Source organism: Leucobacter sp. (assembly GCF_053528595.1).
Window position 1 is genome coordinate 54163 of sequence record NZ_JAIVPF010000025.1, and the last position, 113914, is coordinate 168076.

Below are 113914 nucleotides of genomic sequence, written 5' to 3' on the forward strand. Positions count from 1 at the left end.
CGGCAGGAGTAGCGCTCTCAGCTTCGGCGGCGCGGGTGGCAAGGGTCCCCGCCAGAGAGACGTGTTCGTAGTCGATCGACACCACGCGGTTCGGGTCATTCGCAAGCGAAACGGCAGGGGATTCAAGTCCTATCTCAAGATATGTCATATCCGAACCATACCCGGGAGAAGGCGATGAACACCACTGAGCGCACCTGGTCTGAGCATTTTGCCTGGCACCTCCGCCAGGCCCCGTTCCAGCTCCTGCACATGCGCGAACTCGCCGAAACGACGGTCGGGGCCCAGGACACCGCCGCGGTGAAAGTCGCCGGCGGCTCCGAGCAGGCACGCCTCCCCTACCGGGTGGATCCCGCCGACGACGCCGACCTCCTCTACGCCACCCTCATCATCTTCGGACGGGAGGTCGCGGAGAAGGTCGGAGGGGCCTCACCCCGGCCGCTACGCGAGCGCATGTGGCGGGGACGGAACGAACCCCAGGGGCTCCCCCTCTGCCGCCCTGACGAGGCGTTCGCGCTCTCCACCGAGATCATCACCTGGCTCCTCGCGTGCACCCACCAGATCGCCCACGACGGGACGTTGAACTCGGCGCCGGACGACCTCATTGACGTCATCCGCGACATGCGCCGCCGCTACCCGAGAGCCGAACCCAGGTTCAAGGCCTACCGGCCTCGACCCTGCCCCACCTGCGGAGAACGCACCGTCCTCCCCATCTGGGATGCGGACGGGCTCACCGGCGCGAGGTGCGACACCTGCGGGCAGGCCTGGGAGAAGAAACCCGCATGACCCAAGACCGCCCCTGGTACACATACCGGCAAGCCGCCAAGCGCACCGGGAAACACGTCCAGACGATGAAGAAGTGGCGGCAGCGCTCGTCCACTGGATGGTCGTGGGATGACCAGGGGCGCCGCGTAGTCGAACACCACGCTCTCCTCGCTTACTGGCGGGGCTGCATCGAGCGCGACAACCGCAACCGAGGCATCACCCAGGACGTTCCACTGTTCGCCGACGACTTCTTCGAAACCGAGGATACGACGGGCGACACGCCGTGAGACCGAACATTTCACACCCGAAGGGGGTACCGCTTAACTTAAGTATCGAGCAAGTGGGCCGGAACGCGACGAATCGTCGAGTCACCGGCCCTTTCTCATTCCTTCCGGTCGCGGTGTGCACGGGCAAGGGATCCCATAGCCCGTGCACATCGTCGGATCTGTAACTAATTCATCACAGAATCCAACATGTGTGAATTGGGGCGTGACGGGGTCTGGCATGCTTCATCCATGACTTTCCCTCAGAATCCCGAACCTCCCGCACAGCCTCCCGCAACACAGCAGTACGCGCCCCCGCAGCAGCAGCCCGCCGCGCCGCGTCGACCGAACGGCCTCGCACTCACCGCCCTGATCGTAGGCATCGTCGCCTTCCTCCTCGGCCTCGTTCCCGTGCTGGGCATCATCCTCGGCCTCGTTGGCCTCGGGTTCGGCATCTTCGCACTTGTCAAGAAGCAGCCCAAGGGTCTCGCGCTCACCGGCACGATCCTCGCCGGATGCGCCATCATCGCATCTATCGCCACCACAGCAGGCATGAACGCTATGTTCAGCTCTCTCCCCGAGACCACCACGAAAGCGGCGGAGGAGATCAAAGCGCCGGCACCCGAAGATGCCGATGAGCCCGCCGAAGAAGCCGCGCCAGAACCCACCGAGGAACCGGAGCCCGAAGCCGAGCCCGAAGCGGAACCCAAGGAGCGACTCACCCTCGACGAAGGATGGGAAGTCGGCACCGACGATTTCGGCGTCTCCACAATTGTTAGAGGGTACGTCTCCAACAACAGCGACAAAGCGGTAACGAACTACATTCAGATCACCTTCGACACCTTGGACGCAGCAGGAGCAAACCTCGGCACCTGCATAGCCAACACGAACACCATCGACGCCAACGGCAAGTGGAAGTTCGAGGCATACTGCTTCGACACGACCGGCGACATCGCAGACGTCAGGTTCAAGGAGATCACAGGCTTCTGATCGCCAAACGCTGTCTCACCACCATCTGAGCCCCGGAGCCTCACGGCCTCGGGGCTCAGTCATTCCCTCAGGACAATCGCCGCGCGACGCACGAGTCCGCGGGACTTCGGCATTCTCAAATCACATTCGAGGAGGACGCCTTGGCCAAGAGCGCGGGACGTCCCGATCCGAAACGCGCACTTCTGCGCAAGCTGCACGCGCAGGAGAAGTCGGTGCGTGAGATCGCGGAGGCGCTCGGCATCTCGAAATCGACGGTGTCGCGGTGGGCGAAGGAGGATGGCCTCGCGTTCGACCGGGCACGCACGGCGCAGGCGGTGGCCGCGCACGCGATCGATCTGGCGGCGGGTCGTCAGCGTCTCGCGGAGAAGATGCTGCACCGTGCTGAGCAGTTGCTCGACAGTCTCGACGGCACGTACCTCGTGTACTCGTTCGGTGGCCGTGACAACACGTACTCAGAGCACACGCTCGACAAGCCTCCGGTCGAGGTGATCCGTAACGCGGTGACGACGGCGGGTATCACGTTCGACAAGCTGACGCGGATCGTGGAGAAGGATCCTGACGTGTCGGGTGCGCAGTCGGTGGTGCAGTCGCTCGAGGCCGGGATCCTCGCCGCCGCGGAGGTACTACGTCAGCCGGAAATCCCAACTCAAGGAGACGAAGAAGCATGACCAGCACGACCAACCCGACAGCGGCGATCCACGAACTCGTCGACGTGCTCACCGAGCAGCGGAACGAAGCTCAGCGCCAAGCCCTCATGCACGAGGACCGCGCCGAGGCTGACCGCCTCCTCGCCCTCGTGCGCCGGGTCTCCGAGACCGACCAAGCGCGACTCACGCACGGCATCATGCTCGTCCCCGGCGAGCAGTACGCGAAGCTCCGCGACGCTCACGACAACGCCGATCGAGTCCGTGGCGACCTGAACGAGGCACGCAGTGAGCGCGACTGGTGGCGTGACGAAGCCCGTAGCGCGGCAATACGGCCAGGCGTGACAGCCAGCTTCGAGCGCAAACCTCGGAACCTGCGCGGCGAACAGCTCCTCGACCTCATCGAAACCATCAAGGAGACCGGCGGCACCGTCGAGGTCCACGGTGTGAAGATTCAGCGTTGCGACGAGCGAGGCCAGACCTACTGACCTGATCGAGGGAGGCCGCGTTGGACGCTCTGACCGGCCTCACCTCGATCATGTCGAGAGCACAACTCCTCTCGGTCGCTGACTGCACGAGCGCGAAGATCGCGCTTTGGTCTGGCGCGGTGCGCTCCGGGAAGACGTTCATCTCGCTGTTCGCGTTCCTCTTCGCCGTGCTGCGCGCACCCCGCACGGGCGTGATCATCATCGTGGGCCGTACGCTCGACACGATCAACGGCAACCTCATGTCGCTGCTCACGAACCCCGAAATCTTCGGCCCCCTCGTGAAGTACGTGAAGTACACGCCCGGCGCGAAGACGGCGACGATCCTCGGCCGCACCGTCCACCTCTACGGCGCCAACGACGCCAGCAGCGAGACGAAGATCCGCGGCCTCACCGTAAGCCTCGCCTACGTCGACGAGGCAACGATCATCCCGGAAGCGTTCTGGGACATGCTCGTCACCCGCCTCAGCGTCGACGGCGCCAGACTCCTCGCGACCACCAACCCGGGTTCGAAGTCGCACTGGCTGCGGAAGAACTGGATCCTCCAGGCCAAGGCCAAGAGCTTGATCCACTTCGCGTTCACGATGGACGACAACCCGTCGCTCTCGGACCAGTTCAAGGCCGAGATGAAGGCGTCCTATGCCGGCGTCTTCTACCAGCGCTTCATTCAAGGGCTGTGGACGAACGCCGAGGGCGCCGTCTACTCGATGTGGAACGAGGACCGGCACCTCATCAAGCACGCCGACCTCCCACCCATCGCCCGCACGCTAGCGGTCGGCATGGACTACGGCACCACCAACCCCACCGTCGCGATCCTCCTCGGCCTCACCGACGAAGAGAGGCCCCGTCTCGTCGTCATCGACGAATGGCACTATAGCGCAGCCGAGCACCACGGCGAGACGCTCCCCGACATCGAGCTCAGCAGGCTCTTCCGGGAATGGCTCGCGAAGGACCACGGCACCGACCAGGCCTACGTGCCGCCGCCCGAGTTCGTGTTCCTAGACCCCTCAGCCGCCTCCATGCGATCGCAACTCCACCACGACGGCACGACCCCGTGGGCGGCGAAGAACGACGTCCTCAAGGGCATCCAGACCATCGGCTCGCTGCTCGCCCAGGGGAAGCTGCTCGTCACCGACCGGTGCAAGCTCTTCCTCGCCGAGGTCACTGAGTACGAGTGGGACGCGAAAGCCGCCGAGGAAGGCAAGGACGAGGTCGTGAAGCGTGATGATCACGCGATGGATGCTGCCCGGTACGCGGTGCAGTCGACCGTTGGGCAGTGGCATTACGAGGTCTACGGGCTAGCTGCCTAGCGGTTGCCAAGTGTCGGGAGACCGCCAGAGGATGCCCACACACTGCGCCTCTTCTTTGCGGCCTGCTTCTTCTTACGATCAGTCGGCCGGCTCCCAGCCTTGCACCAGCGTCCGTTGCTCGCCCACTGGTGAGCAAGAAGACGACCGTCTTCGAGCTCTCGGACCTTCTGCTTGCAATTGGGGCATTCCACATAGTTCTGCGGGAGAGACGGCTTCTTCTTGCCCGAACTCTTCTTCTTCGGCGCGGCCGACACCTTGCCGAACCGCCACTCGTTCGATAGCGGGTACAGCTTCACCTTCTTCGCCATGCCAAGACCTTACCGGGAGGTACCCACAATGCCGATGCCTGCCGCGAACACTCCCTGGCCTCCGAAGGCGTGGGCCGACGCCTACGCCCAGTACGCGGAGAACGACGCCTGGCTCACGGGTGATACGAAGACCCTGCAGCAGATCTACCGCGCTGACCAGGGCCAGGCAACGCATACCCGAGGCGGGCAGCCGTACAAGGGCGGTCTCGTCGGTGCCGCGTCGCGTTTCATGTGGGGGCGCCCGGTCCCCCCGAACGATCACCGCACCCGCGTGCATCTCCCCCTCCCTGCGGATCTTGCGACGCTCGCCTCGGACCTGCAGTACTCGGATCCGCCGGTCACCGCATTCGCTGACGGGCAGGAGAAGACCCCCGAGGTCGCGCAGACCCGCCTCGACGACATCCTCAACGGCGATCAGCATCACGCGATGCTCAACAGCATGGGCGAGATCAAATCCGCGCTCGGTGCGACGGTCATCATCCCCCGGTGGGATACCGATCTCGAAGACCGTGTGTGGCTCGACTACGCCGCCGCCGACACTGTCATCCCGACGTTCCGGCACGGACGCCTCGTCGAGGTCACGCTCTGGTCTGAGTGGGTCGAAGGGCATGTGTACTGGCGGCATCTCGAGCACCACTCGCTCGGCAGCATCGAGCACGCCCTGTTCCGCGGGTCGCCGACGTCGCTCGGCCGCCAGCAGAGCCTCGAGTCACGTCCCGAGACCGCATCGTATGCGGCACTCGCGAAGACCACGACCGGCGGACGCCCCAGCGCTGCCTCGTTCGACGGTCTCACGCTCCGCATCGAGACCCAGATCGATCGGCTCACCGCCGGCTATCTGCCGAACGCTCCCGCGCTCGCGTGGCGCAAGGAGGCCGCGCTCAAGGACGCCGGACGCTCGGACTTCAACCAGCTCCCGCCCCTGTTCGATAACGCCGACGAGACGTGGTCGTCGTGGATGCGTGACCTCAAGCTCGGCGCCGGCAAGATCATCGTCCCTGAGGCCTACCTGCGCACCAACGGCCCCGGTGCTGGCGCATCGTTCGACCTCTTCCAGGAGATGTTCGTCGGGCTCAAGCTCGCAGGCGACTCAGAGAAGGCGGAACTCACCCCGCAGCAGTTCGCCATCCGCGTGCAGGAACACTCGGACACCCTCGACAAGGTGATGCTGCAGATTCTCCACAAAGCGGGCTTCTCCCCGTCGGCGTGGGGTCTCGGCGACAAGAGCGGCAACCAGGCCACCGCGACGGAGATCCAGCAGCGGGAACGTCGCACGGAGACGTCCAGGTCGAAGAAGAACCTCTACGACCGCATGGTGCTATCCCGTATGGGCTCCGTGGCGCTCGAGATTGACGGGATCCTGTTCCCTGGCAAGGGCGGCGGCCGATACGACCTCAACGTGGTGTTCCCGGACATCTCTCGCACCGACCCGAAGGTCGAGGCCGAAACGATCGGGCTACTCAAGGTCGCGGACGCGATCAGCACAGAGACCGCGGTGCGGCGCGCGAACCCCGACTGGGAGGACGACGCGATCACCGAGGAGGTGGCGCGCATCCAGAAGGTGAAGGACTCGCAGCAACCGCCGGATCCGTTCAACATCGACCGCGTCGACGAACGCGAAGGGCCAGAGGAGTAGACCGTGGAAGCGAAGCTGTACCGCAAGAAGCCCGTCCTGATCGAGGCCATGATCCTCACCCGTGAGAACGTCGATGCCGTCGCGCGATGGTGTGGCGGCCGGGTCATCCGAGAGGAGAAGGCCAGCGATCCCACCGATGTCTACGTCGCTCTCGACATACCCACGCTCGAGGGCACCATGCGCGCCCAGACCGTCGACCCATCGGGGCGCTATCCACACGGCGATGCGGTGATCAGGGGCGTGCAGGGCGAGTTCTACCCGTGCAAGCCCGACATCTTCGCCGACACCTACGACGTCGTCACCGAGTAACGAGAGGGGGTCGCCATGGTCGAGCAGTGGCCCGGCGACTCCCCCGCCGCGTGGATCGACGACATCGGCCACGCGATCGCCGAACGCTACCGCCGGATCGAGGACGCTCTCAGGGATCGCCTCGAACATCTCGCGGACCAGCACATCGCCACGCCCGCCGACCTCGCTGCACGGCACCGGGCAATCCGGGAGCTGCGCGAGCAGGCCGAGCAACTGGTGCACACCGTCAACCCCGACGACCTCGCACGGTGGGCGACCGAGCAGGCCGCGATGGGAGCGTCGGCGGAGATCTCCCGGGTACTGCTCGACTTCCCCTCCTACGCGCCCGGTGGGGTCTCAGCGCTCACCGCCGGCGGCGCCTACGCCGTCGCCGCAGTAGAGTTCGACCTTCGCGACGCACTCCGGGCGCTGAACGCGCGGATCCTGCGCGCCCCGGCCGACGCCTACCAGGCGATGACGTCAAAGCACGTGGGCTCCCTGCTCGCCGGCATGACCACGAGCCGCGCGCTGCATCGGCGGATCCTCGACGAGTACCTCGCCGACGGCATCACCGGGTTCATCGACAAGTCCGGGCGCCGGTGGACGATCGGCGCCTACTCCGAAATGGCCACCAGGAGCGCCGCAGCGCGTGCCTGGCGAGACCAGAGCGTCGCCAGCATGTCGGCGGCCGGGATCACGACGTTCACGCCCGTGATCGGATCGTCAGCATGCTCGAAGTGCGGTGCATGGCAGGGCAAGATCGTCACCGACGGCGGCCCCACCGGAACGATCACCGTCCCGCACGCGATCACCGCTGTGCCGACCGAGATCCACGTCGACGCCACCCTCGACGAGATGCGCGCTGCCGGGTGGGGACACCCCAACTGCAGGTGCACCCTCGTGCCCGGCCTCCCTGGCGGCCCGGATCCGACGCAGTACTCGACGCACGACCCGCAGAAGCAGGCCGACCGCGAGAAGCTCCGCGAACTCGAACGAGACGTGCGGCAGGCGAAGCGCGACGGCGACCCCAACGAGATCGGTGAAGCTCAAGCGAACCTGCGCCGGCACATCGACGAGACCGGTCTGATCCGCCGCGAGTACCGCGAGCAGCTCGACTTCGCAGACGGCGGCACCAGTAACCCGCGCGGACGCACCGCCCCCACGCCACCGTCCATACCTCGCGAAGAGCAGTCTTGGGAGCAGCGGCAGCGACGGCTCGGATTCCAGACCGGGCCCGGGTGGGAACTCGAACCGCATGAGGTCGAGTTCTTCGAACGGTTCACCGACGCTGGCAACGACGTACGGCTGATCCGCCGCAGCTTCACCGGGAAGCCGACGAACGACTTCCGGTGGCTCACCTTGGACGGTCTCGAGATCGAGATGAAGAGCACCAAGAACCGCGCGAAGACGATCCGGGAACGGATCTCAGACGCAGTGCGCAGCGCCTGGGAGAACCACCGCTTCGCGAAGGAGCACTTCCTCATCGACCTTGGCGAGCACGTCGCAGACGATCGGCTCCTCGCACAGCTCGCCCGCTACAACGACGGACGCACACCGGAACGGCAGATCCGTCGGCTCTGGGTGTTCAGCCGCGGCGAGCTGGTCGAAGTTTCCCTGAACACAAAGAAGTAGGGGCTATCCCGCACTTTCTCTTGGAGCTGTGCTCTCGCGCGGGGACCCCTACAGCCACCAGTGTACGCCGATCCCGGCGTCTTCACCATGCCCGCACTCAGGGCTTCACCAGATGCCGAGGAGGCACGACCCATGTTTCACCCCACGACTCGACGCCAGGGCGACCCCGTGCAGTGCGGTTGGTCGATCGGCCGGGCCCCGCTCAGGCTGCGCGGTATCCGCTTCGTCGACGGCGAGCAGGGAGGCGCTCCCGCGGCGCCCCCGGCTGGTGGCCAGGCGCCCGCAGGCGGCGAGAACCCGCCCGCCCCGAACCCGGCACAGCTCGCAGCGTTCTACGCCGCGCAGAACGGCGGCCAGGCTCCCCCGGCGGCACCGGCACCGCAGGCACCCGCGGCCCCGCAGGTGCAGCAGCTCCAAGACTTCACGCCCGAGCAGGTCAAGCAACTCATGGGCCATGCCAACGACGCCGCTCGGGATGCCGCAGCCGCTCAGGAAGCCCTCGCAGCGATGCAGCAGGAACGCGACGACGCCCAGGCCCAGCTCGCGCAGTACCAGCGTGAGAGCGCCGTACGCACGGCCGCGGGGACCGCCGCGAATGCGGACCTCCTCCTCGACAGCGCGAAGTTCCAGGCCGCCGTGAAGGACGTCGACCTCACCGACGGCGCTGCGCTCACTGCCGCCGTGGCCGCGTTCGTGAAGGACAACCCGGCCTACGCCGCGGCCCCGACCCTCCCCAACACTTCCGGCGGAACCCCCGCCGGTAGCTCGACCACCAAGCCCAACACGCTCGAGGGCGCCATCGCGGCGCGCCTCGGCGGCTAACACCTGAAAGGAGCACCACAGCATGGCTGTTTCGCTCGCAGAATCCAAGAACAACACCACCGACGACGTCGATGTCGAGGCGATCGACGAGTTCCGCAAGACCGGTGTCATCCCCGATAGCCTGATCTTCGACGACGTCGTCAACCCGGCCGGCGGCGGCGACACCCTCGCTTACGGGTACCGGCGCCTCAACACCCAGGCGACCGCCGCGACCCGTGAGATCAACACGGAGTACACCGACCAGAACGTCACCACCACTCGCCATACGGTCGACCTGGCCGTCATGGGTGGCTCGTTCTCCGTGGACCGTGTGACCGCGAAGCTCGGCCCCCAGGCGTCGGGCAACATCGCGCTCAACATGCGGCAGAAGATCAAGTCCACCAACGCGAAGTTCGCTGACCTCGTCATCAACGGCGACACCGCGACCGACGCGAACGGGTTCGACGGTCTCGACAAGGCCCTCGTGGGCTCCTCCACGGAGTTCCGCGCCGGCCAGGTCACCGACTGGCGCGACTTCGACACCGACACCCGCGCGGAGCACAAGGCGCTCGACGTCATCGACGAGTTCCTGTCCCTCCTCGACGGCACCCCGACGATCCTCGTCGGCAACGCCAAGGTCCTCTCCCGCGTCCGCGCCGCTGCGCGCCGCGCGGGCATGTACACCAAGGACCCCGTCGAGGGCCTGGTGGGTGCGAACGGTCGCCCGATCGAGCGCGAGAGCTACGGCGGGATCCTGTTCGGCGACGCCGGCGCGAAGGCAGGCACGAACGACGCGATCGTCCCGATCGTGACCCGCACCGTCGCGACCGTGTCGACCACGGGCCTCACCGACCTGTACGCCTACCGAGTCGGCCTCGACGGCTTCCACGGCGTCTCCACCATCGGGGGCCAGATCGTGCAGACCTGGCTCCCCGACTTCACCAACGCCGGGGCTGTGAAGCGCGGCGAGGTGGAGCTCGGCCCGGTCGCGGTCGCACTCAAGGCCACCAAGGCCGCCGCGGTGTTCCGCAACATCCGCGTCCAGTAACCCCAGGGCGTGGGGGCCGCACACGAGCGGTGCGGCCCCCCACGCGCACGAACCACCCCAAGAAGGAGGCCAGACCCATGGCACCCCACATTCAGACGCCCGTGAAGGGCTTCACCGGAACTGTCGTCGGCGTCGATTTCAAGGACGGCATCGGCGAGACTGACGACGAAGCCGCGCTCGCCTACTTCGAGCGGCAGGGCTACGACGTGACCCCGCACTGCCCGCCCGGCTGCAAGACCCCGCCGGCGGACGGCGACAAGGGCAAGGAGCCGTCGCCGAAGGAGAAGCTGCAGGCCGAGGCCAAGGCGCTCGGACTCGACGACTCCGGCAAGATCGACGACCTCAAGGCCCGCATCGCCGAGCACAAGGCCGCCGCCGAGCAGGGTGACGGCAAGACCCCGCCGGCGGACGGCGACAAGGGCAAGGAGCCGGCCTGATGACGGTCTTCCGTGATCCCCGCGCCCCCGCCGGCCGCGTTGTGCTCGGCGGGCACGAGTTCATCGACGGCGTGACCGCCGACATCGACCCCTCGGCCGGCGTCCGTCGCCTGTTCAAGGGCGCGGGCGTCATCGAGGAACCCGCACCAGCGGCGACCGAAGCCCCGCAGCTGTCCCCGAAGGAGGCGCTGCAGGTAGAAGCCGCCTCTCTCGGGCTCGACACCGACGGCACGAAGGCCGAGATCCAGGCTCGCATCGACGAGCACCGTACGGCGCTGGCCGCCGACGACACCGAGGAGTGAGAGATGAGCCGCACCTACGCCACTGAAGCTGAGTACGCCGACTGGCTGGGCGAGGAAACCCCGCCCGCGGGTGCGGCTCGTCTCCTCCGCGACGCTTCCCTCGAGGTCGACGAGATGCTCATCACCGCGGTCTACCGCGTCGACCACGACGGCAACCCGATCGAGCCGAAGGTGATCGCCGCACTGCGCGACGCCACCTGCGCTCAGGCCGAGCATCGTGACGAACACGGCGACGAGGTCACCGTCATGGAGGGCGGCGAAGCCGCCTCCCTCGGCCCGCTCAGCTTCGGCGGCACCGGCGCACGCTCGAGCGGCGCGGCCGGCGTCCCGCAGTACGCGCCGAAGGCGTACCGGGTCCTCCGGCTCGCGGGCCTCATCCCGGGGAGGGTCACCGATGGGTAGGCGGATCCCCGGGAAACTGCTCCCGCACCGGCGCCTCGTCGTCGTCGAACCGTACCTCGGCGGTGGCGCGGACGGGCGTAGCTACGGCGCCCCGGTGACGATCCGGCGCGCGCTCATCATCGACTCGGACGAGCTCGTGCGCGACCAGTACGACGTCGAAGTCATCGCATCCACCACCGTCTACCTCGAACGTGCTGAGCTCGCCGAGATTCCCACCCCGGAAACCCGGGTCACCGTGCGCGCCGGCACCGCCGACGAGCGCACCGTGCACGTCATCCGCTGCGACCGCTACGAGCACCCATCGATCGCCGACCTGCTGGAGGTGAGACTCAGATGAGTGGAGTATCTACCGAATGGAACGGCGACCTCGTGCAGGCCATGATCCAAGCCAACGCCCCCGAGGCGCTGAACCACGGCGCCGAGCTACTGCGCGGCTACTCACAGCCGCTCGCCCCGATCGACACCGGCATCCTCCGCGCTACCGGCCAGGTCACGCCGGCGACCGAGAGCAACCTCGAATCGCACGTCTCCTACGACACGGAGTACGCGGCCCGCCAGCACGAGGAACTCGACTGGCGCCACGACGAGGGCCAGGCAAAGTACCTCGAGCAGCCCCTCGAAGACCACCGTGACGAGATCACCCAAGCGATCGCGGCGCGCCTCGGAGAGGGGCTGCAGTGAACTACGAGCCCCGCAACTACACCGCCCGCCTCATGGTCGGCATCGCTCAACGCATCCACGGCGCCGGTCTCGCCGTCTACAACGCCGACGGCACCCCGTACGCGAAGGGTGTGCGCGGCATCTACTTCGACCACTCGCCAGCCGGGAAAGACGCGGAGTCGCAGCAGACCTGCGTCATCACCCCGTACATGCCGCAAGCGGGGATCCTCAACACGGAGCGCACCCGCATCCAGATCCGGGCCCGCCACATCGGTGTTGGCGCGCTCGCGGTGCGGGACTGGCTTGACGACCTCCGAGCGCTCTTCCCGGACCTCACCCCGACCGTGGTCGGCGGCCTCCAGTTCGACCGGATCCGGCAGCTCGGCTCCACCTCCTGGGGTGAACCGAACCAGACCGGCGCGTTGGAGACCACCCAGAACTTCGAGTTCCGCGGGAACCGCTACGCCTGAGCACCCCTTCAAGACCCTGAGCCCCTGGCACCTGCTGGGGGCTCTTCTCATTCCCAGAAAGGAGAAGCCCATGAGCTTCACCCCGCCCGCCCCTACGCAGGGCCTCAACGGCCAGTCCTACGAGTACCACTGCGACGTCGCCGCGATGCCCATCGCGCCGGCCGAGCCGACCTGGCTGACGGCACCGGACATCACCGGCCTGCAGCCCAACCCGTCCCCGAAGACCGCCGACGGCACCACCTACGCCAACCGCGGCCAGGACGACGTCAGCACCATCGGTGAGACGTTCACCGTCGTGTTCGACGCGAAGGCCGTGAAGAACAGCTCGGGTGAGGTGCAGCCGTTCATCTCGCTGCTCCTCGCTGCCGCGCAGTCGCACCTCAAGGGCGGCGACCCGACGAAGAAGGTCGTGAAGGTCCGCGTCTACCACGAGTGGATCGAAGAGCTCTCGTGGGAGTTCACCGCCGAGGTCAGCTTCCAGCGGAAGAACACCGGCAACGCCGACATCGAGTTCTTCACCTTCACGCTCACCTCGAAGGGTGACCGCGAGGTCGTCCCGAACCCGGCACTCGCCGAGGTCGAGGGCGACTAACCCAATCCCCTGTGGGGCGCGCCTGGTCGTGCCGCGCCCCACAGGACTCCCCTGCACGACCCACTGACACTCAAGGAGCACGACCATGCCCACCACCGCGAAAGAGCACCTCGGGAATCTCGTCATCGACTTCGGCGACGGCACCGACTACACCATCTACCCCGTACCGGGATCCATCGGCATCGAGATCCAGACCCTCCTCGTCGGCATCTCCCTCGGCACCACCATGCACGGGCAGGGCCCCGACCAGGTGCTCGCCGACACCGAGCGCCTCACTAAGCTCGCCCTCGGCATGCCCACCGAAGCGTCGAAGCGTCGCCGGAAGGCCCCCAACCGGGCCGAGCAGGCCGCACGGCAGCGTTTCACCGCGTTCGAGGGGCTCCGGCAGGCCCGACAGCAGATCGTCGCGCAGGCGGCGATTCTGTGGAACACCGGTGGCGGCGGCATCGAAGCCGTCGAAGACCTCCTCAACGAGGCGGGTGGTTACCCAAAAGCCCTCGGACGCGTGATGGACTCCTCCGGGCTGGGCGACAAGTACGCACTGCTGAGGACATGGCTCGATTCGGCGGCCGACACCTCGGCGACGGCTTCTACGAAGAGCCCGGATGGTGGCCCGAATACCTCCGCCTAGAACGCGAGACCGGCGGCGACGAGCACGGCATCGACTCCCGCGAGCTGTGGGCGCACGTACTCGAGCACTGGCGGCCGTGCGTGCTACCCGACCTGCAGCGCTTCTACCCCCGCCTGCCTGCTGACGACGAGCAGGCACTCCTCGCTCTCCCCTGGCGCAGCCTGCGGGAGGTGATCCTCTCCCTCTTCGGGATCCGCGACTCGATGACCGGCGCCACGTTCGCCCGTCTCCACCCGAAGGAGGGCTCGTGAACTTCGAAGTTGGCCGCCTCTCCGCGTCTCTCACCCTCGACGGGGTCCAGGAGTTCCACCGCGGACTCGACGACGCCGGGCGGAAGCTCAACGACACCGCCCAGAGAGGCTCGAGCTTCGGGCGCCTCGGCAGTGAAGCGTTCCGGCAGGTCGCCGGCGCCACCACCGGCCTCGTCACCGCCGCGGGCGCGTATCTCGCGATCCTCACCAAGACCGGCATCGCCTACAACTCCCTGCAGCAGAACAGCCGGGCCGCCCTCAAAGTGCTCCTCGGCGGCACCGAGCAGGCGAACGCCCAGATGGACAAGCTGGACGCGTTCGCCCGCAACAGCCCGTTCTCGAAGTCCGTTTTCATCCAGGCGCAGCAGCAGCTCATCGGCTTCGGCATGGAAGCCGGGAAAGTCATCCCCGCCCTCGACGCCATCCAGCAGGGCGTCGCCGCGATGGGCGGCTCGAACGAGCAGATCACCGAAGTGGTCAACATCCTCGCCAAGGTCCAGTCCACCGGCAAGTTCACCGCTGAGACCCTGAACGAGCTCGGCTACCGCGGCGTGGACGCGGCCACCCTCATGGGCGACGCCATGGGGAAGAGCGCCGCCCAGATCCGCGACGACATCTCGAAGGCTGCGATCGGCGGCTCTGAGGCAATCGACATTCTCGTCGGCGCCATGCAGGACCGCTTCGGTGGTGCGGCCGACGGGGTGAAGGAGCAGTGGTCGGGCGCGGTCGACCGCATCAAGGCCGCCCAGCGCGACCTCGGCGCGGTCATCGCTGAGCCGTTCGTGTCCGCGCAGGGCGGCGGCATGGCCGTCACATGGGGCAACCAGGTCGCCGACGTCCTCCGCGCGATCGAGAAGCAGGCCGTCCCCGTGATGGGGATCCTCACCCAGCGAGGCATGCCGTTCTTCGCGTCCCTCACCCAGGGACTCGATTCGGCGCGCGCGTCGATCCAGCGATGGGACGCGTCCTCGCTCGAGGTATCGCTCGACAAGCTCGCCGGCCATGCCCCCGGCATCGCCGCCCTGACCGGTGTCGTGCTCGCACTCGGGACGCAGGTGGGCCCCCTCGCGAGCGTCTTCAGTGTGCTGAACATCAGCGCGAACCCGGTGCTCGCGGCGTTCATCGGTCTCGCCGCTGCCTCGCCGGAGCTGCGCGACGCACTCGGCGGGCTCCTCGCCGCGGGGAAGCCGCTGCTGCCGCTCGTCGGGGATCTCGCACAGGTGCTCTCCGGCTCCCTGAACTCCGCTCTCCCGCTCGTGTCGAACGGCGTGGAGGTGCTGACCGGGGTGCTGACTCCTGTGCTCGGGGTGCTCGCGCAGATTCCTGCACCGGTGCTCGCCGGTGCTGCAGCGTTCCTCGTGCTGCAGCGCGGCCTCAAGATCGCCGAGGGCCCGCTCTCGACCGTGATCGGTCTGCTGCAGCAGTTCGGGCAGCGAGCCGCGGTGCAGGCCGCACTCGGAGAGACAAGCCGCGGCGTCGGCATGATCGCCACCGCTTCCATCGGGGCGCAGGGCGCCGTGAAGGGCCTCGGCACCGCCATGAAGGGCGCGTTCCTCTCGAACCCGATCGGCATCGCGCTCACTGCCGTCTCGACACTCGTCGGTGCTTGGGCGGTGGCGAACGCTGCCGCGCAGCAGAAGGTCGAGGAGCACAAGAACCGTGTGGCCTCGCTCAAGGACACCCTGAACGAGACCACGGGCGCGCTCACCGAGGCCTCCGAGGCGCAGGTGAAGGCGAACCTCGCCGAGACCGAAGCGAAGGATCTGGCCGACAAGATCGGCGTCTCCTACCGGGACGTTGAGCAGGCCGTCCTTGGCAACGGGGAAGCCTACGCCCGCGTCACTGCGGCTGTGAATAAGTACTCGGCGTCGATGACGACCGGAGACGCCAACCTCGATACCTGGAACGCGACGTTCATGGACGGGCAGGCCTCGGTGAAGAGCTTCACCGAGATCCTCGACGAGCACCGTTCCTCGGTCGAGGACGCACAGACGGCGAAGCGGGAAGCCATCCAAGCGGATCGCGAAGCCGCGGCAGCGATGTCGGATGCTGCACGGTCGAACCAGCGCTTCAACGAGGCGCTGCAGGTCGCCCGCGACATCACCCAGGACGCGGAGACTCGCGTGCGGGCGCTGAAACAAGCTCTCGACGAACTCCAGGGCGGGCAGATCGGTGCGGAGGAAGCTGCGAAGCGGCTCTCTGAGACTAACCTCACCCTTGCTGAAGGGCTCGCCCAGACCGACGAGGCCGGCTCGAAGCTCTGGCAGTCCACACTTGACGGGGCCGGCGCGATCGATGTCAACTCGCGCGCTGGCCTCGCCTTCGCCGACACGATGGGGCAAGCGCGGGATCGGATGCTCGATGCTGCGATGGCTGCCGCCGACCAGAAGCTGGCCCACAACGACGTTGAGGGCGCGATCAAGGCGGCAACTGACGCCGGCAACGGCTACATCGAGACGCTGCGTCAGACGATGTCGGAGGCGGACCTCACCGAGGCTCAGATCGACGGCCTCATCGGCACCTACCTCGACGTTCCCGACGTCGTCGCGACCGTACTCACGGACGACGGCACCGCCGACGAGACGACGAAGCGGGTGCTGCAGTTGCAGGCACAGATACTCGCGACGCCGGACAAGACGATCATCATCGACGAGCCCCAGTCGCCCGAGGTGATGAAGCGTCTTGAAGCGCTCGGCATGAAGGTCACCCGCCTGCCGGGCGGTCTCATCCGGATCACCCAGACCGGCGCCGCCGAGGTCGAGAACACTCTCGCGAACCTTGTGCGGCACCGCGTCGCAGAGATCGGCGTCCGCTATACCGGCGGTGGCGGAACGATGACGAAGGCGGACGGCGGTGTCGTCGGCCACCTGAGCGGACGCACCGTCGACATGCGGTCGTTCGCGAACGGTGGTGGATTCCCGACGGGGATCTTCGCCGGCGGGCCTCCGCTGATCAAGTTCGCCGAACCCGAAACCGGGTGGGAAGCGTTCATCTCCGGCCGGAAGGGTCAGGAGGCGCGGAATGCGCGCATCGCAATGGATGCGCTCGACAGGCTCGGGTTCCCAGTGATCCCGGTCGCCGCACTACGCGGGGTGCCAGCCTTCGCGAACGGCGGCACCGTCTCCACGCGGCCTCTCCCGTCACCGTCTGCACAGCCGGTGCAGGTGCAGCGGCGTGAGCGTCGCCGCGGCCGGCGGGGTCCGCTCGCGGACACCATCAACGTCGGCGTCGACGCCTCGACGAACGACCTGCGCACGCTCGCTGACGTGCTCGACCGACTCGACCGAGAGGGGTAACCGTGTTCGGTGCATGGCAGCTCTCCTACGAGGGCACCACCTTCGAGTTCGGCACCAGGGAGCACACGGTTCAGGTCACCGACTGGGGGCAGGACGCGGACGTCTACGCTGTGGACGACGCTCCTGCCCCCAGGGCCGACGGCGTGTTCTTCGGTCAGGATTTCGTCGAACCGGGCGAGATCACGATCGGCGTGAAGATCGACTTCACCGCGGCCCCTTACCCGGTCGAGGAGTGCGTCCGGCTTGCGATGCAGGCCCGCGCGGAGCTCGCCCGTGTGTGGCGGGCCGACATGCTCCGGAGCCAGGCGGGTGCGCTCGCTGATCTCACGATCGGCGGGGAGTTCATCGTGGAGGGCCGACCCCGGCGGGCCCGCTTCGATGACACCGACCAGAACGTGGGCCTGATCTACGCGGATCTCCCGTTCGTGCCGGCCCATCACGGCGCCTACCTGACCGGGGAGGACGGCGGATGGCATTCCGAAACGCTCGGCCTCGTCCCCGCGCAGGTCGGCGGGCTGAAAGCTCCGCTGAAGGCGCCGCTGCGCACGTCGGTTGAGTCGACCCGTGCCGCCCCGCTGCAGGTGGGCGGTGATGCCCCGGCATGGCCGGTGCTCGAACTGCAGGGCCCGATCCAGTCGAGCGCGCAGATCGAGGTCCCCGGCCGGTGGCGCATCTACCTGAACCGGGCGCTCGGCTGGAACCAGACCGCCCGCATCGACACCAGGCCGGGGCGGATCGGTACCTACCTCAACAACAAGCCGGTGCAGCTGCTCGACCCGCGTTCCTCGCTGCTGTCGGAGTGCTCGCTGCTGCCCGGCCCGAACGTCCTCGCGTTGCGGGGCTCGTCCATCGAAGGCACCGCGTCAGTGTCTGCCCGGTGGCGTGACACGAAGGGAGCGATCTGACTATGGCCACATCTCACTTCTTCATCGGAGGTGGTGCTGAGCACACCGCCGAGATGGTGCGCCGCGATAGCTACGCGAAGCTCAAGGGCGCCGAAGGTATCTGCGAGCTCGCCGACCTGCGTGTGCTGCAGACGCCCACCGCTGGCGGAAACGTGCGCGTGACGATCGGCTCCGGCTACATGACGTCCCGCTATGCGGGGGCGATCCGTGAGTCCTACATGGGATCCGTGGTGACCGAGGAAGTCGTCCCGATCCCTCAGAACGACACCGGGAGCGTCCGCCGCGACCTGATCGTGATGCGTGTCGAGGATCCGTTTGTGCAGGGCTCCCCTTGGCCTGATCCCGGCGCCGGAATCGAGGACCCGGCCGAAGCCGAAGAAGCCCGCGCCGGCGCAGCCTATGTGCACATCCGTCGCATCCCTTCCGTCCCGGCGGGGACGACGCGACTGCAGGACGTTCCCGGCTATGAGAATGACACCGCGATCACGCTCGCGCGGGTAGATCTTCCCGGACAGACGAGCCAGGTCATCCAGGCGATGATCGTCGACCTGCGCAGCCTCCACACACCACGGGAACTCACCGAGGTCCGCGCCTACCAGGCGAGTTCGCCCGACTTCGATATGCCCGTGGAGTACATCGAGTCGTCTACTGGCGAGACGTGGCCGCACTTCGCGGAGAACGCGGGCATCCTCTCCGTCGACCTCCCCGACTGGGGTGTGCTCGCAAAGGTGGTCTACACGATCTCCGGGTACTCATTCGCTGCCGGGTCGCCGGCGCGGGGTCGATTCTGGTTCCGCATCGCGCCGCTTGCAAACCCTGACGGTGTGGAGTCGCAGCACACCATGTGGGCGGCGGACCGTCCCGGCCCGATCCGCGTCTCGCAGACGGTGCGGATCCCGAAGGAGCTGCGCGGCACCCGGCAGAAGTTCTACCCGCGCGCCCGCCGCGACGCCGGCACCCCGGCGCAGGGGCCCGGCGCGGACTGGGCGACCAACGTCGACTTCCAGGTGACCTTCGAAGAGATCCCCGACTAGCGAAGGAGGCCCCGTGTCCATTCGCTACCTCGCGCAACGCTTCGGCTCGAACACGTGGTTGGACTACGAGCTCCCCCTCGTCACCGACGGCCCCGAGTTCGCGGCATCCAGTTACGGCGTCATCGACGGGACGATCGCCCCCGAGGTGGGGCGCCGCCTCGCAGACGACGGGCGCCGCCTGCTCGAGCCGTGGGGAACGTGGATCCACGCCGAGACCTCCGACGAACGCCTCTGGACAGGGGTCGTCGAGTCCGTGCAGGCCGAGGGCGCCAGGCTCCGGGTGAAGATTCGGGAGTGGCACGGCTACCTCCACGGCCTCACCTTCACCGGCCGCATTTGGGGTGTGAAAGCCGACCCCGCGAACCTGGTGCGTGACCTCTGGGCCCACGTGCAGTCCTTCCCCACCGGCGCCCTCGGGGTCACGGTCACGGGGACCACTCCCGTGAAGGTCGGTACGGACCTCGAGGACAAGGCGATCGGGGCCCGCTATCTGCGGAACCTCGCGAAGCAGGAGTGGGACGCAAAGTCCGCGCCGAGGAAAGCGAAGCAGACCGAGATCAAGAAGAAGTCCGCGCCGTTTGACAAGCAGATCAAGCAGCTCAACAAGGAGAAGCGGCCCCTCACCCAGGCCTACCAGGCCGTGGTGACGCAGCAGAAACCGACCCGTGACGCCTACACGGCACTCACGAAGGAGCGTACCCGCCGCCGAGCCGTCTACGACGCGCTCGTCAAGGCGAAAGCCCCAGCCGGGGAGATCACCGCGGCGAAGGCAGCAGTTGAGGCCATGGCCGATCCGATCGCGACCGCGAAGGCCGCCGTCCAAGCCCTGAATCCGGCCCGGGATGCGGCGAAGGCTCCACTCGATGCGAAGAACGCGCAGATCGCGGCCGTGCGCGCAGCGAAAGAGCTCGCCGTAGGTCCCCTCACTGATCAGCTCGACGCCCTCGTCGAGGCGGAGGAACTGTTCAAGGTCGCGCACGAGAAAGCCGAGGAAGCTCTCCGCACGGCTGAGGAGGCGCTTCGGGATGGGGGCGGCGCCTACAAGGTGCTCTCGAAGGACCGGCCTGACTGCTGGCGCGTGCTCACCGACCTCGCCGCAGCTACTCCCTTCGATTTCGTCACCCGAACGGAACGCACCCATGGCGCGCCGAAGCTCACGCTCGAGATCAAGTACCCCGCCGCAGGGCGCACCCGCTCTGATCTCGTGTTCGAGCGCGGGCGGAACATCATCGGCGTTCCGACCGTCCTCATCCCCAACGACTACGCCTCCGAGGTGATCGCCGTTGGAGCGGGCGAGGGCGAGTCCATCGAGGGCTGGGATCTCAACCTCGAGGTGACCGTCACCGAGACGGATCCGCGGATGCGCCGCACCGCCGTCTACTCGGATCCGTCGATCACGGACAAGCGAGTCCTCACCTCGGTGGGGCGTGCGGACCTGCGACGGCTGCGCGCCACCCTCCACGTCCCGGAACTGCTCGTGAGAGACGACCCGAACTGTCCGATCGGGGCATGGTCCGCCGGCGACATCATCACTATCCGCCTCGGCACGGTCCCGCATTTCGGGCCCGTCGAGGTCCGGCACCGGATCCGCTCCTGGCAGCGGGTGGGCACGCATCGAGCACGCCTCGGATTGGAGACCCTGTGAGCAACCACGACATTGAAACCCTTGCCCGCCAGATCGCAGCCCTCGCTCGGGTGGTGAAGGGCCTCTCGCATGCGCAGCAGGTCTCCCGATCCGTCGTCGTCACCGGCGATACCGCGGCCACCGTCGGCGAGCTCCTTACCGGCGCCGCCGACACCGCCACACTCACCGGCGAGCACTCCGCGGACCTGTCCCGTCTCGACGAGAGCGATGCCCTCGCCGCCGAAGCGCTCAGCGGCGCAGGGTCGGCAGCGGACATCGAGGAAGTCCTCGACATCGAGGCGAGCTATGACGGGCTCGTCGATGACGGGATCGACTCCTTCGACTGGGCGACGGAGACCGACGAGGCCACCCACAACGCGGACATGACTGCGATCGCTGCAGTGCAGGAGGTGGAGACAGCGCAGGCTGCCGCGCAGGCGGCTGCTCAGGCGGCCGCGAATGCCCAGACCACCGCAGACGGCAAGAACGCCCGCCGCCGCGGGGTCACGGAGCCCGCACCGCCTGAGGGTGGCTGGGTGCAGGGCGACCAGTGGGTGCGAGATGTGCTCGACGAGAACGACGACCCGGTCCCCGTCGAGGTGCTCGTGTGGGACGGTACCGAGTTCGTGCACGAGACGACCCTGACCGGTGAGCTGCTGGTGGTCGGCGAGAACGGGGTGATCCGTCTCGCGGACGGGGTGGTGACGGCGGAGTCGGTGGCGGCGGAGTTCTACTACGGGCGCGAGTTCCATGGCGGCCTGTTCAAGGGGTCGCAATTCTCGGGTGGCAGCTTCGACCTTGAATCACTCGTGGACGCAACAGTCATTCTCAACGACAACTGCGAAACCGCTGCCGGGTGGTTCGCGGTCGGTGCGGTGCCACAGCCCACACGCTCCACAGTGGTGAAGCGATCCGGGAGTGCGTCTGTCCTGACTGCGCTCATTCCCGAGTTCGCTGGGGTGCCGTCGCACCGGTCCGCGTTGAAGGAAGTCACTGCCTCATCGACGGTAGCCGGCGGGAAGTTCTCGGCGTGGCTCTACTCCGCTGCGAAACGAGACGTGAGCGTGAAGCTCGGTGCGAGTGGAGCGATCCTGTCCGTGCAGCAAGCAACTGTGGAGGCTGGGGCGTGGACCCAGCTGAGTGTCTTCGTAGACGGCCCGCCCGAGTATGTTGAGGTGTATGGGCACGGGACGGCCGCCCTCTACATCGATGATGTTGTTGTTGAAGCGTACGACGCGCTCGGGTCGTCTATCGGGCTCAGGCGTGACGCTACCGGGAACGCGGGACTGTTCTCGGACAGCCAGCACAACGGGAAAGCTGCCCTCGTCGATGGGCAGCTTGTCGTAGAGTCGTCGCACGGCAAGGTGCTCGCATCCGCCGGGGACAGCGGGTCGCCGCCGAAGGTCGAGATCACGGATCCGGCTGCCACGGATCGGGGCCTGCAACTCACTCCGGCAGGGGTCCGGATCCTGAACCCTGCAGGTGGAGTGGACCGCTTGTGGACGCTGCCCGACGTAACTGACGGCCTGCGAGTCTACGCACCGTATGGGCTGAGGTTCATGCACCAGGTCGCGTTTGCTGGAGACACAGGCTGGGTCACTATATCGCTCACGAATAGCTGGTCTGGAACGCTCCAGGCGAAAGTGAAGGGCGGAGTGGTGTTTCTGCAGGGGAGCATCTCGAAAGATGCGTTCTCGGGGAACTACGAGACCGTGGGTACGCTTCCGGGCTCGATCCCGAACCCGTCTGTGGCGAAGATCTTCTCCTATGTTGTCGGCGCCGGCAGCAACAACATCCTCTGCAATATGCAGGTCAACGCCAACGGGAACATTCTCGTGCGCCGTACCTCCGCGACAGGCCTGGTCATCGACATGGGATGCATCTCTTACCCCACCTGAATCCGAGGGGAGCCGCCGCACGTGGTGGCTCCCCTCTTCGCATACCTATCGGAAGGAGCCCAGATGCTCACCGAGGCCGATCTTGCTACTTACGTGGAGCGGGTCCGCTACCAATGGATCGACGTGGACCGCGTGTTCGGGGCGCAGTGCTGGGATCAGTGGTCGCACTACGCGACGACGTTCCTGGGCGTCTCGTCGTGGCCGACGTACACGAACGCCGGCGGCACCTGGCCTCACCAGGGCTACGCCTGCAACGTCTACCACAACGCCCGCGCGGCAGGCCTCGAACGGTGGTTCGAGATCCTGCCCGCGAACGCCACCCCGCGCGCCGGCGACGTCGCGTTCTGGGAGTACGGATCCGCATGGTATCCGTGGTCGCACGTCGCCACCGTCCTCGCCGTCACGCACGGCGGACGGATGCTGCGCTGCCTCACCCAGAACCCCGGCGCGGTCCAGGTTGCGGACCTCATCACGTCGGGGATCATCGGCTACCTGCGGCCCCGAGCCCTCACCGTCGGCAACATCAACACCGACCGCACCCCCACCAAGACCGCATCCCAGAAAGAGGAAGCCATCATGAACCAGCTCAAGGGCATCTACTACATGACCGGAGACACCTACAACGTCGCCGTGTTCAGCCCCATCTCCGGGTTCTTCATGGAATACGTCACGAAGAAGCCCGCCGACAACAACAACATCGCCACGGGCTTCGGCACCGGCAGCTTCACCCGCGTCACCGACTCGCTCTATAACCGGACCAAGACCTCGTGCGCAGCCGTCCGGGCAGGGAAGGCGTGAACCCCGCCGAGTGGCTGCTGCTCGGCGCAGGCCTCGCGATCCCGGCAGCATCGCTCGTGATCGGGATCGGCTGGTGGGTGGGGAGGCGACGCGAATGACGGAACAGGTGATGGTCGCGATCGTCGGCCTCGCCGGCGTAATCACCACGGCCATCGCCACGGTCCTCGTCGCGATGATCCAGCACCAACGCCGCGAGCTCAAAGCCGTGAAAGACCAGGTCACGAACTCGCACATCCTCCCCAACGGGCAGCCCTACAACCTGCGCGACAACATCGACCACAACCAAGCCGCCGTCATGGCCGAGTTCCGGGGCATGCGCCGCGACCTCGGCCGGCTCGAAGCGCGCGTGTTCCGCACCGAGGAGAAACTCGACCGCGTCGACGAGAAACAGGACGAGGTCGCCGAGAAACTCGGCGCCCACCTCGCCTGGTCGACCGGCTGGTCCCCCGAGCAGGAACGCAGAGACGCCGCACTCGAGCAACGCGTCACCAACATCGAAGACACCCTCAACCCCAAGGAGAAGCCATGACCAACATCATCCCCGCTGACACTCAGCGTGCCGCGAAGCGCGGCTTCATCCGCACCGGCGCCCAGTCGCTCGCCTCCGCGATCCCGACGACCGCCGTCGCCGTCACCCTGTCCGGCGATTGGGCGCTCGGCGTCGCACTCGGAGTCATCTCCGCAACCGCGACCGCAGTGCTCGCGGGCACGGCCTCGTACCTGTCGATCATCTCGAAGGGCATCCCCGACGACTACCAGCCGAACGCCTGACACGCGCTCTCGCGAACGAGTAGACCCCCACCTAGCCTCCGGGCCGGGTGGGGGTCATTTCTTAATTCCTGGTTCTGGGTTATGTTGGGGGTGGGGGAAGAAGGACACCGGGGGTCTGGCGGACGCTCGGTGTCCCTCTCTGTCCCCCTTCTTCTTGACCGCCTTCCCCCCGGAACCCCAAGGTGGTCTTGGAGCGAATACCCTGCTGCCCCGCGCATTCTCCATTCGGAGGGTGCGCGGGGCTATTCGCTTTGTGCGTCTACGGGGCGTCGGCGCCCGTTGTCAGCGCGTGAGAGATCTCCTCCGATGCGAGTCGCACCTGAGCAACGAGTTCGTCGTCGCCGGGCCTCGCCGGGTCGAGCCATTCGTCGTGCTCGTCACGGGGCAACACGAGCGGCATGCGGGGCCAGTACTCAGCAGCCTCACTGCCTTCTGGTGCGTCACGGGTGACCATTGAGTAGGTGACGAGTTCGGTGCCGTCGTCCTGGGTGACGGTCGATGTGACGGCCGCGATCCCGAACTGCTCGCCGCCGAGCGCGAATCGGCCTTTCTTCTCGACGTACCAGGATGCGGGGAGGAGTGCGCGGTGCTGGAACGGGCGCTTCCATGACCGCAGCAGTTTGTCGTCGCGGCTGTTGAACGCTGAGAACTTCACGGGCCCCGAGCCGTCGAGCCACAGCCACCACCACGCGAACTCGAGGCTGCGCTCGCCGCTAGAGTCCGCTCGGATGATGGGATTCAGATTGAGCGCGTTCTTCCCCGTGATCCGGGCGCTACCCTTCCTGGACCTCGCCCACTCCGCGATCTCGACCACGTTCTTCCGGACGTCGAGAGGACGCAGCGGGCTACTGGGCTCCTCTCCATCGCGGAGGTAGCCGCCGAGACCGTAGCTGTTGCACATGGCCTCAGGCTACGCCGCGCCGGCCGCCTCCGGTAGGCCCTGGTCGTCCTCAACCCAGAGCGCTCCGAGTGCGGCGGTCTCCGCCTCAATGTCGAGCGGGTCGGGGCTCATGGATGAGTTCATACCGGCATCGGGTCGTGCGCTCCGGGGGGCCAGCCGCCGCGGCCGTCGTCGCGGCTGCCTCTGGATTCCGAGTGCGGCACGTCTTCGTTGGCGGCGTCGAGCGAGTCGAACACCCCGATCAGGCGGCGCGCAGTCGGGTTTGAGGACCACGTGAACAGCATGTAGCGGGTGATCCCGTTCTCGTGGGTCACACGCTCCACCAGCGCGGACGGCTGCGTCGGGTTGGTGCGCATGATGAGCCAGGTGTTGAGGTCCACCTCGATCGGCACGGGGCGCGGCATGACTCCTCCATTCGAAACTATGTTCGATAGAGATTACGCCTCTCCCCCGACAATCGCGATCCCTGGGAACGTCACCTCATCACAGCGGGAGCATTCCCACCACGCCTCCCACCACACGAGAGTGCCCCCGCGGCAGGACCAGCAGGGGCCACCCATAACCGGCCCGTCAGCGTCGACATCCTCCATCACCCCAATGTGCGTGCCCGAGCGGCGCCGCCGCACGGCATCCGGGAATCTGTGGATGAGGCAACGCCGAGGGGCGGCTGTAAGCGAAGGTCCGGCGTCACACAACAGTATTTACTCGGCGGCAACAGTTCGGTGGCGCACCGGCAGGCTCTCGAGGCCGCGGCCCTCGACCCCGGCGACGAACTCGCCCGCATGGTCGAGCGGCTGGTCTCCTTCCCGCTCTACGCGCCGCGTCCGCGCCGTGAGAGCCGAGCTGGGCGTGCGGCGTAGGCGCCCCTCGACACCGCCCCGAAAAGGTCGTTCCACAGATCCTGCGATGAAACCCGTCGTCCTGCGCGCGGCGAAGCCGGTCATGCTGCGCGAGTCCTGCAGATCCTCGGGAGGAAACGGGTCAGCGTTCTCCGAATCTGTTGCTGGAGCCTTCGCTCCAGAGTCGCAGCAGCAGCATCCTCGCGTGCGGATCCCGCGACTCGCACGCTCGCGCAGGACGGCGGGCTTTCCTCAGGAGAGCATCCGCCGCGGCGCGGCGGCCGCTACCTCGCCGCGCAGGACGGCGACGATCCGCGCGAGTTCCTCCTCGGGCAGCGGCGCCGGAAGGGTGAAGCGGATCGCCGTCTGCGCGAGCTCGGGAGTGAGGCCCAGTGCCAGCAGCGTCGGCGACGGCTCGTCCTTGCCCGCGGCGCAGGCCGAGCCCGAGGAGACCGCGAAACCCGCGGCGTCGAGCGCCACCAGCAACGACTCCCCGCTCACCCCCTCGACCACGAACGACGCGTGCCCGGGCAGGCGCTCGCTCGCGTGACCCGTGAGCCGGGATCCGGGGATCTCCGCGAGCACGAGCTCGACGAGCGCGTCGCGGCTGCGCATGAGCTCGACCGCACGGGTGCCGACGGTCGCGCTGCACGCCTGCACCGCCGCGCCGAAGCCCGCGATCGCGGCCACGTTCTCGGTGCCCGAGCGCGCGCCGCGCTCCTGCCCTCCGCCGTGCAGCAGCGGTTCCAGGGGCAGATGCCCGCGCAGCAGCAGCGCGCCTGCGCCCTGCGGGCCTCCGAACTTGTGCGAGGCCACCGTCATCGCGTCGACGACGGCGCCCGGCCAGGATCCATCGCCCGCGGGTTCGTCGGCGGCGGAGCCCTCCACCGCGGATCCGAACGACACCGGCAGCGACGGCGCCGCCTGCACGGCGTCCGTGTGCACGATCGCTCCGGCCGCCCTCGCGACCGCCGCGATCTCCGGTACCGGCTGCACACTGCCCACCTCGCCGTTCGCGAGCCCGATCGACACGAGCGTGGTGTCCGGTCGCAGCACCGCGGCGAGCACGCCCGCGGAGACGCGGCCGTCCTCGTCGACGTCGAGCAGCGTCAGCTCGAACCCGAACACGCGTTCGAGGTACCGGCAGCTCTCCAGCACGGAGGGGTGCTCGATCACGGTGGTGACCAGGTGCCGCCCGCGCGGATTCGCGAGTGCGAGGCCGATGATCGCGAGATTGTTCGCCTCGGTCCCGCCCGAGGTGAAGATCACCTCTCCGGGTCGGGCTCCGAGCGCCGCCGCCACCCGCTCGCGCGCCTCGTCGACGATCGTGCGCGCTCGATGCCCCGCGGCGTGCACGCTCGACGGGTTCGCCGCTCCGGCATCGAGCGCGTCGATCAGCGCGGCGCGGGCCTCCGCCCGCAGCGGCGCGGTCGCGGCGGCGTCGAGATACCGCTGCGAGTCACCATCCCGCACAGCCGTGTCCTCGCTCACTTCGGCGCTCCGACCAGGGCGATCCCCCGCCCGCGAACCCGGGATGCGCTCATGCTCCGGCTCCCGTTCCCGGTCACGCGGCGTCGAGGCCGAGATCGAGCGCTCGGGCACCGTGGGTCAGCTGTCCCACCGAGATCACGTCGACCCCGGTCTCCGCGATCTCCGCGACCGTGTCGAGCGTCACGCCCCCGCTCGCCTCCGCGACCGCGCGACCGCCGATCAGGCGCACCCCGGTCGCGAGGTCCTCCAGCGAGAAGTTGTCGAGCAGGATGCCGGTGACCTCCGCCGCGAGCACGGCGTCGAGCTGATCCAGACGGTCCACCTCGACGATGATCGAGGTGGTGTGCCCCGCGCGCTCCCGCAGTTCGCACAGCGCCGCCGTGGTGGTCGCGGCATCGACCGCGCCCAGAGCCGCGAGGTGGTTGTCCTTCACCATGATCGCGTCCGAGAGCCCGAAACGATGGTTGGCTCCCCCGCCGGCCCGCACCGCGTGCTTCTCGAGCGCGCGCAGACCGGGGGTGGTCTTGCGCGTGTCCGCGATGCGCGCACGCGTGTGGGCCACCGCGGCGACGTAGCGGGAGGTGAGCGCGGCCACACCGCTCATCCGCTGCGCGAGGTTCAGCGCCACGCGCTCCCCGGTGAGCACCCCGCGCGCCGGCCCGGAGATCCGGGCGAGCGTGTCCCCCGCCTCGAAGGCCTCGCCCTCATCGACCAGCGCGGAGACCTCGATCGCGGGGTCCGTCTGCCGGAAGGTCTCCACGACGAGCGGACCGCCCGCGAAGACGCCCGGCTCCCGTGCCGCGAGGCGGGTCTCGACGCGCGTGCCCGCCGGGATCGCGAGCTCCGCCGTCAGATCGCCCCACGGCGCGTCCTCGTCGAGCGCGGTGCGCACGACGTTCTCGATGATGCGGGTGGTCAGCACGATGAGAGGCTCCTCTGCTCGGAGATCGGGACGGGAACGAGATCGGGGAGGCGAACGGGAACGGACTCCTCGTCCGGGGGCAGCACGAAGCGGTACGCGCGCCGCACCGCCTGAGCCGGATCGGTGTCCGGGTGGTCGAGCCGCTGATGGGCGCCTCGCGACTCCGTGCGCTCGAGCGCCGCCACGCGGATCATCTCCACGAGCGCGGTCTCGTCGCCGTCCGCGGGCCGGAGGCCGGCCATCGACGGCATCGCCTCGGCGGCTTCCCGCGCCGCCGCGGAGGACACCGACGTCGGTGTCGTCGACGTCGGCGTCGCCCCGGCCGCCTGAACCGCCTGGATCCCCGCCACGCGGGACTCCCGTTCGAGCGAGACGAACCCCGCACCGCGCGGCGTCCAGTCGGCGGCGGATCCCTCGCCGCTCGCGAAGAGGCGCGCCGCGAGCCCCGCGCGCTCCCCGAAGACCAGGCCCTCGAGCAGGGAGTTCGATGCGAGCCGGTTGGCACCGTGCACCCCCGTGCAGGCGGCCTCGCCCGCGACGAACAGCCCCGGTACGCTCGTACGGCCGTCGAGGTCGCTCGCCACTCCGCCCATCGTGTAGTGCGCGGCCGGCGACACGGGGATCGGCTCGCGCGCCCAGTCGTAGCCGCGGGCGGCGGTGGCGGCGGAGATCCCCGGGAATCGTCGCGCAAGCGCACCGGCGCCCTCCGCCCGCTCGATCGCGGTCGCGTCGAGCAGCACCGCCGCCTCGCCGCGGTCCCTCAGCACCCGGCCGATCTCCCGCGACACCACGTCGCGGGGCGCGAGCTCCGCAAGCGGGTGGCGCTCCGCCATGAAGCGGGATCCGGAGCCGTCGAGCAGTACCGCACCGGCACCGCGCACCGCCTCCGAGATCAGCGCCCCGGTGCCGTGCAGCACGGTGGGGTGGAACTGCACGAACTCCAGATCCGCGACGAGGGCGCCCGCTCGCGCCGCGAGCACCACGCCGGCGCCGCGCGACGACGCGGGATTCGAGCTGCGCGGGTAGAGGCCCGCGTAGCCACCCGTCGCCAGCACGGTGGCCTGCGCCCGAACGGTCTCGAGGCCGTCGGTCCCGCTCAGCACCGCCCCGGTGACGGCTCCCGAGTCGGTGAGCAGCGACACCGCGGTGCGTCGCTCGCGCAGCAGGATCCGTCCCTCCGCGGCGAGGACGCGCACCCGCCCCGCGAGGAACGCGTGCAGCACCGCCCCGGTGCGGTCGCCTCCCGCGTGCACGATGCGATGCCGCCCGTGCGCGGCCTCGAGGCCGAGCGCGGGACCGCCGTCGTCGCCTCGATCCGCGGCGAATCCCTCGGCGAGCAGCCGGCGCACGGCCCGCGCGCCGGATCCCGTGAGCGCCTCCGCCGCCTCGGCGTCGACGAGCCCGGCTCCGGCCGCCACCGTGTCGGCGAGGTGCTGCGCGGGACTGTCTCCTGCGCCGATGGCGGCCGCGACCCCGCCCTGCGCCAGCGCGGTGCTGCCGCCGGCGAGCGCATCGGCGGCGGCACCGCCGTCCGGGCCGTCCCCCGTGAGCACCCCGGGGGTGGCCAGGGTCACGTCCGCTCCGGCGTTCACTGCGGCGACCGCGCAGGCGAGGCCCGCGACGCCGGAGCCGATGACGAGGATCACGGCCGGGCCGCGAGCATCCGCTCGAGGGCGACGCGCGAGTCGCCCGCCACGTCGTCGGAGACCACGATGCGATTGGGAGTCTCGCCCGCGACGAGCGACTCGAGCGTCCAGGCGAGGTACGCCGGGTGGATGCGGTACATCGTCGAGCACGGGCAGACGACGGGGTCGAGGCAGAAGATCGTGAGGTCGGGGCGCTGCTGCTGCAGCCGGTTCACGAGGTTGATCTCCGTGCCCACCGCGATCACGCTGCCCGGTTCGGCGGCCTCGATCTCCTTGCGGATGTACTCGGTGGAGCCCGCGCCGTCGGCGGCCTCCACGACCGCGGCCGGGCACTCGGGATGCACGATGACCTTCACGCCGGGGTACTCGGCGCGCGCCTGCTCGATCTGGGCGACGGTGAAGCGCTTGTGCACGGAGCAGAAGCCGTTCCACAGGATCACCCGGGCGTCGCGCAGCTGCTCCTCGGTGCTGCCGCCGAGCGGCAGGTGCGGGCGCCACAGCGGCATCTGCTCCTCCGCGATCCCCATCGCCTTCGCCGTGTTGCGGCCGAGATGCTGATCGGGGAAGAACACGACGCGCTGCCCGCGCTCGAAGGCCCACTCGAGCACGGTGCGGGCGTTCGACGAGGTGCAGACGATGCCCCCGTTGCGGCCGCAGAAGGCCTTGATGGCCGCGGAGGAGTTCATGTAGGTGACCGGGATCACGGGCTGCAGCCCGCCCTCGGCCGGCCCCAGCGCCGCGGTCAGCTCCCGCCAGCACGCCTCGACCTGGTCGATCGTGGCCATGTCGGCCATCGAGCAGCCGGCGGCGAGGTTCGGCAGGATCACCGCCTGCTCGGGCCCCGACAGGATGTCGGCGGTCTCGGCCATGAAATGCACCCCGCAGAACACGAAGGCCTCGGCCTCCGGGTGCTGCTTCGCGGCCTGCGCCAGCATGAAGGAGTCTCCCACGAAGTCGGCGTGCTGCACGATCTCGTCGCGCTGGTAGAAGTGGCCGAGGATCTGCACCCGCTGCCCGAGCTCGGCCTTCGCCGCGACGATCCACTCGTGCAGCTGCTCCTCCGATGCGTCGGTGTAGCGGGCCGGCAGCGGACCCTGCCGCGGCGCGTCCCCGGGGATCGCGTCGGCCACCGACGCCCCGGGGCCGTACCCGGGGGCGCGATCGATCGCCCACGGGTCGCGCACGAGACCCGAGTCGCAGCTCGAGGCGCCGGTCGCGCGCAGCACGATGGGCCGGCGATGCGCCGGGCCCGCCGGACGGCCCCGCGGGGCCCGTGCGGAGGCCTCGCGCTCTGCGGCGGCTCGGATGAGTTCGTGCACGCTCGTCATGATGCGCTCCTCGTTGCGATGTGATGGTTGCGTTGCGGGACACCGGGGCGATCGGGATCCCCCGCGAGGGAGGGATCGCCGCGGAAGCGGTAGAGCCGCGCGGGCCGGTGGGGGGTACCCGTCTCGACCTCGCCGGTATCGATGAGATTGCCCTGCGCGAGGGCCTGTCTGCGGAAGTTCGCGGGATCGACCGACTCGCCGAGCACGGCCTCGTACACGGCCCGCAGGCGCGCGAGCGTGAACACCGGGCCGAGGAAGCGGTGCGCCACCGCGGCGTACTCGGTCTTGGAGCGCAGCCGGGCGAGGGCGTACGCCACGATCTCGGCGTGGTCGAACGCGAGTTCGGGCAGGCGGTCCGCCGAGAACCACGCGACGTTCGCGTCGCGCTCGGAGCCCGCTGCAGGCGGACCCTGCTCGGTTCCGGAGTGGGTCTGGGGCGGGGTCGCCGGGTCGTCCCAGCGCCGCACGGGCCGCGGATCGCGGCCGCCGTCTGCCGGATCGGTCGCGCGCGGGGCGGTGCCGAGCGTCGCGACGGGCCTCGGAACCGCGTCGAGGTCGTGCTCGCCGTAGAGCGCCCAGTAGGCGATCGTCACGAGCCGCTGCGCCTCGGCGGATCGCTCGACCCCGCCGAAGGAGTACAACTGCTCCAGGTAGCCGGGGTCGCGCAGCACCGCGTCGCGCAGGGTGCGCAGGGCGGTGTCGCTGAGCGTCTCGTCCCACTGGGTGGGGCCGCCGGGAAGGGCCCAGAGCCCCTGGAACGGGGCGCGCGTGCGGCGCACCAGCGGGATCCAGAGGGTCGTCTCGGCAGCCGGCGCGGCGGGTTCGCCGAGCACCGCGTCCGCGGGCGGGTGCAGCGCGAAGGCGACCACCGACACCGCGACCGCGGGCGGCAGGTAGCGCCGCTCGCTCGCACTGATGCTCTCGTACTGCACGATCCACCCCCTCTCCGCCGTAATCCCCACCTTATAGTCAATCTGACCATAAGTAAGAATACGCCCGCTTCGCGAACTGTCAAGCCGGGTCGGCGTCACCGAAGGACACAAGACGGTCACGATCTCAGGCCGATCGCCCGAGAGTGGGCTAGGCTCGACCGCAAGACCAGTAATGCCGAACGTAGGAACACTCCAGCACGTTTTATCGCCACGATCCCCCGGGATCACGGCACGCTACCAGTCTCCACGTCGGCGCCGTCGCCGTGGTACCCCGGCCGCATCCCGCGGCCAGCAACACGAAGGAAACACAGCATGACCACCGGCACCGTGAAATGGTTCAACTCCGAAAAGGGCTTCGGCTTCATCACCCCTGACGACGGAGCATCCGACGTCTTCGCCCACTTCAGCGCGATCCAGGGCAATGGCCGTCGCGATCTCTTCGAGAACCAGCGCGTCGAGTTCGACGTCGAGCAGGGCCCCAAGGGCCTGCAGGCGAGCAACATCCGCGCGCTCTAAGTCGCACGCGACAGGCGGGGGTGCGGGGCTTCGGCCCCGCACCCCCGTTTTTTGCGCCCGGCGCTCCGCGTTCGATGCGGGTTGCGGGCGGAAACGCGGGGCGCACGGGGCGAGCCACCGCCCGGACGGGCTCGGGCATACCGATCCGCCCCGCGGCCCATTCACCACGCGCGCCAGTAGTTGCCGCCATTCCTCCGGTTTGGCGACAACTACTGACGCGCGAATATCGGGCGGGCGGGCCCGGGTCCGGGCAGGCCCGGGTCCGGGCGGGCGGCTTCGGGTAGGCGGCTTCGGGGATCGGGCACTCGTCTTTGTACGTTCACCACATCCGGCTCGACATTCCTTGAGAGGTCCCACTACATTCGGGGCATCCGCGAACGGTCGCGGCCGAGAGCGATGCCGGCTCCGGCGGCGGCCCCGAACGACCGAACGGTGAGCATGTCAGCGCAGACCTACCCGCATCTCCTCGAGCCCCTCGACCTCGGGTTCACCACGCTCCCCAACCGCGTGATCATGGGGTCCATGCACCTCGGTCTCGAAGAGGTGCCCGGCGGATTCGAGCGTCTCGCGGCGTTCTACCGCGAGCGCGCCGATGCGGCGCTCATCGTCACGGGCGGCATCGCGCCCAGCGCCGAGGGCCGCCTGAAGCCCGGCGCGGCGAAGCTCACGAGCGATACCGAGGCGGCCCCGCACCGCATCGTCACCGACGCCGTGCACGCCGCGGGCGGACGCATCGCGCTCCAGATCCTGCACGCGGGCCGCTACGGCGCCCACCCCGACATCGTCGCTCCCAGCCCGATCCAGGCACCCATCTCCCCCCTCGCTCCGCGCGAGCTCGCCGACGAAGAGATCGAGCGCACGATCGACGACTACGTGCGCACCGCCGTACTCGCGCAGGACGCGGGCTACGACGGGGTCGAGATCATGGGTTCCGAGGGCTATCTCATCAACGAGTTCACGGCGCGGCACACGAACCACCGCGACGACCGCTGGGGCGGATCCTTCGAGAATCGCGTCCGGTTCCCGGTGGAGATCGTGCGCCGCGTGCGCGCCGCCGTGGGCGAGCGCTTCATCATCGTCTACCGCCTCTCCATGCTCGATCTCGTTCCCGACGGAGCGACGCTCGACGAGGTGATCGCGCTGGCCCGGCTCATCGAAGAGGCGGGCGCCACCCTGCTCAACACGGGCATCGGCTGGCACGAGGCGCGGATCCCCACGATCGCGAGCTCCGTGCCGCGCGGCGCCTTCGCGTGGGTCACGAAGCGGGTCATGGGGGCGGTGTCGATCCCGCTCATCACGACGAACCGCATCAACACCCCGGACACGGCCGAGCGGCTGCTCGCCGACGGCTGCGCCGACCTCGTGTCCCTCGCCCGCCCCTTCCTCGCCGACCCCGAGTTCGTCGGCAAATCGGCTCGGGGCGAGGCCGCCCGCATCAACACGTGCATCGGCTGCAATCAGGCCTGCCTCGACCACACCTTCTCGGGCCGACTCACCTCCTGTCTCGTCAACCCGCGCGCCGGTCACGAGACCGAGCTGATCATCGCACCGGCCGTCGCGCGCAAGCGCATCGCGGTGGTCGGATCCGGGCCGGCCGGACTCGCCTGCGCCACCACTGCGGCCTCCCGCGGGCACGAGGTGACCCTCTTCGAGGCCTCGGACCGGGTGGGCGGCCAGATCAACGTCGCCATGCGGGTGCCCGGCAAGAGCGAGTTCGGCGAGACACTGCGCTACTTCAGCGGCCGCCTCGCGGAGACCGGCGTCGAGCTGCGCCTGGGGCACAGGATCGGCGCCGACGAGCTCGCCACGGCCGGCTTCGACGAGATCGTGCTCGCGACGGGCGTGCACCCGCGCCGCCCCGAGATCCCGGGTCTCGACCACCCGAAGGTCGTGGGGTATCTCGACGTGCTGCGCGACGGCGCCCCGGTGGGCGACCGCGTCGCGATCCTCGGCGCGGGCGGCATCGGCTTCGACGTGGCCGAGTTCCTCACGAGCGGCGGATCCGCGAATGGCGGCGACGGGGTCGACGAGGATCCCGCCGACATCGCGGGATTCCTGGCGCACTGGGGCGTCGATCCCGCCTACACCCGCGCGGGCGGGCTCGCCGAGCCCGTGGAGGAGCGCCCGCGGCGCATCGTCACGCTGCTGCAGCGCAAGGCGAGCAAGGTGGGCGCCGGCCTCGGCAGGACGACGGGCTGGATCCACCGCACCGAACTCGCGCGCCGCGGCGTGCGCATGGTGCCGGGAGCCGACTACCGGCGGATCGACGATACGGGTCTGCACCTCTCCCTCGGGGGCGAGGAGCAGACCCTCGAGGTGGACACGATCGTGCTGTGCACCGGGCAGGATCCGGCACGCGAGCTGCACGACGAGCTGGCGGAGCGCGGGATCGCGGCGCACCTCATCGGCGGGGCCGATATCGCGGCCGAGCTCGACGCGAAGCGCGCCATCGACCAGGGCACGAGGCTCGCCGCCCGGTTGTAGGCGCGCGGCCCCGGTGGATCGCGGCTGCGGATCCTGATCGGCCGCACGCTCGCGGGAACGCGTAGCCGCAGATCCGGCGTGCGGCCCCTGCGGTCCTCGTGCGCACGATCCGCCCCGCGGTCCGACCCCGGTCATCCTGCGCGCAGGCCGCCCCGCGGTCCGACCCCGGTCAACCTCGCGCGATCCGCCCCGCGGCCGGAGTCGCAGGATCCACCCGCACGACCCGCTCGATGCGGAGGAGCAGGCGGGCCCGCGCGAACGGCCGCTGGGAAACGGGCGGAGCAGACGTTACGGTGGGGACATGAGCGACACCGCAGCACCGCGCACCGGAGCCGCCGAGCGGCTCGCGCGCATGATCCGGCTGCCCACGGTCTCCGCGGAGATCGAGGAGCGCGGGCACGAGCCGTTCGAGCGCTTCGTCGAGCTGCTCGAAGAGCTGTACCCGCTGGTGCACGAGCGACTGGAGCGGGAGCGGATCACCGACCTCGGGCTGCTCTTCCACTGGCGGGGCGAGGATCCGGATCCGGACCCGGCGGTGCTCATGGCGCACTTCGACGTGGTGCCCGTCGACGAGAGCGACGCCTGGACCCACCCGCCGTTCGCGGGTGTCATCGCGCCGGGAGGCGACGGCACCGCGGGCGGCGCGAGCAGGAACCCGGGCGCCGATGCACACGACTTCGTCTACGGCCGCGGGGCCCTCGACGACAAGGGCCCGCTGCTCGTGATCCTCGAGGCCGTGGAGGGGCTGCTCGCGGAGGGCTTCACGCCCGCCCGAGACGTCTACCTCTCCTTCGGCGGCAACGAGGAGACCTTCGGCGACGCCGCTCGGAGCATCGCCGAGCGCTTCCGGGAGCGGGGGATCATCCCCTGGCTCGTTCTCGACGAGGGCGGCGCCGTGGTCGACGCCCCGCTCCCCCTCGTCCGCGGGCGAGCCGCGATGGTGGGCGTGGGCGAGAAGGGCATCGCCACGCTGCGGCTCAGCGCCCGCGGCGAGGGCGGGCACGCCTCGGCACCACCGTCGCTCACCGCGGTGGGCAGGATCTCGCGCGCGGTCGGGCGCCTCACCCCGGGCAGCTTCCCGGCCCGCACCCCCGCGGGGGTCACGCGCATGCTGCAGCTCTTCGCCGAACGCGGGCGCGGACCCGCACGCCTGCTCTACCGGCTGCTCGCGGCATCCCCCTGGCTCACGGCGCGGGTCTTCAGCCGGCTGGGCTCCGAGCCGGCCGCGCTCGTGCGCACCACGGTGGCGCCGACCATGCTGTCCGGCGGCACCGCGGCGAACGTGCTCCCCTCCCAGGCCGACGCGACCGTCAACCTGCGGATCGCCCTCGGGGAGACCGTCGCGAGCGCCGCGCGCCGCGTGCGGCGACGCATCGCCGACCGCCGGGTCGCGGTCGAGGTGGTCGACGGGGACGATCCCTCGCCCGAATCGGCCACCGACAACACCCAGTTCGCGCTCATCGCAGAGGCGGTCGCACACTCGCATCCCGACGCGCAGACCGTGCCGTACGTGATGCTGGCCGCCACCGATGCGCGCCACTTCCACGCCTTCGCACCGGCCTGCTACCGCTTCGCGCCGCTCGCGATGTCCTCCGAGCTGCGCACGACCATCCACGGCGTCGATGAACGGGTCGCGGTCTCGGAGCTGGCGCGGGGCGAGCGGTTCCACCGCGCGCTGATCCGCGGCCTCTGATCCGGGCCTCCCGGTCCCCGGCGCGAGATCCGCCCTCCCGCAGGGCCCGGCCCCGAGATCCTGCCCCCCATCGTTCTCGGGTCCTCCATTCGGCTCGTGGATCGCCGTTCGAGCGGAGACTTCTCGCGAGAACACCCGAGCGGGCTGCGATCCCCCCTGAACTGCGATCGAAGGGCGCGGCGCGCATCCCGCGTACCTGTAGGCTCGGCTCCAGGGTCGCCCGCACCGCCGCGGGCGCGAAGTGAATGGGGTCGCGCATGGCACGCCGGTCGCTCGGGGCGCTCACGGGTGTGGTCGCCTTCCTCGCGTTCGTGGAGTTCACCAGCGGCTTCATCCAGGGCTACTACACGCCGATGCTCTCGGACATCGCGCGCCACCTCGGGGTCAACGACGCCGACGTGAACTGGCTGGAGGGTTCGCAGCTCATGCTGTCGGCGCTCGTCGTGCCCGCCCTCGCCAAGCTCGGCGACATGGTGGGGCACCGGCGCATCCTGCTCTGGTCGACGGCCATCACCGCGCTCGCCACGCTCGCCCTGCCCTTCCTCCACACCTTCCCGCTGTTCCTCGCGGCGTGGACCCTGCAGGGCGTGTACGTCGTGTGGCTGCCGCTCGAGATCGCGCTGATCTGGTCGCGCACCGCCGACCAGGAGAACCGCGCCGCGGTGACCGCGAAGGCGGCGGGACTGCTCGTCGCCGCGCTCGAGATCGGCGCGATCAGCGGCGCGCTCACCGGCGGGCAGCTCATCGACACCCTGCCGCTCATGCCGGTGCTGCTGGTGCCCGGGCTGCTCGTCGCCGCCTGCTACGCGGTCATCGCGATCGGGGTGACCGAGTCCCCGGTGCAGCTGGGCGGCAGACTCGACTTCGTCGGGCTCATGCTCATCTCCTTCGCCATCATCGCCTTCACCGGCGGCCTGAGCCTGCTGCGGCTAAACGGCGCCGCCGATCCACTCGCCTGGGGTGTGGTGCTGCTCGGCCTGCTGCTCGTGGTGCCGTTCGCGCTCTGGGAGCTGCGGCACCCCGATCCGCTCATCGACGTGCGCCTCTTCCGCTCCCCGGCACTCGCGCCGGTCTTCCTCACCGCCGGGCTCTTCGGCATGAGCGTGCTCGGCGCCCAGGCGCCGCTCTCGACCTTCATGCGCACCGATCCCGAGGTCTACGGCTACGGGATCGGCACCCGCGGCTTCGTCACCTCGCTCGCCATCGGCATCTACCTCATCGCGATGGTGGTCGGCGCGCTCGCGTTCCCCTCCTGCGCCCGGCTCATCACCCCGCGCCTCACGCTCGCAGGGGCTGCCGTGCTCATCGGCGTCGGGTACCTGATGTTCCTGCCCTTCCACCACAGCTACTCGCAGGTCCTCACCAACATGATCGTCGTGGGACTCGGATCCGGCGCCCTCGTGGCCGCCCTCCCTGCTGCGGCGGCAGCCGCCGCGCCGGCCGACCGCACGGGCGTCGCGACGGGGCTCACGAACTCGACCAAGACCCTCGGCGGGGCCGTGGCGTCCGCGATATTCGGGATCGTGCTGATGCACGGCACCACCGGGGCGGCGGACGGCGGCACGGCGGGCAGCTTCGAGGGTTACGTCACGGTCTGGGTGGTGTGCGGCGGATCCGCACTCGTCGCGGCGGCGACCCTGCTCTTCGTGGTGCCCAAGCACGCGTTCCAGGACCGCGCGGCGGCCTCGGTCGCACGCTGAGCGCTGCCCTGGCTCCCCACCCACCACGGGCTACCCGCCACGCGCTACTCGCTCGCGCCGCGCCCGTGCCCGTGCCCGCAGATCGGCGCTCCGCCGCCGAAACGCGCTTACTGTTCGCAGATCGCCCATTCGAGTGGTCTGAATGGGCGATTTGCGAACAGTAAACGAGGGTGTGCAGCGGCTCCATGACGGGATACTCGAACGGGGGCGCGAGGGCGCGCGGGCTCGGGGGCACGGGGCACGGGAACACCGAGCGAGCGATCCGGCCGCGCGTCAGCCGAGCAGTTCGCGGGCGATCCCGATCGCCTCGGCGAGCAGGTCATCGAGGCGATGGCGTCCGGCCCCGAGATCGGCCCAGCGCCACACGGCGGAGACGAGCGCTGCGGCGTAGCCCGCCGCGAGGATCTCGGCGCGGACCCGATCCGCGCCGCCGCGCACCAGCCGCTCCGCGACCGCGTCGGCGATGCGGGCCTGCCGGGCGGCGCGACCGGTGGCGAGCTCCTCCTCCACGCCCATCGTGCGGGCGTCGACGATCGCGAGCGCCAGCGTGTCGGGCGTCTCGCCCTCGGCGAAGCTCGCGAGGGCGTCGACCAGCTCGACGCCCGAGTCGGCGAGCGCCCCGAGCAGCGCCTCGACCCGGCGGTCGAGCACGTACCAGAGGATCTCCGACTTCCCAGCGAAGTAGTTGAAGAAGCTCGACCGGCTCACGCCCGCACGGCGTGTGATCTCGGTCACCGAGGCGGACTCGTAGCCCTGCTCCAGGAACAGCTCGCAGGCCGCGTCGGCGAGCACCTCGCGCGAGGAGGCGTGCGGTCGGCCGCGGGAGGGGGTGGACATGCCCCCACCCTATCGCCGCTCCCCCGCACCGGACGCCGGCCCGCACACACCGACCCGCACTGGGCACCGGGCAGCCTCAGGCGCCGGCCCGCACCGGGCGCCGGCCCGCACCGGGCGCGGGGCCGACCCCCGGATGCCGCGCTCGGCACTCCCCATACGGTAAACTCTCGTTGTTTGACTCGATCTATTAAATGGCAGGAGCTCAGCGCACCCATGATCCAGCATTCCTCCCCTCTCAGGGCCGCCCGCGGCCTCGGTCTTCTGGCGCTCGCGGCCGTCGGCGCGCTCGTGCTCAGCTCGTGCGCCGGGCCGGACGCGAACGGGGGCGATGCGGGATCGGGCGCCGTCCAGGAGGGCGGCACCCTCGTCTACGCGACGGGCGACGCCGAGCCCACCTGCCTCGACCCGCACGTCGGCGGCAACTACCCCCAGGCGCTCATCTCGACGCAGTACCTCGAACCGCTGGTGGGCCGCGATGCGAGCGGCGCGATCACCCCCTGGCTGGCGAGCGACTGGACCCCGAGCGACGACGGGCTCACCTGGGACTTCACCCTGCAGGAGGGCGTGACCTTCACCGACGGCACGCCGCTCGACGCCGAGGCCGTCAAGGTCAACATCGAGCATCTGCAGGATCCCGAGACCCAGTCGTCCACCGGCTACCTCGCGGTGCAGAAGATCGCCGAGATCGAGACCGTCGACGAGACGCACGTGCGCTTCCACCTCTCGGAGCCCGATTCCGCGCTGCTCGAGTCGCTGAGCCAGCAGTGGACCGCGATCCAGTCGCCCGCCGGCATCGCGCGCGGCATGGAGGAGAACTGCCAGGCGCCCATCGGCACCGGCCCCTTCGTCATCGAGAGCTGGACCCCGCAGCAGCAGATCGACCTGGTGCGCAACGACGACTACCGCACCCCCGGCCCGGAGGCCGACCACGACGGACCCGCCCACCTCGAGCGCATCGAGTGGCGCTTCATCCCCGACGCCGCCACCCGTCACGCGGCTCTCGTCTCGGGCGAGGTGCACGTGATCGACAACCCGCTGCCCAGCGACATCGTCGCCGCCGAGGGCGCAGACATCGAGCACATCGACGCGCCCCGACCCGGCGCCTCCAACCGCATCGAGCTGAACTCGGGCCAGGCCCCCTTCGACGACGTCCGCGTGCGTGAGGCCTTCATCCGCGTCGCCGACCCGAACCCGGGCATCGACGCGCTCTTCCAGGGCACCGCGCTGCGTTCGTACTCGGCGCTCTCGAGCGTCGAGCCCACCGCGGTGAGCGACGAGTCGCTGTTCGCGACCGACCCCGACGCCGCGAACGAGCTGCTCGACGAGGCCGGCTGGACCGAGAAGAACGCCGACGGCGTGCGCGTCAAGGACGGTGAGACCCTCACCGTGCGCTTCCCCGTCAGCACCAACCAGTCCACCGCCGCGGAGCAGTCGCTGTTCGAGCAGATCCAGGCCAACGCGGCGGCGGTCGGCTTCGAGGTCGTGCTGACCCCCGTCGATCTGAGCAGCTGGTACGGCGCCCTCGCGGCCCACGAGTACGAGGCCGTGAGCGCGCCCTACACGAAGGTCGGCCCGGCCGTGCTGCGCACGGTCTACCACTCCGACAGCATCGTGCCCGCCCCCTCCGGATACTTCGCCAACAACGCCCAGCTGTCCGATCCCGAGCTCGACCGCATCCTCGACGAGGCGGCCGCCACGCTCGATGAGCAGCAGCGCACGGAGCTCTACGCCGACGCGCAGCAGCGCATCCTCGAGAGCTTCACGGTGCTCCCGCTCTACGACCAGCAGAACCACTTCCTGGTGCAGGGCGCGACCGGTGTCACCACCCTCGGCACGGTGGCCACGCCGACCTTCGTCAACGCGCAGCTGACGGAGTAAACTCCCTCCGATGGTCGAGCGAGCGGCGGAGCGAGGGGACGGGGCTCCCTCGGAGGGGGTTTCGGCCCGCTCCGCGCGCTCGACCCGCGGCCGGAGCAGAGGCGTGCGGATCGCGCGCGCCGTCGCGGGGAGGATCGGCGCGGCGCTGCTCGTGGTGTGGATCACCGCGACCGTCGTGTTCTTCGCGCTGCGCATCTCGGGCGACCCGCTCGAGGCGGTCATGGGCGGCCCCGGCTCGCAGGCCGGCCCGGAGGCCGTGGCCCGCGCGGAGGAGGCCTACGGCCTCGACCAGCCGCTGGTGGTGCAGTATCTCGCGCAGCTCTGGCGCACGGCGACGCTGCAGTTCGGCGACTCCTACGCCCGCAAGCAGCCCGTCACCGATCTGCTCGCCGCGAACCTGCCGCCGACCCTGCTCATCGCGACGCTCGCCCTGCTCATCGCGTGGGCGCTCGCCGTGTTCGGCGCCCTCATCGGGGCCGTGAGCCGCGGCCGCCTCGGACGGGTGGTGCGCGCGGTGCTGTCCGGGGTCGAGACCGTCGCCTCGGTCACCCCGCAGTTCTTCGTCGGGGCCGTGCTGATCCTGGTGTTCGCGAGCGGGCTCGGGATCCTGCCCGCCACGAGCACCGGCGCGAAGCCGGCCGGGCTGGTGCTGCCCGTGATCACGCTCGCCGTGCCCATCGCCGGATACCTCGCGCACGTGCTGCACGGTTCGCTGGCCGAGGCGGACGCGGCGCCGTTCGCCACGACCGCCCGCGCCCGCGGCGCCTCGGAGACGCGGGTGCTGCTGCGCCACACCCTGCGGCACGCCGCGCTGCCCGGCATCGCGCTCTCGGGGTGGGCGTACGGTTCGCTGCTCAGCGGGGCCGTGGTGGTGGAGGCGCTGTTCGCGCGGCAGGGCCTCGGCCGCATGCTGCTCGAGGCCGCCACGGTGCGCGACGTGCCGGTGGTGATCGGCGCGGTCGTGGTGATCGCACTGCTGTACGTGGTCATCATGCTGATCTCCGACCTGCTGGAGCACGTCGTCGATCCCCGGCTGCGGCGCGGGATCGCGCCCTGGGAGGCATCATCGGATCCGCTGCAGGCGGCCCGGAACGCGGCGACCGAGGTGGTGGGCTCGTGAGGGTCGCCGCGCGCGCCTGGAGGTCGCTCGGATGGGCGGGAACCGCGAGCAGCGCCGTGCTGATCCTCGCCCTGCTCGCGGTGTGCGCACCGCAGCTGCTCGCCCCCGGCGACCCGCTGGCCGTGCACCCGGCCGACGCCTTCACTCCCCCGTCGGCCGCGCACCCCTTCGGCACCGACGAGTCGGGGCGCGACCTCTACACGCGCGTGGTGCACGGCGCGGCCGCATCGGTCGGCATCGGCCTCGCGGCGACCGGCATCGGCATCGGCATCGGAGCGGCCCTCGGTTTCGCCGCGGGTCTGGGTCCGCGACTGCTCGACGCCTCCCTGGGCCGCGTCTTCGAGGTGCTGTTCGCGCTCCCCACGCTCGTGATGGCACTGCTCTTCATCTCCGTCATGGGCTCGGGCCCGACCGCGTCGATCATCGCCATCGGCCTCGCGACGATCCCCGGCTACGCGCGCATGCTGCGCGCCCGCGTGCGCGGCATCGCATCGAGCGGATACGTCGAGTGGGCCCGGCTCGACGGGGCCGGACCGGTGCGGGTCTTCTCGCGGCACATCGCGCCGAACTCGCTGTGGCCGCTGGTCTCGGCCGCCACGCTCGGGATCGGCCAGGCCATCGTCTGGGTCTCCGCCCTCGGCTTTCTGGGGCTCGGCGCCCTGCCGCCCTCCCCGGAGTGGGGCGCGATGCTGAATGCGGGGCGCGTGTACCTGACGACGGCGTGGTGGATGACGGTGTGCCCCGGCCTCGCGATCGTCGTCACGGCCGCGGCGCTGACCGTGATCGGGCGGCGGATCGGAGGGGTGTCCCATGAGTGATCGGTTCCCTGGGCCGGGCGACCGGGTTCCGGGGCGGGATCGGAGGGCGGAACGCCGCTCTCTCGAGCGCGCCGAAGAATCCGCTTCGCCCGTGCTGGAGGTCGCGGGGTTGACGGTTTCGCTCGCGAGCGCGAGGCCGGGGCGGGGGGAGGGAGACGCCGGCGCGGTACTGGAGGGGGTGTCGCTGCGCGTCGAGGCCGGCGAGTGCCTCGCGATCGTCGGGGAGTCGGGCGCCGGGAAGTCGGTGCTCGCCCGCACGCTGCTCGGGCTCACGCAGGCGGATCACGGCTGGCGCGTGCGCGCCGATCGCTTCGAGGTGGCGGATCGCGATGCGCGCCGGCTGTCCCAGCGCCAGTGGCGCGGGCTCCGGGGGCGCACGGTGTCGCTCGTGCTGCAGGACGCGCTGCAGTCGCTCGACCCGCTGCGCACCATCGAGGCCGAGGTCGGCGAGGCGCTCGCGATCCGGGGCGTGCGCGGCCACCGGCGCCGGGAGGCCGTCATCGCGGCGCTGGCGGCGGCCGGCCTCCCCGACGCGGCCCGTCGCCTGCGGCAGCGCTCCACCGAGCTCTCCGGCGGGATGCGGCAGCGCGCGCTCATCGCCTCGGCGCTCGTGGACGCGCCGCGGCTGCTCGTCGCCGACGAGCCGACCACCGCACTCGACCCGACGACCGCCGCCCGGGTGCTGCGGCTCTTCGACGAGGTCAAGCATCAGGGCACCGGGCTCGTGCTCATCAGTCACGACCTGGCGAGCGTCGCGCGGATCGCGGACCGCATCGCGGTGCTGGACCGCGGCCGGATCGTCGAGTCCGGCACTGCCGAGGAGGTGCTGGAGCGACCACGGCACCCGGCCGCGCGCGTGCTCGTGGACGCGATCCCGCGCGGCGCGAAGCCCGCCGCTCCGCGCGGATCGGCCGACGGACCCGAGCTCCTCTCGCTGCGGGGCGCAGCGCGCAGGTTCCCCTCGCCGGAGGGCGGCACGACCGGGGTGCAGGGGGTCGATCTCGTGCTGCGCCGGGGCGAGGCGGTCGGCGTCGTCGGCGAGTCCGGGGCGGGGAAGAGCACGCTGGCCCGGCTGCTCGTGGGCGCCGAGCAGCCCGACGCGGGCACCGTCGAACTCGCCGATCCGGGTCGCCGCATCCGGCTGATCCCCCAGGATCCGCTCGCCACCTTCGACCCGCGCTGGCGGGTGGAGCGCATCATCGGCGCCTCGATCAAGGGCGCCGCCGGGGCAGCGTCGACCCCCGCGGCGGCGGCTCTCACGCCGGCGGCACTGCTCGAGCAGGTGGGCCTCGGACCCGAGCTGCTGCGCAGGCACCCGGCCACGCTCTCGGGCGGCCAGCGGCAGCGGGTGGCGATCGCGCGCGCCCTGGCCGCAGAGCCCGACGTGCTGGTGTGCGACGAGCCGGTCTCGGCGCTCGACGTCTCCACCCAGGCCGGCATTCTCGCGCTGCTGCGCGAGCTGCAATACCGGCGCGGGGTCGCGATCGTCTTCGTGTCGCACGACCTCGCCGCCGTGCGCACGGTCTGCGACCGGGTGCTGATCATGCGGGACGGCAGGATCGTCGAGGAGGGGGGCACGGAGGAGGTCCTCACGGCGCCGCGGGATCCCTTCACCCGCGAGCTCGTCGCGAGCTCCGGCGCACTCGCCCTCGGATGATACGCGCCGCCCGTGAAGGTGTCCACCCTCTGCAGGGGCGCGCCGCGGCGGGGATACGGTCGAGGTGTCAGCGGGGCGGCGCACCGCCCCGGAGCACGTGCGCGTGAGGGAGGTTCCGATGCGACACGAAGATCACGACGACCGGGAGCCGATGAGCGGCTCCGAGCGGGCCGAGGGCGACCGGGGAGACGGGCTGGAGCCCGCGGTCGATCCCGACGGCCGGGAACGCCTGGCCGAGGAGCGGCCCGACGCACCGCATCCGGCCACGCGATTCGACGCCGGCACCGGGCAGGGCACCGTCACGGGCCCGCCGCACGACATCGACCACCTGGATCGGCCGATCCTGGACGGCTCGACCATGAGCGACGAGGCGGAGGCCTCGGTGCCCAACCCGCATCGCGGACAGGTCGACCCCGCACTGGCGCACCGCCAGCCCGCCCTGACCAATACGAGCACCACCCGCTGGCTCGTCGCGGCGATCGTGGCGGCGGTGGTCGTGTCGGCCGCCCTGTTCGCGCTGTATCCGTGGAATCCCCTGTGGTGCAGCATCGGCATCGGCTTCGCCCTCGTGGCGCTGCTCGCCATGCTCGCGGTGCGCGCGACGAAGCTCTCGCGCCCCGTGCGCCTGCGCGTCGAGGCCGTGCTGCTCGGCGCGATCTGGCTCGTCCCGCTCGCGATCTTCATCGCGGTGCTCGCCACCTCGGCCGACGAGATCTGGTAGCCGGGCTCTAGAGGTGCTTGCCGCCCGTCACCGGCAGCACCGCGCCCGAGACGTACGAGGCCGCTTCCGAGGCCAGGTAGACGTACGCGCCCGCGAGTTCGGCGGGCTGGCCGGGACGCCCGAGCGGCGTGTCCTCGCCGAAGTGCTCGAGCTTCTCCTCCCAGCCGGTCGCCGGGATCAGCGGGGTCCAGATGGGGCCGGGGGCCACGGCGTTGACGCGCACGCCGCGCTCCCCCTGCTGCTCGGCGAGCGCGCGCGTGAACGCGACGAGGGCCGCCTTGGTCATGGCGTAGTCGAGCAGATCGGGTGAGGGGTTGAACGACTGGATGGAGGCGGTGACGACGACGCTCGCCCCCGGACCGAGATGGGGCGCCGCCTCGCGCATGATGAGGAGCGGCGCCACGAGGTTGGTCGAGAAGACGTTCAGGATCTCCTCGCGATCGATCGCCGCGTCGGCCTCGCGCTCCCGCTGCACCCCGGCGTTCAGCACGAGCACATCGAGGCCGCCGAGTTCGGAGACCGTGCGCTCCACGATGTCGACGCACACCGCCTCCTCCCGCAGATCCCCCGGGAGCAGCAGGCAGCGCACGCCGGCCGCCTCGACGAACTCGCGGGTCTGATCCGCGTCGTCCTGCTCCTCGGGAAGGTAGGAGATCGCGACATCGGCCCCCTCACGGGCGTACGCGATGGCGACCGCCCGGCCGATGCCGGAGTCGCCGCCGGTGATGAGCGCGCGCAACCCGGTGAGGCGCGCGCTGCCCAGGTAGCTGCCCTCGCCGTGGTCCGGGCGGGGGCTCATCCGGTCGGTGTCGCCCGGCTGCTCCGCCTGCTGCTGCGCCGGCATCGGGGGAAGCGGGTGCTTCGTCCGGGGGTCGGTGTTGGGGGTCATGGCGGCTCCTCTCGCGGGTGTCGGTCTGGCGGGCGCGCCGACGCCGCCACGGGACGCGTCCGGCGCCGGCCGGGGATCAGTGGTTGCGCAGCTTGTCGATGAGCTCGCTCTTCCTGAGCTTGGAGTAGCCCGTGATCCCGAGCTCCTTCGCCCGCTCGCGCAGCTCGTCCACGGTCCGATCCTCGTAGTCCTCGGCGTTGCCTCCGCGGCGCCCCACCTCGGAGCGTCCTTCCTTCGCCGCGGCGTTCGAGATCCGCGCCGCTTTCTCCTCCGAGGCCCCGTCGTCTCGTAGACGCTCGTAGAGTTCGGGATCCTTCAGCTGCGGTCGTCGCTGTCTGGGCATCGTGGCACACTCCTGACGTGCTCCGCGCATCGCGCATGGGTCGGTGGGCCCTTCCGACGGTAGACCCCCGCGCAGCCGAGGAGGAGGCCCTCGACAGCTCCGCCGCGAGGGGGTACTCTGCCCGGCGGCGAGGCATCGCAAGCGGGCCCGCGCGCGCCGGGCCGGGTCTGCCACAGTCATCGCGCTCCCGCAAGGCCCTGACACCGCCCCCCGCGGCGGTCGTACGATCGCCGCATGAAAGTCGTCTTCATCTGGTGGATCGCGGTGGTGATCGTGGGCCTCGCGGCCATGTTCATCGTTCCGCTGGCGGGGAGGTGACCCGTGAGGATCAGGGATCACGCGCTCTCGCTCGCCTTTGCCGCGGCGTTCATCGTGACGCTCGCGGGGCAGTCGATCGCGGGGCTCGCCGCGCACAACGAGGAGCAGCTGGCGCACGGGGCGCACGGGAGCACCTGGCTCGACTTCGTCACCTCGTCGGACTTCGTCGTCGACGTGGCGGAGAACTGGCAATCGGAGTACCTGCAGTTCTTCCTGTTCATCCTGGCCACCGTCTGGTTCGTGCAGCGCGGCTCCCCCGAATCGAAGAAGCCGGGCGACGAGGGCACGGGAACCGAGGAGGACCAGTTGCTCGGGGATCACGCCCGCCCCGACTCCCCCGCGTGGGCCCGCCACTCGGGCTGGCGCCGCTGGGTCTACAGCAACTCGCTGCTGCTCGTGATGGGAGCGGTCTTCGTGCTGTCCTGGCTCGCGCAGGCGGTGGCGGGCACGACCGTGTTCAACGAGGAGCAGGCGCTGCACGGAGAGCAGGCGGTGTCGTTGCTCGAGTACGTGGTCTCGGCGGACTTCTGGAACCGCACGCTGCAGAACTGGCAGTCCGAATTGCTCGCCGTCGGCAGCATGGTGGCCTTCTCGATCTACCTGCGGCAGCGAGGATCGGCCGAGTCGAAGCCCGTCGGGATGCCCCATGACCGGAGCGCCGTCGAGTCGGAATGAGTGAAGGAGAGGAGAGAAGCGCCGTGTCAGCACCGTTCGATACCAGCGGCAGCACCTTCGAGTTGCACCCGCTCACCACGATCTATCAGCTCGAGGGGGTGCTGCGCCGCTACCCGGACCTGCATGTGAGGTATTCGGAGGGACCGGTCGAGGATTCCCGCAGCCGCAGCGTCGACACCGAGAGCGGCCTCGAACTGCCCGGGCTCTCGGTGAACCCGCTGCAACCCGAGCCCTGGTGGCACCGTCCCATCGCCGACTGGATCGCGCGCCAGCTCTGCCAGTACCGGCACCTGCAGCAGCAGAACCCGGATCGCTTCCCCTGGGTGCTCACCGGCTCGGTGGTCGCGAGGGGGCCCGACTGCGAGCCGCTGCTGCGGGACGTGGTGGCCGTGGCGCGGCTCTCGGGATCACTGCTCGAGGAGGCCGAGGAGCGCTATCGAGCGCACTTCGACGCCGGCCAGGGCCCGGAGGATTGATCCGGGTTCTCCCAGCGGGACACGGGCCGGCCGTCAGCGCCGCTCCAGGTCGTCGAGGGCGGGGCCCTCGAGGCGGGTGCCGTCGGCGGCGAAGCGCGATCCGTGCAGCGGGCAGTCCCAGCTGCGCTCCGCCGCGTTCCACGCCAGGACCCCGCCGAGGTGGGGGCAGGCACCCGAGACCCGGCAGAGCCGGCCGTCGACGCGGGATACGCCGACCGGAGACAGCCCCTCGCGAGCCATCACGCCCTCCCCCTCGGCGGGATCCGCGTCGTCGACCGACCCGCCGATCTCCACTCCCGCCCAGCCGCCGACCATCCGCCCGGCCACGGAGATGTTCGTGCTCAGTGCGTCGCGCACGTCGAAGAGGCTCAGGTGGTGGTCGCGCAGCGTCGCCGCCCAGTCGAGTCGTCCGCCGAGCAGGTCCGATGCGATGGTGAGCGCGGCGGCCACCGCGTTCGTCATCCCCCACTTCCGGTAGCCGGTGGCCGTGTAGATCCGCTCCCCGGCACCCGGCAGCGGACCGGCGTAGGGCACGCGCGAGTGGCTGCGATAGTCCTGCGCCGCCCACCAGTGCGCGCGACGGGCACCCGCGAATCGCTCCGCGGTCCAGGCGTCGAGCTCCTCGAGGATCGAGCGGGTGTCGCCGGAGCGGCCGGTGACGTGGGCGCCCCCGCCCACGAGCAGCAGCGGTTCGCCCGCGGTGCCGTGAGCCGTGCGCAGCGACCGATCCGGCGCGTCGACGGAGAGGTACATGCCCGTGGGCAGCACGTCACCGGGCACCCGGTACGCGCAGACGAACGACCGCGACGGTTCGAGCCGCGCGAAGAACAGGCCCCGGTCGAGCACGGGCGTGCCCGTCGCCAGCACGCAGGTCTCGGCGGTGAGCACGCCGAGTTCGGTCACCACGCGCGCGCCCTCGCGATCGGTCTCGACGTCGCGCACGCGGCAGTGCTCCACGATGCGGCCCCCGCGCTCCTCCAGCTCGGCGGCGAGCACCCCGAGCACCTCCATCGGGTGCAGCTGCGCCTGGTCGCGGAGCACGATCGCGCCCGCCGCCTCGAAGGGCAGGCCCGTGTCGGCGCTCCACTCGACGGGGATACCCGCGGCCAGGGAGGCCTCGACCTCGCGCTCGAGCACGTCGAGGTGATCCTCGGAGTTCGCGTACGTCCAGGCGTGACGCCTCTCGCCCGGCGCCCCGCGATGCTCGAGCTCCCGCAGCAGCCAGGCCTGACCCTCGCGGTTGGCCTCGGCGTAGGCCCGCAGCACCTCGTCGCCGGCGTGCTCGCGCAGCTCCGAGAGCGCCGTGCCCTGGAGCAGACTCGCCTTGCCGGTGGTGTTCCCCGTGGTCACCGCCCCCGTGCGCCGGGCCTCGAGCACCGTCACCCGCTGCCCGGCGCGCGCGAGCAGCACGGCGGCGGTGAGACCGGTGAGCCCCGCGCCCACCACGACGGTGTCGACGCGCGCCGCGGGATCGAACGGCGCCGAGCGGGGAGCGGAACCCGTGAGCTGCCAGAGGGAGGAGGTCATACGTGCGACGCTACGACCGCGTCCGGCCGCCCGCGAGCCCCTTGACAAGGCGCTCGCGCCATCGTCCCTCGGATCTCCCGCGCCGCGGGCGGCGGACGGTCGACGACGCGCAGCAGACGGTCGACGACGGACGAGGCGGCCTCGACAGCGGGCGAAAGGATAGAGAATAGAACACCCCGTCGCGAGACGCAAGGGTGTGGCGCCGCGGCCCCGGCGGGCGAAGGCTTGACCAGTGCGGGCGTGCACCCGGCGGACGACCCGGTGCAGGGGTGGGAGGGTGCCATGAGACTGACGGTGGTCGGAGACGTGCTGCTGGAGCAGGATCCCGGAGATCCCTCAGGAGAGCCGGATCCCGGGGGTCCCCCCGGAGAACCGACCGCCGGCGCGCCTCCGTCCGGGACGGAACCGGGCTCCCGTCGCTCCCGAGCGGGAGGGGCCGGGCTCATCGCGACCATGCTGCGCGACGACGGCCACGAGGTCGAGCTCCTCACCGCGCTCTCCGACGACGAGGGCGCCGTCCGGTTGCGCGAGCACCTCGCCGGGATCAGGATCATCGCCTGCGCGTCCAGGGCGCCCACGCCCCTGGTGACCCGGCCGCGCGCCGGGAGCCGGGAGTCGCAGCGGATCCCCGAGCCCGGCGAGCGGCCACCACTGCCCCGGGTGACCTCGCGCATGCTCGCGGCCGTCGCGCGGGCCCGGGCCCTCATCGTCGCGGACCGCGGACGCCGCCTCCTCGAGCATCCCGAGCTGCGGGTCGCGGTGCACCGGAGAGGATCCGACGTCCCGCTCGTCTGGGACCCCCGGATCCCCGGAGCCGACCCGGTGCCCTCGTGCCGGCTCGTGACGCCGAGCCTGCTCGACGCAGCGACGGCGGCGGGAACCCCGGCGCATCCGTCCGCCGCGGCCGAGGCCGCCGAGCGGCTGCAGCATCGCTACGGCTGCTGCGCGATCGCGATCACCCTCGGCGCGCAGGGCGCACTGCTCGTCGAGCAGGACCGCGAACCGCTGCTCGTGCGCTCCACCCCGGTCGACCCGGTCGACACCCGCGACGCGGGCTGCCGTTTCGTGGCCACCGCCGCGACCGTGCTCGCGCGGGGCGGCGATCGCCGCGAGGCCGTCCGATCCGGCGTCGCGGCAGCACGCGCCTATCTGGCGGCGGGCGGTGTCCGGGATCCGGATGCCGCGCACGCACGCCATCCGTCGGGGCGCGAACCGCAGCCGGATACCGATCTCCCGGTTCCGAGCGCGGCTCAGCCTCCGCTCAGCAGGAGCAGGGCGCACCGCTCCTCGACGCTCAGATAGCGGCGCGGCCGCATGCGCGCCCGCGCCCGCTGCAGGCGCTCGACGACCTTCGGGTCCTCGAATGCCGCGAGCGCCCGCGGATCGACGTACGAGGACCTCGTCACCGCCGTGGTGTTGCCCAGGATCTCGGCGGCCTCGCCCACGGCCTCCCGCGCCGCGGCCGCGGCCCGCCGGGGGTCCGCGAGCTCCTCCGCATCCGCCTCGAGCAGCGCCCGCACCACGATGAGGGTGCCGCCCCAGGTGCGGAAGTCCTTCGCCGAGAACTCGGCGCCCAGGTGGCGCTTCACGTACGCATTGACGTGCCTGGCCCGCAGCGGGTGCACGACGTCGTCCTCGCCGAAGAAGCGGAAGACGTCGCGGCCCGGCAGCTCGTTCAGGCGCCCGAGCAGCCGCGCGACGCGCGGATCCCGCACCCGCCTGCGCTGGCGCTGCCCGCTCTTCCCCGTGAAGTCGAACTCCACGGAATCGGCCGAGACGCGCACGTGCCGCGTGCGCAGCGTCGTGATGCCGTAGCTGCGGTGCCGCGCCGCGTACTCGGCGTTGCCCACGCGGAACAGCTCGCGGTCGATGAGCCGGATCACGCACGCGGTCACCCGGTCACGGCTCAGACGCCGTCGCCGGAGGTCCCGGTCCACTCGGGCGCGCAGCTGCGGCAGCGCCTCGCCGAAGCGCACGACCCGGTCGAACTTGCGCCGATCCATCCGCCGCCGGAAGGCGGGATGGTAGATCGCCTGGGTGCGGCCGGCCGCGTCCAGGCCCCGAGCGAGCACCTTCGCCGACGGCGAGCGCGCGATCTCCACGTCGGTCCACGCGGGTGGGATCGCCAGTGCGTCCAATCGCTCGATCTCGCCGCGGGATCCGATCCGGCGCCCGTTCAGCCGGTAGACGAAACCGCCGTCCTCGACCTCACGCGTGATCGGCAGTCTGCGTCGCCGGCTCGCCATCGATCCTCGCTTCCGAGCCCTCGCTGCACGATCGATAGAGATCGAGGAGCCCCGGAATGCCGGCCTCCCGGAAGCGGTCGAGCTGGCGGCGCGCGGGAGCCCCGGCGCGGCGCCGTTCGACGTACCGCTCCACCCGTTCGAGGTCGCCGAAGCGTCTCAGCTCGGGCTCCACGCTCTGCACCGCGCGCTCGACGAACTCGAGCGCCGGGACCGAGGTGCCCGTGAGCGGATCGACCAGGTCGGTCGAGAGCCCGTTGCGCGCGGCGATCCAGATCGCGCCGTCGACGAGCCCCGGAGCGATCCCGGGCCGCGGCCGGCCCTCCCGGGCATCGCGCAGGCAGCGGTCGATGAGGGCGCGCACGAGCACGGCGAAGGCCACCGCGTCGGCCGCCTCGAGCTGCGAGTCGGCGATCCGCAGCTCGAGCGTCGGATAGTTCTGCGAGAGCCGCGCCTCCCAGGTCACGATGCCCGGGTCGAGCAGCACCCCGCTGCCGACGAGCTGCTCCACCGACGCGGCGTACTCCGCACCGTCGGCGAACGGGGGCGGGTAGCCGGTGACCGGCCACGAGCGGTTCATGATCTGCCGCCAGCAGGCGAAGCCCGTCTCCTCCCCGCACCACAGCGGCGAGTTGGCGGTCAGGGCGAGCAGCATCGGCGCCCATCGCGCGAGCCGTGCCAGCGCCTCGACGCCCGCGTCGGCGGAGGGGATCTCCACGTGCACGTGGGTGCCCGTGACGTACTGGTACGAGGAGGCGTTGCGCAGCTCCGCGTCGATCGCGCGGTAGCGGGCCCTCGGAGTGACCGTGCCCGCCTCCTCGCCTCCCACCGGCGGCAGTCCGGTTCCCGCGAGCACGATCCCGCGCGAGGCGGCCTCCCGCGACACCGCCGAGCGGAAGCCCGTGAGTGATTCCTCGGCCTCGTCCGCCTCCCGGCAGACCGGCGTCGCGGTCTCGAGCTGGCTCGAGAAGAACTCGCGCTCGGCGCGGTCGCCCAGCTGCGGCACGGCGCGGATCAGCTCCGCGGCCCGGTCGCTCGGGAGGCCCGTCTCCGCGTCCAGCAGCAGATACTCCTCCTCGACGCCGAAGGTGCGCGTGTCGCCCGCCTGCGTGTTCGCCATCCCCACTCCCTCTCCTCGGTTCTCCATCGTCGCTGTCGTCGGCTCGCGCACCGCGCCGCCTCGGCCGCCCCGGCCGACCGGGCGGGGGCGGCCCGCGGGATGCTCACCCGGAGAGCGGATCGCCCGGCCGGTCGATGGTGCCGCGCCAGGCGCCCGTCTCGAAGCCGTTCGTCTCCAGCAGCCGCGCGAACTCGCGCAGGTCGGCGCCCACCTGGGCGTCGTCCAGCTGCAGCACGGCGCCCGCCTGCTCCACGAAGCCCTCGGGCTCCCAGTCGAGCTGGAGGCGCACCCGGGTCTCGTCGTCGCTGAGCCGGTGGAACGTGACCACCCCTGCCTGCCGCGGACCCTCGACGCTCTTCCACGCGATCCGCTCGTCGGGGATCTGCTCGGTGATCTCGGCGATGAACTCGCGCTCGACCCGGGCCACGCGCACCCGCCAGGCGAGTCTCGTGTCGTCGATCTGCCGCACCTCCTCCACGCCCCACATGAACGCGGGGAAGTCCTCGAACTGGGTCCACTGGTTGTAGACGGTGCTCACGGGGAGCCCGATGTCGATGTCGCTCGTCACGGTGTGCACGGTGTCGTCTCCTTCATCGTCTGGCTGCACGGTCGGTTCGAGCGTATGGGGGCGCGTCGCGGGTGTCAGCGGGGTTGATTTCCCAGGGGCGCACGGGGTATCGCCCGCTCAGCGCCCGCGATCCGCGTACTCCGGCAGCGGATCGCTCGGCACGACGACCACGTCGTGGATCTTCCAGTCGATCCCCTCGATCCCCTCGGCGACAGCGCCGAGGGCTTCGAGGGGCACGCTGTCGTCGTACGGCTGCACGAACGCCTCGACGTGCAGCACCTGGCCCTCGTCGCGGATCCTGACCGCGGCGTCGGCCACCCACTCCTGCGCCCTGAGGTACTCCACGATCTTCTTGCCCAGCGGATGCGGCTCTGCCCCGTCGACCGTTCGGGCCCGCTGGTCCATGAGGTCGGAGACGGCGGCCCCCGTGTTGCGCAGTCCGTCCCACACGATCCCGAGCGAGATGAACAGCGCCGCAGCGCCGTCGAGCCACCAGAGGCCCAGCCCCACGCCCAGCACACCGACGATCGACGCCGCGTTCGTCTGCCAGTCCGCCTTCGCCATGTCGGCGTCGGCGTAGAGCAGCTTGTTGTGGAGCACCGGTGCGATGCGCGACTTCGCGGGGCCGTAGAGCAGCACCGGGCCGACCACGATGACCGCCATCACCCCGATCATGATCCAGCCGAGCCACACCGTGTGCCCCAGCACCCGCACCGTGCCGATCGTGGGATGATCTGCGGCCACGAGTCCCGTGACGGCCTCGATCGCGAGGTGGGTGCCCACGGCCAGCAGGGCGACGCCCGCGACCAGGTGGCCGATTCCCATGACGCGGTGCCAGCCGTACGGATGCTTCGCCGACGGCTTCCGGCGCACGAGCAGGAGCGCGACGAAGAAGGCGAGCTGCGGCAGCAGGGAGAGCATGTCCTCGATCCAGGCGGTCTTCATCGCCTGGGAGTTGCCGAGCACGAACGCGACGATCACGATCGTGCAGACGGTGTAGCCGATCGTGAACAGCTGCCAGCGGACCGCCCGGCGCAGCGCCTCCCGCTGCTCCTCCGGGAGGTGTTCGCGGTCGCTCTGACGGAACGCCGCGCGGTTCACGACCCGGCCTCCTCATCGAGGAAGCGCTCGAGCTCCGTGAGGAAGGCGTTCTCGCCGAGCGGCACGAACACGACGAGCGCGCGGCCGTCCGAGCCCGGCACCCCGGGATAGCCGCGGCTCACGCCGACGCGGTCCGACCAGGGGGTGCCGTCCGTGAAACCGCCGACCGCGAGATCGAGCTCGCCCTCCTCCAGCATGCCGACGATCCCCTCCTCGCCGCGCACCGTCCACTCCGGGGTCGCATCGATCCTGCGGGCGAAGTCCTCCACCAGGTCGATCAGGGCACCCGACGGCTCGCCGCCCGACACCTCCACGAGCCCCGGTTCGGGCGAGAGGCCCACGCGCAGCGTGCCGCCCCGCACCCCCTCGAGCGTGCCGTCCGGATCGGTCGGCACGGTCAGGCCGCACCCCTGCAGTCCGAGCCCCAGCAGCAACGCCGCCGAGACCGTGACGATCCGTCCGCACCGTCCGCGCCCTCTTCGCACCCGCCGTCCTCCCGCTCAGCCCGCCGCGCTTCTCGCGGCTCCTGCTTCGAGTGTGGCCCGAACCAGCGCCGGTTCCCAGGCCTTGACACGGCGGGAGAGGACCTACTCGGACCCGATCACGATCCCGGTGCGCAGCTCGGCCAGCAGGGCCAGCACCGCTGCCGCGGTCTCGGGATCGGGGACCCGCTCGCTCGCGGCGGTCTCGCCCGGCCCCACCTTGATCCCCAGGTCGTCGGGGCCCAGGCTGGCGAAGACGTCCTCGTCGGTGACGTCGTCGCCGAGGAAGAGCACGGGACCCGGGGGCAGCGCGGCGCGGATCCGCTGCAGCACCGACCCCTTGTCGGCCGCGCGAACCGAGAACTCCCGCACCTCCTTGCCCTCGCGCACATGCATGCCCGCGGTCGTGCCGAGCTCGACCGCCGCGGCGAGCAGCTCGACGGCCTGTTCCCGATCGGGTACCTCCCGCGTGTGCACCGCGAGCCCGAAGGGCTTGTACTCGAGCCGCACGCCGGCCTCCTCGCCCAGCACGCGGGCGAAGCGCCTCGCCAGCCAGCCGAGCCGCCGTTCCTCGTCCTCGGTGAGCGCCCCTCCCTCGAGGTTCACCTCGCTGCCGTAGGTGCCGGGGTTCTTCGCGCCGGCACCGACGCCCACCAGCTCCGAGCCGTGCGAACCGGACACGATCCAGGCGTCGATGTTGAGCCCAGTCTCGGCGAGCCCGGCCAGCGAGCGCCCCGTGAGCAGAGTGACGCTCGTGCCCTGGGCTCCCGCCAGCACGTCGAGCGCCTGCTGGGCGCGGGGCAGGATCCTCGCATCCTGCGGGCGCGGCACGATGGGGGCCAGCGTGCCGTCGAAGTCGGTCGCGACGATCAGCGCGGGCGACGCCGCGAGCCTGCGCACCCGGTCGTCGATGCTGCGCGGCACGAAGGCGGCGCCCACCTGGATGGGCTCCGTGCGCTCGCCGCTCGGGCCGACCTGCCGCGACTCGGCCGCGGCCTGCACCGCGCCCAGATAGCCCGCGGCCCAGTGCGCGACGTCGTTGTGGTGCACGGCGCGCCGCAGGGACCGCATGCGGCGCCGCTGCTCCTCCCGGGGCATGTGGGCGGCGCGCACGATGGCCGCCTTGAGTCCCTCGATGTCGTGCGGGTTGACGAGCAGCGCGTCGCGCAGCTCGTCGGCCGCCCCCGCGAACTCGCTCAGCACGAGCACGCCGTGCTCGTCGGCGCGGCAGGCGGCGTACTCCTTCGCCACGAGGTTCATCCCGTCGCGCAGCGGCGTGACGAGCATCACGTCGGCCGCGAGATACAGGGCCACCATCTCGTCGCGCGTGTAGCCGCGGTGCAGGTACACGAGCGGGGCGCGCCCGATCGCTCCGTGCTCGCCGTTGATGCGGCCGACCGTCACCTCGACCTCGTCGCGCAGCTGGCGGTAGGCCTCGACGCGCTCGCGGCTCGGCGTCGCGACCTGCACGAACACGATGTCTGCGGCATCGATCTCGCCGTCGGCGAGCAGCTCGTTGTAGGCCTTGAGCCGGTGCCGGATCCCCTTGGTGTAGTCGAGCCGGTCGATCCCGAGCATCAGGGTCTTCGGATTGCCGAGCTCCTCGCGGATCTCCTGCGCCCGTCGGCGCACCTCGGGGCGCTCGGCCACCGACGCGAACGCGTCCGCGTCGATCGAGATGGGGAACTCCTGCGCCAGCACCGTGCGCGAGGGGCTGTCCGCCGTGGCCGGCACGACGACGGTGTTGCCGAGCGCGGGGGCGCGGGTGAACCGCTCGGCGGTGGTGCGGAACGCGACCGCGTCGGTGACCTGCTGGAAACCGATCACATCGGCGCCCAGGAGCCCCTCCACGATGCGCTTGCGCCACGGCAGCTGGGCGAAGAGGCGGCTCGGCGGGAACGGGATGTGCAGGAAGAACGCGATGGTGAGGTCGGGCCGCAGTTGGCGCAGCAGCGCCGGCACCAGCTGCAGCTGGTAGTCGTGCACCCACACGATCGCGTCCTGCGCCGCCTCCTGCGCCACGCGCTCGGCGAAGCGGCGGTTCACCTGCCGGTAGCGGTCCCACCACTCGCGATGGTACTCCGGCTGCGCGATGACGTCGTGGTAGAGCGGCCACAGCGTGCCGTTCGAGAAGCCCTCGTAGTAGAGCTCGACGTCCTCCTCGCTCAGCTCCACGGGCGCCAGGCGCATCGAGCCGATCTCGAACGGGTCGATGTGCTCGTCCGCGCTCCCGGCCCACCCCACCCAGAGACAGCCGAGCTGCTCGACGATCGGCTCCACGGCGGTCACGAGCCCGCCCGGCGATGTGCGCCAGGACGTGGTCCCGTCCTCCGCCACCACGCGGTCGACCGGCAGGCGGTTGGAGACCATCACGAGCTCGCGCCCCCCGGTCATGTTCCTCAAATCGGTCATGGCACCTCCTGCGGCTCTTTCTCGCAGTCTAGCGATCCCGTGTAACGCGGCGGCGACCCCTTGACAACGGTGTCGGCGCGTGACGCCCGGACAGATCGAACGAGCCCGTTGTGACCAGAAATGCTATTATGGTCATAACGGGAGGAGATCCGATGCGCGCACGACGAGCGGACGTGGATGCGGCCGGCACCACGATCTCCTATCTGGAGTGGACGCCGGAGCGCGCGACGGGCACGGCCGTCCTGCTGCTGCACGGCGGCGGGGCCGACAGCGCCGAGCTCTCCTGGGGCGGCGTCGGCCCCGCTCTCGCGAGGGCGGGCCACCGCGTCATCGCGCCCGACCATCCGGGGTTCGGGCAGAGCCCGGCAGCGGGCTGGGCGCTCACGCAGGAGCGCCTGGTGGCGTACGTCGGCGCGCTCGTGGATGCGCTCGGGCTGCACGACTACGCCCTCGGCGGGCTCTCCCTCGGCGGCGGCCTCGCGCTGGGCCACCTCCTCGACCGGCCCGAAGGCGCGCGCGGGGCGATGCTGCTGGGCACCTTCGGCATCATGCCTCGCCTCGCGGACGGCCCGCTCGGCGCCCTGAACCACCTCGGGACGTTCCTCCTGCTGCGCACGGGCCTCCTCTCCGCCATGACCCGCGCCTACTCCCGCAGCCCAGCCGCGATGGAGCGGGGGCTGCGCGCGATCGTGCGCTCCCCCGACGCGCGCACCCCCGAGCTCGTGCGGGCGGTCGTGGCCGAGGCCGCATCGGGCGAGGGCCTGCGGGTCTTCGGCGAGTGGCAGCGGGATCAGGTGCTCTGGAACCGGCTGCGCACCGATTACACCGACCGGCTGCGCACGATCCGCACGCCCGTGATCCTGGTCCACGGCGACCGCGACGACGGCGTGCCCGTCGCCCGTGCGCACACCGCCGCGGAGCGGCTCCCCCACGGTGAGCTGGTCGTGGTGCCCGGGGCCGGGCACTGGGTGCAGCGGGATCGCCCCGAGGCGGTCATCCCGGCACTGCTCGGATTCCTCAGGGGGCTCGACTGATGCCCCGGCCGCTGCTGCCGGACCGGCACGGCCGCATCCTGGATGCGGCCGAGGCGCTGGTGCTCGAGCGCGGCTTCGACGCGACGAGCGTCGCCGCCGTCGCCGCGCGGGCCGGGATCGGCAAGGGAGCCGTCTACCTCGAGTTCGCGAGCAAGCGCGACATCCTCGACGCCCTCCTGCGCCGCGGCACCGAGCGCATGCGCGCCCGGGTCGACGACGAGCTCGGCGAGCATCCGTCCCTCGGCGACGCGTACCGCGTCTCCGTGCGCGTGCTGCTGGAGGACCGGCTCATGACCGCCGCGTTCCTCGACGACCGCGGTGTGCTCGGCAGCCACGTGGCGACGGTCGCGGACGGCCGCTACCGCTCACGTCACGACGGCGTCGTCGAGTGGCTGGGCGAGCTCCGGCGGAGCGGGAGTCTCGTCGTCGGCGTCGACCCCGAGCACCTCGCCCTCGCCCTCTCGAGCGCCACGATCGGCCTGCTCTCGGCCGGCCGGCTCATCGGGCCGCTGGACGCATCGCAGCTCCGAGGCGCCATCGACGTGCTCGGCCGCATGGCCGAGACCTTCGAGCCGCCCCACCTCCGCATTCCGGACGGAGAGTGACGACCATGCACGTGAGCACCCTCGGTGACGAACGCGGCCGCCCGGTCCTGCTGCTGCACGGCGGCGGAGTCGCCGGCTGGATGTGGAACCCGCTGATCGAGCACCTCGGCGACGAGCTGCGGCTGCTCGTGCCGGACCTGCCCGGCCACGACCGCAGTGCCGACGAGGGGTATCGATCCCACGATCGGACCGCCTCCGAGCTCGCGGCACTGCTCGCGGGGACCGGATCGGCGCCCGCCGCGGTGGTCGGCTTCTCGCTCGGCGCACAGCTGGCGGTGCTGCTCGCGGCGCGGCACCCCGAGCTCGTCGAGCGCGTCGCCGTCATCAGCGCGCAGGCCGCACCCACGCCGGCGCCCCGCCTGACGCTCGCGCTGCTGGGCGCCACCGCAGGCCTGGCACGGCGCGACTGGTTCGCCAGGCTGCAGGCGAAGGAGCTCTTCATCCCGCCGGGGCTCCTCGAGGACTATCTGCGCACCTCCGCAGGCATCTCGCGGTCGACGCTCCTCGCCGCCGTCGGGGAGAACATCCGCTTCACCGTTCCCGCAGGGTGGAGCGGATTCCCCGGGAGCGCCCTGATCCTCGCCGGATCGCGCGAGCGGCGGCTCATGCGCGCCTCGGCCGAGACCCTGCACCGGGCGCTGCCGGGCAGCGCCCGCGAGATCGTCGACGGCGCAGGGCACGGGATCCCGCTGCAGCGGCCGGAGTGGCTGGCGCAGCGGTTGCGGCGCTGGTCGGGCGAGCAGGGATCGCACGGCGCCTCGTCTAGAGCTTGAGCTCCGCCCCGCCCGGGAGCACCCGGCGCAGCACGTCGGCCATCGTGATCGCTCCCGCGAACTCGCCGTCGCGCGCGACCACGGCGAACTGCTCGCCCGCGGCGCGCATCCTCGAGAGCGCCTCGTGCACCGGGCTCCCGGCCTCCAGCACGAGGCACTCCCGGGTGAACCCTCCGATGCGTCCGTCTGCGGGCTCGAGCAGCACGTCGCGCACGTGGATCACCCCGGGCGCCTCCCCCGCGGGATCCACGAGGATGCGCAGGTGGCCCGACTCCGCCGCCGCCGCGCGCACTTCCCCGACGGTCGCGTCGCCGGCGACCGCCGTGGGGCGCCACGGACCCTCCGGGAGCAGATCCCCGACCCTGAGACGCTCGAGGTCGAAGACGTGCGCCAGCTGGGTGCGGAACGAGTCGTCGAGCGTGCCGACCGCGGCGGAGTGCTCCACGAGCTGCCGGATCGTATCGATGTCCTGCCCGCCGAGCGCCCGGTTCTCGGCCGGGACGTAGCCGCTCGCGGCGACGAGGCGGTTCGCGATCCGGTTGATCCACACCAGCATCGGCCGGAGCACCCAGGCCAGGCCGCGGGCGGGCACGCCGATGATGTTGGCGGCGAGCTCGGGGTGGGCGATCGCCCAGGATTTCGGGGCCATCTCGCCGATCACGAGGTGCAGGAACGTGACGAAGAGCAGCGACAGCAGGAAGGCTCCGGTGTCGGCGAGCCAGGCCGGGGCACCCCACGCCTCGAGGATCGGGCCGAGCCACCCGTCCACCGCGGGCTTGGTGATCGCGCCGAGTGCGAAGGTGCAGATCGTGATGCCGAACTGGGCCACCGCGAGCATGATGGTGAGCTCGTTCATCCCCCGGAGCGCCGCACGTGCGGTGCGCCTCGTGCGGGCCTGCTCCTCGATGCGGTGCCGGCGAGCGGCGAGCAGCGAGAACTCGATGACCACGAAGAACGCGCTCAGCACGATCAGCAGCACGGTCGAGATGACGACGAACGCGAGTGAATCGGTCACAGCTCGCCCTCCTCATCGGCGCGGTCGGCGGCGGACGACTCGACGAGTGCGACGCGCATCGCACCCGGCACATGCCTGACGACCGAGAGCACCTCGACCGCGAGCTCCCGTCGCACCGGTTCGTCGTGCACGAGGTCGGCGGGGTCGTCGGGAAGCGGCACCCGCACCGTCTCCCCCGTCCCGGGGAAGCCTCCCACCGCGGCGATCACGAGCCCGGCGAGCGTCTCGAAGTCGCCCTCGGGCAGCTCGTGCCCGAGGACGCGACTCACCTCGTCGAGGTGCATCCCGCCGTCGGCCCGCCAGACGCCGGGCGCCTCCTCGGCCATCTCGGAAGCCGGCACCGGGTCGTGCTCGTCGGTGATCTCCCCGACCAGTTCCTCCGCGACGTCCTCGGTCGTGAGGATGCCCGCGAAGCCCCCGTACTCGTCGATGACGCACGCCAGCTGCGCGCTCGCCCGGTTCATCTCCTCGAGCGCGTCGGGCAGCGCCATCAGAGTCGGCACCATCAGCGGTGGGCGCATGATCCTCGTCACCGGCGCGTCGTCGGCTTCGCCGGTGCGCAGCAGATCGATCAGCTCGACCACGCCGACGGGTTCGCCGGAGCCGTCGACCACCGGGTAGCGGCTGTGGGAGTGCGCCATCCGATCGCGCAGCTCCGCCAGCGTGGCGCGCTGCGGCACCGTCGCCACGCGGGATCCCGGCGTCATCGCGTGTTCGACGTCATCGTGCGGGAAGTCGAGCACGCGGTCGATGAGGATCGACAGGTCGTCGGGCAGGTCGCCGCTCTCCCGCGAATCGGCGACGGCCCGCTTCAGATCCTCCGGGGAGGCGCTGGAGTCGACGTCGTGCACGGGCTCCACCCGCAGCAGCTTGAGGAAGAGGTTGGCGGCCACGTCGAACACCGCGATGAGCCACCCGAAGACGGCGAGATACACCTGCGTCGAGCGCGCCAGGCCGATCGCGAGCGGTTCGGGTGCGGAGATGGCGAGATTCTTCGGATAGAGCTCGCCGAAGATCATCTGCACGATCGTCGCCGCGACGAGCACCCCCACGGTGGTGACCGACACGGTGAGGGCGGGCGGGATGTCGAGGCCGCCGAGGAGCACTCCCAGGGATTCGCCGACCAGGGGCTCCGCCACGTAGCCGACGAGCAGGCCCGTGACCGTGATGCCGAGCTGCGCACCGGAGAGCATGAAGGAGGTGCGGCGCGTCACCGCGAGCGCGCGTTTCGCCGCGACGTCGCCGGCGTCCGCGCGCGCGGCGAGCCGGGAGCGGTCGACCGACATGTACGCGAACTCCTGCGCCACGAAGTACCCGTTCGCGGCGATGATGACGAGGATCAGGATGATGCCGATCAGCAGCATCAGCACTGCGGAGCCCATGCGGGGTTCACCCCCTGGACGGTTCGGGGCCGCTCACGACCCGGATGCGGACTGTCTGCTTGCCTGCAACTGTCACCGGGGCCGTCTGACGACGACCCCTGAACCGCGGTGGACCCCAACTCCGGTATCACTCCCTGTGCACTCGTGCGTATTGAAAAGTGGACTCACTATAGCAATCCCACCTGCGCGGAGGCGGGCCGGGTGGGGCCGGCCGGTGGAGCGGAGAGGACCGCCACCGCGGTGGCCGCCGATCGCGCGACGGGGGTCGCAACCGCGATCCGAGGCGGTTGAGCGAGCGCAGCGAGCCGAAACCACTATCTCTCACCTCTTCAGGAATACCCCCACCGGGTATACCGTTGAGGAAACCATCGCTCTCGCGGATACTCGATCCGGAGACGGAGGAGAGGACCATGACTCAGCCCCACCACCCGGATCAGCATCACGCCGGGCACGGAACCACCCACCTCGGGCACGGCTCCGATGCCCCGCACGCCGCACACACCGGGCGCACCGCACGCTCCACCGCCCGGACCGGACACGACGACGCCCGCCCCGAGCACTCCGGGCACGACGCGCACACCGGCCACGACGCGCATGGCGGGCACGGCGATCACGTCGCGCAGTTCCGGCGGCTGTTCTGGGTCATGCTGGTCTTCGCGGTCCCCACCGTCGCGCTGTCCGGCATGTTCGCGATGCTCCTCGGCTATACGCTCCCCGAGGTCCCCGGCCTCTCCTGGATCTCCCCCATCCTCGGCACGGTGATGTACGCCTGGGGCGGACGGCCGTTCCTCGTCGGCGCGATGAGCGAGATCCGGTCCCGGCGGCCGGGCATGATGCTGCTGATCGCACTCGCGATCACGGTGGCGTTCATCGCCTCGTGGGGTGCGAGCCTCGGACTGCTCCACCACGAGCTCGACTTCTGGTGGGAACTCGCTCTGCTGATCGTGATCATGCTGCTCGGGCACTGGATCGAGATGCGCTCCCTCGCACAGACGACCTCCGCCCTGGATTCGCTGGCCGCCCTGCTCCCCGACGAGGCCGAGCGCGTCGAGGGCGATCGAGTGGTGACGGTCGCGCCCTCGGATCTCGCGCTCGGCGACGTCGTCGTCGTAAGACCGGGCGGGAGCATCCCCGCGGACGGGCGGATCGTCGACGGGCGCGCCTCGATGGACGAGTCGATGGTCACGGGCGAGTCCCGCACCGTCGCGCGCGGCGTCGGCGACCTCGTCACCGCGGGAACGGTCGCGACCGACTCCGGACTGCGCGTCGAGGTCACCGCGATCGGGGACGACACCGCCCTCGCCGGGATCCAGCGCCTCGTCGCCGAGGCGCAGAACTCCTCCTCGCACGCGCAACGGCTGGCGGACACCGCCGCCGGCTGGCTGTTCTGGTTCGCGCTCGGCGCCGCCGCGCTCACCGCGATCGTGTGGACGCTCGTCGGGCAGCCCGACAATGCCGTGGTGCGCACGATCACGGTGCTCGTGATCGCCTGCCCGCACGCCCTGGGCCTCGCGATCCCCCTCGTCGTCTCGATCGCCACGGAGCGAGCAGCTCGCGGCGGCGTGCTCGTGAAGGACCGCCTCGCGCTGGAGAGCATGCGCACCGTCGACACCGTGCTGTTCGACAAGACCGGCACCCTCACCAGGGGGGAGCCCACCGTCACCGACGTGTCGGCTGCGGACGGGATCGAGCCGGACCGCCTGCTGGCGCTGGCCGCCGCGGCCGAGTCCGACAGCGAGCATCCCCTCGCCGGAGCGATCGTGCGCGCCGCGGAGCAGCAGGGGCTGCGCGTGCCGGAGAGCCGGGACTTCTCCTCGTCGCCCGCGGTCGGGGTCACCGCCACCGTCGATGGCTCGTCGATCCGCGTCGGCGGCCCGCACCTCCTCGCCGAGGAGGACGCCGAAGAGCTCCCCGCCGCCGAGCGGTGGCGCGCGGACGGGGCCACCATCCTCCACGTCCTCCGCGACGGCCGGACGATCGGGGCGCTGAAACTGGCCGACGAGGTGCGTCTCGAGTCGCGCGAGGCCGTCGACGCCTTGCACGCTCTCGGCGTACGCGTCGCGATGATCACCGGAGACGCCGAAGCCGTCGCACGGACGGTCGCGCACGACCTCGGGATCGACCGATTCTTCGCGGGGGTCCGCCCGGAGGACAAGGCCGCGAAGGTGCAGGAGCTGCAGGCCGAGGGGCGGCGGGTCGCCATGGTGGGCGACGGCGTGAACGACGCCCCCGCCCTCGCGCAGGCCGACGTGGGCCTCGCGATCGGAGCCGGCACGGACGTGGCGATCGCCTCCGCCGGGGTGATCCTCGCCGGCGACGACCCCCGGTCGGTGCTGTCGGTCATCGAGCTGTCCCGCTCCGCGTACCGGAAGATGCGGCAGAACCTCTGGTGGGCCGCCGGCTACAACCTCGTCTCGGTGCCCCTCGCGGCCGGCGTGCTCGCCCCCGCCGGGTTCGTGCTGCCCATGTCCGTGGGGGCGATCCTCATGTCGCTGTCGACGGTCATCGTCGCGCTCAACGCGCAGCTCCTGCGCAGGCTCGACCTGCGCCCCGAGACCAGTGCGCGCACGGTCCTCGCGCACTCCCGGAGCACGGAAGGAGCATCATGAGCACCACCTCTCCCGCAACCTCTGCCGAGGCCCCGAGCGCATCCGCATGCGACCGCGGCGCGCACGGCTACATCACCGACAAGGCCCGCTATCTGGCCCGGCTCAAGCGCATCGAGGGGCAGGCTCGCGGCATCCACCGCATGGTCGACGACGAGCAGTACTGCATCGACATCCTCACGCAGATCTCCGCGCTGACGAGCGCGCTCCAGGGCGTCGCCGTCGCGCTCCTCGAGGATCACCTGCGCCACTGCGTCGCCGATGCGGCCCTCGCCGGTGGCGACGTCGCCGAGGAGAAGCTGCGGGAGGCCTCGCAGGCCATCGGCCGGCTGGTGCGGTAGCCGGGGCGGGGCTCCGGCGCATCACGACCGCCTCTGCTGCGATCTCCGGAGCGCGACGAGCCCGTCACCCGCGTCCCCGATCGCGGGCCGGGACCGCGAGCCCGCCGGCATCGCGCAAGTCGAGTCGGCTCGGCGGAAGCCCCGTACGTCGCTACTCCCGCACCTCGCCGTACCCCTCCGAGGGCAGGTCGAACAGCCCGTATGCCTCGGCCTGGATCACCGCCTGGTCACGCGACTTCACTCCGAGCTTCTGATAGAGCGCGCGCAGGTGCGTCTTCAGCGTGTTCATGCTGACGTGCAGCTCGGTCGCGATCGAGCTGATCGAACGGCCCTGGGCGAGGAGCGGCATGATGCGTCGCTGCCTCGGCGTGAGCGCCGGCAGGGACAGGGAGATGAACGGCGGACGTGAACGCAGCGCCGCGTGGATCTCCGGCGTGAGACCTGCTGGAAGCCGGGATGCGTCGAGCGCGTCCACCCATTCGTGGTATTCGGGAGTCTGGCCTGCGAGGAGCGCGTACCACTCGTAGCCGGAGGCGGCCAGCGCGGTGGCCCTGACGAAGCACTCGATCGCGCGTTCTCGAGCCCCCTCCCTCCACAGCGCGGTGCCGTGGAACAGCAGGGAGGTCGGCACGTAGCGGCGCAGATGCACGCCCACGATCTGCTCCTCGCCGAGGGGCCCGTCCGTCCGAGTCCGCGCGAGCACGTGCTTGTGCTCTCCGGTGGAGAGGTCGAGCCGGAGTTCGGTGAACTCGCGGATCACGCCGTCGGCCCCCTCGGTGGTGCGATCCGAGGACTGCTGGATCGCGGCGAGCTCCCGGCGGGCGAGCCCGATCTTGCCGAGTCCCGCGAGCATGATCGAGTAGTTGAGGCGGGCGAGCCGGTTCATGCGGCGGTTGTATCTCGACCACAGCCCCTCGTGTGCGATCTCCGAGTAGGCGGTGATGCCGTTCTCCGGCTGGTCGGTCACGTAGCAGGTGAGCATCGTCACGTAGTGGAAGTAGGCCCGGTAGTGCGTTTCCCTACTGTGCTCCTCGGCCCGGGCCCGCGCCTGATCGAGGGCGTCGGGCCGGGCGTCGAGCCTTCCTCCGATGAGGAAGTACTCGGAGATGTCCGCCATCGCGCGAGCGGGCCCCGCCCCGCCGAGCTGCGCGATGGTGCCGCGCATCAGCTCGAGCGCTTGCGGATAGTGCGAGTGCTCGCCGAAGAAGATGATCGCCAGGGCGAAGAGGCCGAGTGCCTCGCCGAGGATCTCGGGGGTCGCCCGCTGCGCACCTCTGCTCTCGACCGCAGCGCGCAGAGCGGTGAAGCCGGTGACGAAGTCGATCGCGCACATCTCGGTGATCGCCATCGCGAGAGTGGCATCGGTGAGGAGCCTTACGAGCCCGGAGGGCTGATCGCTCGGAGGGGTCAGCCTCGCCAGTTGCGCGTCGCAGGCGGTGCGGTACCGGATCGCGTCGTGGAAGCGCCCCGTGGACAGCGCGAGCAGCTGGCCGAGGGTTTCGAGCCGTAGTGCCACCTCCGGTTCGAGCCGCGCTCCGGGTGCGTCGAGCGCCGTCCGGACGCACAGGAAAGTCTCGTAGTCGCTGAGCGCATGCCGTTCCGGCGTGTAGCGCTTGGCCAGCAGTTCTGCGATCTCGGCGATCAGCTTCTCCGGGTCGTCCGAAGGCTCCGTGCGGCGAGCAGGAGAGCCGGACAGCTGGAGGAGCGAGAACCGCCGAGGATCGGTCGTCGCAGTGGCGCCGACGGCGTCGCGGGAGATCTGCCGGTAGATTCGCTGATCGACCTCGGTGAGGTGGGCTTCGAGCTGCAGATAGGTGTCGATGTCACCGGGGATCATGGCCTCGGCGGTCTCCACTGCGATCGCGGCGGGGCGAACCACTCCGCGGCCGCCGCCGTCGCGAAGCGCGAACAGCCGGTCGATCACGGTCTGCCTGCCCTCCGGCAGATGCTCGTGCAGGACGTGGCTGAGCTGCACGATCGCCGCGGATTGCAGATGCTTCGGTGTGGGGTGATCGCGAAGGATCGGGAGCGCCTGGGTGATCAGTTCATCGCGATCGCTCAGGATGGCGGCGTACTCGGGCGACACCGCCACCAGTCGCTCACGCACGCGATCGAGCATGAGCCGCTGGTCCGAGACGATCTCCGCACGAGCCGAGAACAGCGGACGCAGTTCGGGGAACTCGGTGGCAAGGCAGAGATACGCCCGGTCGCCCTGCGGAGTGCGCGCCCATTGGCGGGCGGCGCTGATCGCGCTCTGCCGGCGATCCGGGCGCAGCAACCCGATGCGGTCCGAGTCGGCGTACTCGGCCAGCTCGGGCCGTTCGAGAAGCGAGTAGTCGGCGATCACCACGATCGACGCCGAGATCCTCGCAGGCAGGCGGCCCTGCTGGATGACACGTCCGCTCGAATCGGCAAGGACGTATTCGCCGTCACCGGCTATGGCAATGAAACGATTCACCGATCTCGACATCCGCAGTACCTCCTCAACTCTGATGTCGTGCCCCATCCGCGCCTTCGCGGATCCCCCGATACGCACCGTGGATTCACTGTAGTCGGAGCGTTCAGGCCATCCGGACCACTCCGAGAAGCCTCACCCCGTCTTCACCCCAGGTGGGCACCGGGGTTGCCCGAGAACCTCACCTCGTCTTCACCCCAGGTCGCGCTGGAACGATCTCCGCCCCCTCGGAGAGAGTGAGGAGTCACCGAGCGCCGGGCGGTTCTGCCCGCGCTCTCGATACGTCCACGGCCGGCACTCGAGGTCGCGGGCTCCACTGTGAGGTATGAGGGAGAACCGGCATGCTGCTGAGATTCACACGGCTCCTCCCTGCTCGGGCGAGACGAGCCGGAGCGGGGAACGCCGAACCGACACTGACGAACACGGTCAGACGTGCACCGGCGCTGGGCACCGTGCTCGCACTCGCCGGGATGATGCTGGTGCCCGTATCCGCGGCGAACGCCGCACCGGGCGATCTGGCCCACGGCGTGGTGTCGGTCGACGCGAACAAGAACGGCGCGCTCGATGCGAGCGGCGCGCCGGGCGACATCGACAGGGGTCTCGCCGGCGTCGTCGTGAACGCGCTCGACGCCGGCGGCACCGTGGTGGGCACGACGACCACCGCGGCAGACGGCTCGTGGTCGATCAAGGAGGCGGACGTCTCCGGTACCGCGGTGAAGATCGAGATCGTGACCTCCGACGCGAACGGCAACGTCTACGCGACCCACCCGGCGGCGAGCGGCGACAACGCCTTCACGCGCGCCGGAGGCCTGGACAGGGCTGCAGCCGATCTCACCGGCACGGACGTGACGCTGAACGCCCTCGTCTACCCGGTGTGGAAGCTCGACGCGAAACTCGCAGACGACCCGGACGGCGTGGGCGGTAAATCGATCCTCACCGGAACGCCGACCTTCGATGCGAACGACTCCGACCCGGGCAACGACTCGAGCACCGCGAACACGCGGGTGCGCTCGTCCGACATCGTGGCGTTCAACTGGTCGCTGACGACGGAGAGCGAGGACGGCTCGCTCGGGGGCGCGTTCACGGATGCCGTCTTCGAGCAGACGATCACCTTGCAGAACGGTGCGATCGCGAACTTCGCCTCGATTCCCGCGGTCTGCGACCAGGCGAAGAGCCGGATCGTCGCGCTGCCCTCGGGCACCGCGATCGCTGCGAAGACGACTCCGCCGGCCGGCACCACGAGCCTCACCCTGAGCTGCGTGCTCGGCGAGATGGGCGTCGCCCCCGCTCCGTCGGCGTACATCCTGTCGACCCAGGTGCAACCGTCGAGCCTGTCGCCGAACGGCTCCTCCTTCGAGACCGCCTCGCGCTTCTACGCCGTCGACGGCAACGGCGCCGCGACTGCGCAGCCCGATGCCGGTCCGGAGGTGCCGCCGATCGAGGTCACCGCGGCACCGCGCTACGACGTCGAGAAGCTCCCCGCCAACTGGAGCCCCGCCTCGGTCGTGGTCGACGGAGAGGTGACCACGGGCATCCGCTACTGGTACACCGTGCAGATCTCGACCGACCGCAAGAGCGGCGTCGAGGCATTCCAGCAGCCCATCACACTCGAGGAGAGCTTCTGGGGCACGCGTTCGGTCGCCGGCCCCGGCGGCGAGGCGGCGGGCAGCGGCGTCTCGGGCCTGAAGTGGTATCTCGACCGCTGCGAGCCCAGCATGGGGCCGAACGGCGGTCAGCCGGCCAACGGACTGGTGTACAGCCGACCCGGGGTGGTCGCTGCCGCGACGCAGACGAACAGCGTGGCCAACTCTGGCAACTGCAGCATCGCTCGCACCGGAGCCGCCGACACCGGCAACTACACGCTGACCCTCAACGGCATCGATGCTTCAGGGCGCAACTACCCGACCCAGACCGCGGCTGGGCAGTCGCTCGCCGCGGGGCCGTTCTACGTGGCCTCCTATCGGATCGGCGTGTTCATCCCGAGCTCCGAGATCGATCGCCTGGTGGGGGCGCCGGATGACGGCGTCGGCGAGATCAGCGTCTCCAACCGCGTGGGCGATTTCGACCCGCTGGGCATCTCCGGGGCCTCGAACTACGGTTCGGGCACCGAGCCGGGCTACTGCGAGCCCGGGCCGACGAACGATGGATCCACGAACTGCGAGGCGATGGAGGACGGTCGCACGAGCAACAACGTCGCGGGCCCCGTCACGATCCGCATCGCGCCGGGCTCCTGGGCGAAGTACATCCTCAACTTCGGACGGCCGTGGCACGGCAACGAGGCGCTCCTTCCGGGCATGGGCGGGTCCCACGACGGCGCTGCTCAGGTGCAGCCCGGTCAGGCGTTCACCAGCTCCATCCGGCTCAACAACACCGGCAACCCGATGACATCGGCGGAGATGTGCGATGTCTTCGACAGCACGGTGCTCAAGCTCGCTCCGCTTGCGAAGACGAGCACTCTGCCCACCCTCGACGGCGGTCCGGGCTATGCGGCGGACCAGTACTCCGTGATGCTTGCGCGGTACGGCGACAGCTGGACGCTGACCCCCGATGAACAGCGGGCGCGTCAATCAGACTGGATCGTGCAGTACGGTCGCGTGGACCTCACCGGCGACGATCCGAACACCGGCGTCTTCGATCTGACGACGAACCGGTACGAGGGAGACTGGACCCGGCAGCGGCAGGCGACGAACGGCGCGAATACCGTGTGCGGATCCCCCGATATCGAATGGTCCGACACACCTTCGGACGACACCAACGTGGTCTGGATCAAGTCGGCTGACGGCTACGTGATCCGGTCGGGCGAGTTGAACTACTGGCTCCTCGCATTCGAACAGCGCGATACCTATGCAGGCGGCCCGCACGACGGCGAGGCCATCCCCTCGGGCACCGTCGCCGCGAACTACGGCAACGTGAAGAGCTCGACGTACTTGCCGAACTGGAACACCGCCAGCTATGTACCGGGGGCCGGGGGCACCAGCGGTGCGCATCAGGCCGGGGAATCGGGATCGCTGCAGGGCGATCGCTGGACGGTGACGCGTGCGACGATGAAGCTGCAGAAGCGGACGATCGCCTCCGACGTGCTGGGTCAGTCCTCGTCCGGCGTCGCCGACTACGGGGTGACCGGTGCTGCCATGGCCGGCAAGCCCGTCGTGTGGGAGATCACCGCGACGCTCACGGCGAATTCGAACCCCGCGACGCCGGTGAACAACGTGGTGGTGACCGACACGCTGCCGAAGTTCGTCGCCTACAACGAGGCGGCGACCCAGGCGATCGAGGGCGGCACTGCGCCCACCTCGGTGACGGCGAATCCCGACGGCACGACGACGCTGGTGTGGAATCTGGGCACGCGGACGCCGAACGAGGACCTGCCCGTGCTGCGGGTCGCCACGACCACGGACTCGATGGCGCCGCCGAACACGACCGCCGTGAACTGGGCCGCGATCGCGGCCGACGGCATCGTGCCGGTCAGCGCCCACAAGGACGACCACACGATCCGCATCGAGCAATCGGGCCAGGTGCAGCTGAAGAAGAGCGTCGACCGCACGCTCGACCTGCAGAACGACGATCAGCAGTACACCCTGCAGGTGAAGAACTTCAGCGAGACGCTGGCGATCCAGCCGCCGACGATCTACGACGTGCTGCCCTACAACGGCGACGCGACGAACGCGGCGAACGTGAACCGCACACCGTCGTCCGACTATTCGGGTACGAGCCGTCTGCACGAGGCTCCGAAGGCGTTCGACTTCGACGCCACGACCGCACGATCGGGCACGTTCCACTACACGACGGTCCCCGGCGCGCAGGTGCCGCAGCGCCAGCAGGACGACACCGATCCCTCGATCTGGTCGACGACGTTCACCCCGAACGCGACCGGCTTCAAGTTCGTGGCCGACTCGCCGCTGACGACCACCGCCGACGCGGACAAGTCGGGCATCGTCATCACCTTCCGGACCGATCAGGCGGGCAACGATCCGGGTGACATCTATACCAATCGGTTCACCGCGATCAGCAAGACGCTGAACAACGGCGACCAGTTGCTCACCTCGGACACCGTCTCGGTTCGCGTAGCCGGCTTCTCGCTGGGCGACCTGATCTGGTACGACCTGAACGGAGACGGCGAGTACACCGCCGGCACCGACCGCCCCGCTCCCGAGGGCGTGACTGTGCAGGTGCGCAATGCTGCGGGCAGCGTGGTCGCGACGACCACGACCCTGGGCGGCGAACAACAGGGCCGCTGGGTGGTGAACGATCTCTCCGCGGGCGACTACTACGTCACCATCCCGGCCGGCGAGTTCGCCGCGGACGGGAAGCTGGGGGGCGCGATCCCGGCACCCGCCCCGGTCTCCGATCCGAACACCGATGTGAACGAAGACGGAGACCACCATGCGATCGCCGATGGCGCCGGTGTGCGCTCCTCGGGTGTGATCACGCTGTCGGCCGACACGGATACCGACCCCATCGCGGGCGAGGAGCCGCTGATCGACAACGTGGCCGGGCTGACGCTCACGCCGCTCACGGCGGACGACTTCACGAATCTGACGCTCGACCTGGCGCTCACGCCGGCTGCGAAATTCACGGTCGCGAAGGTGATCGACGGGGCGGGTGCGCAGTATCACGCCGACACCGAGTTCGACCTCGAGGTGACCTGCACGCTGGGCGGTTCAACCGTCCGCGGGTACCCGAGGACGGTGACGCTCAAGGGCGGCGAATCGTCCGAGTTGTCCGCTCCCGCGGGGGCGAACTGCACGGCGGTCGAGACCGACGACGGAGGCGCGACCGAGGTCTCGATCGATCCCGAGGGCGGTGTGAGGCTCGACTTCGAGCCTGAGAACCCGATCACGATCACGGCGACCAATACCTTCGAGATGACCGACTTCGTCGTCGCGAAGACGGTGGAGGGGAACGGCGCGCACCTGCACGCCGACACCGAGTTCGCGATCACGGTGGACTGCCGGATCGACGGCACCTCCTGGGGCGCCGGCGGCTACCCGCAGGACATCACGTTGCGGGGCGGCGAATCGGAGACCTTCACCGCACCCGTGGGCGCGAACTGCACCGCGACCGAGACCGACGCCGCAGGCGCCACCGAGGTCTCCGTCGACCCCGCGGATGGCGTGCTGCTGACCGGCGAGGAGGACGCGGCGTTCGCGATCACCGTGGTGAACACCTTCGAGGTGGGCTCGTTCAGGATCCTCAAGGAGCTCGACGGCGCCGGTGTCGGCCTCAAGGACGCCTACGAGTTCGGCTTCACCGCGGTATGCACCTACCGAGACGCCGAGGTGCTGAACGAGAACGTGACCCTCACCGGTGACGGGACCGCGGCGATCGAATCGGGGCAGTTCGACGATCTGCCCGTCGGCGCGGAGTGCACCATCACCGAGACCGCGAACGGCGGTGCCGACGAAACGCCGGCCCCGGTGCAGATCACCATCGATCGCGATCCCGAGACCGTGCAGATCGCGGGCTTCGTGAACGAGTACTCCGCCGGCACCATCGAGGTCGTGAAGACCCTCGAGGGAGCGGCCGCCGAGCACGCCTTCGTGAAGGATCTCCCGTTCGAGGTGGCGGTCACCTGCCAGGTCGACGTCGATGGCCGAATCGTGGACGTGTACAGCGGGGTGTTGCGGGTCAAGGGCGGCGAGACCGTCTCCCCCGAGATCGACGGCGAGCCCGTGCTCATTCCGTTCGGCGCCCGCTGCTTCGGCGAGGAGACGAACGCACAGGGCGCGAGCCGAGCGACCGTGGACCACGACGGCTACGACAACGCGGCGATCGTCACGAAGGGCGACGTGGATACTCCTCAGAAGCTCACTCTGACCGCGGTGAACACCTTCGACCAGGCCTCTCTCACGGTGTCGAAGAAGGTCGTGGGCCCCGACACGGGCGAGTCGTACTCCTTCGAGCTCGCCTGCACCTACCCGGTTGCCGGCGAGGACGGGACCGTCACCCGGACGGCCTATCCGCTCGCCGACGACGATGCGAAGTTCACGCTGAAGCACGGCGAGAGCCGCACCGTCGAGGTGCTCAAGGGGGTCGACTGCGGTGTCGTGGAGACTGACGCGCCGGCCGGTGCGGTGGTCACCTACCTCGACAGCGACGGCACGACCCTCGGCGGTGACACCGACGGCGAGGTGAGCGATCTCGTCGGAGACGGGAACACGATCGAGGTCACGAACGCGCTGGAGCTCGCGAAGCTCACGGTGTCGAAGACGGTCTCGGGACCCGGCCCCGAGGGGGCGGAGTACCGCTTCGAGCTGGACTGCACCTACCACGGCACCGACGGCGACGTCCCGTTCCCGCTCGAGCCCGCCGACGCGGAGTTCGCGCTGAAGCACGGCGAGAGCCGCACCATCGAGGTCCTCGCGGGCGTCACCTGCAAGGTGGCCGAGACCGATGTGCCCCGGGGCGCGACGGTCACGATCGTGGACACCGACGACCGCACCGACGGCGGAGCGGAGGACGGCGTGATCGCCGACCTCCACGGCGACGGGAACACGGTCGAGGTGACCAACACCTTCCGGAAGCTCAGCACGACCGGCGGAGCGCCGCTCACCGGCGCGATCGCCGCGACGTCGGTGCTGCTGCTCGCGGGTGCCGCGCTCCTGGTGGCGCGGCGTCGCAGGAAGGAGCACACGCCGGGCGAGTGACGCCCGAGCGCAAGACCGTCGGGGTTCGCGTTCTCTCCCTCTGTGTTGCACAGGCGAACCCCGACCGGCAGTCGGAAGTCGAGTAATCCAGGATCCCCTACTCTCCCCAACCTGGCCCTGCTCGCCCCGACGCCCCATCGCGGGTCTCATTCGGCTTCGTTCCCCGACGGAGCCGAATGAGGCCCGCTTCTTCTCGTTTCCCAGACGTCCGCCGCGGGCGAGGCGCCCTCGCCGCAGCGCGGTCCGCCGATGGCGGGATGGAGGCTGCGCGCTGCCGGTCGACCGCACCACTCGCATGATCATGCCGTTCCCCGATCCGGATGCCCATACGCGCCCGGTCCCGCGAGAATGGCACCATGGACGAATCGCCTTGGCAGGAGCTCCTCGCACGCGTGCGGACGGACGTGCCCGACCTCCTGCACGACTTCCTCGCCGAACTGGAGAGCCACGAGGGGTACTCCGATGGCCCGGTCTCCCGAGAGGATCTGGAGCGCACGGCGCTGCAGGCGTTCGATCTCTTCCTGAATCGCCTCGCGAGCCCGGAGGGCGAGGAGATATCAGCCGAGTTCCCGGAAGCCCTGGGGCGGCGACGGGCGCGCCAGGGGGTGCGCATCGATCAGTTCACCGAGGCGGTCCGGATCAATTTCCGGCTGCTCTGGAGAGCGCTCGATCGGGCGGCCCAGCCGGACCTCGTGAATGAACTCGTCGCGAACGGAGAACGCGTGCTCAACGTCGTCGAGCGCTATGCGACCGAGGTCCAGCACGCGTTCCTCGACGAAACGCAGCGAATGGAGCAGTTCCAGCGGACTGCGCGAGAGCGCGCGCTCGCAAGACTCTTCTCCGGGCACGCCGGGGCGGAGGAGCTGGCGCGGATCGCCGAGCTCCTCGGGCTGCGCCCGAACGACACGTTCGAGATGTTCGCGGTCGACTCGTCGTCGATCGCCGGGCAGCGCCACAGCGGCGTCTCGCGCTTCGGGGCGCTCGGCTACGAGGACGGCGAGCTGGTCTATCTGTTCCGCTCGCGGAGGGGCCCGGTCGATTGGCCGGTGTCCGCGCCCGAGCTCGACGGCGTGTACATCTCGAGGATCTCGGGCATCGAGCGGCTGGTCTCGGCCGCAGCGCTGGCGAAGCGGCTCTCAACGGTCCGGTCCCAATCGGGCCCCTTCACACTCAAGGACGGTTTCCAGCATCTGGCGGGCGATATCGTTCTGGATCGGATCGCCGGCTTCGAGCATGAGCTCATCGGCGACTTCGCGAACGCGGCACCCGAGGAGCGGTCGCGGTTCGCGCAGACGATTCATGCCTTCATGCGGAGCGGATCGATCCAGACGACCGCAGACGAGCTCTATCTCCACCGGAACACGGTCTTCAAGCGGATGCGCGCCTTCCACGAGCTGACCGGTCTGGATCTCAGCGTGCCCCGGGATGCGGCGATCGCGATCCTCGTTCTGCATTCCGAGGAGGTCGGTGTCGATATGCACACCCGACGCCCCGATCCGGCTCCATAGAGACACCGACGGTGTCATCCGGGAGACGTAGTCTCGGATCCATCGACTCATCACGTCGATGATGCCTTGCCCGAGCGGTCCGGATTCGATGCCGCCTCAGGACCGCACCGGGTGTCACTCTCACGATCGGAACACGGATGTCTCAACTGCAGGATCACCCCTCGGCACCGACCACCATCAGCGGAGCCGACGCCGGCCGGATCGCGCGCGCCGCGTTCGTCGGCACGGCTCTCGAATGGTACGACTACTTCCTCTTCGGCACCGCCGCCGCGCTGGTGTTCAACCGGCTGTTCTTCACCGAGCTCGACCCGACCGCGGCGCTGCTCGCCGCGTTCGCGACCTTCGGTGTGGGCTTCGCCGCGCGCCCGATCGGGGCACTGCTCTTCGGCTACATCGGAGACAAGATGGGTCGCCGGCCCGCACTGCTCATCACGATCGTGATGATCGGTGTCGCCACGGGTCTCATCGGGCTGCTTCCCGACTTCGGGAGCATCGGCCTCGCAGCGCCGATCCTGCTCGCGGTCCTCCGCCTGGTGCAGGGCCTCGCTGTCGGCGGCGAGTGGGGCGGAGCCGTGACGATGGCGGTCGAGCACGCACCGGCGGAGAAGCGCGGCCGATTCGCGGCCCTGGTGCAGATCGGCTCCCCGGTGGGCACCCTCCTCTCCTCCGGCGCGTTCGCGGTCGTGCTGCTGCTCCCTCCGGAGAGCTTCGACTCGTGGGGCTGGCGCGTCCCCTTCCTGCTCGCGTTCCCGTTGCTCCTCGTCGCCCTCTACATCCGCGTCAAGGTAGAGGAGTCCCCGATCTTCGAGGATCTCCTCGCCCAGGAGGAGACCGCGAAGGTTCCCGCGCTCGAGGTCTTCCGCTACGCCTGGGGTCGTCTGATCGTCGCGGTTCTCAGCGCGCTGCTGGGCGTCGGCGGCTTCTACATGATCACCACGTTCGTCGTCTCCTACGGTGCGAACACCCTGGGCGTGGACCGCCAGGTCATGGTCAACGCCACGCTCATCGCCGCGGTCGCGCAGATCTTCATGACCGTCTTCGCCGGCCGCCTCGCCGAGCGCGTCGGCCCGGGTCGCGTCACCATGTGGGGCGGGATCCTCACCGGGGTCGCCGCCTTCCCGCTGTTCCTGCTCATCGACACCCGTTCCCCGGTCGCGATCACCCTCGCCATCACCGTCGGAATCCTGCTGGTCACCATCGCCTACGCCGTTTCCGGCGCCCTCCTCGCGGAGCTGTTCCCGGCGAAGCTGCGCTACTCCGGCGTCGCCCTCGGCTACAACATCGCCGGCGCCACGAGCGGCTTCCTCCCGCTGATCGCCACCGCGATGCTGACCGTCTCGAACAATGCGTCCTGGGGTGCCGCCATCATCCTGATCGCGATCTCGCTGCTGACCGCCATCGGCGGCTTCTTCGGCGAGCGGCTGCGCGTGAAGGACAAGCCGATCGTCGTCGACGCCTGACCTGCGCACACCGCCAACCGAGAAACCCGGAGGACTCACACATGATCTCGAACGACCTCGCGGAGAGGATCCTCGCCGCCGTCGATGCTCAGTTCGATGAGCAGCTCGCCGCAACCGCCGACCTCGTCGCGTCGCCCTCGCTCAGGGCGGGCGAGGAGCCGGCCCAGGATCTCATCGAGGGACGCCTGCGCGATCTCGGCTTGGAGGTCGATCGCTGGACGATCGCGTCGCCGGAGCTCGAGGCGCACCCCGGCTTCGGACCGTCGACCGTCGACTACACCGCCATGACCAACGTGGTCGGCACCTATCGGCCGGAGCAGGAGCTCGGGAGGTCCCTGATCCTCAATGGCCACATCGACGTGGTACCCGAAGGGCCCGAGTCGCAGTGGTCGCGCTCCCCCTGGGATGCCGAGATCCGCGACGGCTGGATGTACGGGCGCGGGGCCGGAGACATGAAGGCCGGCCTCATCTCCAACCTGTACGCGTTCGACGCCATCCGGAAGGCCGGCCTCGAACTGACCGGTCGCGTGCATCTGCAGTCCGTCGTCGAAGAGGAGTGCACGGGCAACGGCTCCCTCGCAGCGCTCCTCCGCGGGTACGAGGCGGACGCGGTCATCATCTCCGAGCCGGAGGAGGACGCGCTCGTGCGGGCGAACGTCGGAGTGCTCTGGTTCACGGCCCGGGTGAGCGGCAGCCCCACGCATCCGCGCGAGATGGCGAACGGCTTCAACGCGATCGATGCGGCATACGAGGTCATCGCGGCCTTGCGCGAGATCGAGGAGGAGTGGAACCGGGATCGGGCGAACCACCGGTACTTCGAGGATCTCGATCACCCCATCAACTTCAACATCGGCGGCATCCGCGGCGGCGACTGGCCGTCGAGCGTTCCCGCGTGGTGCGAGCTCCGCGTCCGCGTCGCCACCTATCCCGGCACCACCGCGGACGAGGCCTGGGGCGAGATCGCCAGCTGCGTCGAGCGGGCGGCCGCGGGATCCTCGTTCGAGGTGCAGCTGATCCCTGACGGCTTCTACGCGGAGGGCTACGTACTCGAACCCGGCAGCGACGCGGAGGGGCTGCTCGAGCAGACCCACGAGGCCGTCTTCTCCGAGGAGCTCACGTCGTTCACCACTCCCGGCTATCTCGACGGCCGGGTCTTCGTGAACTACGGGAACATGCCCACCCTGGTCTACGGACCGGTCTCGGAGAACATCCACGGCTTCGACGAGCGGGTGAGCATCGAGTCCGTCCGGAGGTGCACGAAGTCCATGGCTTTGTTCCTCGCTTCCTGGTGCGGCGTCGTCGAAGCGGGCTAGGAGAAGCCTCCGGATCGCGGCACGCGTGCGGCTCGTCGACCCAGCATAATGGGGCCATGAGCACCCATCGCGGCAGACGCTTCACGAGAACGCTGCTCGGCACCGCCCTCGTCTTCGCGGGCGTTTCGCACCTGACGTTCGCCCGGAAGGAGTTCCGGGCGCAGGTCCCCGACTTCGTCCCCCTCGATCCGGACACCACCGTGGTGGCATCCGGCATCGCCGAGGTTGCCCTGGGCACCGCCCTTGCCGTCGCCCAGGGCAGGCGATCCCGTCGAGTCGGCGCGCTCGCGGCCGCATTCTTCGTCACGGTCTTCCCGGGCAACATCTCCCAGTATGCGCACCGCCGCGACGGATTCGGCCTCGACACCGACGAGAAGCGGCTGGCGCGTCTGTTCTTCCAGCCGATCCTGGTCGCACTCGCCTGGTGGTCCACCCGAAGCTGAACGCTCGCTCGAGCGGTCTGCACCGCGGCTTCGGGGTGCGCGCGCTGATCCGTGCGGCGCCGCGAGCGGCGCGGCAAGGCCCTGGCGGCGGTGCGTGCGGGTTGATACGGTGGCAGACCACGACGAAGGGATGAGACCTGTGGAGACCCGCCCGAGCATCGCCCGTCAAACCGTCGCGCTGTCGGCTTTCATCGCGATCGTCGCGCTGGTCGCGTTCCTCGGCTCGCTCGCGTCCTCGTCGAACGTGGACGGCTGGTATGCAGGCGTGGAGAAGGTGCCGTGGGATCCGCCGAACGCGGTGTTCGGGCCCGTCTGGTCGGTCCTGTACCTCCTGATCGCACTCGCGGGTTGGCTGATCTGGCGCGCGGGCTACCGGCCCGGGAGACCGAACGCCGCCCGCGGGGCGCTCACCTGGTTCATCGTTCAGCTCGCGCTGAACGGCCTGTGGACGCCGGCGTTCTTCGCTGCCTACCCGGTCCTCGGCGAGCCGGCATGGTGGGTCGCCCTGGCAGTCATCGTGGCCCTGATCGGCGCCGTCGTCGCGCTCGCGCTCGCCGCGCGCCCGTGGTCGAGGATCGCGGCCTGGCTGATGGTGCCCTATCTCGCATGGCTGGTCTTCGCCACGACCCTGAACATCGGGATCATCGCGCTCAACTGAGCGTCGCTTCGAGCACTGGGTCGCCGGAACCGCCTCAGCGCGCGGGCGGCGCCACCTCGAGTCGGTGCCAGAACCCCCAGTGCACGAGACCGGCGAGGAGGGACCCGCCGAAGGCCAGGCAGGTCGCAGCGAGGTACACGTTCCACTCGACGACGGGATCGCGCAGATCCTGACCGACCGCGGACATCGCGAGGAACAGGCCGAGCGCCGTGATCATCGCCGCAGCCGCAGAGCTCAGCATCACGAGCACGACCCGCCCCGGGAAGGCCCGGCCGCCGACCCTGCGCATCCTCCCCACCCGCATCAGGATGAGCGCGGCGGCGCCGCCGAGCGCGAGCGCGACCAGGTCGGCTCCGAGCGTGTCGGAGAGCCGATGCCACTTCGCGGTGAGCGTGTAGGTGCCGATTCCCGTCGCCCAGGTCATCACCACGAGCATCGCGACACCGCGCCATCGGTACGGCACCACGAGGAACACCGCGACGAGCACGGTCATGGCGATGGTCGCGTGCCCGGAGGGGAACGAGTTGCCCGTGTAGTCCCCGACCACCGGCACGAGCTCGGGCCTGGGAAGGATGAACCGCTTGAGCGACTGCGTGACGACCTGTCCGCCGACGATGACCCCCACCGCGATCGCCGCGAGCAGCGGCTGCCGACGGAGGAGACCGATCACCCCGACGGCGGCCGTGGCCGCGGCGAGACTCCACACGGTGATCTCCGCCAGAGCCTTGCTCGCATCGCTCTCGCTGAGCGGGTCGACCTGGTCGGCGCCGCGGAGAGCCGCGTTCTCGAAGGCCTGGCCCGCGGGGGTCAGCACCGCCACCGCGTAGACGGCCGCGAGCATCAGCACCGACAGCATCACGAGCAGCCACCATCGCAACGACGACGGCTGCTCCACCGCCGCGTTCTTCCCCACCGCCGGCTGGTCCGCACTCACAGCCTGCAATCGTAGTCGGCGGGCGACCCCGGAGTCGACTCGGGCGAGCGCGCCCGGGCTGAGCCCCACTCCCCCACTACGACAAAACCCCTGGTGAGATCAGACTCACCAGGGGTTCTTCGTCGGGATGACAGGATTTGAACCTGCGACCCCGTCGTCCCGAACGACGTGCGCTACCAAGCTGCGCCACATCCCGATTGCGTTTTCACGCAGGGATCACTCTATCGCTTTTCCCTCGAACCTAAAAATCGTGCTCGGATCAGAGCGCGCTGCGCACCTCGCCCAGGATCGCGTCGGGACCGAATCCCAGGCTGCGCATTCCCGTCACGTACGCCGCCACCAGCTCCGCCGCGCGCCGCTGGGTCTCCTCGTCGGCGGCCGCGATGGGCGCGACGATGGTCCCGCCCCGCCCCCGCGTGATGAGGTAGCCCTCGGCCTCCAGCTCCCGGTAGGCCCGCGCGACCGTGTTGGGCGCCAGCTCCAGCTCGGCGGCGAGCGCCCGCACGGGCGGCAGCCTCGTGCCCGCGGGGAGTTCGCGATCCATGATCCGCTCGATGAGCCGTCGGCGCAACTGCTCGAAGGGCGGATGCGGATCCTGCGGGTCGATCCTCACGTCGAGATCCATGATCGGCCTCCTCCCTCGAGCTCGATACCGGCGTCATCCCGCCAGGTACCGCCCATCGCTGCGAACAATGTACTGACACGATCCCGGGCGGTCAACCCCGCCGCCGAGCCGCGATCCCGCCCGGAGCGAACGCTCCCGCGCCCGCGGAATACCCCGTGCGCAGCCGCTGTTGAGGCGCACATGACCGATCCCCAGAGCGATCCCGCACAACCGTCCGCGCTTCACCGGCACCCGGATCCGAGAAGCCTCACGACCCCGTCACCGCTCCGAGCGGTCGCGGGAGCGACGCCCGAGCAGCTCATCCTCGGCCTCGACACCTTCGGCGACGTGACGCGCACGCCCGGGGGCGAGCCCGTGCACCACGCGCAGGTGATCCGCGACGTCGTCGAGCAGGCCGTGCTGGCCGATCGGCTCGGCGTCGACGCGATCACGCTCGGCGAGCACCACCGCGACGACTTCGCGCTGAGCAGCCCGGAGATCGCGCTCGCGGCCATCGCCGCGCGCACCGAGCGGATCCTCCTCGGCACCGGCGTCACCGTGCTCTCGAGCGACGACCCCGTTCGCGTCTACGAACGCTTCGCCACGCTCGATGCCGTCAGCTCGGGGCGCGCCGAGGCGATCCTGGGGCGCGGCTCCTTCACCGAGTCGTTCCCGCTCTTCGGCTACGAGCTCTCCGACTACGACACCCTCTTCTCCGAGAAGCTCGACCTCTTCGCGAAGCTGCGCGGCGAGAGCCCCGTCACGTGGTCGGGCAGGCTCCGCACCCCGCTCGTCGAGCAGGAGGTCTTCCCCAAGACCCAGCAGGAGGACGGCGTGCGCGCCTGGATCGGGGTGGGCGGCAGCCCGCACTCGGTGCTGCGCACGGTGCAGGTCGGGATCCCGATGATGCTCGCGATCATCGGCGGCGATCCCTCGCGCTTCCTGCCCTTCGCGAATCTCTACCGGCAGGCCCAGGACGAGCTGGGGCGGGCGCCGATGCCGCTCGGCGTGCACTCCCCCGGCCACATCGCGGCGAGCGACGCCGAGGCGCGCGATCAGCTCTGGCCCCACTTCGAGGCGAACCGCAACCGCATCGGGGCCGAGCGCGGCTGGCCGCGCACCACGCGCGCCGAGTTCGAGCACGAGGCCGACACGGGATCGCTCTACGTCGGCTCGGTGGAGACGGTGGCGCAGCGGATCGCCTCGACCGTGCGCACCCTCGGCGCCGACCGCTTCGACCTCAAGTACGCGAACGGCACCATGCCCCACGAGCAGCTGCTGTCGAGCATCGAGCTCTACGGCCGCGAGGTCATCCCGCGCGTGCGCGAGCTGCTGGCCGGCTGAGCCGGGCCGAAAGCGGCCCGGCCCGAGCCGGGCCCTCAGGCCCGGCGCGCCCCCTGCTCGGCGAGTTCGACCGGCGAACCGGGGAAGTACTCCAGCGCCCCGGCATCCGTGTCCAGCCCCACGGTGAGGAGAGTCGTCCACTGCTCGTGCAGCGGCTCGGCCGGGTCCGGGCGGAAGCAGATCGGGGCGAGCGCGCCGCGCTCCCCGCACATCGCCGCGGCGCGCTGCTCGATCGGCAGGCGGGGCATGCCCGCCCGCTGCTCGGCGAGGTGCGCGAGCCGGGCGTAGGTGGTCGACTTGTCCCGGGTCGCCTCACCGGGAAGCTGGGACTCGGCGACGAAGTTGTTCGTGTGGATCAGCCAGCCGTCGGCGTCGGGCCGCACGACGCTCACCCGCTCGGGGGAGATCTCGAAGCACGCCGCGCGATGCGGCCCATCCGCGCGGGCGACGACGGTGAGCACGGTCGAGGCACTCGCGGGCGCGGACGCGATGATGGCCTCGGCCTCGTCGACGCTCGTCGCCTCGTCGAGCACCCGGCGGGCGATCGCGTGGACGGGCACACCGCCGACTCCCCGGTCGCTCTCGTGGTGCAGGATGTTGAAGTGCACGCCGATCCCCGCGTCGTTCACGCCGATCTTCCCGAGCACCCCGAGCTCGGTGAACATCGTCACCCGCCCCACCGCGCGCTCGCGACCGTGCGGCGCATCCGGAGCGTACGAGAAGACGAGGCCCGTCCGGCACAGGTGGGCGTGCCAGTCCCAGGTCTGGATCGTCTCGGGCGCCGCATCCCCGGGCGGCGCGAACACGGCGGTCGAGCACTCACCCTCGGTGTCGGGCGGAATGACCGCGAGCACCTCGGTGCGGGCGTTGAGCGCGGCGAGCCGCCACAGCGGCACCCCGGCCGCCTCGGCCGTGGCGGCGAGCTCGGCCGCCAGGTTCGGCGCCCAGGCCTCGAGCGTCGCGAAGCAGCTCTCCGCGATCCCGCGCACCCGATCCTCCGGCAGGCCGCGGATCCCGAAGAACTCGAGATAGCCGTCGACCGCGTCGCGGATCCCCTCCCCGAAGCGGCTCCCGATCTCGGCACCCCGGCTTCCCGGATCCGTGCCCGTCACCGTCGCGGTGATGATCTCCACAGCGTTCCTCTCCTGTTCCGGGGCCGGGCCCCTACTTGCCGGCCTCGAGGACGGCGTCCCACATCACCTCGGAGGCGATCGCACCGAGCGCGGTCGCGTTCACCGACAGCCGCCCGCGCGACGACCCCGGGGTCGACGGTAGATCGATCTCGTCGGTGGTGACGGCGAAGAGCGTGTCGCCGTCCATGTCGGTGTGGAACGGCTGGATGCCGCGGTGCATCGAACTGTGCACCTGCTTGGCGAACTGGTTCAGCTCGACGGGGCTCATCCGCACGTTCGTGACGATCGCGCTGATCGTGGTGTTGCCGGCCTCGGTGACGGGCGGGACCTGCTCGGCGAACGCCTCCTGGTAGTCGAACACCGGGTGGCGCCGGACCCCGGTCTGCGCGTCGTAGTTGCCGCGCACCACCGCGCCCGCGCGGTCCACGATCACACCGACCGGGTTCGGCACGACGACGGCGAGGATGCGCACGTCGCCGAGACGACGGAACGCCGCGCCCTGCCCGGTGATCTCGGTGCGGTCCCAGTCCACCTTGCCCGCGGACGCGCTCATGCCCGCGCCCGCCCGCCCCTGCGGGAACTCACCGGGAACGGCGAATTCGAGCGCCGCGCGGCCGAGCGCCTTGTCGGGGTAGACCGCGGTGGAGCGCACCGAGAAGTCGTAGATGATCGCCGACGACACCAGCTGGAGCTCGGCGAAGCCGGTGCGATGCTCGAGGCGTTCCAGGAGCGCGTCGCTCACCCCGGCGCCCGCCTCGAGCCCGTAGACGGATCCGCCGGCCAGGCAGATGGCGTGGTTGAAGTCGTAGCCGCCGGAGAGCCCCACCGCCCCGCCCCGCGCGTCCACCGCGGTGCGGGCGCCGGCGGGGATGTGGATCACGGTCGCACCGGTGGGCCCCTCCTCGTAGTGCGCCGCGCCGATGCTGACCCCGGGGAAGTCGAACCGCAGCATCTCGCGGCCCGTGCTCCTGACCGGCGCGAGATCGAAGGCGTCGTTGCCCGGACCCCCGAAGACCGGAGGGCCGGCCAGCCGGGGTGCGGGATCGACGGCGATCCCGCCGTCGATGTCGGTGAGTGCGTGGACCGGTGTCGTATTCATAGGGCCTCCAAGAGTGTCTGCGAGTAGGGATGCCGGGGGTTCCGGAAGAACTCGTCGGTCGCGGCGGTCTCGACGAGATCTCCCCGGAACAGCACGGCGACGCGATCGGCGACGCGCTGCACCGCGCCGAGATCGTGCGAGATGAAGAGGGCGCCGAAGCGGTGCTCCGCCTGCAGTTCGCGGATGAGCGCGAGGATCTGCATCTGCACGGCGACGTCGAGCGCGCTCACGGCCTCGTCGAAGACGATGAAGCGCGGCTCGGTCACGAGCGCCCGGGCCACCGAGACGCGCTGGCGCTGTCCTCCGGAGAGCTCGTGGGGGTAGCGCTCGGCGAAGGCGGGGTTCAGCCCCACCTGCTCGAGCATCTCCGTCACGCGCTGCCGCTGCTCGGAGCGGCCGAGGTCGCGTCGCGCCACGGTGAGCGGTTCGCGCACCGACTCCCCGACCTTGCGCCGGGGGTTGAGCGACCAGTGCGGATGCTGCAGCACCGCCTGCAGCTTGCCGGCGTTGGCCCTGCGCGACCGGGTGAAGGGGCTCCCGAGCAGCAGCACCTCGCCGGAGTCGGGCCGCTTGAGGCCCAGGGCGACCGAGGCGGTCGTGGTCTTGCCCGATCCGGACTCGCCCACCAGCCCCAGGGTCTCGCCCGGGGCGACCTCGAGCGTCACCGCGTTCATGGCGCGGACGGTCCGCCGCTTCGCTCCCGCCCCGCTCGTGAACGCGACGCTGACATCGCGCAGCTCCAGCACGGGGGTCGTCTTCGCAGACATCATTCCGTCTCCTTCGCCGCGAGATCCGCGCGGCCGGGCATGGCCGCGACCAGCGTTCTCGTGTAGTCCGCCCGCGGCTCGTCGAGCACCCGCGCGGTCGGGCCCTCCTCGACGATACGCCCCTGGTGCATCACGGCGACCCGGTCGCACCAGCGGCGCACCGCGCCGAGGTCGTGGCTGATCCAGATGAGGCTCGCGCCGGAGCGCTGCACCAGGTCGACGATGAGGGTCAGGATCTCGTCGCGCACCTGTGCGTCGAGCGATGCCGTGGGCTCGTCGGCGATCAGGATCTCGGGCTCGCGCGCCATGGTCAGCGCGATCGCGATGCGCTGCGCCATCCCGCCCGACACCTCGTGCGGGTAGAGCCTGAGCACGCGCTCGGGCTCGAGGATCCTGACGCTCTCGAGCAGTTGCGCGAGCGACCCCGGGTCGACCGGCCCGCCGAGCGGCCTCAGTGCGAGTTCGAGCTGGCGGCGGATCCGCATCGTGGGGTCGAGCGAGGCGATGGGATCCTGCGGGATGAAACCCAGCGACTCGCGTCGCAGCGCCCGTATCGCATCGGGCGCGAGGTCCGCGAGATCCCTGCCGAGCACGTGCACCGACCCGGAGGTCACGTGGCAGGCCCGCGGCAGCATGCGGCCGATCGCCTGGGACACGGTCGACTTGCCGGATCCCGACTCGCCGACGATCGCGAGCAGTTCGCCGCGGGCGACATCGAGATCGATCCCGTCGAGCGCTCGGGTCACGCCGAGACGGGTGCGGTACTCGGCGCTGAATCCCGTGAGCGAGACCACCGGGGCAGCGGGGGCGTTCGCGGTCATACGAGGCTCCTTGTCTCGCGCGGATCGAGCCGATCGCGCATCGTGTCGCCGATGAGGTTGATGGAGAGGATCGCGACGACGAGCACCGCGGCCGGGATGAACAGCAGCCAGGGCGCCTGCAGCATGTAGCTGCCGCCCTCCTGGATCAGCAGGCCCAGCGACGAGCGGGGCGGCTGCACCCCGTAGCCGAGGAAGCTCAGTCCTCCCTCGACGAGGATGCCGACCGACAGCGCGTACGTCCCCTGCACCGCGATGGTGCCGCTGACGTTCGGCAGCAGGTGCCGGAAGAGGATCACCGGGGCCGACACGCCGCTGATCTTCGCGGTGGTCACGAAGTCGCGCTTGGCGACCGACATCGCCGCCGCGCTCACCATGCGGGTCATGAGCGGCACCGTGACGAGCACGATGCTGGAGAGCACCGCGGCCTGGCCGGGTCCCACCACCGCCGCGATGAGGATCGCGAGCACGATCGACGGGAAGGAGTAGAGCACGTCGCTCAGGCGCATGATGACCTCCCGCGCCCAGCCGCCCGCGTAGCCGGCGACGAGGCCGAGGATCACGCTGATGACCGCGGTGCACACGACGGCGAGGGTGGAGAGGACGAGCGTGGTGCGCGTGCCCTCCAGCAGGCGCGCCAGCACCGAGCGGCCGAGGGCGTCGGTGCCGAAGGGGTACGCCGCAGAGGGCGGGCTGAGCCTCGGGCCGACGATCCTCGCGGGATCGCCCGCGAAGGGGATGACGGCGGCCGCCACAGCGACGAGCACGATGAGGCCGAGCGCGCAGGCGGCGGCGATGAAGAGGGCGTCGCGGGGCGGGCGGGTCTTGACCGCGCGCTTCCGCTTCGAGAGCGGGAGGGAGTAGGTGGTCATGATCCTGCCTTCCCGGTGACGGCGACGCGCGGGTCGAGCGCGCTCGTGATGAGGTCGAGCACGAGGCTCAGCACGACGAAGACGGCGGCGGCGAAGAGCACGGTGGCCTGCACGACCGCGAAGTCCCGACGGCCGAGGCCGGTGACCATGAACGAGCCGAGCCCCGGCAGGTTGAACAGCGTCTCGATGATGACGGCGCCGCCGAGGAGATAGGCGGTGATGGTGCCGAGCAGCGTGAGGATCGGGATCCCGGCGTTGCGCAGGACGTGATGGCGCACGATGTGCCCGGCCGTCTCCCCGCGCGCGACGGCGGCCGTGATGTGCGGTTCGACGAGCACTCCCATGACGGCGTCGCGCGTCGTGCGCGCGGTCGCCGCGACGCAGAAGACGGAGAGCACGAGCGCGGGAAGCAGGAGCGCCTGGAACGTCGGCCAGAAGCCCGTGCCGATGCTCGCGAACCCGCCGACCTTCAGGCCGAGCGAGAACTGCGAGAACACGAAGATGACGATGCTGCCGAGCACGAACTCGGGCACGCTGATGCCGATGCTCGACACGACGCGGCCGACGGCGCCGCCCTGCTTCGCACCGGATCGCACTCCCGTCCAGATCCCGAGCGGCACGCCCGCGAGCAGCGTCACCGCCATCGCCATGATCGTGAGCGTCGCGGTCACCGGGATGCGCTCGAGCATCTCGCCGGAGACGGAGCTCTGCGTGACGTAGGAGGTGCCGAGCTCCCCCGTGAGCACCTGCCCGATCCAGGCGAAGTACTGCACGAAGATCGGCTGATCGAGCCCGTACGCCTCGGCGAGCAGCTGCCGCTCCTCGGCGGAGGCGAGCGGGCCGAGGATGATGTCCTCGTAGCTGCCGGGCATGAGACGGATCGCGACGAAGATGAGCACCGAGACGCCGAGCAGGGTGATGAGCGCGCTCATCACCCGCCCGGCGGACCAGCGAAGGATCTGCATCATTCGGGACTACTCCCCGGCGATCCGGTAGTCGGCGATGTTGCGGAGGATGTCGCCGTACCCCTCGTTGCTCTGGATCGTCGGGCTCACCGCCGCGGTGTCGAACCCGATGATCGACGGCCGGTGCACGAGCGGCACGATCTCGGCGTACTCGTCGGCGGAGGCGCACAGCTCGGTCAGCACCTCGGCGCGCGCGTCGGGATCGGTCTCGCTCGCACCCTCGGCGATGAGCGCGTTGAGATCCTCGTGCACGCCCGTGAAGCCCACGTTGAAGAAGGCCTGCTCGGGGTTCCACCACTTGGTCACCATGGAGGGATCGGAGTACCCCGCGAACCACCCGATCGACAGATCGAAGTCGCCCGGCTGGGCCGAGAAGACCCGCTCGTTGTAGGTCGCGGTGTCGAACTGCTCGATCTCCACGGTGACGCCGATCTCCGCGAGCTGCTGCTGCACGAGCTGCGCGATCTGCGCCATCACGGGCTCCGAGGTGTAGACGATGAGGTCGAGCGCGACGTCTCCGGCGCCCTGCTCCTCGATGATCGCCTTCGCATCCTCGATCGAGGCCCGCTCGGACGGCAGCTCGTCGACCCGGCAGGCGCCGGGCAGGTTCGAGGGGGTGATGCCGGTCGGCGTCGTCTCGCCCGCGAACACGATGTCGGCGATCGCCTGGCGGTCGATCGCGGTGTTGATCGCGAAGCGGACGTCCTGGTCGTTCAGCGGACTGTCGGGCTTCTGCGAGTTGACGAAGACGTAGTAGAGATCGCTCTGCGTCTGGTTGACGATCCGGAGGCCCTCGTTGCCGCCGAGCTGCGACAGCGAGTCGATGTTGACGAAGTTCGCCATGCCCGCGCTGCCCTCGCGCAGCGCCGCCTGCCTCGTCGACTCCTGATCCACGATCTGCAGCTCGAGGGTCTGCACGGCGAGGTCGTCGCCGCCGTGCCAGCCGGGGTTCGCGGTGAAGGTCCACGACTCGTCCTGACGGTGATCGCCGACGACGTACGGCCCGGTGCCGAGCATCGTCGTCGTGAGGTCGACGCTGCCGTCGTTCACCTCCTGCATCGGGAGGATCGCCGCCGGCGTGTTCGCGAGCGCGGCGAGGAACGGCGCGTACGGGCTGGCGAGCTTCACGGTGACCTGATCGTCGCCGGTGGCCTCGACGGACTCGACGGGGCCCATCTGGCCGGACCACACGCTCATGCTCGCCACCTGGCGCTCGAGGCTGCCGACGACGTCGTCGACGGTGAGCGCGCGGCCGTTCGAGAACGTAGCGGTGGTGTCGATCGTGAAGACGTAGGTCGTGTCGTCCGGCTGCTCCCAGGAGGTGGCGAGCTTCGGCTGGATCTCGAAGTTCTCGTCGGTCGTCACAAGCGTCTCGTAGACCAGCCCCATGATCATCCACGAGCGGGCGGTCTGCGCGGTCTGGGGGTCGAGCCCGTCGGCCTCGCTCGTGTCGTAGTCCAGCTGCACGGTGAGGGCGCCCGTGCCCGTGAGCGCCTCGTCGGCGACCGCGAGGAAGCCCGGCGCGGCCTCCGTCTGCTCGGTGCCGCCCGGCGCCGAGCCGGGCGCGGCGCAGGAGGTGAGGACGCACGCGAGGCTCAGCGCGATCGCGGCGCCGGCGGCCGCCCGGGAGCGGGTTCGTTGGTTGATCAACACCGTGGTGACTCCTTCGACAGTGGTGGTGGCCCGGACCGCGGCGATGCGCTCCGGCCGGCGGCGCCCGCCGATGGGCGCGCCTTGGATGATCACGGTACATACATAAATCGTTTTATGCAAGTTTCGCTCGGTATCCATAAATCCATTTATCCCGCGCCGTCCCGGTATCCTCGTACCGAGAGCCCGAGGAGGCGCAATGGCCCGGTACCCCAACGTCACGATCAAGGACGTCGCAGCTCGCGCCGGCGTGTCGATCACCGCGGTGTCCCACGCCCTCAACGGCAAGGGCACCCTCTCCGAGGAGACCCGCGAGCGCATCCGCGACGTCGCCCAGGCCATGGGCTACCAGGCCGACGCACTGGCCCGCGGGCTGCGCCGCTCGCAGATCGGGGTGATCGGGATCGTGCTGCGCCCGCTCGACGCGCTCGAGAACTACAGCCCCCCGGGCGTGGACTACTTCCTCCGCTTCGCCGGCGCCGCCGCGGTCAGCGCCCTCGACCACGGCCTCAGCCTGATGCAGGTGGCCGATCTCGTGAAGGGCCCCGTGACTCCGCTGGCGTTCTCCCTCGACGGCTACATCGTCACCGATCCGGTGCGCGACGACCCCGTGGTCGATCTCCTCGAGAAGCGGGGGATCCCCTACGTCACCCTGGGTCGGGATCTCGGCCGGCCCGAGGCCTCGAACTGGGTGGCGTCAGCCGACGCCGACGCCTCCCTGACGGTACTCGAGCACCTGCACGAGCAGGGTGCGCGCACCATCGTCTGCGTCGGCGGGACCGACGACAACTCCTGGAACGCCGACGCCGAGCGGGTCTACCGGGACTGGTGCGGGCGCACCGGCCGGTCTCCGCGCTTCCTGCGCAGCCCCGAGGGGCTCGGTGAGGCGGGCGGCCGGGATCTGGTGCCCGCGATCCTGGAGGGCGGCATGCCCGACGCCGTCTACTCCCTGACCGGGCGGCACGCGGCGGGAATCCAGGACGCGATGCGGGAGCGGGGCCTCGTGGCACCGCGGGACTATCTGCTCGCCTGCGGCACCGACGCGGATCAGACGAGGACGGCGGACCCGCCGATCACCGCGATCGATCTGCACCCCGAGATCCTCGCCCGCGAGACCGTCGCGCTCCTCGTCGCCATCACGCGAGGCGAGGCGCCCCCGGGGCGCCGCCTCGTGCCGTCCGAACTGCTCGTGCGGCGCTCATCGCTGCGCGACGCCTGAGCCGCGGCCCCGGGCCGCGATCCCGGAGCCGCGGCCTCCGCGCCCGGAAGGGGCGGCGCAGAGCGGGGCGGGAGGGCGCGGAGCGGGTCGCGGGAGCGAACGGTCGGAGCGCACGCGATCGGACGCGCTCGTGCCGCGCGGCACGAGCGCCCGGTCCGCCTCAGGGCGCGGGATCCGCGGCATCCGCGGGATCCGCGGCGTCCGCGACGCCGACCTCGCGCATCAGCTCGGCGACATCCGGGTGGCGATGATCGCCGCGGAGGAGGTCCCCCCGGACCCGGGCGTGCACGTCGGCCGGCATGTCCTGGCTCAGCTTGAACATCGCCGACTCGGAGTCGATGTCGATCGTGAACGACACCACACCCGAGAGGATCCGCTCGAAGACGTGCTTCGACTCCGCGGGATCCCACGGCTCGGCACGGCGCCCCTCCAGCTGCTCCACCGTCCGCTCCACGACCGCGAGGTTCTCCGCGGGTTCCTCGAGCACCGTCACGCGCCCCGTGAGGTGCACCGTCGCGTAGTCGAGCGTCGGCACGGCGGGCGTGAACCCGTAGGTGCTCGGCGACACGTAGGCGTGCGACGAGGCGAACACCAGCAGCACCTCCGGCCGCTCGGCGAAGCGCCGCCAGTGCTCGTTGGCCCGCCCGATGTGCCCCCACAGACGGGTGCCCACGAGCGTCTCGCCGGGCACCGCGCCGGGCGGGAATACGATCGGCGTGTGCGTCGCGAGCGGGGCGCCGTCGGTCGAGGTCACCACGACGGCGAAGGGGTTGTTCCAGACGAACTCGGCGATGGCTCGCCCCGATGGAGCGGGGTAGCTGGGGTAGGTGTGCATCGATACCGCCTCCCTGCGGTAGCGGGGGGATCGTCGTGATCCACCCGGGATAAATCGTTTTACCTCACGACGGTAGCAGAGTAAAACGATTTATGTAAAGATGCACGGCACCCACCGCCCCACGAGATCCTCGTCTCGACCGACTCGTCATCCGGCGCGTCGGCGGATGCTCCGGACCGCCCGGCTCCCGGTCCTCCGCCGCTGAGGCGAGTCCGCCCCATGCGCGCTGGTCAGGAGGCGTCGAGATCCCGCGAGAATCGCGCATCTCCCGACGGCGCGGAGTCGTCGGGGACGGGGCGACGCAGCCGGCAGGCGATCGGGAGAGGGCGCTCGGTGCCCCCGGCGGCGACAGCCCGCCGGGTGCCCGGGAGGCGCCCGGCACGCTCCCGGCCGGCCGGTCCCCCGGCGCCGGGGGGAGCCCTGCGGCCCGTGCCCGATGGGCGGGCGCACGCCGGCCGGCGCCCGCGCCTCACACCGTCAGCGTGCGCCACTCCCCCGTCTCGGCCTCGGTGGGCATGCCGTCGAGGATCCGGATCGTGCGGGCCTCCGGGTCGGTGATGAGCGTCGCGAGGGTGGCCCACCGGTCCCCGTAGCCCTTGGACATGTCGGCGCGGCAGGTGAGCGGCGGCTCGCCCTCCTCGGTCAGCAGCACCCGCACCAGGTCCCCCGGAGCGACCGGCAGGCCCTCGGCGAGGCGCGCGCGCACGAGCGCGAGGCGCTCCGAGGAGTCGGGCTCGTAGATCTCGGACTTCTGCGCCGCGAGCGGCGTCTCGTGCTGGAAGTGGTTGGTGCGCTGCACCGAGCCCGAGACCGCCTCGATCACGAACACCCCCGCGGGGCTCATCTCGACCGACACCGCGCGCTGCGCGTCGAGCATCGTGAACGCCGAGGACGACGCGATCGGCGCCTCGCGGATCACCTCGATGGCCTCGTCGACGGAACGGCACTCCGAGAGCACCACGCTCGAGAGCACGTGCATGGGCACACCGTCGGGGCGATCCTCGCGGTGTCCGAGGATGTTGAAGTGCAGGGCCAGGCCGGCCTCGTTCACGCCGATCTTCGAGAGGATGCCCTGCTCGGTCAGGCCGGCGTAGCGCAGCCCGGGGCCGGAGACCGTGTGCGTGTGCCAGAACGGATCGAGCTCGACGTGCCAGTCCCAGGTCTGCACGCCGTAGCGGCGGTCGCCGATCTCGGCCGTGAGCGTCGAGCACTCGCTCGACGGCTTCTCGCCGAGGGCGATGATCTCGGTGCGGGCGTTGAGCGCGACGACCTGCGAGAGCTCGACGCCGGCCCCCTCGGCGATCCCCTCGAACTGCTCGAGCAGCCCCGGCCGCCAGCCGCGCAGCGCGGAGACGACCCGCGCGACGCCGTCGCGCTCGCGCTCCTCGTCCACGCCCAGCACGCGGAACAGCTCCGCGTACTTCGTGTAGGCGCCCCCGAGGCTTCCGCGCAGCGCGGCGCCCCGGCTGAGGCCCAGTTCGCGGGGCGTGGCGCCCGCGACCTCGAGGTGCAGGCGTTCGGTCTTGTGGGTCATATCGGTCCTTCTGATGATGGCGGTGGGGGCGGGCGATCAGGCGTCGGCGCCCATGAGCGCGTCGCGGAGGCCGCGCTGCGGCTTCCAGCCCGGGCGCGGGGCCGAGGCGATGAGCAGTCGGGTGTAGGGCTGCTGCGGGTCGTCGAGCACCTCGTGCACGGTGCCGCGCTCGATGATGCGGCCCGTGCGCATCACCACGACGTCGTCGGCGATGTCGCGCACCACCGACAGGTCGTGGGTGATGAAGAGGTACGACAGGCCGTGCTCGGCCCGCAGGCGCTTGAGCAGGTCGAGCACCTGCGCCTGCACCGAGACGTCGAGCGCCGACACCGCCTCGTCGAGCACGATGATCTTCGGCTCGGCGGCGAGCGCGCGGGCGATCGCGACGCGCTGCTTCTGGCCTCCGGAGAGGGCGGCCGGCTTCGCGTCGGCGTGGCGCTCGGTGAGGCCGACCTCGGCGAACAGCTCGAGCACCCGCGCCCGGCGGCCCCGCTTGTCGAGGTCGGGGCGGTGCGCGCGCAGCATCTCGTCGATCGTGGCCGACACCGGCAGCGAGCGGTTGAGCGAGCCCTGCGGATCCTGGAACACCATCTGCACGAGCGCGGCCCGCTCCCGCAGCCGGCGCCGCGCGGTGGTGGGCCGCACGTCGTGACCGGCGATGCGCACGGTGCCCGAGTCGGCCGACTCGAGCCCCACGATGACGCGGGCGAGGGTCGACTTGCCCGATCCGGACTCCCCGACCACTGCGAGACAGGTGCCCTCGCGCAGCTCGCAGGAGACGTCGTCGAGCGCGGCCACGCTGGCCTTGCGGCCGAGGTGGAAGGTGCGCTTCAGGTGCTCGACCTCGATGATCGCCGTGGTGCTCATGCGCCGGCCTCCTCGCCGTTGATCCGGTCCGTCCCGTCGTTCCCGCCGCCCTCTCGCAGCGGCGCCGGTCCGGCACCGCCCGCGAGGAACGCCGCCGGATGCCCCTCGGGGTAGAGCATGGGCCGCGCCGCCATGAGCTTGCGGGTGTAGTCCGTGCGCGGGCGATCCCGGATCTCCTCCGGCGTGCCGATCTCGAGGATCTCGCCGTCCTTCATCACCGCGAGCCGGTCGCACACGGCGGCGGCGAGGTCGAGATCGTGGGTGACGAAGATCATCGAGAGGCCGTGCTCGCGGCGCTTCTCGTCGAGGATCGCGACGACCTCCGCCTGCGTGGTCACGTCGAGGGCGGTGGTCGGCTCGTCGGCGAGCAGCAGCTTCGGGTCGCCCGAGATCGCGCCCGCGATCACCACCCGCTGCAGCATCCCGCCCGACAGCTGGTGCGGATAGGAGCGCAGCACGCGCTCGGTGTCGGCGATCCCCACCTGGCGCAGCAGATCCGCGGCCCGCTCGCGGGCCTCGGCCCGGCCCATCGACCGGGCGTCGCTCATCCCCTCGACGAGGAAGCGCCCGACCGGCAGCACCGGGTTCAGCGCGCCGTGCGGGTTCTGCGCGATGAGCGCCAGGTCCTCCGCCCGGATGCGGCGCAGCGCGTCGCCGCCCGACGCCAGCAGGTCGGTGCCGTCGAGCGCGATCGTCCCGTCGACCCGCGCGCCGTCCGGCTCGATGCCGAGGATGCACTTGAGCGTCATCGACTTGCCCGAGCCCGACTCGCCCACGAGGCCGAGCGCCTCGCCCTGCGCGAGCTCGAGGGAGTTGCCGTGCAGGATCTCGGTCTCGTGCCCCGTGTCGGGGTCGACGACCGTCATTACCAGTCCGTCGATCTTCAGCATCAGCGTGTCCTTCCCGAGGCGCGGCGGCCGCCCAGCTGCTCGCCGACGTATCCGAAGGCGGCGACCGTGATGACGATGGCGAGGCCGGCGAAGATGCTCTGCTCCCAGTAGCCCTGCTGCAGCGAGGCCTGCCCGTTCGAGACCATGAGTCCCCAGTCCGGGGTGGGCGGCTGCACGCCCAGGCCGAGGAACGAGAGCGCGGCGAGCTCGATCATGGCGTAGCCGAAGTTGATCGTCATGCCGGTGAGGATCTGGGTGCGCACGTTGGGCAGGATGTGCCGCACCGTGATGACGAAGCCCGAGATGCCCTGCAGCTGCGCCGAGGCCACGTAGGGCAGGTTGCGCTCGCGCAGCGCGACGGACCGGATGACGCGCGCCGAGTAGGGTGTGAAGCCGATCGCGAGCGCGATGGACGCGGTGAGCAGCGAGGGGCCGAAGATCGCGACCGCGAGGATCGCGAGCAGCATGTTGGGGAACGCGAACAGGATGTCGAGCATACGACTGATGAGCGCGTCGACCCGGCCGCCGAACCACACGGCCGTGAGCGCGAGCGTCGTCGCGAGGAAGGCGGTGACGAGGATCACGATCGTGGGCCCGATGAGGCTGGTGCGCGCGCCCCAGATGATGCGCGACAGGATGTCGCGGCCCGACTGGTCAGTGCCCATGAGGTGCGCGAGGCTCCAGGCCTCGTGGCGCGCGGTGACGCTGCCCTCGTAGGGGTCGTAGGGTGCGATGACCGGGGCGAGGATCGCCATGAGCACCACGAGCGCGATGATGCCGAGGCTGATCAGCCCGACCGGCCCGAGGCGCTTGGCGAGGAGCCGCCAGCCCGAGACCGGCACGTCGTTGCGGTGCTTGCGGAGCAGTTGCACCGCCACGGTGTCCTGGGCGCTCGTGTTCGCGCCGGGATCCCGCTTCATCTTCTGCTGAGTCATCGTGCTGCCGCTCCCTTGCTCAGCCGGACGCGTGGGTCGATCACCGCGTAGAGCAGATCGACGATGAGGTTGATGAGGCCGAAGGCCAGCACCATGATGAGCGCGATGGCCTGCACCACCGCGAAGTCCTTCTTCTGCACCGAGTTCACGAGCAGCGAGCCGATGCCGTCGAGGGTGAACGCGTACTCGATCACGAACGCGCTCGCGAGCAGACCCGCGATGTTGGTGCCGAGCACCGTGGTGACGGGCAGCATCGAGTTGCGGATCGTGTGCCGCCACAGCACGAACTGCTTGGGCACACCCCGCGCGATCGCCATGATCACGTGCTCGGATCCCTGCTCCTCCCGCACCGCCGTGCGGGTGATGCGGGCCACGACGGCGATGCCGGGGAACGCGAGCGCGATGGCCGGGAGCGTGAGGTGCCAGAGGCGATCGGCGAAGCCCTCGCCGGATCCGGAGACCGGGAACCAGCCGAGGTTCGAGCCGAACACGAACATGAGCACGAGCGCCGCGAAGAAGGTCGGCACCGCGAAGCCGAGGTTCGAGCCGAACACGACGAGCTTCTCGAAGGCGCCCGAGCGCGTCGCGGCGAGCACGCCGAGCCCCACGCCCAGCACGGTGATGAGGATCGCGGCGAAGGCCGCCAGGAACAGCGTCGTGGGCAGGCGCGACGCCACGAGGGCCGACACGTCCTGCTGGGTGAGCAGGGAGCGGCCGAGGTCGCCCTGCAGCACGTCCATCAGCCAGTTCCAGTAGCGGATGAGGAAGGGATCGTCCAGCCCGTACTGCGCACGGATCGACGCGAGCACCTCGGGGCTCACCGTTCGTCCCTGCACGAGGAACTGCTCCGGGCTGCCGGGGGCGAGGTACATCCCCGAGAACACGATGAAGCTGGAGACGACGAGCACGGCGGCGAGCGCGCCGAGCCGTTTGAGCACGTAGGTCATGGACGATCCCTTCCTGCGGGATTCGGCGTCTACTCGGCCGAGCCGAGGTCGGCGGCCCAGGGGTAGTAGAGGTAGACGAACGACGCGGGCGCACCCGTGACGGAGCCGTCCATGTAGAGGCGGACCGCGAGGTCGTTGATCGGCACCCAGGGCTGCTGCTCCATGACGAGCGCCTCGGCCTCCACGGTCAGCTCGGCGCGGCGCTGCGGATCGCTCTCGGCGAGTGCGGCATCGAGCGCGGCGTCGATCTCGGGATCCGAGAACCCGGCGTAGTTCTGGTCGCTGCCGGTCTTCGCCACACTCACCAGGTGCAGCAGCGGCTCGGGCGCGCTCAGGTAGTTCGTCGTGACGAAGCCGTCGAAGCCCTCGCGCGCGGCGGGGTCGGAGAAGAACGATCCGAACTGCGCGCTCGGCACGCCGGTCGGCTCGAGCGTGATGCCGAGCTCCTTGGCGCCGTTCGCCATCTCGTTGAGGATGTCGGCGTAGAAGGAGCGCTCGCTCGGGTAGGCGATCTTGATGGGCTGCGTGAGATCGACGTCGGCCTGCTCGAGCTCTGCCTTCGCCGCCTCGACGTCGTAGCTCAGATCCGGCAGCTGCTCGTCGCGCAGCTCGTCGACGCCCGAGATGGCGTCCCAGGGAGCCTGCGGCACCACGGAGCGCGACGGGGTGCCGGTGCCCTCGTAGACGGTGTCGGCGATGGCCTGGCGGTCGGTGGCGCGGGTCAGGGCGCGGCGCACGGCGGGATCGCCGAACAGACCGTTGCCCGTCGAGATGATCGCCATGATCTGCATGCCCTCGCCGTAGTAGAGCGAGCCGCTCGTGCTGCTCGAGAGCTGGCCGAGCGCCGGCAGCGGCACGTCGTACGAGCCCTGGATCTCACCGGTCGAGAGGCCGTTGGCGATGGCGGTCGGGTCGACGACGAAGCCGATCTCGACCTCCTTCGCCTTCGCGGCGCGCTCGGCGTTCCAGTAGCCGTCGTAGCGGGTGAGGGTGATCGACTGCCCCTGCTTCCAGTCGCCCGCGGTGAACTGCAGCGGGCCCGTGCACATGACGCCGGTGTCGGGATTGCCGTAGTTCTCGCCCGCGGCCTTGCGCTGCTCCTCCTGCACGACCACGCCGAGCACCGTCGACAGCGACGACGGCAGCAGCTGGTCCGGGGTCTGCAGCGTGACGGTGACCTCCCAGTCGCCGGTCTGCTCGACGTCGACGATGTTCGCGGTGACCCCGCCCGTCCAGTAGCTGCCCTCGGCCGGATCGTTGTGGCGCTTCAGCGAGTAGACGACGTCGTCCATCGTCATCGGCGAACCGTCCCAGAAGGTGACGTCGTCGCGGATGCCGATCGTCCAGGTGAGGCCGTCCTCGGTCTCCGCGCCGGTGGCGAGGTTCGGCTGCACCGAGAAGTCGGGCTGCATCTGGAAGAGCGGCTCGCACAGGTTCGAGACGATCGTGTTCTCGGAGTAGTTGAAGGCCTTGGCGGGGTCGAGGCTGGCGAGCTCGCCGTAGGTCGAGTTCCAGGTGACGCGGTCGATCTCCCCCGTCGCCTCGGGCGTGAGCTGCACGAGCTCGAGGCCGCTGCCGCTCTCGGCACCCTCCTGCGCGTCACCGCCTCGGCTTCCCGAGGCGCAGCCCGCGAGCGCCAGACCCGTGATGGCAAGCAGGGCGATGGACGCCCTCGTCTTTGCGAGTTTCACGTGAGTTTCTCCATTCGAAGTTTCGTCGTTGAATCCTCTTGATCCGACACCTCGCCGGATGAAGACCCACGAGGATGCTAGCACCCAAAACGGTTTGTGCAAAACGGTTTGGGACTACCGTTCCGATCACGGGATCGCCGCCCGACCGCCGTTTCCGGGACTCTCAGAGGTCCCGGACGGGATATCCTGACGAGGTGCAGCAGAGCGGCAGACCGACCATCAAGGACGTGGCGAGGGCGGCGGGGGTCTCCCCGACGACCGTCTCGCACGCCCTCAACGGCAAGGGGGTCGTTCGCCGGGAGACGGTCGAGCGCATCGAGCGCATCGCGACCGAGATCGGCTACCGCCCGAGCGCCATCGCCCGCGGACTCCAGAAGTCGCGGCTGGGTCTGCTGGCCCTCGTGATCCGCCCCCTCAACACGCTCGACACCTTCCTGCCCGAGGGCGTGGACTACTTCCTCCGCATCGCGGGCGCCGCGTCGCTCAGCGCGATGGAGCACGGCTACAGCATGATGCTCGTCGACGATCCCACGCGGCCCGGAGTGCCCTTCAGCGCGCTCGCGGCCGACGCCTACATCGTCACCGAGCCGTTCGAGAACGACCCCGTGCTCACCATGCTCTCCGAGCAGCGCATCCCCTTCGTCACCGTCGGGGCCGATCCCGCCCGCCGCGGCCTCTTCCCCGAGATCGACGAGGGGGCCGAGCATCAGACGCGGCTCATGCTCTCCCACCTCGCCGAGGCCGGCGCGCAGCGCATCGCGCTCGTCACCGGCACCGACCGCAACGACTGGAACCTCGGCTCGCAGCACACGCTCGCGGAGTGGAGCGCCGCCCGCGGGCAGCAACCGCTCATCCTCTCGCTCCCCGAGGTCGAGGGCGAGCGGGTGGGCGACACCGTCATCGATCACTTCTTCGGCGGCGATCCGGCGGAGCACCCCGACGCGATCTTCTGTCTCACCGGCCGCCACGCGTCGGGCGTGACGACCGCCGCGATCCGGCGCGGCATCCGAGTGCCCGAGGATCTGCTGGTCGCCGCGGGATCCGGCGCGGCGCAGAACCGCACCTCGCGCCCCACCGTCACCACGCTCGACCTCCGCCCCGAGGCGATCGCCCAGCTGGCGGTCGAGGTCGCGGTCGGCCTCGCGGACGGACGCCCCGTCGAGCTGCCGATCGCCGCCCCATCGGCGACCCTCGACGTGCGGGAGTCGACCACCCGGGCCTGAAGAGGGCCGGACGGCTCCGTCGCTCACGCCCCTGCCGTCGCTCCCACCCCTGCCTCTCCCGCCCCTGCCGTCGCTCCCACCCCTGCCTCCAGGCCCGCTACCGGCGGGCGTGCGCCCGACGCGCACCTGCGCGACGACCTTCGCGCGTCAGTAGTTGTCACCAAACAAGCGGCGAGGTGGCAACTAGTGACGCGCGAGGTGCGAGGAGCCGCAAGGGGGCACACGCCGCAGGGCGCCTCGCACTCGCGAGACGCCCTGCGGCGGGGCAGGATCTGATCCCGAACCCGGAACGAAACCCGGGTCGGAACCCGGGATCGACTACTTCTGGTTCTTGAGGCGCGAGGCAGCACGCGCGCGCAGCGAGGCCTCGAGCTCCACCTTGCGGATGCGCACCGACTCGGGGGTCACCTCGACGCACTCGTCCTCGCGCGCGAACTCGAGGCACTCCTCGAGGGTCAGCTTGCGGGGCGGGGTCATCGACTCGAAGGTATCGGCCGTGGAGGAGCGCATGTTGGTGAGCTTCTTCTCCTTGGTGATGTTCACGTCCATGTCCTCGGAGCGCGAGTTCTCGCCGATCACCATGCCCTCGTAGACCTCCTCGGCGGGCTGCACAAAGAAGCTCATGCGCTCCTGGAGGTTCATGATGGCGAACGGCGTGGCGACGCCCGAGCGGTCGGCCACGATCGAGCCGTTGTTGCGGGTGGTGATGACGCCGGCCCACTCGCCGTAGCCGTGGGCGATCGCGTTCGCGATGCCGGTGCCGCGGGTGATGGTCATGAACTCCGAGCGGAAGCCGATGAGGCCGCGCGACGGCACGATGAACTCCATGCGCACCCAGCCGGTGCCGTGGTTCACCATGTTCTCCATGCGGCCCTTGCGCGCGGCGAGGAGCTGGGTGATCGCGCCGAGGTGCTCCTCGGGGGTGTCGATCGTGAGGTGCTCGTACGGCTCGTGCTTCTTGCCGTCGATCTCCTTCGTGACCACCTGCGGCTTGCCGACGGTCAACTCGAAGCCCTCGCGGCGCATGTTCTCGACGAGGATCGCGAGCGCGAGCTCGCCGCGGCCCTGCACCTCCCAGGCGTCGGGGCGGTCGGTGTTCAGCACGCGCAGCGACACGTTGCCGATGAGCTCGCGGTCGAGGCGGTCCTTGATCATGCGGGCGGTGAGCTTGTGCCCCTTGACCTTGCCGACGAGCGGCGAGGTGTTGGCGCCGATGGTCATCGAGATCGCGGGCTCGTCCACCGTGATGGTGGGCAGCGGGCGCACGTCCTCGGCGTCGGCGATGGTCTCGCCGATGGTGATGTCCTCGATGCCGGCGATCGCGACGATGTCGCCGGGGCCGGCCTGCTCGGCCGGGTAGCGGGTGAGCGCCTTGGTGAGCATGAGCTCGGTGATGCGCACGTTCTGCACCGCGCCGTCGTGCTTCACCCAGGCGACGGTCTCGCCCTTCTTGATCCAGCCGTGGTGCACGCGCAGCAGCGCGATGCGCCCGAGGAACGGCGAGGAGTCGAGGTTGGTCACGTGGGCCTGCAGCGGGTGCTCGTCGTCGTAGGACGGGGCGGGCACGCGGTCGAGGATCGTCTCGAAGAGCGGCTCGAGATCGGGGTTGTCGGGCAGCGAGCCGTCGGCCGGGCGCGCGTGCGACGCGGCGCCCGCACGACCCGAGAGGTAGACGGTCGGCACGTCGAGCACCGCGTCCACGTCGATGTCGGGGTGATCCTCGGAGAGATCGGAGGCGAGGCCGAGCAGCAGATCCTGCGCCTCGCCCTCGACCTCCTCGATGCGGGCATCGGGGCGGTCGGTCTTGTTGACCGCGAGGATCACGGGCAGATGCGCCTCGAGCGCCTTGCGCAGCACGAAGCGGGTCTGCGGCAGCGGTCCCTCGGAGGCGTCGACGAGCAGCACGACGCCGTCGACCATCGACAGTGCGCGCTCCACCTCGCCGCCGAAATCGGCGTGCCCGGGGGTGTCGACCACGTTGATGACGATGGGGCCGTTCTTCGCGTGCGCACCCTCGTAGGTGATCGCGGTGTTCTTCGCGAGGATCGTGATGCCCTTCTCGCGCTCGAGATCGTTGGAGTCCATGACTCGGTCGTCGACCTCGGCGTGGGCGTCGAAGGAGTTGGTCTGACGCAGCATGGCGTCGACGAGGGTGGTCTTGCCGTGGTCGACGTGTGCGACGATGGCGACGTTGCGGAGGTCTTCGCGGGTGGCGAGAGCCATAGAGGTGGAGTCCTAACGAGACGAGCGGAGCGTCGGCACGGCAGGAGGCCGGGTGCGGTGCGAGGTTTCGCACTCGGGCACCGAAAAGGCCGACATATCATTCTAGCTGACGAATCGCCCGGCCCGCCCTGGACGCTCTCATTCTGCGCCGAGTCGCAGGATCCCGGCGACTCGGGTCCCCTCGTGCGAGAACCGGCGCGCCATCCCCGGACGGCCCGAACGGACGCCGTCGCCAAGATCGTATATGATCTGAGGGATGACCGAGCGCCGCCGACTCACCCCCGGCCTGCTCGCGGTGCTCTCCTTCCTGGCCGCGGTGGGCCCCTTCGCCACCGACATGTACCTGGCGTCGTTCACCGAGATCGCGCGGGATCTCGGCGCGCAGCCCTCCTCGGTGCAGCTCACGCTCACGGCGTTCCTCATCGGCATGGGGGTGGGGCAGCTGCTGCTCGGACCGCTCTCCGATCAGTGCGGCAGGCGCCCCGTGCTCGTCATCTCCCTCGCGGTCTTCGCGGCCGCGAGCATCGCGATGATCTTCTCCCCGAACATCGCCGTCTTCGTCGTGCTGCGCGCGGTGCAGGGCGTCGCGGGATCGGCGGGGGTCGTCGTCTCGCGCGCCATCGCGGTCGACCTCTCCCGGGGCGCGGCGGCGATCCGCGCGATCAGCCTCATCGCCATGTTCGTCGGGCTCGGCCCCCTCGTCGCGCCGCCCGTCGGCGGCGCGATCCTCGCGATCGGCGACTGGCGGGCCGTGCTCGCGACCCTCGCCGCGATCGCCGCAGCCATGTTCGTGCTCGCCGCCGTATTCGTCCCGGAGTCGCTGCCCCGGGAGGCGCGCCGCGCCGCGGGGCTCCGCACGGCGCTCGGGAGCTTCGGCGCGATCCTCGGCAACGGCCGCTTCCTGCTGCTCATGTGCGTCTTCGGGCTCGCCTTCGGCAGCATGATGTCGTACATCTCCGCGTCGCCGTTCGTGGGGCAGGTCGTGCTCGGGATGCCGCCCCTCCTGTACTCGCTCGCCTTCGCGGCGGGCGCGGCCGCCATGATCCTCGCCAACTCCATCAACGCGAGCCTGGCCGGGCGCGTCCCGGCGCACCGCATGCTGCTGATCGGCAGCATCCTCTCCCTGGCCGCGGGCATCGCGCTCACGGCGCTCAGCCTGAGCGACGCGCTCTCCCCCGCCCTCTTCATCGTGTGCGCGTTCACCCTGACCGGCGGCACGGGCCTCACCATGTCGAACTCGAGCGCCATCGCGCTGTCGCTCTCCGAGGAATCGCGCGGATCGGGGTCGGCCCTGCTGGGGGCCTCGCAGTTCGCGGTGGGCGGTCTCGCCTCCCCGCTCGTGGGCGCCTGGGGCGAGCACACGGCGCTGCCCATGGCGCTGTTCGTGCTCACCGCGTCCGCACTCGCCTGCGCGGGGGCGCTCCGCTACGTGCGCCTGGCGCGGTAGCCTCACCGCCGACCGCGCGGAGACGCGGAGTCCCGAGCGGCTGCCTCCTCTCGAGGACAGCGGCCGCTCGGGACTCCAGGTGCGGACCGCGGTCGGGACGCTGCGCTCCGCCGGCGCCGACACCTTACTGTGCGCAGATCGCCGGAATTCACGCTCCCAATGGACGATCTGCGCACAGCAGATGTCGAGCCGGGCCGAGCCGAGCAGGCCCCCGCTGGGAGGCGGTACAGCCTCAGCCGACCCCGAGCTCGATCTGGGCGCCCGGAATCGCGGCGAGCAGGTTCTTCGTGTACTCCTGCTGCGGGTTCTCGAAGACCTCCGAGGTCTCGGCCTGCTCCACGATCCGGCCCTGCTGCATCACGCACACCCGATCGGCGATCAGGCGCACCACCGCGAGATCGTGGGTGATGAAGAGGTAGGTGAGCCCCAGTTCGCGCTGCAGTTCGGCGAGCAGGTCGAGGATCTGCGCCTGCACGAGCACGTCGAGCGCCGACACCGCCTCGTCGAGCACGAGGATGTCGGGCTTGAGCGCCAGGCCGCGGGCCACCGCCACGCGCTGGCGCTGACCGCCCGAGAGCTCGTTGGGGTAGCGCGTCGCGAGCTCGCGCGGCAGCGCGACCTGGTCGAGCAGCTCGAGCACACGGGCCTTGCGACTGGCGCTGTCGCCCACGCCGTGGATCTTCAGCGGCTCCATGATCGTGTTGCCGATGTTGTGCAGCGGGTCGAGCGAGCCGTACGGATCCTGGAACACGGGCTGCAGCGTGCGCCGCAGGTCGAAGAGGCGCTTGCCAGAGAGCTCGGCCGTCTCCTCCCCCGCGATGCGGATCGATCCCGAGCTGGGCTTCTCGAGCTGCAGCACCATCTTGGCGATGGTCGACTTGCCCGAGCCCGACTCGCCCACGAGCGCCATGGTCTCGCCGCGGTTGACCGTGAAGGTCGCGTCGCGCACCGCGTGGAAGTCCTCGTGGCCGAAGCTGCCCTTGCGCAGCTTGTAGATCTTGCCCAGGCCCGAGACCTCGATCATCGGCTCGCCCTGGCGCACCGCGGGCTTCTCCTCCTCGGCGAGCGCCGCGAGGTCGAACGCCTCCGTGGGGGCGGCCGGCAGCTCGGCGTCGGCGCCGATGCGCCGCGAGGCCAGGCTGGGCGCCGCGGAGACCAGCCGCTTCGTGTACGGGTGCTGCGGATCCTGCAGGATCGCGCGGCTCGGACCCGCCTCGACGATGTTGCCCTGGTACATCACGATGAGCTTCTCGGCGCGCTCCGCGGCGAGGCCGAGATCGTGGGTGATGAAGACCACCGCGGTGCCGAGTTCGCCGGTCAGCTTCGCGAGGTGATCCAGCACCACCCGCTGCACCGTCACGTCGAGGGCCGAGGTCGGCTCGTCGGCGATCAGCAGCTGCGGCTCGGCGGCCAGGCCGATGCCGATGAGGGCGCGCTGCTTCATGCCGCCCGAGAACTGGTGGGGGTACTGCTTCATGCGCTGGCCGGCGTTCTGCAGGCCGGCCTGCTCGAGCACCTCGATGGCGCGCTGCTTCACGGCCTTGCGGCCCTTGGCCAGGCCGTTCGCGCGCACGGCCTCCTCGACCTGGAAGCCGACCGACCACACCGGGTTGAGGTTCGACATGGGGTCCTGCGGCACGAGGCCGATCTCACGGCCCCGGATCGACTCCATCTCCCTGCGGGAGATGCCGACGAGCTCGCGGCCGTTCCACCGCACGGAGCCCTCGGTGATGCGGCCGGTGCCCGGCAGCAGATTGATGACCGCGTGCATCGTGGTCGACTTGCCCGAACCCGACTCGCCGACGATCGCGACGGTCTCGCCAGGGTAGACGTCGAAGTCGATGCCGTGCACGACCTCCTTGATGTTCTTGTCGACCTTGAAGGCGACCTTGAGGTCGCGCACGCTCAGCAGGGGCTGCATGAATGTCTGTCCGCTCTCGGAGTTCGCCGCGCTCATCGTCGTGCCCTCGCCTTCGGGTCGAGGGCGTCGCGCACCACTTCACCCAGCATGACGAAGCCGAGCACGGTCACGCTGAGGGCGAGCGACGGGTAGATGAGGGGCATGGGATCGGTGCGCAGCGACAGCTGCGCCGCGCTGATGTCATTGCCCCAGCTGATGAACTGGCCGGGGGGAAGGCCGACGCCGAGGAACGAGAGGGTCGCCTCCGCCACGATGGCCGACGACAGCGACAGCGTGGTGACCACGATCGCCGGCGCGAGTCCGTTCGGCAGCACGTGCCGCACGAGCGTCGCGAAGCGCGAGAGGCCGAGCGACTCGGCGGCCATCACGAAGTCCGCGTTCTTGACGCGCAGGATCTCGCTGCGCACGATGCGCGCGGTGATGGGCCAGGAGAAGCCGCCGATCGCGAAGGCGATCACGAGCGGGTTTCGGTAGTCCTGCATCACGCTCATCACCACGACCGCCGCGAGGATGTAGGGGATCGAGAAGAAGATGTCGCCGATGCGCGAGAGCACGGTGTCGATGAAACCGCCGAAGAAGCCGGCCAGCGCACCCATCACGGTGCCCACCACGAAGGTGATCGCGATCACGATCAGACCGACCGACACCGAGGTCGACGCCCCGTAGACGATGCGGGCGTAGACGTCGTAGCCCTGCTTGGTGAAGCCGAGCGGGTGCCCCGGCTCGGGGGCGCCGTTGGAGTTGGCGAGCGAGCTCGCACGCGGATCCACCGGGGTGAACCACCCGGGGAAGAGCGAGACGAGCACCACGAGCAGGATGATCACGGCGGAGATCCAGAACATGGGCCGGCGGCGCATGTCGCGCCAGGCGTCGAGCCAGAGGTTCGACTTCTTCTCGCGGATCCTGACCGCGTCGACCGAGGCGACCGGCGTGTCGACCACCGGCGCGACGAAGTGCTCGATGGGCGGACGCTGCGCGCCCGCCGGCTGATTGCGGGTGTTCTGCGGCTCAGGCATAGCGGATCCTCGGGTCGAGCACGGCGTACAGGAGGTCGACGAAGAGGTTGACGACGAGGTAGATCAGCACCATCACAGTCACGAACGAGACGACCGTGGCGTTCTCGCCCTTCAGGATGGCGTTGAAGAGCACGTTGCCGACGCCCGGGACGTTGAAGATGCCCTCGGTGACCGTCGCGCCCACCATCAGCGTGCCGAAGTCCGTGGCCGTGTTGGTGATCGTGGGGATCAGCGAGTTGCGCAGCACGTGCACGGGGACGACGCGATTGCGGCTGAGCCCCTTGGCGTAGGCGGTGCGCACGAAGTCCTGGTTGAGGGTGTCGATGACCGAGGAGCGGGTGAGGCGCATGCTCGTCGCGTAGAGCGAGACGCCGAGCACGATGGCGGGGAGCAGGAGGTCGCTCACCGGGGCTCCCGCTCCGACCGTCGGGCTGAACCAGCCGAGCTTCAGACCCAGGCCGTACTGCGCGATGAACGCGATCACGAAGATCGGGACGCTGAGGAAGAGCAGGCCGATGATCAGGTTGATGTTGTCGAAGAGCTTGCCCTTGCGCAGCCCCGAGAAGAGGCCGACGACCACGGCGAGCACCAGCTCGATGGCGATCGCCATCGCGGCGAGCGTGATGGTGACCGGGAAGGTGCGGGCGAGGATCTCGGAGACCGGTTCACCCGAGAAGCTGATGCCGAAGTCGCCGACGAGGATGCCCTTGAGGTACAGGAGGTACTGGATGAAGAAGGGCTGATCGAGGTTGTACTGCGCGCGAACCCGCTCCAGCACGGCCTCGCTCGGCTGCTTGTCGCCGAACATCGCGGCGATGGGGTCTCCCGGCATCGCGAAGACCATGAAGTAGATCAGGAAGGTGGTGCCCAGCAGGACGGGGATCACCTGAAGCAGACGGAAGAGGATGTATCTCAGCACTCGCCGATCCCCTTCCGCTCAGTGGAGGTAGACATGTTGCGTATTCTCTCGCATTCGTGGTGCGAAGCGAAACCGCGGGACGTCGGTGTCCCCGGTTCGCACGTGGGGTGCCCGTCGGAGACGCGGATGGCGTCGAGACGAGGGCGAGGCCCCGAGCGGTCCGCCCGGGGCCTCGCAGAAGCGGGTTACTTCTTGGTGATCTCGTTGAAGATCGGAACCGAGTTCCAGCCGAACGCGACGTTGTCGACGTTCTCGCTGAAGCCGCCGGTCGTTCCCTGGTACCACAGCGGGATCGAGGGCATGTCCTCGAGCAGGATCTCCTGCACCTCGCTGAGCTTGGCGTTGCGCGCCTCGTGGTCGCTCTCCTGGACCGCTTCGTCGAGCAGCTGATCGACCTCGGGGTTCGAGTAGAAGCCGTGGTTCGAGCTGGCGTCGGTGTAGTAGAGCGGCTGCAGGTAGTTGTAGGCACCCGGGTAGTCGCCCTGCCAGCCGGCACGGAAGGGACCGCCCACGGTGTCGGCCTCGCGGTCGTCGAGGAAGGCGGCGAAGGTCGGGTAGAGCTTCGGCGCCGCGCTGATGCCGAGGTTGGTCGCCCACTGGTTGGCGACGGCCTCGACCCACACCTGGTGCGGGCCGTCGGTGTTGGTGGCCACCTCGAGCGTGCCGTCGAAGGGGCTGATCGCGTCGGCCTCGGCCCACAGCTTCTTCGCCTCGTCGAGGTTGAACTCGAGCTTGTCCTTACCGGCGAGGTCGTCGGCGAAGCCGTCGACCACCGGCGAGGTGAAGTCGACCGCCGGCACGTTCGTGCCCTCGAAGATCACGTCGATGATCTCCTCGCGGTCCACCGCCATCGACAGCGCGGCGCGGCGGAGCTTGCCCTCCTCGTCCATGCCGAAGTGCTCGAGATTCGTCGAGATGGCGAGGGTGGTGGTCAGCGCGCCGGCCTGGTTGATCGCACGCTCGCCCAGCTCGTCCTGGAACACCGCGAAGGAGGTGTCGGGGATCTGATCGAGCACGTCGAGGTTGTTGGCGAGCAGGTCGGTGTAGGCCGCGTCGAGCGAGGCGTAGACCTTGAACAGGATCCCGTCGTTGTGCACCTCGCGGGGCCCGACGTAGGTGTCGTTCTTCACGAGGCTGATCGACTCGTCGTGCTTCCAGGCGCCCTCGCCGTCGAGCTTGTAGAGACCGTTGCCGATCGGGTTCTGGCCGAACGCCTCCATGTCCTCGAAGGCGACGTCGGGCAGCGGGTAGTACGCCGAGTAGCCCAGGCGATCCGGGAAGTCGGGGCTCGCCTCGATGGTGAAGGTGTGGTCGTCGACGATCTTGAGGCCCTCGAGCTCCTCGACCGGCTCGGTCTCGCTGAAGCCCTTGATGGCGCTGAAGAAGTACTGGTTGCCGAGCGCGTTGTCGACGTTCGCGGCGTAGTTCCACGCGTCGACGAAGTTCTTGGCGAGCACCGGGGTGCCGTCGGAGAAGACGGCGTCGTCGCGGAGCTTGACCTCCCAGAGCGTGTTCTCGTCGTTCTGCGGCTCGATCGACTCGGCGACGCCCATCTGCGTCACGCCGTCGACGTCGTAGTAGACGAGGCCCTCCCAGAGCGCGTCGACGACCTTGCCGCCGCCGACCTCGGTGGTGTCCGCGGGGATCAGGCCCTTCTGGGGCTCGGTGTTGTTGACCGTGATGATGCCACCGCCGGCGCTGCCGCCGTCGCCGCCCTCATTGCCGCCGTTCGACGCGCAGCTGGTCAGCGCGAGCGCGCCCGCGGCGGCCAGCGCGATGAACCCCAGACCGATTCGTGATCGTTTCACTGGATTCCTCCTTGAATTTCCCCACTCGCGCTCAAGCAGACCGGTACGTCGCCCCCGCGAGAAGATCCGATGTTTACAACAGATTCAGCCTAGCGAGCCCGCGAAGCGCAGGATGCCAAATCCGGCGCTCGTAACGGCTTCGTGATCCAGGTCTGTAGGACCCCGAGAATAATTCGGGCTGGAATCCAGATTCATCTGTACGGTTCCACCATTCTCTGCAGGGCACCAGCGATACTCTGCAGCCGGGCGCGCGGCAGTACGCTGAAGCGGTGACCTCGACAAGCGCCCCCACCCGGTTCCGCACGCGACTGCGCTGGGAGATCGGGATCGTGCTCGCGCTCTCCTTCGGCGCCTCGGCGGTCTACGCCGTGGTCGCGATCCTCGACCGCGTGACGCGCGACACCGCCCTCGCCTCGCAGACCGCCACGATCAACCGGCCGCTCGCCGAACGACCCCTCTTCGACCTCGTCTACCAGTTGCTCGCCTTCGCATTCGGGCTGGCGCCGGTGGCGCTGGTCGTGTTCCTGCTGTGGCGCAGCGCCCGCCCGCATCTCTCACGGCTCGGGCTGGGCGCCCCGATGCACGGCGGACGATGGCGGTGGCTGCGCGAGGCGGGCGGCGGCGTGGCGCTCGCAGCGCTCATCGGCATCCCCGGGATCGGGTTCTACCTCTTCGCGAAGTGGATCGGGATCAACACGACGGTGGTGCCAACGGCGCTCGACGCGTACTGGTGGACCGTGCCCGTGCTCGTGCTGCAGGCGCTCCGCGCGGCGCTCGGCGAGGAGCTGATCGTGGTCGCCTACCTCTTCGAGCGCCTGAAGCGCCTCGGCGTCGGACCCGTCGCGACCGTCGTGTCGAGTGCGCTGCTGCGCGGCAGCTACCACCTCTACCAGGGCTTCGGCGGATTCATCGGCAACGTGATCATGGGCCTCGTCTTCGGATGGGCCTACCAGCGCTGGGGCCGCTCGCTCCCCCTGATCGTCGCCCACTGGATCCTCGACATCGTGAGCTTCGCCGCCTACCCGCTCGCGGTCGCGCTGTGGCCGGCGCTCTTCGCCGCCGCCGGCTGAGGTGGCGCCGGCCGAGGAGCCGCCGATGCGGCGGGCGGCTCGCTCGGGATCCCGATCAGGCCGGGCGGAGACTCCGTACGAACGCGTCGATGAGGCCCCAGAGCTCGTCGTAGAGCTCCGGCGCGGCCGCGCAGCCCTCGGCGGGCCTGAGCACCTCGTATTCGCCCTCGGAGACCTGCCGGGCGCCCCAGTTCCCGTCGCACGGCAGCTGGCGGATGAGCGAGCTGTCGAGCCACAGCTCGGTGTTGCCGTTCTCGAGCGTGTAGCTCGTCGAGCCGAACTTGCTGCTGAGGTCGCCGTTGACCCCCCACTGCGGAATCGGCAGCTCCATGGTCTGACCGACCTCGACCTGCGGCACCTCGTCGCCGGGTTCCTCGGGCTCCTCCTCGTCCTCGTCCGGGGTGTCGGGCGTCGAAGGGGTGGACGGCTGAGCGGGCTGCTCCTCGGTCGGCTGCTCCGTGGCCGGTCCCGCGGTCTGCCCCGCGTCGCCGCCGCGGACGATGTTCACCACGACGATCGAGGCGATGATCGCCAGCACCGCCACCAGGCCCACGACGATCCAGGGCTTCGCGGCTCCGGCCGCGCGATTGCGCTTGGGCTTGGGCTCCCGACGCTCCGTCGGGAACTGGGCCGTGCGCACCCGCTCGGCCTGCTCCTGCGCGAGTCGCTCGCGCGCCGGAACCGGCTGGGGCTGGTCCGGCGTCGGTCCGAAGAGTTCCTCGAGTGGATCTTTACTCACGGTCCTACCCTAACCACTTCGGCTGCGTGTGCCGTAACCGGGAGCCGCGGTCAGCGGCGCGCGGCGCCGGACCCGCCGCGAGCAGCGCGCGGGTCGTCGGCGAGCGCCGCGATGTGCGGCGCGTCCGTTCCGCAGCAGCCGCCGAGCGCGGTGGCGTTCGGTGCGTACTCGCGCAGACCGGCCTCGAGCGCCGCGAACCGCTCGGGGTCGTCGCCGGGCCCCTCCTCGCCGTGCTTCGCGGCGTTGAGACGGAACCCGATGATCCGCGAGAGCTCAGGTGCGCCGGCGCTTCGGGCCAGTCCCGCCGCCGCCTCGCTCGGGTGGGCGCAGTTGACGAGGAACCCGATCGCGGCGCTCCCGGTCGCGGCGTCGACCTCGGCGATCCCGTCGGCGAGCGATCCGCCATCGGCGAGCAGTCCGTCGGCGCCCAGCACGAACGAGACCGCCGCCGGCACCCGGACCCGCTGCGCCGCGCGCACGACGCCGATGCCCTCCGCAGCGTCGAGCGTGGTGACCGAGGTCACCCGATCCGCGCCCGATTCGGCGAGCGCGCGCACCTGGGGTGCGTGGTAGCGCTCGGCCTGCTCGGGCGTCATGCGCTGCGAGGCGACGTACTCGTCGTACCGGGGCCCGACGCAGCCGTTCACGAGGATCTCGGGTGCCGCGTCCTCATCCGCATCGTCGGCGAGACCGCGCACGAGCGCCACGGCGTCGGCGTTGACCCGGTCGAGGGCCGGCGCGTCGTACCCGAGCAGCGCACCCCAGTCGGGGTTGGCCCGCCAGGTGGGCGTGTCGAGCACCAGCCCGAGCCCGCGCTCCCGCGCGAGTGCGACGAAGGGACGGTAGTAGGCCCGGAGCGCCTCGCGTCCGGACGCCGTGTCGAGCAGGACGAACGCCGCGAACTCGGGCAGCTCCTGCCCCAGGCGGTCCGTCAGTGCCGTCTCGATGCCGCCGTCGGTGAGTACCAGCTCGGTCATGCGTCGCTCCTTCGTCCGATCTCCTCGCGGATCGCCTCGCGCCGGGTGCCGAAGTCGCGCACCTTCGCCAGGTGGCGGTCCATGATCCCGGCGTCGCGCAGCGCCAGGGTGCCCGGATCGCCCCGCTCGATTCCCGCGCGCCACCGCTGCGCGATGAGCTCCATCCTGGCATCGACCGCGTCGAGCAGCTCGCCGGGGTCGATCCCGCCGTACGCCGCCGCGGCGAGCGCCAGCCTGCGCGCCGCATCGGCGACGGGGATCTCCCGCAGCAGCGGCACCCCGGTCCAGCACAGGAAGGCCAGGTCGTCGACCGGCTTTCCCGGACCCGCGCGATCCCAGTCGATCATGCCGGCGAACCCGCCGTCGGCCACCACCCAGTTGTACAGGCCCGGATCGTTGTGGCAGATGACCTCGTCCACGCCGGGATCCTGCACGCCCTGCCGCCACTCGCGCGGACCCGGCCGGAACCCGCGCACGGTGTCGTGGAAGCGGCGCAGCCAGGCCGCGGCGGCCTCCAGCGCCTCGTCCGACGCCTGCTCGGTCTCGGGGTCGAGGGTCTCCCCCGGCAGGTAGTCGAGCACCTCGCGGCCCTCGTCGTCGAAGCCGCGCACGCGGGGCACGCCGTCGAGGCCGTGCGATCCGAGGTACTCCAGCAGCTCGTGCACCGCCGGCGTCCACGGGCCGGTCGGCCGGTGCACCCGGGTCGCGCCGCCGGGGGTGCCGATCCGCCAGACGCCCCCGGATCCGCCGGGCATGTACTCGCTCTCCACGCTTCGACCCTACCGGTCCGCCCGCCCTCCGGCTCCCGGCCGCCGTCCCCTCTGCCCTGCTTCCCCCTCCCTCTGCCCTCCCTCCCTCTGCGCGCGTCAGTAGTCGTCATCTCACGGCCGGTTTGATGACATCTACTGACGCGCGGAGCTGACGCCCCGGCGCTGAGGCGCCGACGCAGAGGGAACAAGGGGGGGCGAAGGGTGGGGGCGAACGGAGGGGCGAACAGAGCGCGCGCGGGCGCGCGCTACGCGCGGTGGATGCGGGGCTCGACGGCGCGGAGCTCCAGCGGGGCGGTGTGCGTCGGCGGCTCCCCGTGCAGCTGCACGTGCAGCCGCTCCATACGGGTGTCCAGCTCGGCCGCGATGTCGGCCGCGAGCTTGAGCTCGCGGGTGAGGGTGCCCGGCACCTGGCGGTCGTACTTGTAGTAGATCTTGTGCTCGAGGCTGGCCCAGAAGTCCATCGCGATCGTGCGGAACTGCACCTCGACCGGCACGTCCACGCGCCCGCTCGACAGGTACACGGGCACCGAGATGATGGTGTGCAGGCTCTTGTAGCCGTTGGGCTTGGGCGACTCGATGTAG

At 70.3% G+C, this 113914-nt stretch carries 104 protein-coding genes and 1 tRNA gene (2 of these 105 running past the window's edge); 57 read left to right on the top strand and 48 right to left on the bottom strand.

The window, feature by feature from the left end:
• A protein-coding gene (locus ACWKZU_RS04680; protein WP_449281235.1) for a hypothetical protein crosses the window boundary here: on the bottom strand, window positions 1–148 show its 5' portion. The gene continues 125 nt to the left of window position 1, outside the view; only the first 148 of its 273 coding nucleotides appear in the window; the start codon lies at window positions 146–148; its stop codon lies beyond the left edge, outside the window.
• Between the two features lie 26 nt (window positions 149–174).
• On the opposite strand from ACWKZU_RS04680, the gene ACWKZU_RS04685 reads away from it, so the two are divergent.
• From ACWKZU_RS04685 to ACWKZU_RS04710, 6 genes are all read left to right on the top strand, one after another.
• Window positions 175–783: a hypothetical protein gene (locus tag ACWKZU_RS04685; RefSeq protein WP_449281236.1), complete on the top strand. Its 609-nt coding sequence runs from the start codon at window positions 175–177 to the stop codon at window positions 781–783.
• On the top strand, window positions 780–1049 hold the full coding sequence (locus ACWKZU_RS04690) for a hypothetical protein (RefSeq protein ID WP_449281237.1): 270 nt from the start codon (window positions 780–782) through the stop codon (window positions 1047–1049). Before ACWKZU_RS04685 ends, ACWKZU_RS04690 begins: the two co-directional genes overlap by 4 nt.
• Before the next feature lie 228 nt (window positions 1050–1277).
• Window positions 1278–2015: an FxLYD domain-containing protein gene (locus ACWKZU_RS04695; RefSeq protein WP_449281238.1), complete on the top strand. Its 738-nt coding sequence runs from the start codon at window positions 1278–1280 to the stop codon at window positions 2013–2015.
• Between the two features lie 140 nt (window positions 2016–2155).
• A complete protein-coding gene (locus ACWKZU_RS04700) occupies window positions 2156–2683 on the top strand; it encodes a DUF1804 family protein (RefSeq protein ID WP_449281239.1) in 528 nt (175 codons plus the stop codon).
• A complete protein-coding gene (locus ACWKZU_RS04705; protein WP_449281240.1) occupies window positions 2680–3147 on the top strand; it encodes a hypothetical protein in 468 nt (155 codons plus the stop codon). Before ACWKZU_RS04700 ends, ACWKZU_RS04705 begins: the two co-directional genes overlap by 4 nt.
• Window positions 3148–3167: 20 nt before the next feature.
• The gene (locus ACWKZU_RS04710) at window positions 3168–4454 is read left to right on the top strand and encodes a PBSX family phage terminase large subunit (RefSeq protein ID WP_449281241.1); all 1287 of its coding nucleotides are present in this window, start codon (window positions 3168–3170) and stop codon (window positions 4452–4454) included.
• On the opposite strand, the gene ACWKZU_RS04715 is transcribed toward ACWKZU_RS04710, so the two are convergent.
• Window positions 4451–4762 (bottom strand): hypothetical protein, encoded by a 312-nt coding sequence (locus ACWKZU_RS04715; RefSeq protein WP_449281242.1) that lies wholly within the window; start codon window positions 4760–4762, stop codon window positions 4451–4453. The genes ACWKZU_RS04710 and ACWKZU_RS04715 overlap by 4 nt on opposite strands.
• A 34-nt stretch (window positions 4763–4796) precedes the next feature.
• Here ACWKZU_RS04715 and ACWKZU_RS04720 point away from each other — a divergent pair, with 34 nt between their 5' ends.
• From ACWKZU_RS04720 to ACWKZU_RS04825, 22 genes are all read left to right on the top strand, one after another.
• The gene (locus ACWKZU_RS04720) at window positions 4797–6398 is read left to right on the top strand and encodes a phage portal protein (RefSeq protein WP_449281243.1); all 1602 of its coding nucleotides are present in this window, start codon (window positions 4797–4799) and stop codon (window positions 6396–6398) included.
• Window positions 6399–6401: 3 nt separating this feature from the next.
• Window positions 6402–6707 (top strand): hypothetical protein, encoded by a 306-nt coding sequence (locus tag ACWKZU_RS04725; RefSeq protein WP_449281244.1) that lies wholly within the window; start codon window positions 6402–6404, stop codon window positions 6705–6707.
• Between the two features lie 15 nt (window positions 6708–6722).
• Complete coding sequence (locus tag ACWKZU_RS04730; protein ID WP_449281245.1) at window positions 6723–8318, top strand: phage minor capsid protein; 1596 nt, start codon at window positions 6723–6725, stop codon at window positions 8316–8318.
• 132 nt (window positions 8319–8450) lie between these two features.
• On the top strand, window positions 8451–9140 hold the full coding sequence (locus tag ACWKZU_RS04735; RefSeq protein ID WP_449281246.1) for a hypothetical protein: 690 nt from the start codon (window positions 8451–8453) through the stop codon (window positions 9138–9140).
• A 22-nt stretch (window positions 9141–9162) separates the two neighbouring features.
• A complete protein-coding gene (locus tag ACWKZU_RS04740; RefSeq protein ID WP_449281247.1) occupies window positions 9163–10167 on the top strand; it encodes a major capsid protein in 1005 nt (334 codons plus the stop codon).
• Between the two features lie 77 nt (window positions 10168–10244).
• Window positions 10245–10604, top strand: coding sequence for an SAP domain-containing protein (locus tag ACWKZU_RS04745; protein WP_449281248.1), 360 nt, complete (start codon window positions 10245–10247; stop codon window positions 10602–10604).
• Window positions 10604–10906 carry an SAP domain-containing protein gene (locus ACWKZU_RS04750; RefSeq protein WP_449281249.1) on the top strand — a complete coding sequence of 101 codons (303 nt, stop codon included), beginning with the start codon at window positions 10604–10606 and terminating at the stop codon, window positions 10904–10906. Before ACWKZU_RS04745 ends, ACWKZU_RS04750 begins: the two co-directional genes overlap by 1 nt.
• A gap of 3 nt (window positions 10907–10909) precedes the next feature.
• Window positions 10910–11308: a hypothetical protein gene (locus ACWKZU_RS04755; protein WP_449281250.1), complete on the top strand. Its 399-nt coding sequence runs from the start codon at window positions 10910–10912 to the stop codon at window positions 11306–11308.
• Window positions 11301–11645 carry a hypothetical protein gene (locus tag ACWKZU_RS04760; protein ID WP_449281251.1) on the top strand — a complete coding sequence of 115 codons (345 nt, stop codon included), beginning with the start codon at window positions 11301–11303 and terminating at the stop codon, window positions 11643–11645. Before ACWKZU_RS04755 ends, ACWKZU_RS04760 begins: the two co-directional genes overlap by 8 nt.
• Window positions 11642–11989: a hypothetical protein gene (locus tag ACWKZU_RS04765; RefSeq protein ID WP_449281252.1), complete on the top strand. Its 348-nt coding sequence runs from the start codon at window positions 11642–11644 to the stop codon at window positions 11987–11989. The genes ACWKZU_RS04760 and ACWKZU_RS04765 overlap by 4 nt, the downstream gene beginning before the upstream one ends.
• Entirely contained in the window at window positions 11986–12438 is a 453-nt protein-coding gene (locus tag ACWKZU_RS04770) for a hypothetical protein (protein ID WP_449281253.1), read from the top strand. The genes ACWKZU_RS04765 and ACWKZU_RS04770 overlap by 4 nt, the downstream gene beginning before the upstream one ends.
• 70 nt (window positions 12439–12508) lie before the next feature.
• Window positions 12509–13030 (top strand): phage tail tube protein, encoded by a 522-nt coding sequence (locus tag ACWKZU_RS04775; RefSeq protein ID WP_449281254.1) that lies wholly within the window; start codon window positions 12509–12511, stop codon window positions 13028–13030.
• A gap of 85 nt (window positions 13031–13115) precedes the next feature.
• Window positions 13116–13661, top strand: coding sequence for a hypothetical protein (locus ACWKZU_RS04780; protein WP_449281255.1), 546 nt, complete (start codon window positions 13116–13118; stop codon window positions 13659–13661).
• Window positions 13662–13741: 80 nt separating this feature from the next.
• On the top strand, window positions 13742–13912 hold the full coding sequence (locus ACWKZU_RS04785) for a hypothetical protein (RefSeq protein WP_449281256.1): 171 nt from the start codon (window positions 13742–13744) through the stop codon (window positions 13910–13912).
• A complete protein-coding gene (locus ACWKZU_RS04790) occupies window positions 13909–17208 on the top strand; it encodes a tape measure protein (protein ID WP_449281257.1) in 3300 nt (1099 codons plus the stop codon). The genes ACWKZU_RS04785 and ACWKZU_RS04790 overlap by 4 nt, the downstream gene beginning before the upstream one ends.
• A 2-nt stretch (window positions 17209–17210) precedes the next feature.
• Window positions 17211–18113 (top strand): hypothetical protein, encoded by a 903-nt coding sequence (locus tag ACWKZU_RS04795; protein WP_449281258.1) that lies wholly within the window; start codon window positions 17211–17213, stop codon window positions 18111–18113.
• A 2-nt stretch (window positions 18114–18115) separates the two neighbouring features.
• Complete coding sequence (locus ACWKZU_RS04800) at window positions 18116–19147, top strand: hypothetical protein (RefSeq protein ID WP_449281259.1); 1032 nt, start codon at window positions 18116–18118, stop codon at window positions 19145–19147.
• Between the two features lie 13 nt (window positions 19148–19160).
• A complete protein-coding gene (locus ACWKZU_RS04805) occupies window positions 19161–20792 on the top strand; it encodes a hypothetical protein (RefSeq protein ID WP_449281260.1) in 1632 nt (543 codons plus the stop codon).
• Window positions 20789–22669, top strand: a complete 1881-nt coding sequence (locus ACWKZU_RS04810) for a hypothetical protein (RefSeq protein WP_449281261.1) — start codon at window positions 20789–20791, stop codon at window positions 22667–22669. The genes ACWKZU_RS04805 and ACWKZU_RS04810 overlap by 4 nt, the downstream gene beginning before the upstream one ends.
• A 63-nt stretch (window positions 22670–22732) precedes the next feature.
• Complete coding sequence (locus ACWKZU_RS04815) at window positions 22733–23467, top strand: CHAP domain-containing protein (protein ID WP_449281262.1); 735 nt, start codon at window positions 22733–22735, stop codon at window positions 23465–23467.
• Between the two features lie 94 nt (window positions 23468–23561).
• A complete protein-coding gene (locus ACWKZU_RS04820; RefSeq protein ID WP_449281263.1) occupies window positions 23562–23996 on the top strand; it encodes a hypothetical protein in 435 nt (144 codons plus the stop codon).
• Window positions 23993–24238: a hypothetical protein gene (locus ACWKZU_RS04825; protein WP_449281264.1), complete on the top strand. Its 246-nt coding sequence runs from the start codon at window positions 23993–23995 to the stop codon at window positions 24236–24238. Before ACWKZU_RS04820 ends, ACWKZU_RS04825 begins: the two co-directional genes overlap by 4 nt.
• 259 nt (window positions 24239–24497) lie before the next feature.
• Here the strand turns inward: ACWKZU_RS04825 and ACWKZU_RS04830 are convergent, their stop codons facing one another.
• Both ACWKZU_RS04830 and ACWKZU_RS04835 read right to left on the bottom strand, forming a co-directional pair.
• On the bottom strand, window positions 24498–25139 hold the full coding sequence (locus ACWKZU_RS04830; protein ID WP_449281265.1) for an SOS response-associated peptidase family protein: 642 nt from the start codon (window positions 25137–25139) through the stop codon (window positions 24498–24500).
• 119 nt (window positions 25140–25258) lie between these two features.
• A complete protein-coding gene (locus ACWKZU_RS04835; protein WP_449281266.1) occupies window positions 25259–25543 on the bottom strand; it encodes a hypothetical protein in 285 nt (94 codons plus the stop codon).
• Window positions 25544–25861: 318 nt separating this feature from the next.
• Between ACWKZU_RS04835 and ACWKZU_RS04840 the strand changes: the two genes are divergently transcribed.
• Window positions 25862–25999, top strand: coding sequence for a hypothetical protein (locus ACWKZU_RS04840; RefSeq protein ID WP_449281267.1), 138 nt, complete (start codon window positions 25862–25864; stop codon window positions 25997–25999).
• Window positions 26000–26230: 231 nt separating this feature from the next.
• Here ACWKZU_RS04840 and ACWKZU_RS04845 read toward each other — a convergent pair whose 3' ends face one another.
• The 5 genes from ACWKZU_RS04845 to ACWKZU_RS04865 all read right to left on the bottom strand — a co-directional run bounded on the left by ACWKZU_RS04845 (window position 26231) and on the right by ACWKZU_RS04865 (window position 32297).
• Window positions 26231–27469 (bottom strand): cysteine desulfurase family protein, encoded by a 1239-nt coding sequence (locus tag ACWKZU_RS04845; protein WP_449281268.1) that lies wholly within the window; start codon window positions 27467–27469, stop codon window positions 26231–26233.
• Between the two features lie 73 nt (window positions 27470–27542).
• A complete protein-coding gene (nadC, locus tag ACWKZU_RS04850; RefSeq protein WP_449281269.1) occupies window positions 27543–28391 on the bottom strand; it encodes a carboxylating nicotinate-nucleotide diphosphorylase in 849 nt (282 codons plus the stop codon).
• On the bottom strand, window positions 28385–30037 hold the full coding sequence (locus ACWKZU_RS04855) for an L-aspartate oxidase (protein ID WP_449281270.1): 1653 nt from the start codon (window positions 30035–30037) through the stop codon (window positions 28385–28387). The genes nadC and ACWKZU_RS04855 overlap by 7 nt, the downstream gene beginning before the upstream one ends.
• Window positions 30034–31365, bottom strand: coding sequence for a quinolinate synthase NadA (nadA, locus tag ACWKZU_RS04860; protein WP_449281271.1), 1332 nt, complete (start codon window positions 31363–31365; stop codon window positions 30034–30036). The genes ACWKZU_RS04855 and nadA overlap by 4 nt, the downstream gene beginning before the upstream one ends.
• Complete coding sequence (locus ACWKZU_RS04865) at window positions 31362–32297, bottom strand: NUDIX hydrolase (protein ID WP_449281272.1); 936 nt, start codon at window positions 32295–32297, stop codon at window positions 31362–31364. The genes nadA and ACWKZU_RS04865 overlap by 4 nt, the downstream gene beginning before the upstream one ends.
• A gap of 312 nt (window positions 32298–32609) precedes the next feature.
• On the opposite strand from ACWKZU_RS04865, the gene ACWKZU_RS04870 reads away from it, so the two are divergent.
• The 4 genes from ACWKZU_RS04870 (at window position 32610) to ACWKZU_RS04885 (ending at window position 38690) form a co-directional block, all read left to right on the top strand.
• Window positions 32610–32813 (top strand): cold-shock protein, encoded by a 204-nt coding sequence (locus ACWKZU_RS04870; RefSeq protein WP_119074526.1) that lies wholly within the window; start codon window positions 32610–32612, stop codon window positions 32811–32813.
• 438 nt (window positions 32814–33251) lie between these two features.
• Entirely contained in the window at window positions 33252–35297 is a 2046-nt protein-coding gene (locus tag ACWKZU_RS04875; RefSeq protein WP_449281422.1) for an oxidoreductase, read from the top strand.
• Window positions 35298–35598: 301 nt separating this feature from the next.
• Complete coding sequence (locus tag ACWKZU_RS04880) at window positions 35599–36990, top strand: M20/M25/M40 family metallo-hydrolase (RefSeq protein ID WP_449281273.1); 1392 nt, start codon at window positions 35599–35601, stop codon at window positions 36988–36990.
• 257 nt (window positions 36991–37247) lie between these two features.
• Complete coding sequence (locus ACWKZU_RS04885; RefSeq protein WP_449281274.1) at window positions 37248–38690, top strand: MFS transporter; 1443 nt, start codon at window positions 37248–37250, stop codon at window positions 38688–38690.
• A 273-nt stretch (window positions 38691–38963) separates the two neighbouring features.
• On the opposite strand, the gene ACWKZU_RS04890 is transcribed toward ACWKZU_RS04885, so the two are convergent.
• Window positions 38964–39527 (bottom strand): TetR/AcrR family transcriptional regulator, encoded by a 564-nt coding sequence (locus tag ACWKZU_RS04890; protein WP_449281275.1) that lies wholly within the window; start codon window positions 39525–39527, stop codon window positions 38964–38966.
• 213 nt (window positions 39528–39740) lie between these two features.
• Between ACWKZU_RS04890 and ACWKZU_RS04895 the strand changes: the two genes are divergently transcribed.
• The 5 genes from ACWKZU_RS04895 (at window position 39741) to ACWKZU_RS04915 (ending at window position 45721) form a co-directional block, all read left to right on the top strand.
• On the top strand, window positions 39741–41405 hold the full coding sequence (locus ACWKZU_RS04895; protein WP_449281276.1) for an ABC transporter substrate-binding protein: 1665 nt from the start codon (window positions 39741–39743) through the stop codon (window positions 41403–41405).
• A gap of 109 nt (window positions 41406–41514) precedes the next feature.
• A complete protein-coding gene (locus ACWKZU_RS04900; RefSeq protein ID WP_449281423.1) occupies window positions 41515–42525 on the top strand; it encodes an ABC transporter permease in 1011 nt (336 codons plus the stop codon).
• The gene (locus ACWKZU_RS04905) at window positions 42522–43343 is read left to right on the top strand and encodes an ABC transporter permease (RefSeq protein ID WP_449281277.1); all 822 of its coding nucleotides are present in this window, start codon (window positions 42522–42524) and stop codon (window positions 43341–43343) included. Before ACWKZU_RS04900 ends, ACWKZU_RS04905 begins: the two co-directional genes overlap by 4 nt.
• 91 nt (window positions 43344–43434) lie before the next feature.
• Complete coding sequence (locus ACWKZU_RS04910; RefSeq protein ID WP_449281278.1) at window positions 43435–45000, top strand: ABC transporter ATP-binding protein; 1566 nt, start codon at window positions 43435–43437, stop codon at window positions 44998–45000.
• A 118-nt stretch (window positions 45001–45118) separates the two neighbouring features.
• Window positions 45119–45721, top strand: coding sequence for a hypothetical protein (locus ACWKZU_RS04915; RefSeq protein ID WP_449281279.1), 603 nt, complete (start codon window positions 45119–45121; stop codon window positions 45719–45721).
• Window positions 45722–45728: 7 nt separating this feature from the next.
• Here the strand turns inward: ACWKZU_RS04915 and ACWKZU_RS04920 are convergent, their stop codons facing one another.
• Window positions 45729–46610: an SDR family oxidoreductase gene (locus ACWKZU_RS04920; protein WP_449281280.1), complete on the bottom strand. Its 882-nt coding sequence runs from the start codon at window positions 46608–46610 to the stop codon at window positions 45729–45731.
• A gap of 76 nt (window positions 46611–46686) precedes the next feature.
• Window positions 46687–46953, bottom strand: a complete 267-nt coding sequence (locus ACWKZU_RS04925) for a DUF7218 family protein (RefSeq protein ID WP_449281281.1) — start codon at window positions 46951–46953, stop codon at window positions 46687–46689.
• A 321-nt stretch (window positions 46954–47274) separates the two neighbouring features.
• Here ACWKZU_RS04925 and ACWKZU_RS04930 point away from each other — a divergent pair, with 321 nt between their 5' ends.
• Window positions 47275–47946: a DUF6766 family protein gene (locus ACWKZU_RS04930; RefSeq protein ID WP_449281282.1), complete on the top strand. Its 672-nt coding sequence runs from the start codon at window positions 47275–47277 to the stop codon at window positions 47944–47946.
• Window positions 47947–47969: 23 nt separating this feature from the next.
• Window positions 47970–48422, top strand: coding sequence for a DUF6098 family protein (locus tag ACWKZU_RS04935; protein ID WP_449281283.1), 453 nt, complete (start codon window positions 47970–47972; stop codon window positions 48420–48422).
• Window positions 48423–48455: 33 nt separating this feature from the next.
• Here the strand turns inward: ACWKZU_RS04935 and ACWKZU_RS04940 are convergent, their stop codons facing one another.
• Window positions 48456–49949 carry an FAD-dependent oxidoreductase gene (locus ACWKZU_RS04940; protein ID WP_449281284.1) on the bottom strand — a complete coding sequence of 498 codons (1494 nt, stop codon included), beginning with the start codon at window positions 49947–49949 and terminating at the stop codon, window positions 48456–48458.
• Window positions 49950–50231: 282 nt separating this feature from the next.
• Here ACWKZU_RS04940 and ACWKZU_RS04945 point away from each other — a divergent pair, with 282 nt between their 5' ends.
• Entirely contained in the window at window positions 50232–51251 is a 1020-nt protein-coding gene (locus ACWKZU_RS04945; RefSeq protein ID WP_449281285.1) for a PfkB family carbohydrate kinase, read from the top strand.
• On the opposite strand, the gene ACWKZU_RS04950 is transcribed toward ACWKZU_RS04945, so the two are convergent.
• The 6 genes from ACWKZU_RS04950 to ACWKZU_RS04975 form a co-directional block, all read right to left on the bottom strand.
• On the bottom strand, window positions 51200–52195 hold the full coding sequence (locus tag ACWKZU_RS04950; RefSeq protein ID WP_449281286.1) for a DNA topoisomerase IB: 996 nt from the start codon (window positions 52193–52195) through the stop codon (window positions 51200–51202). The two genes, ACWKZU_RS04945 and ACWKZU_RS04950, sit on opposite strands and share 52 nt — an antisense overlap.
• Window positions 52158–53312 carry a carboxylate-amine ligase gene (locus ACWKZU_RS04955; protein ID WP_449281287.1) on the bottom strand — a complete coding sequence of 385 codons (1155 nt, stop codon included), beginning with the start codon at window positions 53310–53312 and terminating at the stop codon, window positions 52158–52160. Before ACWKZU_RS04955 ends, ACWKZU_RS04950 begins: the two co-directional genes overlap by 38 nt.
• A gap of 103 nt (window positions 53313–53415) precedes the next feature.
• Complete coding sequence (locus ACWKZU_RS04960) at window positions 53416–53889, bottom strand: SRPBCC family protein (protein ID WP_449281424.1); 474 nt, start codon at window positions 53887–53889, stop codon at window positions 53416–53418.
• Between the two features lie 108 nt (window positions 53890–53997).
• Complete coding sequence (locus tag ACWKZU_RS04965) at window positions 53998–54981, bottom strand: cation transporter (RefSeq protein ID WP_449281288.1); 984 nt, start codon at window positions 54979–54981, stop codon at window positions 53998–54000.
• Entirely contained in the window at window positions 54978–55466 is a 489-nt protein-coding gene (locus tag ACWKZU_RS04970; protein ID WP_449281289.1) for a hypothetical protein, read from the bottom strand. The genes ACWKZU_RS04965 and ACWKZU_RS04970 overlap by 4 nt, the downstream gene beginning before the upstream one ends.
• Window positions 55467–55568: 102 nt before the next feature.
• Window positions 55569–57875: a bifunctional alpha,alpha-trehalose-phosphate synthase (UDP-forming)/trehalose-phosphatase gene (locus ACWKZU_RS04975; RefSeq protein ID WP_449281290.1), complete on the bottom strand. Its 2307-nt coding sequence runs from the start codon at window positions 57873–57875 to the stop codon at window positions 55569–55571.
• Between the two features lie 152 nt (window positions 57876–58027).
• Here ACWKZU_RS04975 and ACWKZU_RS04980 point away from each other — a divergent pair, with 152 nt between their 5' ends.
• Genes ACWKZU_RS04980 through ACWKZU_RS04990 form a run of 3 tightly spaced genes read left to right on the top strand, consistent with a single transcriptional unit; the run spans window position 58028 to window position 60287 of the window.
• Window positions 58028–58909, top strand: coding sequence for an alpha/beta fold hydrolase (locus ACWKZU_RS04980; protein WP_449281291.1), 882 nt, complete (start codon window positions 58028–58030; stop codon window positions 58907–58909).
• Complete coding sequence (locus tag ACWKZU_RS04985) at window positions 58909–59514, top strand: TetR/AcrR family transcriptional regulator (protein ID WP_449281292.1); 606 nt, start codon at window positions 58909–58911, stop codon at window positions 59512–59514. The genes ACWKZU_RS04980 and ACWKZU_RS04985 overlap by 1 nt, the downstream gene beginning before the upstream one ends.
• A gap of 5 nt (window positions 59515–59519) precedes the next feature.
• On the top strand, window positions 59520–60287 hold the full coding sequence (locus tag ACWKZU_RS04990; RefSeq protein ID WP_449281293.1) for an alpha/beta fold hydrolase: 768 nt from the start codon (window positions 59520–59522) through the stop codon (window positions 60285–60287).
• Here the strand turns inward: ACWKZU_RS04990 and ACWKZU_RS04995 are convergent.
• Together ACWKZU_RS04995 and ACWKZU_RS05000 are read right to left on the bottom strand one after the other, a co-directional pair.
• Complete coding sequence (locus ACWKZU_RS04995) at window positions 60277–61302, bottom strand: CNNM domain-containing protein (protein WP_449281294.1); 1026 nt, start codon at window positions 61300–61302, stop codon at window positions 60277–60279. The genes ACWKZU_RS04990 and ACWKZU_RS04995 overlap by 11 nt on opposite strands.
• Window positions 61299–62684 (bottom strand): hemolysin family protein, encoded by a 1386-nt coding sequence (locus ACWKZU_RS05000; protein WP_449281295.1) that lies wholly within the window; start codon window positions 62682–62684, stop codon window positions 61299–61301. The genes ACWKZU_RS04995 and ACWKZU_RS05000 overlap by 4 nt, the downstream gene beginning before the upstream one ends.
• 410 nt (window positions 62685–63094) lie before the next feature.
• Here ACWKZU_RS05000 and ACWKZU_RS05005 point away from each other — a divergent pair, with 410 nt between their 5' ends.
• Window positions 63095–65293 carry a heavy metal translocating P-type ATPase gene (locus ACWKZU_RS05005; protein ID WP_449281296.1) on the top strand — a complete coding sequence of 733 codons (2199 nt, stop codon included), beginning with the start codon at window positions 63095–63097 and terminating at the stop codon, window positions 65291–65293.
• Window positions 65290–65631 carry a metal-sensitive transcriptional regulator gene (locus ACWKZU_RS05010; protein ID WP_449281297.1) on the top strand — a complete coding sequence of 114 codons (342 nt, stop codon included), beginning with the start codon at window positions 65290–65292 and terminating at the stop codon, window positions 65629–65631. The genes ACWKZU_RS05005 and ACWKZU_RS05010 overlap by 4 nt, the downstream gene beginning before the upstream one ends.
• A gap of 151 nt (window positions 65632–65782) precedes the next feature.
• Here the strand turns inward: ACWKZU_RS05010 and ACWKZU_RS05015 are convergent, their stop codons facing one another.
• Entirely contained in the window at window positions 65783–68101 is a 2319-nt protein-coding gene (locus tag ACWKZU_RS05015; RefSeq protein ID WP_449281298.1) for a response regulator transcription factor, read from the bottom strand.
• A 326-nt stretch (window positions 68102–68427) separates the two neighbouring features.
• Here ACWKZU_RS05015 and ACWKZU_RS05020 point away from each other — a divergent pair, with 326 nt between their 5' ends.
• The 6 genes from ACWKZU_RS05020 (at window position 68428) to ACWKZU_RS05045 (ending at window position 80115) form a co-directional block, all read left to right on the top strand.
• Window positions 68428–74733: a DUF5979 domain-containing protein gene (locus ACWKZU_RS05020; RefSeq protein ID WP_449281299.1), complete on the top strand. Its 6306-nt coding sequence runs from the start codon at window positions 68428–68430 to the stop codon at window positions 74731–74733.
• A 356-nt stretch (window positions 74734–75089) separates the two neighbouring features.
• A complete protein-coding gene (locus ACWKZU_RS05025) occupies window positions 75090–76241 on the top strand; it encodes a helix-turn-helix domain-containing protein (RefSeq protein ID WP_449281300.1) in 1152 nt (383 codons plus the stop codon).
• 137 nt (window positions 76242–76378) lie between these two features.
• Complete coding sequence (locus ACWKZU_RS05030) at window positions 76379–77701, top strand: MFS transporter (RefSeq protein ID WP_449281301.1); 1323 nt, start codon at window positions 76379–76381, stop codon at window positions 77699–77701.
• Window positions 77702–77742: 41 nt separating this feature from the next.
• Window positions 77743–79014, top strand: a complete 1272-nt coding sequence (locus ACWKZU_RS05035; protein ID WP_449281302.1) for an ArgE/DapE family deacylase — start codon at window positions 77743–77745, stop codon at window positions 79012–79014.
• A gap of 56 nt (window positions 79015–79070) precedes the next feature.
• Window positions 79071–79457 (top strand): DoxX family protein, encoded by a 387-nt coding sequence (locus ACWKZU_RS05040; protein ID WP_449281303.1) that lies wholly within the window; start codon window positions 79071–79073, stop codon window positions 79455–79457.
• Between the two features lie 130 nt (window positions 79458–79587).
• Entirely contained in the window at window positions 79588–80115 is a 528-nt protein-coding gene (locus ACWKZU_RS05045; protein WP_449281304.1) for a TspO/MBR family protein, read from the top strand.
• 34 nt (window positions 80116–80149) lie between these two features.
• On the opposite strand, the gene ACWKZU_RS05050 is transcribed toward ACWKZU_RS05045, so the two are convergent.
• From ACWKZU_RS05050 to ACWKZU_RS05060, 3 genes are all read right to left on the bottom strand, one after another.
• Entirely contained in the window at window positions 80150–81049 is a 900-nt protein-coding gene (locus ACWKZU_RS05050) for a phosphatase PAP2 family protein (protein ID WP_449281305.1), read from the bottom strand.
• A gap of 122 nt (window positions 81050–81171) precedes the next feature.
• A tRNA-Pro gene (locus ACWKZU_RS05055) sits at window positions 81172–81245 on the bottom strand.
• A gap of 63 nt (window positions 81246–81308) precedes the next feature.
• The gene (locus tag ACWKZU_RS05060) at window positions 81309–81674 is read right to left on the bottom strand and encodes a GntR family transcriptional regulator (RefSeq protein ID WP_449281306.1); all 366 of its coding nucleotides are present in this window, start codon (window positions 81672–81674) and stop codon (window positions 81309–81311) included.
• A gap of 180 nt (window positions 81675–81854) precedes the next feature.
• Between ACWKZU_RS05060 and ACWKZU_RS05065 the strand changes: the two genes are divergently transcribed.
• The gene (locus tag ACWKZU_RS05065) at window positions 81855–82997 is read left to right on the top strand and encodes an LLM class flavin-dependent oxidoreductase (RefSeq protein WP_449281307.1); all 1143 of its coding nucleotides are present in this window, start codon (window positions 81855–81857) and stop codon (window positions 82995–82997) included.
• A gap of 35 nt (window positions 82998–83032) precedes the next feature.
• Here the strand turns inward: ACWKZU_RS05065 and ACWKZU_RS05070 are convergent, their stop codons facing one another.
• The 7 genes from ACWKZU_RS05070 to ACWKZU_RS05100 are packed head-to-tail and all read right to left on the bottom strand — an operon-like array spanning window position 83033 to window position 90304.
• Window positions 83033–84130, bottom strand: a complete 1098-nt coding sequence (locus ACWKZU_RS05070) for a C45 family autoproteolytic acyltransferase/hydolase (protein ID WP_449281308.1) — start codon at window positions 84128–84130, stop codon at window positions 83033–83035.
• Between the two features lie 31 nt (window positions 84131–84161).
• Window positions 84162–85229, bottom strand: a complete 1068-nt coding sequence (locus ACWKZU_RS05075; protein WP_449281309.1) for an endo-type 6-aminohexanoate oligomer hydrolase — start codon at window positions 85227–85229, stop codon at window positions 84162–84164.
• A complete protein-coding gene (locus ACWKZU_RS05080; RefSeq protein WP_139770729.1) occupies window positions 85226–85996 on the bottom strand; it encodes an ABC transporter ATP-binding protein in 771 nt (256 codons plus the stop codon). The genes ACWKZU_RS05075 and ACWKZU_RS05080 overlap by 4 nt, the downstream gene beginning before the upstream one ends.
• Complete coding sequence (locus ACWKZU_RS05085; protein ID WP_449281310.1) at window positions 85996–86817, bottom strand: ABC transporter ATP-binding protein; 822 nt, start codon at window positions 86815–86817, stop codon at window positions 85996–85998. The genes ACWKZU_RS05080 and ACWKZU_RS05085 overlap by 1 nt, the downstream gene beginning before the upstream one ends.
• On the bottom strand, window positions 86814–87686 hold the full coding sequence (locus ACWKZU_RS05090) for an ABC transporter permease subunit (protein ID WP_435907713.1): 873 nt from the start codon (window positions 87684–87686) through the stop codon (window positions 86814–86816). The genes ACWKZU_RS05085 and ACWKZU_RS05090 overlap by 4 nt, the downstream gene beginning before the upstream one ends.
• Window positions 87683–88654 (bottom strand): ABC transporter permease, encoded by a 972-nt coding sequence (locus tag ACWKZU_RS05095; protein WP_363746611.1) that lies wholly within the window; start codon window positions 88652–88654, stop codon window positions 87683–87685. Before ACWKZU_RS05095 ends, ACWKZU_RS05090 begins: the two co-directional genes overlap by 4 nt.
• Window positions 88655–88660: 6 nt before the next feature.
• Window positions 88661–90304 (bottom strand): ABC transporter substrate-binding protein, encoded by a 1644-nt coding sequence (locus ACWKZU_RS05100; protein WP_449281425.1) that lies wholly within the window; start codon window positions 90302–90304, stop codon window positions 88661–88663.
• 196 nt (window positions 90305–90500) lie between these two features.
• Here ACWKZU_RS05100 and ACWKZU_RS05105 point away from each other — a divergent pair, with 196 nt between their 5' ends.
• A complete protein-coding gene (locus ACWKZU_RS05105) occupies window positions 90501–91520 on the top strand; it encodes a LacI family DNA-binding transcriptional regulator (RefSeq protein WP_449281311.1) in 1020 nt (339 codons plus the stop codon).
• A 160-nt stretch (window positions 91521–91680) separates the two neighbouring features.
• Here ACWKZU_RS05105 and ACWKZU_RS05110 read toward each other — a convergent pair whose 3' ends face one another.
• The 7 genes from ACWKZU_RS05110 to ACWKZU_RS05140 form a co-directional block, all read right to left on the bottom strand.
• Window positions 91681–92355 (bottom strand): FMN-binding negative transcriptional regulator, encoded by a 675-nt coding sequence (locus ACWKZU_RS05110; protein ID WP_449281312.1) that lies wholly within the window; start codon window positions 92353–92355, stop codon window positions 91681–91683.
• Window positions 92356–92824: 469 nt separating this feature from the next.
• On the bottom strand, window positions 92825–93889 hold the full coding sequence (locus ACWKZU_RS05115) for a C45 family autoproteolytic acyltransferase/hydolase (protein WP_449281313.1): 1065 nt from the start codon (window positions 93887–93889) through the stop codon (window positions 92825–92827).
• A gap of 36 nt (window positions 93890–93925) precedes the next feature.
• Window positions 93926–94756 carry an ABC transporter ATP-binding protein gene (locus tag ACWKZU_RS05120; RefSeq protein ID WP_449281314.1) on the bottom strand — a complete coding sequence of 277 codons (831 nt, stop codon included), beginning with the start codon at window positions 94754–94756 and terminating at the stop codon, window positions 93926–93928.
• Entirely contained in the window at window positions 94753–95646 is an 894-nt protein-coding gene (locus ACWKZU_RS05125; protein WP_449281315.1) for an ABC transporter ATP-binding protein, read from the bottom strand. Before ACWKZU_RS05125 ends, ACWKZU_RS05120 begins: the two co-directional genes overlap by 4 nt.
• Window positions 95646–96581 carry an ABC transporter permease gene (locus ACWKZU_RS05130; protein WP_449281316.1) on the bottom strand — a complete coding sequence of 312 codons (936 nt, stop codon included), beginning with the start codon at window positions 96579–96581 and terminating at the stop codon, window positions 95646–95648. Before ACWKZU_RS05130 ends, ACWKZU_RS05125 begins: the two co-directional genes overlap by 1 nt.
• Window positions 96578–97528 carry an ABC transporter permease gene (locus ACWKZU_RS05135; protein WP_449281317.1) on the bottom strand — a complete coding sequence of 317 codons (951 nt, stop codon included), beginning with the start codon at window positions 97526–97528 and terminating at the stop codon, window positions 96578–96580. The genes ACWKZU_RS05130 and ACWKZU_RS05135 overlap by 4 nt, the downstream gene beginning before the upstream one ends.
• A 29-nt stretch (window positions 97529–97557) precedes the next feature.
• Window positions 97558–99219: an ABC transporter substrate-binding protein gene (locus ACWKZU_RS05140; RefSeq protein WP_449281318.1), complete on the bottom strand. Its 1662-nt coding sequence runs from the start codon at window positions 99217–99219 to the stop codon at window positions 97558–97560.
• Between the two features lie 194 nt (window positions 99220–99413).
• On the opposite strand from ACWKZU_RS05140, the gene ACWKZU_RS05145 reads away from it, so the two are divergent.
• Complete coding sequence (locus ACWKZU_RS05145) at window positions 99414–100442, top strand: LacI family DNA-binding transcriptional regulator (protein ID WP_449281319.1); 1029 nt, start codon at window positions 99414–99416, stop codon at window positions 100440–100442.
• Window positions 100443–100760: 318 nt separating this feature from the next.
• Here the strand turns inward: ACWKZU_RS05145 and typA are convergent, their stop codons facing one another.
• The gene (gene typA, locus ACWKZU_RS05150) at window positions 100761–102665 is read right to left on the bottom strand and encodes a translational GTPase TypA (RefSeq protein WP_449281320.1); all 1905 of its coding nucleotides are present in this window, start codon (window positions 102663–102665) and stop codon (window positions 100761–100763) included.
• Between the two features lie 256 nt (window positions 102666–102921).
• Between typA and ACWKZU_RS05155 the strand changes: the two genes are divergently transcribed.
• Complete coding sequence (locus ACWKZU_RS05155) at window positions 102922–104112, top strand: multidrug effflux MFS transporter (protein WP_449281321.1); 1191 nt, start codon at window positions 102922–102924, stop codon at window positions 104110–104112.
• A 232-nt stretch (window positions 104113–104344) separates the two neighbouring features.
• Here the strand turns inward: ACWKZU_RS05155 and ACWKZU_RS05160 are convergent, their stop codons facing one another.
• The 4 genes from ACWKZU_RS05160 to ACWKZU_RS05175 all read right to left on the bottom strand — a co-directional run bounded on the left by ACWKZU_RS05160 (window position 104345) and on the right by ACWKZU_RS05175 (window position 109776).
• Window positions 104345–106069 carry a dipeptide ABC transporter ATP-binding protein gene (locus tag ACWKZU_RS05160; protein WP_449281322.1) on the bottom strand — a complete coding sequence of 575 codons (1725 nt, stop codon included), beginning with the start codon at window positions 106067–106069 and terminating at the stop codon, window positions 104345–104347.
• Window positions 106066–107049 carry an ABC transporter permease gene (locus ACWKZU_RS05165; RefSeq protein ID WP_449281323.1) on the bottom strand — a complete coding sequence of 328 codons (984 nt, stop codon included), beginning with the start codon at window positions 107047–107049 and terminating at the stop codon, window positions 106066–106068. The genes ACWKZU_RS05160 and ACWKZU_RS05165 overlap by 4 nt, the downstream gene beginning before the upstream one ends.
• Window positions 107042–107968, bottom strand: coding sequence for an ABC transporter permease (locus ACWKZU_RS05170; RefSeq protein ID WP_449281324.1), 927 nt, complete (start codon window positions 107966–107968; stop codon window positions 107042–107044). Before ACWKZU_RS05170 ends, ACWKZU_RS05165 begins: the two co-directional genes overlap by 8 nt.
• Window positions 107969–108153: 185 nt before the next feature.
• A complete protein-coding gene (locus ACWKZU_RS05175; protein ID WP_449281325.1) occupies window positions 108154–109776 on the bottom strand; it encodes a peptide ABC transporter substrate-binding protein in 1623 nt (540 codons plus the stop codon).
• A gap of 269 nt (window positions 109777–110045) precedes the next feature.
• Between ACWKZU_RS05175 and ACWKZU_RS05180 the strand changes: the two genes are divergently transcribed.
• Window positions 110046–110846: a CPBP family intramembrane glutamic endopeptidase gene (locus ACWKZU_RS05180; protein WP_449281326.1), complete on the top strand. Its 801-nt coding sequence runs from the start codon at window positions 110046–110048 to the stop codon at window positions 110844–110846.
• A 55-nt stretch (window positions 110847–110901) separates the two neighbouring features.
• Here the strand turns inward: ACWKZU_RS05180 and ACWKZU_RS05185 are convergent, their stop codons facing one another.
• The 4 genes from ACWKZU_RS05185 to ACWKZU_RS05200 all read right to left on the bottom strand — a co-directional run.
• Window positions 110902–111585 (bottom strand): hypothetical protein, encoded by a 684-nt coding sequence (locus tag ACWKZU_RS05185; RefSeq protein ID WP_449281327.1) that lies wholly within the window; start codon window positions 111583–111585, stop codon window positions 110902–110904.
• A 50-nt stretch (window positions 111586–111635) separates the two neighbouring features.
• Window positions 111636–112562 carry a homocysteine S-methyltransferase family protein gene (locus ACWKZU_RS05190; RefSeq protein ID WP_449281328.1) on the bottom strand — a complete coding sequence of 309 codons (927 nt, stop codon included), beginning with the start codon at window positions 112560–112562 and terminating at the stop codon, window positions 111636–111638.
• The gene (locus tag ACWKZU_RS05195; protein ID WP_449281329.1) at window positions 112559–113332 is read right to left on the bottom strand and encodes a phosphotransferase; all 774 of its coding nucleotides are present in this window, start codon (window positions 113330–113332) and stop codon (window positions 112559–112561) included. Before ACWKZU_RS05195 ends, ACWKZU_RS05190 begins: the two co-directional genes overlap by 4 nt.
• Before the next feature lie 245 nt (window positions 113333–113577).
• Window positions 113578–113914, bottom strand: partial view of a GTP pyrophosphokinase gene (locus tag ACWKZU_RS05200; RefSeq protein WP_449281426.1) — the 3' portion only. It continues 311 nt past the right edge of the window; only the last 337 of its 648 coding nucleotides appear in the window; its start codon lies off the right edge, out of view — the gene reads right to left on this strand; it ends in the stop codon at window positions 113578–113580.

What these genes read in the sequence shown, in the direction of transcription:
- ACWKZU_RS04685 (WP_449281236.1), top strand. Translation starts at nt 175, where the DNA reads ATGAACACCACTGAGCGCACCTGGTCTGAGCATTTTGCCTGGCACCTC.
- ACWKZU_RS04690 (WP_449281237.1), top strand. Translation starts at nt 780, where the DNA reads ATGACCCAAGACCGCCCCTGGTACACATACCGGCAAGCCGCCAAGCGC.
- ACWKZU_RS04695 (WP_449281238.1), top strand. Translation starts at nt 1,278, where the DNA reads ATGACTTTCCCTCAGAATCCCGAACCTCCCGCACAGCCTCCCGCAACA.
- ACWKZU_RS04705 (WP_449281240.1), top strand. Translation starts at nt 2,680, where the DNA reads ATGACCAGCACGACCAACCCGACAGCGGCGATCCACGAACTCGTCGAC.
- ACWKZU_RS04715 (WP_449281242.1), bottom strand. Translation starts at nt 4,762, where the DNA reads ATGGCGAAGAAGGTGAAGCTGTACCCGCTATCGAACGAGTGGCGGTTC.
- ACWKZU_RS04720 (WP_449281243.1), top strand. Translation starts at nt 4,797, where the DNA reads ATGCCTGCCGCGAACACTCCCTGGCCTCCGAAGGCGTGGGCCGACGCC.
- ACWKZU_RS04730 (WP_449281245.1), top strand. Translation starts at nt 6,723, where the DNA reads ATGGTCGAGCAGTGGCCCGGCGACTCCCCCGCCGCGTGGATCGACGAC.
- ACWKZU_RS04735 (WP_449281246.1), top strand. Translation starts at nt 8,451, where the DNA reads ATGTTTCACCCCACGACTCGACGCCAGGGCGACCCCGTGCAGTGCGGT.
- ACWKZU_RS04740 (WP_449281247.1), top strand. Translation starts at nt 9,163, where the DNA reads ATGGCTGTTTCGCTCGCAGAATCCAAGAACAACACCACCGACGACGTC.
- ACWKZU_RS04745 (WP_449281248.1), top strand. Translation starts at nt 10,245, where the DNA reads ATGGCACCCCACATTCAGACGCCCGTGAAGGGCTTCACCGGAACTGTC.
- ACWKZU_RS04750 (WP_449281249.1), top strand. Translation starts at nt 10,604, where the DNA reads ATGACGGTCTTCCGTGATCCCCGCGCCCCCGCCGGCCGCGTTGTGCTC.
- ACWKZU_RS04755 (WP_449281250.1), top strand. Translation starts at nt 10,910, where the DNA reads ATGAGCCGCACCTACGCCACTGAAGCTGAGTACGCCGACTGGCTGGGC.
- ACWKZU_RS04760 (WP_449281251.1), top strand. Translation starts at nt 11,301, where the DNA reads ATGGGTAGGCGGATCCCCGGGAAACTGCTCCCGCACCGGCGCCTCGTC.
- ACWKZU_RS04765 (WP_449281252.1), top strand. Translation starts at nt 11,642, where the DNA reads ATGAGTGGAGTATCTACCGAATGGAACGGCGACCTCGTGCAGGCCATG.
- ACWKZU_RS04775 (WP_449281254.1), top strand. Translation starts at nt 12,509, where the DNA reads ATGAGCTTCACCCCGCCCGCCCCTACGCAGGGCCTCAACGGCCAGTCC.
- ACWKZU_RS04780 (WP_449281255.1), top strand. Translation starts at nt 13,116, where the DNA reads ATGCCCACCACCGCGAAAGAGCACCTCGGGAATCTCGTCATCGACTTC.
- ACWKZU_RS04800 (WP_449281259.1), top strand. Translation starts at nt 18,116, where the DNA reads ATGGCCACATCTCACTTCTTCATCGGAGGTGGTGCTGAGCACACCGCC.
- ACWKZU_RS04815 (WP_449281262.1), top strand. Translation starts at nt 22,733, where the DNA reads ATGCTCACCGAGGCCGATCTTGCTACTTACGTGGAGCGGGTCCGCTAC.
- ACWKZU_RS04820 (WP_449281263.1), top strand. Translation starts at nt 23,562, where the DNA reads ATGACGGAACAGGTGATGGTCGCGATCGTCGGCCTCGCCGGCGTAATC.
- ACWKZU_RS04825 (WP_449281264.1), top strand. Translation starts at nt 23,993, where the DNA reads ATGACCAACATCATCCCCGCTGACACTCAGCGTGCCGCGAAGCGCGGC.
- ACWKZU_RS04830 (WP_449281265.1), bottom strand. Translation starts at nt 25,139, where the DNA reads ATGTGCAACAGCTACGGTCTCGGCGGCTACCTCCGCGATGGAGAGGAG.
- ACWKZU_RS04835 (WP_449281266.1), bottom strand. Translation starts at nt 25,543, where the DNA reads ATGCCGCGCCCCGTGCCGATCGAGGTGGACCTCAACACCTGGCTCATC.
- nadA (WP_449281271.1), bottom strand. Translation starts at nt 31,365, where the DNA reads ATGACGAGCGTGCACGAACTCATCCGAGCCGCCGCAGAGCGCGAGGCC.
- ACWKZU_RS04870 (WP_119074526.1), top strand. Translation starts at nt 32,610, where the DNA reads ATGACCACCGGCACCGTGAAATGGTTCAACTCCGAAAAGGGCTTCGGC.
- ACWKZU_RS04875 (WP_449281422.1), top strand. Translation starts at nt 33,252, where the DNA reads ATGTCAGCGCAGACCTACCCGCATCTCCTCGAGCCCCTCGACCTCGGG.
- ACWKZU_RS04880 (WP_449281273.1), top strand. Translation starts at nt 35,599, where the DNA reads ATGAGCGACACCGCAGCACCGCGCACCGGAGCCGCCGAGCGGCTCGCG.
- ACWKZU_RS04885 (WP_449281274.1), top strand. Translation starts at nt 37,248, where the DNA reads ATGGCACGCCGGTCGCTCGGGGCGCTCACGGGTGTGGTCGCCTTCCTC.
- ACWKZU_RS04890 (WP_449281275.1), bottom strand. Translation starts at nt 39,527, where the DNA reads ATGTCCACCCCCTCCCGCGGCCGACCGCACGCCTCCTCGCGCGAGGTG.
- ACWKZU_RS04895 (WP_449281276.1), top strand. Translation starts at nt 39,741, where the DNA reads ATGATCCAGCATTCCTCCCCTCTCAGGGCCGCCCGCGGCCTCGGTCTT.
- ACWKZU_RS04915 (WP_449281279.1), top strand. Translation starts at nt 45,119, where the DNA reads ATGCGACACGAAGATCACGACGACCGGGAGCCGATGAGCGGCTCCGAG.
- ACWKZU_RS04920 (WP_449281280.1), bottom strand. Translation starts at nt 46,610, where the DNA reads ATGACCCCCAACACCGACCCCCGGACGAAGCACCCGCTTCCCCCGATG.
- ACWKZU_RS04925 (WP_449281281.1), bottom strand. Translation starts at nt 46,953, where the DNA reads ATGCCCAGACAGCGACGACCGCAGCTGAAGGATCCCGAACTCTACGAG.
- ACWKZU_RS04940 (WP_449281284.1), bottom strand. Translation starts at nt 49,949, where the DNA reads ATGACCTCCTCCCTCTGGCAGCTCACGGGTTCCGCTCCCCGCTCGGCG.
- ACWKZU_RS04945 (WP_449281285.1), top strand. Translation starts at nt 50,232, where the DNA reads ATGAGACTGACGGTGGTCGGAGACGTGCTGCTGGAGCAGGATCCCGGA.
- ACWKZU_RS04950 (WP_449281286.1), bottom strand. Translation starts at nt 52,195, where the DNA reads ATGGCGAGCCGGCGACGCAGACTGCCGATCACGCGTGAGGTCGAGGAC.
- ACWKZU_RS04955 (WP_449281287.1), bottom strand. Translation starts at nt 53,312, where the DNA reads ATGGCGAACACGCAGGCGGGCGACACGCGCACCTTCGGCGTCGAGGAG.
- ACWKZU_RS04975 (WP_449281290.1), bottom strand. Translation starts at nt 57,875, where the DNA reads ATGACCGATTTGAGGAACATGACCGGGGGGCGCGAGCTCGTGATGGTC.
- ACWKZU_RS04980 (WP_449281291.1), top strand. Translation starts at nt 58,028, where the DNA reads ATGCGCGCACGACGAGCGGACGTGGATGCGGCCGGCACCACGATCTCC.
- ACWKZU_RS04985 (WP_449281292.1), top strand. Translation starts at nt 58,909, where the DNA reads ATGCCCCGGCCGCTGCTGCCGGACCGGCACGGCCGCATCCTGGATGCG.
- ACWKZU_RS04990 (WP_449281293.1), top strand. Translation starts at nt 59,520, where the DNA reads ATGCACGTGAGCACCCTCGGTGACGAACGCGGCCGCCCGGTCCTGCTG.
- ACWKZU_RS05000 (WP_449281295.1), bottom strand. Translation starts at nt 62,684, where the DNA reads ATGGGCTCCGCAGTGCTGATGCTGCTGATCGGCATCATCCTGATCCTC.
- ACWKZU_RS05005 (WP_449281296.1), top strand. Translation starts at nt 63,095, where the DNA reads ATGACTCAGCCCCACCACCCGGATCAGCATCACGCCGGGCACGGAACC.
- ACWKZU_RS05010 (WP_449281297.1), top strand. Translation starts at nt 65,290, where the DNA reads ATGAGCACCACCTCTCCCGCAACCTCTGCCGAGGCCCCGAGCGCATCC.
- ACWKZU_RS05015 (WP_449281298.1), bottom strand. Translation starts at nt 68,101, where the DNA reads ATGTCGAGATCGGTGAATCGTTTCATTGCCATAGCCGGTGACGGCGAA.
- ACWKZU_RS05020 (WP_449281299.1), top strand. Translation starts at nt 68,428, where the DNA reads ATGCTGCTGAGATTCACACGGCTCCTCCCTGCTCGGGCGAGACGAGCC.
- ACWKZU_RS05025 (WP_449281300.1), top strand. Translation starts at nt 75,090, where the DNA reads ATGGACGAATCGCCTTGGCAGGAGCTCCTCGCACGCGTGCGGACGGAC.
- ACWKZU_RS05030 (WP_449281301.1), top strand. Translation starts at nt 76,379, where the DNA reads ATGTCTCAACTGCAGGATCACCCCTCGGCACCGACCACCATCAGCGGA.
- ACWKZU_RS05035 (WP_449281302.1), top strand. Translation starts at nt 77,743, where the DNA reads ATGATCTCGAACGACCTCGCGGAGAGGATCCTCGCCGCCGTCGATGCT.
- ACWKZU_RS05040 (WP_449281303.1), top strand. Translation starts at nt 79,071, where the DNA reads ATGAGCACCCATCGCGGCAGACGCTTCACGAGAACGCTGCTCGGCACC.
- ACWKZU_RS05045 (WP_449281304.1), top strand. Translation starts at nt 79,588, where the DNA reads ATGAGACCTGTGGAGACCCGCCCGAGCATCGCCCGTCAAACCGTCGCG.
- ACWKZU_RS05060 (WP_449281306.1), bottom strand. Translation starts at nt 81,674, where the DNA reads ATGGATCTCGACGTGAGGATCGACCCGCAGGATCCGCATCCGCCCTTC.
- ACWKZU_RS05065 (WP_449281307.1), top strand. Translation starts at nt 81,855, where the DNA reads ATGACCGATCCCCAGAGCGATCCCGCACAACCGTCCGCGCTTCACCGG.
- ACWKZU_RS05075 (WP_449281309.1), bottom strand. Translation starts at nt 85,229, where the DNA reads ATGAATACGACACCGGTCCACGCACTCACCGACATCGACGGCGGGATC.
- ACWKZU_RS05080 (WP_139770729.1), bottom strand. Translation starts at nt 85,996, where the DNA reads ATGTCTGCGAAGACGACCCCCGTGCTGGAGCTGCGCGATGTCAGCGTC.
- ACWKZU_RS05085 (WP_449281310.1), bottom strand. Translation starts at nt 86,817, where the DNA reads ATGACCGCGAACGCCCCCGCTGCCCCGGTGGTCTCGCTCACGGGATTC.
- ACWKZU_RS05090 (WP_435907713.1), bottom strand. Translation starts at nt 87,686, where the DNA reads ATGACCACCTACTCCCTCCCGCTCTCGAAGCGGAAGCGCGCGGTCAAG.
- ACWKZU_RS05095 (WP_363746611.1), bottom strand. Translation starts at nt 88,654, where the DNA reads ATGATGCAGATCCTTCGCTGGTCCGCCGGGCGGGTGATGAGCGCGCTC.
- ACWKZU_RS05105 (WP_449281311.1), top strand. Translation starts at nt 90,501, where the DNA reads ATGGCCCGGTACCCCAACGTCACGATCAAGGACGTCGCAGCTCGCGCC.
- ACWKZU_RS05110 (WP_449281312.1), bottom strand. Translation starts at nt 92,355, where the DNA reads ATGCACACCTACCCCAGCTACCCCGCTCCATCGGGGCGAGCCATCGCC.
- ACWKZU_RS05115 (WP_449281313.1), bottom strand. Translation starts at nt 93,889, where the DNA reads ATGACCCACAAGACCGAACGCCTGCACCTCGAGGTCGCGGGCGCCACG.
- ACWKZU_RS05120 (WP_449281314.1), bottom strand. Translation starts at nt 94,756, where the DNA reads ATGAGCACCACGGCGATCATCGAGGTCGAGCACCTGAAGCGCACCTTC.
- ACWKZU_RS05125 (WP_449281315.1), bottom strand. Translation starts at nt 95,646, where the DNA reads ATGCTGAAGATCGACGGACTGGTAATGACGGTCGTCGACCCCGACACG.
- ACWKZU_RS05130 (WP_449281316.1), bottom strand. Translation starts at nt 96,581, where the DNA reads ATGACTCAGCAGAAGATGAAGCGGGATCCCGGCGCGAACACGAGCGCC.
- ACWKZU_RS05135 (WP_449281317.1), bottom strand. Translation starts at nt 97,528, where the DNA reads ATGACCTACGTGCTCAAACGGCTCGGCGCGCTCGCCGCCGTGCTCGTC.
- typA (WP_449281320.1), bottom strand. Translation starts at nt 102,665, where the DNA reads ATGGCTCTCGCCACCCGCGAAGACCTCCGCAACGTCGCCATCGTCGCA.
- ACWKZU_RS05155 (WP_449281321.1), top strand. Translation starts at nt 102,922, where the DNA reads ATGACCGAGCGCCGCCGACTCACCCCCGGCCTGCTCGCGGTGCTCTCC.
- ACWKZU_RS05160 (WP_449281322.1), bottom strand. Translation starts at nt 106,069, where the DNA reads ATGAGCGCGGCGAACTCCGAGAGCGGACAGACATTCATGCAGCCCCTG.
- ACWKZU_RS05165 (WP_449281323.1), bottom strand. Translation starts at nt 107,049, where the DNA reads ATGCCTGAGCCGCAGAACACCCGCAATCAGCCGGCGGGCGCGCAGCGT.
- ACWKZU_RS05190 (WP_449281328.1), bottom strand. Translation starts at nt 112,562, where the DNA reads ATGACCGAGCTGGTACTCACCGACGGCGGCATCGAGACGGCACTGACG.